Genomic DNA, 83,087 nt, shown 5'->3' with positions numbered 1-83,087 from the left:
ACAACGCTCGCACCCTACGTATTACCGCGGCTGCTGGCACGTAGTTAGCCGGTGCTTCTTATCCAGGTACCGTCACTTACGCTTCGTCCCTGGCGAAAGGAGTTTACAACCCGAAGGCCGTCATCCCCCACGCGGCGTCGCTGCATCAGGCTTGCGCCCATTGTGCAATATTCCCCACTGCTGCCTCCCGTAGGAGTCTGGGCCGTATCTCAGTCCCAATGTGGCCGTACACCCTCTCAGGCCGGCTACCCGTCGACGCCTTGGTAGGCCATTACCCCACCAACAAGCTGATAGGCCGCGAGCTCATCCCACACCGAAAAAACTTTCCACCACACCATCCAAGACGTGGTCCTATCTGGTATTAGACCCAGTTTCCCAGGCTTATCCCAAAGTGCAGGGCAGATCACCCACGTGTTACTCACCCGTTCGCCACTCGAGTACCGAAGCAAGCTTCGGCCTTTCCGTTCGACTTGCATGTGTTAAGCACGCCGCCAGCGTTCATCCTGAGCCAGGATCAAACTCTCCACAAAAACAGTTTCAACAAAACACAGTGAAACAGGCCGTGAAAAGCCCAAAACCCAACCAAAACAAAACCACCCACACACAAAGCGCATCAGCACAAAAAACCATGCACCAGTGCGTGAACTGGCAATCCTAAAATTACTAGACAAACCAAAAGGTTCATCCACATGTTGCCCCTCATCCCTGACGGGGAAAAAGAAGAAGCAACAAAAAATATATTTCCAATCAGTCACACACGACCAACCAGCACAGTGACACCCCATCAATAGGTTCAGGCACCACCGACCAGCACACACCACACACAAAACACGTGCAGGCATCAAAAAGGTCGCACACAACCAACCAAAAAACATTGGCACACTATCGAGTTCTCACACAACACACGCACACCCAAACACAACCCACAACCAGGGCCATGCTCGAAGTAGCTTGGACGACCCTACACACCCACCACCACACCAAGCAAATCACTTGATACTCAGTGAAAGTGTTTCAGATCCCTGCCAACGATTGTTTTCCTACCGCCATCTCACCAAACCACACTGTCCGGCGGGGCGTTGTCGGTCACGCTGACTCACATAAAGCTACACACCAACCACCAACAACACAAACCCCCAGCACAAACACGGTTTCTAGCTATCTCCGCCAACGCTGGACATGCTGCGAATGTTGTCGTGGGTGAGGTTGATCTTCCCTGCGACGTAGAGCGCGATGAACACGCAGCCTACGAGCGCGACAGCACTGGAAACGATAAGCAGTCCAAGTGGGACTCGCCCCGCAGTTTCCTCGAATCGCAGGAGGTCACGCACGCCGAACCAGAGTAAGAATCCTGCCGCCGGAAAGAGTGCCTTGGCTTTGGAGACGGTGCCTGCGGCGAATACTCCGGCCGCCACAACTGTCACTGCCACCAGGATGAACACCTCCGGTTGAACATCGACGTGGTCAATCGGCAATAGAATGCTTCCGGCGCTTGCAATCACGCCGAGAATTGCTCCCGCACCCACACTGACTGCCAGCACGTGCACTGCCCACGCCTTTCGGGTGAATCCGTACGAATGCGCGACCAGTGGGCTCAGACCACTCGTCACTGTCTCGGTGCCCAGCCACATGAAGAAGAACAGCACGGGCAAAGCTGCGAGGATGGAAGAAAACGTATCGTTTTCGATGAAACCGGCAAGATAGATTGCCAGTGAGAGCCCGGCACCGGCAATGGCGGCGCCCAACAGCGTCGGCCACCACATGGCTTGGACCAGCAGCGGACCAGACGGCCGGATACGCGTGGACTCCACCTCACCGTAACGCGCCTGATCACCGACAGCATCGTGGGTGGCTACGAACAACACTCCGCAGGTGGCTGCGATGAGCGCACCGGTTACCCCCTTCATGCCGGGCACAAAGAGAAGGTAGATCAATGCTGCGGCAATAACGACCGGCGCCGTCACCATGAGTAGCTGGCTGCGCGCTCTAGCCGCATTCATCCCCAACGCCCGGAAGATGTTCTTTTCTGGGTATAGGCCGTCCAGCAGGGTCAACGAGCCGATGAGACTACCTGCCACCACTGCCGTCCAGCTGCCCACCCAGGCTCCACCGATGAGAAAGATGAGCGCGATGGGCAGGAGCAGCAGGCGCCACCGTGACCCCGCCTTGAACTGGTGCCAGAAGAATGGGGCATCCAGGGCCGTCATCGTTACAGACATGGTTAGCTCACCTCCAGGAGAGACTCGATAACGTCGCCGAGGCCGGCAGGCGCGGTGCGCGCCGAAAGGCCTGTGGCGCTTGTGGCGGGGAGGAGGGCGCGGGACCCGGCATCGGTGCGTCGATAAGCAAGCGCGTGCTCGGGCTCGTCAAAGGAGCCGGTCGCCACGACGTAATCGTCGGCCTCCTCTGCGAGAATGTGCGCGGCGATGCGGCCGTCGCGGCCGAGAATGATCGCGGAATCGAGGAGCTTGGCGGCGTCCTCAATGTGGTGCGTTGCCATGATGAACGTTCGGCCATACCCGGAAAGCTCGAGCAAATGGTGGTAGAAGACGTCGGTGTTGTGGATGTCGAGGCCGACGTAGGGTTCGTCGAGAAGCGTGAGCTCTGCGCCCGACGCGAGACCGACGATGTTGCCGACCATTGCTCGCTGACCACGCGACAGCTGGCTGTACGCCGTCGTCATTGCGTCATCGAGAGCGAAATCAGCCACAAGATCGTCGGCGATTCCGCGATCCCACCCCGGGTAGGCGACATCGACACCGGTCAGGGAGACGCGGTCCATGACGGTCGCGTTGTCGAACGGTTTCTGGTTGAAGACATCGAGCTCGCCATCAGAGGGCTTGAGCTGGCCGGCGATGAGCGAGAGCAGAGTGGACTTGCCCACGCCATTGCGGCCGAGCAGGCCGTGGATGCCGCCGGATTCTATCGCGAGGTCGAGCCGGTCCAGTACCGTCTCCCCGCCGAAGGTTTTTGTCAGTTCCTGTGCGATTATCACTTGTACATTCCTCTACTTTCTGCAACGCGGTCAATGAGGTTGTGGAGAGTGGGTAGGTCGTGGCCGAGGCGAAGTGCTTCGTCGATAAGCGGGGCAATGTACGCGCCCGCAAACTCCGCTTGGCGCTGCGCGAGGATGCGTTCGCGCGCGTCGGGCGTGACAAACATGCCGATCCCGCGTCGTTTTTCCAGCACCCCGCCATCCACAAGGAGCGTGAGCCCTTTGCGCGCGGTCGCGGGGTTGATCTCATGGAACGCCGCCAGCTCGTTGGTGCTCGGTGCGCGGGCCCCGGCCTCTAGGTGGCCATCCACTATCTGGTCTTGAATAAGGCGTGCGATCTGCATGAACAGCGGCTCTGTGTCGTTGCCCATCGCGACCTCCGGTTCGTCGGTTAGTTAGTGGTGTAATCAACCGTACAACTATGGGGACAAAATGGCAACGGCTCCCACCAAGCAATTCCTGAATTCACAGATTCGTGCAGGTAGACGGCGCGCATCTGACAAGCTCATCCAAGTTAAGGCAGACTGGATACCGACAAAAGTTATTAGCTACATGAATAGATACGGATTTAGGAGCCATGCTTGAGCGCACAGTCGTTTTCGTTGATACGTCATATTTACTTGCGAGTTTCTACAACTCGTGGGAAACAGGCGCAAGATCGCAATTAGAAATTGACCTCCCCGAGGTCGTTGCCAACCTCGGGACCATGATTACCCAGCAACTACACCAACCCATCCACCGCCAGTTCTGGTACGACGGCATCCCAGACTCTGGCCCCCACCGCTACCAGCGCGCTCTACGCACGTGCGACGGCGTGCAGTTGCGCACCGGCCAACTCATCGAATGGGGCGAGCGGCGCACCCAAAAAGGCGTGGACACCCGCCTTGTCGCCGACATCGTGGCCAACGCCATGCGCGGCCAGTACAGCGACTTCGTGCTGGTCAGCGGCGATGCCGACATGATCCCCGGCGTCGAGGAAGCTACCAACGCAGGCGTCCGCATGCACCTCTACGGCTTTGGCTGGGACTCTATGTCCTCAGCTCTGCGCCACGCGTGCGACTCCACCACCATCCTCGATCCGCGCGAGGATTTCGCCGAAGCAATGCAGCTCCAGGTGCTCGAGGGCCCGCTTCCACCGACCATTCGCGAGCGCCCGCTTGTCGACGCGATCGACGAGACCGACACCCAAGACGGCATGTGCGGCGTTCCCCGCCCCGACGGCGAACAGCCTCTTTCTTCCCACGTCGCGCAGGCGGAGGCGGATGCCGCCGCTGAGGAACTCGCGCAGCAAAAGGTGGAGCAGGCAGACCACGCCGAACCTGAACAGAAGCCCGAGCAGGGGCGCGGCAAGCGCGAGGCTGCCCACGAGTCAACGGACCACGTGGCACCCAACCCCCGCCCCACACCTGGCCCGCCATCGCCAGCCCAACTAGCAGCCAGCTCGCCGAAACCCTCGATGATGGCGCCGCGCCGGAAACTGCGCTCCCGCTACGTTCCGCTGCCGGAAGAAGTATGGACCTCCTCCGGGTTCCAAACCCCGTTCGATGTGGGCCAGCAGTACGCAACGTGGTGGTTCGACAATGCCGCCTCTTCCGAGCAGCGCGACAAAGCGCACATTCTCTCGGGAGGCGGCCTTCCCCCCGAAATCGACAGGCCGCTGCTGCAGTTCGCCTGCGAAACCCTTCATGAGTACACGCTCAGCGAGAGCCAGCGCGTCAACCTGCGAGACGGCTTCCACTCCGGGATCCGCGGAGTGCTGATCAACATCCGCCGGACCCAGAGCTAAGCACTCACTAGCGGTTGTCGGCCTCTTCCGCGTTGAGCGGAGCTTGTGGGGCTTCATCGTCGAAACGCTCGAGGGCCTCTTCGTGTTGCTCCGCATCATCGCTTGCAGCAGCCTGGGCCGACCCCTGGGTCAGCTCGCCAGCGGACTCTGCCTGCATCGACGCGCGGATCTCCGCAAGCTTGGATGATGCAGCGACATCGGTCTGGCCGGACTCGATCTCAGCCATCGCGGCACTCGCACCAGATTCAGCCAGTTCCTGCTGGCCGAGTGCCGTAGCGTAGCGCTTCTCAATCTTCTCGCGCACCCCATCCAACGTGGGTACGTTGTCGTTCTGGCTGAACTGCCCCATGGTGTCCATCGTCTGGGCAGTGTGCTCCTGCATCTTGGCCTGGTCGACCTGCTGGCGCAGGCGGTTGACCTCATTCATCTGCTCTTGCAGGCGGGCCTCGGACTGCTTCTGCTGCTGCTCGGCCTGTGCGGCCGCTTGCTCTGCGGCGCCGTACTGCGTGGTCAGCCCCTCGAGCTCCTGCTCCGTAGCCACCAGCTGAGCTGCGAGCGTCTCTGCGGTTGTGTTGAACTGTTGGGCCTTGGCGGTGTCACCCTCAGCGGTTGCCTGGTCAGCCATCTGCAACGCAGTCTTGGTCTTGTCCTGCAAAGACGCCTGCTGTTCGCGGACACGACCCAGCTTGATCTCCAGCTGCTTCTTCTGGCCAATGATCTCCGCGGCCTGCTGCGTGATAGCGCGGTGCTGCTCTCTAGCGGCGTTCGCAGCCTGTTCGATCTGGACCTTCGGGTCGGCGTTCTCATCGATCGCCGTGTCGAAGGATTGCATCAGGTAGTTCCAGCCCTTGCTGAACGGGTTAGCCATGGTGATTCCTTAGATTTTCGTCGGGAAAGTGTGCCCCGAGTCTACGCGAACGGTTCCCGGCTCACCCGGGCACGAAAAACCGCCCGGCCGTCTGCGGCGCGGGCGGTGTGACGGGAAGCCGTCGAAAAGCGACTAGCCCTCAGTCTTTTCGTTCTGCTCTGCGATGTCAGCGCGGACCTGCTCCATGTCAACGTCGCGCACAGCCTGGATGAACTCCTCCAGCCCAGCCGGCGGCATAGCGCCGGAGGTCTGCCCCAGCAAGATGCCCTCGCGGAACGCGAAGAGCGTCGGAATCGCCTGGATCTGCAGCGCAGAGGAAAGACCCTGGTTAGCCTCGGTGTCCAGCTTGGCAAAGGTCACGTCCTCGTGCTTCTCAGACGCAGCCTCGAAAGTCGGGGCGAACGCCTTGCACGGGCCACACCAGTCAGCCCACGCATCAACGATCACAATGTCGTTGTTCTCGACGGTCTCGGTGAACGTGTCCTCGGTTACATTGATGGTGCTCATTTTTATTCTCCTGAGTCTGCTCTAGTAACGTCTGTCGATGAGTACAACCTTATCAAGGGCGCGGACATTCCCCGCGAGCGAGAAAAGGAGCAAGCGTGACCAAGAACTACCGGTTCGAGGGCCCGACAGACACCAATTCCGTGGATACTCTGCAAGCTGAAGTGAGCCAGGTGCTGGGCACCCAAGGCGTCGACATCAATGCAGAAACAAAGGTCATGCGGGTCACAGGCGAAGGCTTCACCGACGAACAGATCGAGTACGCCGTCGAGTACGCAGGCTTTTCGCTTATCGACGCTTAATGCCAACCGTCCTACCATGGGAACCGTAAGAACAACCGAGTTCCTTTTTGGAAGGTGACTACTCCCATGGCACAGACATTCACCGTAGAAGGCATGACCTGCGAACACTGCGAAATGAGCGTGTCCGAAGAGGTCAGCGAAGTCGCCGGCGTGACCAGCGCAACCGCCGACCACAAAGCTGGCACCGTGACCGTTGAGGGCGAAGGCTTCGACCGCGACGCCGTCGCTGCCGCTGTTGCAGAGGCTGGTTACAAGCTGGTCTAGAGGCCCCCGCGGTATCCCTTGCGGAAAAGTTGACAAACTCGACACTGGTTTAACCGGCGAAAACTCGCCAACCTGCACGTTCAGGTCTAGAGCGAAATCGGGTTTGTCAACTTTTCTGCATTTGGACCGCTCTGGTGAGGTGCACCACGTTGCGCGCCTCTCGGAATATCTTCCCTTACCTCGCCGTTCCATAGGGTGAGAAAGGTTCAAGCCGCGCTACCCGGGAGGAGATACATCTACAGTGAGCGCCCCCGCACCCGCCCCCACACCACAGACAAGCACCAACTATTTGGAGCACCTCGAACTGGGTGTGACCGGGATGACCTGCACCTCGTGCTCCAACCGCATCCAACGCAAGCTGAACAAGCTTGACGGGGTGGAAGCCAACGTCAACTACTCCACTGAGACGGCGACGGTCGACTACGATCCGTCCAAAACTAACCGCGAGCAGCTCATCCAGGTTGTCAAAGACGCCGGGTACGACGCATTCGCGCTCGGCGGCGGCAGCGGCGATACCGCGGGCTCCGAAGGTACAGCCGACGGCGACGCTTCCGACACCGACCGCATTGAAGCCGCCCGCGAAGCTGAAGCAAGCGACCTCAAGTGGAAAGTCATCTGGTCAGCGATTCTCGCCGTGCCGGTGACGGTAATCTCGATGGTCCCGGCCCTCCAGTTCACGAACTGGCAGTGGCTCGTTTTCACGCTCACCACCTTGATCTACATCAATGGCGGCGCGCCGTTCCACAAGGCGACAATCGCGAACCTGCGCCACGGTGCCGTCACCATGGACACCCTGATCACCCTGGGCACGACGGCAGCGTACCTGTGGTCAGTGTGGGCGCTGTTCATCGGCAACGCCGGCGAACCCGGAATGACGATGGACATGAGCCTCTCCCCCGGTGCGAACGCTGGTCATGCGATGGATGAGATCTACCTGGAAACCATCGCCGTGGTGATCACGTTCTTGCTGCTGGGAAGGTGGTTCGAAACCAAGGCGAAGGGACGCAGCTCTGAAGCTCTGCGTGACCTCGCGACAATGGGCGCCAAAGACGCCGCTGTTATCCGTGACGGCCAAGAGATCCGCGTACCCACCTCCGAGATCGCTGTCGGTGACCGTTTCGTGGTCCGCCCCGGTGAGAAGATCGCCACGGACGGCATCGTGATCGACGGTGTATCCGCCGTGGATAACTCGATGATCACCGGTGAGTCCGTGCCTGTCGACGTCGCTCCCGGCGACACCGTCACGGGCGCCACGGTCAACCAGACTGGCCGCCTCATCGTCGAGGCCACGCGGGTGGGTTCCGAAACCACCCTGTCGCGCATGAGCGAACTGGTGCGGCAGGCGCAGGCGGGGCAAGCGCCCGTCGAAAAGCTTGTGGACCGTATTTCCCGCATTTTCGTCCCGACCGTCATCGTGGTTGCGCTGATCACGCTGGCCGTGCACATGGCGATCGGCCACGACGCGCCGACGGCATTCTCCGCCGCAGTCGCCGTGCTCATCATCGCGTGCCCGTGCGCGCTCGGCCTGGCTACGCCCACGGCGATCCTCGTCGGCACTGGACGCGGCGCGCAGATGGGTCTGCTGATCAAGGGCCCGGAAATCCTCGAATCGACCCAGCAAGTAGACACGATTGTGCTGGACAAGACCGGTACCGTCACCACAGGTGAGATGGCGGTCGACGCTGTCGCACCCGAGTCCGGTTACACGCAAGAGCAGGTGCTTTCGCTGGCGGCGGCCGTCGAGTCCGGTTCCGAGCATCCCATCGCCCGCGCCATTGTCACCGCCGCTGACAACGACATCCCTGAGGCGACAGACTTCAGCAACGAAGCGGGCCAGGGTGTCCGCGCGCTTATCGACGGCACCTCCGTCACCGTCGGCCGCGGCCGCGGACCCAAGGCTGAAGCCTTCGAGGCTGACGGTGCCACGGCTGTCACTGTGACCGTTGATGGCTCCCCCGCCGGCACCATCGCTGTACGCGACACCGTCAAAGACACCTCTGCACAAGCCATTGAGGACCTGCGCGAGCTGGGACTCACCCCGCACCTGCTCACCGGTGACAACGAAGGGGCTGCCCGCGCGGCAGCCACCGCGGTCGGCATCGATGCGGATAATGTCACGGCGGGGGTGCTGCCGGAGGACAAGGTGCGTGTCGTCGAAAAGCTGCAGGCAGCGGGCAAAACCGTGGCGATGGTCGGCGACGGCGTGAACGACGCCGCTGCTTTGGCCACCGCTGACCTGGGCCTGGCGATGGGATCCGGCACCGACGTGGCCATCGAGGCTGCAGACATCACCCTCATGGGCGGCGACCTGCGCTCCGCGGCAGATGCGATCCGCTTGTCACGCCGCACCCTGAGCATCATCAAGGGCAACCTGTTCTGGGCCTTCGCCTACAACGTGTTGCTCATCCCGGTGGCGGCCATCGGCCTGCTCAACCCCATGTTCGCCGGCATCGCCATGGCGTTCAGCTCAGTGTTCGTTGTGAGCAACTCGCTACGGCTCAACCGGTTCACTTCGGTCAGCGAGCGCTAGAAAAGTGAATTTAAAGTAGTTGACCTGCCAGGGCAAGAGCTATGCTCACTGCCCATGGACAATACCCTGACCCGAAACGAGCGTCTTGACCGTCTCCCGGTCACTTCCCAGCACCGCCGGCTGCTCGTCGGCTCGGGCGTGGGCTGGGCGCTCGACGCGATGGATGTCGGCCTTGTGTCGTTCATCATCGCCGCGCTCGCCGTGCACTGGGACCTGGATAAGGGCACGACGTCATGGATCGCGTCGATTGGTTTCATCGGAATGGCCATCGGGGCATCTCTAGGCGGGCTGCTCGCGGACAAGATCGGGCGCAGGCAGGTCTTTGCGGCCACTTTGCTGGTCTACGGCTTAGCGACGGGTGCCTCCGCCCTCGCCTGGTCTGTCAGCTCCCTCATGGTGTTCCGGTTCCTCGTCGGCCTCGGCCTGGGTGCGGAGCTACCCGTGGCGTCCACCTTGGTCAGCGAGTTCGCGCCCCGTAAGAGCCGCGGGCGAATGGTCGTATTGCTCGAAGCGTTTTGGGCCGTGGGGTGGATCATGGCGGCCGTGATCGGAACCTTCGTAGTCAGCCAGGGTGACACCGGGTGGCGCTGGGGATTCGCCCTCGGATCTGTACCCGCACTCTATGCCATCTACGTGCGCATGGGCTTGCCCGAGTCAGTGCGGTTCCTTGAATCGAAAGGCCGCCACGATGAAGCCGAGGAGATCGTGCGGACCTTTGAGGCCGCCGCCGACACCTCTGAGATCGACCACTCCCCGCCCGGCGACCCAGAGCCGGAGGTCAGCGGCGGGATATGGGGGCCAGCGATGCGCAAGCGCACTGCCGCGTTCTGGCTCGTGTGGTTCGGGGTGTCGCTGTCGTACTACGGCGCGTTCATCTGGATTCCGTCGCTGCTGGTGGACCAAGGTTTCACCCTGGTGCGGTCGTTCACGTTCACCCTCATCATCACTATCGCGCAGCTTCCCGGTTATGCCGCGGCCGCGTGGCTTATTGAAGTCTGGGGCCGCCGCATCACTCTATCGGTCTTCCTCGCCGGGTCTGCTGGCGCCGCCGTTTTGTATGGTTTGGCAGGGGCTCCGTGGCAGATCATTGCCGCCGGCTGCTTACTGTCCTTTTTCAACCTGGGTGCGTGGGGTGCCCTCTACGCGATCGGTCCGGAGCTCTACCCAACCTCGATCCGCGCTACGGGCACAGGTGCCGGTGCGTCGTTCGGGCGAATCGGGTCGATCATCGCGCCTCTCATTGTGCCTCCGGTGCTCAGCTTCGGCGGGCCCACGGCTGTGTTCGGGGTGTTCGCAGCCGCCTTCGCCGTGGCGTGCATCGCTGCGCTCACCCTGCCCGAACAGCGCGGGAAAGTGCTGTCTTAACCGGCTTAACCCCGCGCCATGTTCACGAAGCGCGAGTAGTGCAACTGGTGCGCCACCGCGATCGTGTCGATCGGGCCACCACGGTGCTTGGCGATGATGATGTCCGCCTCACCCGCACGCTCGTTGTCGCGGTCCTGGGAGTCCGGACGGTACAGCAGCATGACAATGTCCGCGTCCTGCTCCAATGAACCCGATTCACGCAGGTCCGCCAACTGCGGACGCTTGTCCGTGCGTGACTCCGGGCCACGGTTGAGCTGGGAGATGGCGATAACGGGCACTTCTAGCTCCTTGGCCAGCAACTTCAGCTGGCGGGAGAACTCGGAGACCTCTTGCTGGCGGGATTCGACCTTGCGGCCGGAGCTCATCAGCTGCATATAGTCCAGCACCACGAGGTCTAGGCCGTGCTGCTGCTTGAGGCGGCGGGCTTTAGAGCGGATCTCCATCATCGTCAGGTTCGGAGAATCATCGACGAAAATTGGGGCCTGCTGGATCTCGCGGAGGCGTTTGGTGAGCTTCTCCCAGTCAGACTCCTCCATCTGGCCCGAACGCATCGCGGAGAGCTTGATCTCGGTCTCCGCAGACAGCAGGCGCATCACAATCTCGGAGGCGCTCATCTCCAGCGAGAAGATCACCGAGGTCAGGTCGTTGTGGATCGAGCAGGACCGCACGAAATCCAGGGCGAGGGTCGACTTACCCACACCAGGACGGGCCGCGATAATGATCATCTGACCGGCATGGAGGCCATTTGTCAGCCGGTCGAGGTCAAGGAAGCCCGTCGGCACGCCGGCAGCGAGGCCGCCGTCTTTTTCATAAGCAGCAAGCTCGTCGACAGTAGGCTTGAGCAGCTCAGCGAGTGCCTGGTAGTCCTCCCCCGTCTTGGTCTGCGCGACGGCGAAGATCTCCTGTTGCGCGCGATCCACCAGAGCCTCGATCTCCATGCCCTCGCCGCCGTCGTAGCCGAGCTGGGCAACACGTGTTCCCGCGTCCACAAGCTGGCGCAACGTGGACTTCTCGGCAACTATGTCTGCGTAGTAGCGCGCGTTGGCAGAGGTGGGAACCTCGGAGATCAAGGTGTGCAGGTACGGCGCTCCCCCAGCACGCTCGAGCTGTCCCATCCGGTCAAGACGGCCGGAGACAATGAGGACGTCAATCTGCGAGCCTTGGGAGTACAGGTCCAGAATCGCCTGATAAATCAGTTGGTGGGCCGGGAAGTAGAAGTCCTCCTCCCGCAGCTCCTCAATCACATCGGTGACGGTATTGGGGCTGAGCAGCATCGCACCAATCACACCCTGCTCGGCTTTCCGGTCATGCGGGGGCTGGCGGTACTCGCTCAAGTCCTCGCGCTCAGACGTGAAGCCGCGGCCGTTGCGACGGTTGCTCCTGTACCCGCCGCCGTCCCCCGGCTCAGGCGGCGGAGGAACAAGGTCCTCAAACCGGTCGTCGAAGCTGTCCCCTCCAGCGACATTGCCTGCAGTCATCGTGAACTCCCTCCAGTCATCGAAGTGATGCTACCCCGCCGGGGCACGAGCGGACCACTCTTGTGGACTCATCACGCTGGAGTTATCCACAGGTCCTTGTGGAATAAGCCCGTTATTCCCTGATTCGTGACCCACATGCCTCCCACGGCTGTGGAATCTCTGTGGAATATTCAGTTACTTTTTCACAGATTCGCCCATCGTGACTGCTTAACCCCGATACATTCCGCGTCATGCGTCTTCCACGAACAGTGAATAGCTCGACCACCAGCACATTTGACAAGGTAACCAAAGTGCTATAAACCGCTCTCCTCCGCGTAAATTTCTCTCATTGGACTGGACTTTTCCACTAGTTATCCACAGGCAGTGTGGACACCAGATTGTTATGCGGCGCTTGATTGCTGGAACCACCTGCTATTGTGCTGCTATGACCTCCCGTTTTTCCCGTTTCCGCCGCGCGGTAATCTCCGCGATGGCCACAGTGGTCGCCGTTGCGTGCGGCGTTGCCCCCGCCTCCGCAGCACCGGTTTATGCCGGCGATAAGATCGAGATCCATTACAGTAACGGGGCTAAAGCACTGTGCTCCCTCAACTCCGTGGCGCACCGGGACGGCGCGAAGTACGGGATCACGGCCGGGCATTGCCTCATGCCCATCGATGGTGGCCGTCCTATCCGTGTCTACTCATCCGACGGCGCAGTCATTGCCTCCAACATGGCGGATTCCGGGTATGTCTTCGATCAGGGCGGCCTGAACGTCGGGTTGAAGGGCTTCACATCCGACTCGTTCCGTGACTACAGCTGGTTCCGCCTCGACCCGCACGTTACTGATGCCGGCAAGACGCGCGGTGGGAACCTCACGTTGGGGCTCGACTCTGGCATGGACCACAACCTCACACAGTTCGCTCGGTCCATTAACCCGGATCGCGCCATCGGTGGACGCCTTCCGGTCAGCGCCGTGGCACCGGGCCAGATTGTCTGCAAGGATGGCGCGCGCTCTAGCAGGACCTGCGGTCCTGTGGTGTCCACCAACGTTCACACTGGTGAGATCGTGGCTCTCCTGCTGAACTTCACGGGCGATTCCGGTGCCCCGGTGTGGATCACCGGCCGCGACGGCCGCGCCTACATTGTGGGAGTCATCTCCGGCGGTGTTGGGCCGTTTGAGCTGATTGACGCCTCGCTGCCACTCCCAGCCGGGCTGCGCTAACCCGCGCACAAACAGGAACAAAGCAAGAAGAAGGGCGCGGGCCCCACTCCTCACAAGCGGGGCCCGCGCCCTTCGTGCTGTTGTCGTTGGATTGCTTGTTATAGAGCAATCGCCGTTAGGCGTGTGTTACGCGCCCACGACCTCGAAGTTCACCTTGCCCTCCACGTCATCGTGGAGCTTGACCTTGACCTGGTAGCCGCCGGTGCTGGTGACCAGCCCCTTCGGCATGTCAACGCGGCGCTTGTCCAGCGCCGGGCCGCCTGCAGCCTCAACGGCATCGACGATGTCGGCCGGCTTGACCGAACCGAAGATCTTGCCGTTCTCAGCGGTGCGCACCTTCACGGTGACGCCCTGCAGCTGGTCGAGCTGGTCGCGCAGCTCCTTAGCGTGGTCCAGGTCGCGCACGGAACGCTGCTCCTGTGCGCGCTTGATGTCCTCAATCTGCTTCTCAGCGCCGCGGGAGGCCGGGATGGCCAGGCCGCGCGGAAGCAGAAGGTTACGTCCGTAGCCGTCCTTGACCTCGACAATATCGCCGGGCTCACCAAGGTTCTCAACGGCAGCGGTGAGGATCAGCTTCATAATCCTTACCTTTCGTTTGAAAGTTGATGTTTGTCGATTGCTTTAGAACGGGGGCTCATCGTCCATGCCGCCGAAACCGCCGGCGGGGGGAGCAGAATTCCACGGATCATTCGCGGGCTGGTTGTTGGACTGGCTGTTCTGGCCGCCCTGGTTGCCCTGGGAGTTACCAAAGCCACCGGTGTTCTGGGCGTTCTGGCCGCCCTGGGAGTTACCAAAGCTGCCGCCCTGGTTGCCGCCGAAGCCGCCGCCACCCTGGTTCCCGCCCTCACGCGGGTTACGGTTGACGCTGGCGCTGGCGTAGCGCAGGGACGGGCCGACTTCGTCGACCTCGACCTCGAACACGGTGCGGTTTTCACCTTCGCGGTTCTGGTAAGAACGCTGCTTGAGGCGGCCGTTGACGATCACGCGCATGCCCTTTGTCAGGGACTCAGCGACGTTCTCGGCGACGCTCCGCCACACGTTGCAGGTGAGGAACAAAGCTTCGCCGTCTTCCCACTGGTTCGTGTCCCTGTTGTAGGTACGCGGAGTGGATGCAATGCGGAAGTTGGCTACTGCCAAGCCCTGCGGGGTGAACCGCAGTTCAGGGTCCGCAACCAAGTTGCCAACGACGGTGATAGGAGTGTCGCCTTGTGCCATGTTCTTTCGTCCTTACCTTGAAACCTTGAATGAATGAGCGGGAATGGGTTGTCCTTGCACGAACCAGTCTATAGTCCGCCCCGGACACAAACCCTGAGCTGGGATTACCCGTTCACGTTCGGCGCTTACTTGCTATCGGTGCGCAGAACCTTGGTTCGCATAATGGTGTCGTTCAGGTTCAGACGGCGGTCGAGCTCCTGGACGGTCTCGGCTGCGCAGTCGAGGTTGACTACGACGTAGACGCCTTCTTCCTTCTTGTCGATGGGGTATGCAAGACGGCGCTTGCCCCATACATCGACGTTTTCCACCTTGCCGTTATCCTGGCGGACAATATCGAGGAACTTGTCCAGGGACGGGGCAACGGTGCGCTCATCCTGACTCGGGTCGAGAATGATCATTACTTCGTAGTGACGCACGGACCTCATCACCTCCTATGGTCGTTTCTATGGTTTCGGCCACCGTCCTTTAACGGTGGCAGGAGGGTCGTTGCGTCAAGCAACCTCACCAGCGTACCCCAGCAGCTCACCGCGAAGAAATCAGAATGCGGCGTATCTGCGGCGCTAGGAAACGTGCGGCGCTAACTAGTCGTCTTTGTCTACGTCGAGGACCAGACCCTGGGGGTCGATATCGATGTCGATCTCACCGGAGGCGATTTCCCAGAACCCGTCGTCTTCCCACCTGGTCTCCACACCGGGCTCATTATCGTTGGCGGCGGCGAGGGCACGCTCGACATCAGCTGCGCTGAGGCCTTCGTCAGCCATTTCAGACTCCGCCTCTGGGGTGTAACCAGTCACTTCCTTCGGCAGTTCACGACCAGCAGCGTCGTCACCATCATCGGCATCGTCTGCGTCGTCTGCGTCGTCCGCGTCATCATCGCCGGCTACGTCGTCTTGCTGAACTTGATCGTCGCCTTCGGTCTCAACCTCTTCGGCCACCGTGGATTCGGCTCCGGCGTCGGTACCGGTGGTGCCGTCGTCCGTCTCACCGCACGCAGTGAGCGCGGAGAGGGACAAAGCGGAGGCAGCGATGGCAGCGGAAACCCTCTTAATGTTCATGGTTTCCACCCTACAGAAGGTTTCTGGCAGTTAACTGCCAGCGTTGGGCGCTGCGATGAACACCGCCAGGAAGACCGGCACGAACGTCATGAAGATGAACGCCGCGAGACCTAAGGCGACAGAGAGCGCCATCGGCTTCTTCTTCACGACTGCGAAGAAACACCCTGCAAAGAGTCCGAACCCGATGAAGATCGAGCAGATTCCGAGGATTGTTGCGGTTCCCACGTCTTTTTCGCCTCCTCCCAGTCCGCGGGTGTGGTCAGCAGCGGGTCGCACCCGAAGTGGGCGTCGCGCACCTTGTCGCGGCGGCGACCGTACATCTGCATGACGGTGAGCACCATGATCGCGATGATCAGACCGTCGCGCGTGACCACAATGAGGTTGAGCATCCCACCGGGCAACCCGAGGTTGTCGGTGCCCATCATGTGCCACATGAGGATCGGCCAGACCAACATGTCCACCGTCATCCACGACAGCAACAGGCGCCAGTGGGGGAGTGCGAGCACTGCCGGAATGACAAGCCACAGCGAGTACTGGGGGCTCCACACCTTATTGAACAGCAGAAAGAAGCCAACGATGAGCACGAACAGTTCCGCGACGCGCGGAGTCTGTGGTGCCATTAATCCCGCGACGAGAACGAATAGACAGCCTGCTAGGAAAAGCACGAGGGTGACCGCGTTGAGGATCACCGGCGCGCCGTCGCCGGAATCGAAGCCGTTCCACCCGAAGGCGCGGGAGGCCACGGCGTAGATCGTGGTCCACTCCCAGCCGCGCTCGGTGTTCAGGCGCTGGAACTCGTGCCAGGCGTCGTAGTTGTACAGCATGATTGGCACGTTGACTACCAGCCACGACACCACCGTGGCTACCAGCATCTGCACGAACGGCATGGCCTTCTTCTTGCGTAGCGCAATGACCAGGTAGGCACCCAGCAGGAACAGCGGCCACATCTTGAACGCCGTGCCCAGCCCGATGAGCACTCCCGCCAGCCAGAACTTCTTGTTCCGGGCGGCCAGCAAGGCCCCGACCATGAACGCGATGGAGGGAATGTCCCAGTTGGTGAAGGCGTGCATGATGAGCAGGGGAGAGGCCACCACCAAAATGGTGTCCCAAATGCGGTTACCTGCCAGCTCGGCCACCATGCGGGCGGTGAAGACCCAGATGACCGCCATGACGAATGCGGTGACGTAGAAGTACCAACCGGAATCCGGCAGTGCCCAGCTGACCAGGGGATAGGTGTTGCGAGAGAGCCAGCCCATCGCGCCTTGGAACAGTCCGCCCAGTACAGGGTACTCCATGTACCGGGTGAGGTCGCCTTCCTGCCAGGAGTAGTCGTAAACGAATCCTGGCTGGTCAAGGCCGCGCCCGCCGTAGAGGGGAACGATGTCGTTGTAGCAGAAGGAGGTGTATTGGCGGTTGCCGTCCCAGTTGAGTTGCAGGGAGCCGTCGACAAGCTTGCCGCGCGCACAGTTGGACTTGCTCAGTGCACCGAGCGCCATGAAAACCCAGGCCACCGACATGATGGCACGCAGGGGTGTCCACCAACGCCCACGGCCAATCTGCGCGAAACGGCCCATGGGGCCGCCCAAGGTTTCCACGACCCCGCGCGCAACCGGCTCCGTTTTTCCGGGTTGCACGCGGTCAGCGGCGTTCGCCCACATAGCGCGACGCTTATCGACGCTCACCTCGCCCCCCATTACTGGACCAGTTCGTCGAGAATCTCACCCAAGCTCGGCGGTGGCTCCGGTGCCGGTTCTGGCGCTTGCGGCGGGGCCGGGGCCGGTGCCGGGGCAGGCGGCGGGGCCGATGCCGCCGGTGCTTGTGGCTCGGGTGCAGCGGACCGCTGCTGCGAAGGCTGGCTGTAGTTGTACGAGGTATCCTGGCTGGAGTAGCCCTTTTGTCCGCCGTAGGTGCCGCCGGAGTAGGGGTCAACTCCCCAATTGATTGGCTTGGCGTCGGGGAACTGGCCGTATTCTTTGCCGTCGAGCGCGCCGTCGAGCACGCCCTTCCAAATCTGGGCAGGGGCCTGCGCACCGAACATCGTGCCGCCGTAAGAGTTGTAGATGGCCGTGGTGTTGTCGGCTGTACCAACCCACACCGCGACGGAGAGTTCCGGGGTGCCGCCGACCATCCAGGCGTCCTTGGACAGGCCAGTGTTGCCCAGCTGGACGGTACCGGTCTTTGCCGCCGACGGGCGGCCGCCGGCCAGGGCCGCATGGGACCAGCCAGCGACCGGCTGCATCGCCTGGACGACGTTGTCTGCCACCTGGGAGTTCACGCGGCGTTCTTTGTACTCCGGATCAAACTCGTAGAGCACTTCGCCATCGGCGGAGGTGACTTGCTGGACGAAGTGCGTCGGGTGCCACACACCACGGTTAATCAGAGTGGACACACCCGTGGCCATGTCCAGAACGCGGGACTGGTACTGGCCCAGAATGATGCCGTCGAGTGGTTGCTCACCGTGCTCGGTCAACGTTTCCGGGACATTCGGCAGCTGGCGGGCGACACCCAGCGCGTGCGCCATTTCCTTGGTGTCGTTGGTGGTGTCGTCCAGGTCGGACTGAATGCGGATGAAAGAGGTGTTGTAGGAGTTCTTCAGCGCGTCAGCCATGGAGGTCATGCCGCCGCCACCGCCACCGGAGTTGGTGATGTAGGCGCTACCGACGGTGACGGGGGAGGAGTCGTACGGCGCCGACAGCGGGATGCCCTGCTGCAGCGCAGCCGCAAGACCGAAGATCTTGAATGTCGAACCGGTCTGCAGGCCAGCGTCGGCATAGTCCCAACCGGATGGATCGTCGCCACCATAGTAGCCGCGCACTTCACCGTTCTTCGGGTCGATCGCCACGACACCGGTACGGGCATCCTCCTGCAGCGTCGCCATTTGCGTCTCAGCCGTATCGAGGATCTGCTGCTGGACATGCGGGTCGATGGTGGTCTTGATCTGCAGGCCGCGGTTGGTCACGTCCGCCTCAGAAATACCGATCTGCTCGAGCTCCCTGATCACCTGGTTCTTGATCAGACCGTTCGGGCCGGTGGCCTCCGTGTAGGCGGAGTACGTCTCCGGGTCGCGCGTGTCCGGGAACTGGGCCCCGGCGCGTTCGTCCGCGCTGAGCCAGCCCTGATCCACCATGCCGTCGAGCACGTAGTCCCAGCGGTTCTGCGCCTCGTCCGGGTTGTTCCACGGGTCAAGCTGGCTGGGCAGCTGAATCAGGCCAGCAAGCAAAGCGCCCTCTTCGACCGACAGTTCTGCGGCTGGTTTGCTGAAGTAGGCGTGGGCGGCGGCTTCGATACCGTAGGCGTTGCGGCCGAAGTAAATGGTGTTCAGGTACCCGGTGAGGATCTCTTCCTTGGACCAGTTCCTGGTCATCTTGATGGAGTAGACCAGCTCATTGAACTTACGGGTATAAGAACGCTCATTACCCACGATGGTGTTCTTGACGTACTGCTGGGTGATTGTTGAACCACCACCAGCAGAGTCATTACCCGTCAGCTGGCCGAGCAAGGCGCGGCCGAAACCGGTGAAGGAGAATCCGGAGTTGTCCCAGAAGTCGCGGTCCTCAGCGGCGAAGACAGCGTTCTGCACATGCTCCGGCACTTGGTCCAACGCGATCTGCTCACGGTTGCCTTCCGGCGGGACAAGGCGGGCCAGCTCTTTCTGGCCGTCGTTGTAGAAGATGGTGGAGATCTGGGGGGTGTCAATCTCGCCCGGCTGAGGCAGGTCCGCCTTGGCGTAGTTGACACCGAAGATCGTCAGCGGCACAAGCAGAAGCAACACAACGGCCAACGCCAGGGCTGCCAGCCACTGCCCGCGGCGACGCTTCTTCTTGGTCACACGGGTGCTGGAGTCTTTCTCGGACGGCTTCGTGCCCGTCTTAGCGCCGGCCTTACTACTCGCCTTATCTGCCGTCGCCTTATCGGCCGACATCTTCTGCGTCGGCTTCTTGGGCTCCGGCTTCTTACCGGTGGATTCAGTGTCTCGTGCCAATGGGGTGTCCCTGCCTAATCTTTAAACCTCTAGGACAGGGTACTTGCTCAACCAACAAAACACCCAGTATCCCCCCGTCTTCATTCGCGATTCACAGCTCGGGGACGGCCTGGGATTCGGTCAGCAAGTGGTTCCAACCGCAGCGCTCGCAGACCTCCACGCGGTGAACGGTGACGGGGCCGACCTCTGCGACTATGCCGTCAATCTCATCAATACTGCGTGCTGTTCCGGAGCGGCGACCCACGTTATCCCCGTAAATCCACAGGACATCCCGCATCACTGCTTCGCAGATAGGACACGGTCGGGCAGAGTCGACTCCGTGGTGTCGGCCGGCGGCCTTGAGGAGAAAATCGGCGTCGCAAAGCTCCTCGCGCTGCACGCGACCAGCCTGAAAGTCGCGCAGCACCGCGCGCCGCTCCCACTCGTGCGAGACCTCTCCTTCGAAACGGAACATTACGCTGAGTTTATCCGTCCCCACCGGCGGCGAAAATGTGACAGAGACAACAACCTTGAGGACGATCGGATATTCGTTTGTTTGTACAACTACCTCTACACTCGAGCGCATGTCACAAATTAATCCCGAAGACGCCTATGCAATCGCAAAGGATGTCCGCCCTTTTCTCACCAAGCTTTACGTCGCTTATTTCCGCATTTCCGAGCAGTCTGACCTGACCGGGCCGCAGCTTTCCATTTTGGAACGGCTCATCGAGTCCGGCCCGATGCGCATTAGTCAGCTCGCCGCCGACGAGGGAATCCGCATGCCGACGGCATCGAATACCCTGCACCAGCTGGAACAGCGCAACCTCATCCATCGCGTGCGCGACGAGAACGACCGCCGCGGTGTGCGTGTGGAGATGACCGATACAGGCATTAAGGAATACGAGCGCGTCTCCGACGAGCGCGTGAAGTACGTCGCGGAGATGATTGGCACGCTTGACAACGAGCTGCTTCCGCTGCTCCAGCAAGCCTCGCGCATCCTGGGCCCATTGGCCGACAGCTACAACACCGGCAACGTCGAGTAGCCGAACAGGCGCAACGGCGCGCGACACCCCCTCGCAGACATGTAAAGTTAGGGAACCGTTAGTATTCCGTTAACGGTATCCCTTTCTTTCGCGCGCCATTATGAATCCTTTACCCCTCACTCCTGAGCTCCTAACCTCTGTCGGTCCGGAGCGCCCTTTGCGCATCGCTGTGGGCTGGGATCAATCCGGGGAAGAGGCGGTGCACTTCGCTGGCTGGCTTGCGCGCACCATGCCTGCACAGATCCGGGTGATTTCCACCGAGAAGCAGCCCTGGTCGCATCTGCGCAACAAGACCAGCAAGAAGTACAAGAAGTGGCTTAAAGAGATTGAGGAGAAGCGCAGCGGTGCAATCCGGGAAGCGCTCAAGGAACACGTCCCGCGCGGTGCGTGGGACGAGGACTACGCAGTATTCCGCGACGGCTCCCCGCGCTACGAGCTGCTCACGCAAGAGGTCGAGCGTTTTCACGCCGATCTTGTTCTAGTCGGTTCCAAACCGAAGGCAGCCAAAGGACGGTTCAAGGCCACGTCCACCGCGGACGCGCTCATGCACTCGTCGCCGGTCTCCGTCGGGTTGGCGCCGCGCGCGGTGAAGTTGTCGAAGAAGGGCATCACGCGGGTCAACTTCGCGTTCCTCGATGAGAACGATGAAGCCGCGAACACCGGCATTGCCAGCGCCGCCGCCATCGCGATGATCCTCGACGTCGATCTGCGCATCATGGCGTTCTCCCCGGAGGAAACCTACGACTACAACGAGCAGATCGCACCCCACCGCGCGTTTATCGACGAATGGAACGAGACATCCTTGGCCCTCCTCGACCGGGCCCGTGATGTCGTCTCGGACATGGCCGAGAAGCTCGGCGTGCAGGGCCTGAAGAACTTCGAAGTGGAAACCCGGGTCAGCGCCGGCGACGGCTGGGACACCGTGGTGGACTCGCAGAAGTGGAAGAAGGGCGACGTGCTCTTCCTCGCGTCCCGGCCGGCCACAACCAACTGTGTTTTCGCTGGTCCGCGCGCGACCGACTTCTTGGAGCACGCTCCCGTGCCCGTCGTGATTTTTCCGCAGCGCTAGCAGGGGAGTCTAGGGTGGAGGCTATGCCTAGTATCCCCTCTGACCGCCCGGACCACCCGGAGAATGACCTGCATGGAGCGGCCGACTACTACAACAAGGTGCGCCCGGAACCGCGCTCTTTCGATGAGCTTGCAAGCGAACCCGATCCCGCCCAGCTCAACGAGCGCAACCAGGCGTCCACCCGCCAAGCCATCTGGTTCGGTGTCGCAGCAGTTGCAGGCACGTTCCTGATTGCGGGGATTCTGGCGCTGATCTTCCGCCTCGTCGGCGGTCCGTTGTGCGAAGCGGGGGAGGCCACGTGGCTGTGTTCCCAAGCCGCCCGCACGTGGTGGGCCGCCCTGAGCTCCATCTACCCAGTCGTCGCTCTGCTCAGCTGCGCGGTGATCATGGTGCGCAAGCTCAACCGTTATGAGCGATGGATGCCGTGGATGGGCGTGTTCTGGCTACCGCTGGTCCCGTTCACCATGCTGTGGCTCACGGTGACGGTTGGCATGCTCGCCGCCGATTACGCGCCCTGAGAGCACTCCGCACAGTACGGGTTCTCCGCCCGGCACGCTTCGCAGCTCAAGTACTGCTGCCGGCACTCCGGCTCATTCGCGCAGTTGTAGTGCTGGTTCGTCGGCGCGCCGCAGTGCACGCAGTGGCCGAGCTGCACAAACTCCGGGTCATCGTCCGCACCCGCGCCGAACTCTGTGTGCATGCGCTTGTCGAACACGTAGAGCGAGCCTTCCCACAGACCCGAGTTTCCGTACTTCTCCCCGTAGCGCACGATGCCGCCGTCGATTTGGTAGACCTCTTCGAACCCGCGGTTCTTCATCAGCGACGAGAGGATTTCGCAGCGAATTCCGCCCGTGCAGTAGGACACGACTGGTTTGTCCTTCATCCAGTCGTATTTGCCTGACTCGAGCTCCGCGATGAAATCGTGGGTGGTCTCCACATCGGGCACGACAGCGCCTTTGAACTTGCCGATCTCCGCTTCGTACGCGTTGCGGCCGTCAAAGAACACGACATCGTCGCCACGCTTTTCGACGAGCTCATTGACCTCCTCCGGCTTCAAGTGCGTGCCTCCGCCGACGACCCCGTTGTCGTCGACACGCAATTCCTCGGGCACGCCGAAGGTGACAATTTCGTCGCGCACCTTGACCGACAGTTTGGGGAAGTCCTCCTTGCCGCCCTCGGACCACTTGAACTCGATGCCGCGGAAGTATTCCTTGGTTTTGCGGACGTACGCTTTGCACGCGTTGATGTCCCCGCCGACGGTGCCGTTGATGCCGTCAGGGGAGATGATGATCCGGCCGTTGAGGCCCAGCCCCTCGCACAGGTCGCGCTGCCAGAGCCGGATCGCCTCCGGGTCTGGGATCGGGCGGAACTGGTAGTAGAGCAGGATTTTGCTGGTCACACCACTAGTGTATGGAGTCAGCAGTGCAGGGAGAAATCACCCCGCCGGGTTATGTCGCCAGATCAGCTTCGTACCACAGCACAACGATCTGCGTCCTGTCACGCAGGTCCATGCGCGAGAGGATTCGCGAGACGGTCTTCTTCACACTGTCCGGCTGAATGGTGAGGTGCTCGGCGATCTCGGCATTGTTCATGCCCCGGGCAACGAGGCTAGCTACTTCAAACTCTCGCGCAGACAAGGCCTCAAACGCTTCTCGTGCTCGGGCTTGGCGGCCCTGCGTTGGCCTGTGCGGCCGCTGACGGACCAGCTCCGCAGTGATCCTGGGGGTGAGAATCGCGTCGCCGTGCGCCACTGCTGACACTGCTCGATGCAGCTCATCAGCCCGAACATCTTTCAGAAGGTAACCAGTCGCGCCCGCATCCAACGCGCCGAAAGCGTAGTCGTCCTCGTCGTAGGTCGTCATCACCAATACCTTGATCCCCGGGTAGTGGCTCGTGATCTGCCTTGTGGCCTCAATGCCGTTCATCACCGGCATCCTGATATCCATGAGAACGACATGGGGCAATCGCTTCCCCTCTGACCTGCATTCAGCCAACCATTCGATCGCTTCCTTCCCGTTCTCCACACAGGCAACGACCTCCATGTCCGGGAACCGGTCGACCATGAGGCTCAGCCCCATCCTCGCGGGCCGCTGATCATCGACTATGAGCACCCTCGTGCGCGTGGCGCTCATTGAAGATCACCGCCCTGAAGTGGAAGGGTGGCATGCACCCTCCATCCGTCCTCAGACCAGCCGGCATTGAAGGTTCCGCCTGCCTGCTGGACACGCTTCGCCAGACCCTCCAGCCCGACCCCCGGGGCATGGGGTGATGGCTGCTCGGTTCCATTGTCCGTGAGTGTCACCTCGACGCCGCGTGGAGTGGATGCGAAAGTGATGGCCACCGCTGTGGCACCCCGGGCATGTTGCATGACGTTCGTCAGGCTTTCTCGCACCACCCGATAAAGAGTGTCGTGAATGCGTCGATCCTCGGGACGCGGTCCTTCTTCCGTCACCGAAATGTCCAAGCCAGTGGAACGAACGTTGTCGATCAGTTGGGATATGTCCTCCCACGTTCGCGCGCTTTCCTGCGCATGCAGCACGTCATGTTCTGCGGTTCCTGCGGACTTGATGGCACGGATAGCAGTCCGTGTTTCCCCGAGTGCTTCCCGAGCTAACTCGTTGACCAGATCTACAACCCCATCGACTTGCTCGTTCCCGGACTGGTTCGAGATTCCTTCGGCGAGAGTGATGATGCCCGTGAGGTTGTGGCCCACGCTGTCGTGCAGATTGGAGGCCACCTGAGACACCGATTCGGCTTTTCGCTGTCTCGCGGCAGCCTCGCGTTCGCGTTGTTCGGCTGCGAGGCGCCTGTCCCGCTCGGCCACTGAATTCAATCGCCCACGCGCGTACGCCGCCAGTGCTACCGCAATACCCAGGTGCAGTAGGACAAGCACCGTTGCTTCGAGTTGAGGGCCGCGCCCAGAGTGCACCCCAGAAGAGCTGACGAGTGAACTAGCCACAGCCATCATGATCCCGATGAGCGCATTGCGCGGCCTATCCCTCAGCACAACGCTTGCCACACAGATTAGAAACGGGACCAACGAATACGCTCCGGAACCAGCTGGTGTCTCTCCAAGAGCGAACATCACCGACTGCCCCGCGAGCGCATACAGCGGCCAGCGGCGCCGCGACAGAAGAAGTGCGAACTGCACGGCGGTCACCAGCGCCCAGATCGCCCATGAGTCGAAGAAGGGCTTTCCGAACACGGTCAGCATGAGCTGGAAACCCAAACCGGCCAGTGCACCCAGCCACAGCGTCTCGGTAGAAGAGTGCCACGCCTCCAGGAGCTTGTCCATAAAAGTCCTGGGGGACTTCAGTTCATTCCTATTTGCGTCGTTCACAAACATGGCTTTCTCGGGCATTGCTGGATCGTAGGGTTCCCGACTAACTCGCGCTGACCAACCGCTTGCGTGTCAACAGGATGAACACCCCTGACCACACTAACGCGATGAGCACCTTCAACAGCACCATCACCGGCATTGAGGTCCCTGCTTCACGCACCAACGCAGTGGAAATGAGCTGGGTGGTCGGAAGCATCGATTCGATCGTGGTGGAGGAGGAGACGGCCACTTGCTCAAAGACCGCCAACGCCATGGAGGTCACGGTGAGCGCTATCCCGGCCGAGATCGTGCTGGCTGTGCCACGTAGGAATGTGCTGACCCACATGTAGAAGCTTCCTACCGCGAACACGCCGAAGGCGGTCGCCGCGGCGTAAACAACGAGGTTGCCGAACTGCGGAATCGAACTGTACCCCTGCCAGAACCCGAACGTGAGAATGACAACGATGTGGATGGCGGCGAGGATGACGCTGATCAGGCCTAGAGCCGCCACTTTTTCCCTCAAGAGTAAGGATGCCCCGCGCGGTTGACTGCGCAACCACTGCACGTTTCCACGTTGGTGCTCAGGGGCCATGACCAGCGCTGCACAGCTGGCGACGAGAATGGGTAGCAAGATGCCGAAGTAGAGCCCGCCAAGGTTGCTCCACACTGAGGTCACCGCAGATGAAGGATCATCCTGCCACATCGTGTCGGGGACCATGTGCTGTCCGAAGATGACGGCGCCGACGAAGAGAAGACCTGTCGCAGCCACGACGATGAGGGCGTTGGGTGATTTCTTGAGTCCGATCAGGCTGTTAGTCATTGTGAACCCTCCTCGGGAAGAACGCGATTGAGACGGCACAGACGATGACCGTGACAGTGCGCACGATGATGGGCAATGCGACGGAGAAAGATACGTCATAAACGCCGTCCTGGTTGATCCTCGCCGGGGTCAATGCGCCTGCGAAAGTGAATGGTGTGAGTGCCGCTGCGTGTTGCGGCAAGAAGTGCCCGGCTGACCCCAGCAATGCCCCGCCGAGCGACAAAGCCAGGACAAGTCCCTGTCCCCGTTTCCTCAACGCGATGTTGAGGAATGCGGGCACGAGGCAGACGATTTCCGCTGCCAGCGCGAAGAGCACGATGACCAAGGAGTTCCCAGGGGGAGTCATCCCTACGGCGTGCCCGGCAACGACCGTGCTCACGGTGATGGCCAGCAGTCCGCTGAACCCCGCGGCCAGGGCCCACAGTGCCTTCGCAAACCCGATTTCCGGCAGCGCGATGCCGAGGCTTTGCGCACGGGACGTCATATTCGTGTTCTTGTCTTCACCGACCAGGATGAGAACGCTCGAGCCGATGAGCAGCGGCAGCATGAGTCCGCCGAGCTGAACCAGGTTGATTATCGCAGCCCGATCGTCCGAACCGGAGTTGAACATGATCGCGACGCCCCACAACCCGAACAGCGCCACAACACCTAATGGCAGCAGCACGCTCGGTTTGCGCCGGTACTTCGACGGTTCCAGACCTGCCATCTGAAACGCCTTGGGGGTGACCCCCACGCTCTTCATCGCAGACATTATTTGCTCCCCACCTCGACATAGTCTTCCTCGGTGATCTCAAGGAAGGAGTCCTCCAACGTCCGCTCATTCACGCTGACCGACGCGATCTGCACACTCTGCCCAACGAGCCAGCTGACTAGCTGAGCAGTCTGGCTACGGCCGTGGTACGGCAAAGAGAAGCGCTCATGCGTGACAGCAGTGAAGGGGATGTTGCCCAGCGATAACACCTCGGTCGTCGCGGCACCGTCCATCGTGTCGAGGAGCAAGGATGGCGTGCCAGAAAGGTCGTGCAGATTGCCTTCGTAGCGCATGCGTCCTTGGTGGATGATCCCCACCGTGTCGGCGAGCTGCTCAATTTCCGAAAGAATGTGGCTGGAAACAACGACAGTCTTTCCGAGCTCTCTGGAGAAATAGCGGATGAGGTTGCGCATTTCCCGGATTCCTTCCGGGTCTAGGCCGTTCGTTGGCTCGTCGAGAAGCAGAAGCTGAGGGTCGCCGACAAGCGCAAGCGCAATGCCGAGCCGCTGCTTCATCCCCAGCGAGTATTCTCCCGCTTTCTTGTTGGCTGCTTGCGAGCTCAGACCAACGAGGTCGAGAAGCTGGGTGTCCTGCGCCGTACTTTCCCGAAGTTTGCTGATGTAGCGGATATTTTCTGCCCCAGTGAGGTTCGGGTAGAAGGAAGGTTCTTCAATCAAACTTCCCACGCGGTCAAGGTACGACGCTGCGCCTGGGTCGATGATCCTGCCTTGAAAAGCAATCTGTCCCGATGCCGGTTTCAGAAGCCCGAGCAGAATCTTCATGACGGTGCTCTTACCAGCACCGTTTCTGCCAAGGAACCCATAGACCTGCCCGTGCGGGACTCTCATGGTCAGATCCTGGATGACTGGCGTATCGCCGTAGGAATAGTTCAAACCCGCTGCTTCCAGCTCGAAGGGCGTACTCATGTCCTGCCACCTGCCTTTTCCTCTCGTCGGATGCGGTTTCCACTTCCGACGATTCCAGCGGTGCAGAGGATGCGACAGAGAAAACGCGAGATTGTCCCCTCAGGGGGACAGGCATGTTAACGCCGGTGGTACAGGGCTTTGCGCCAGTACTCCGGCTCCGTTGTCGCCAGCACACCGAGTGAGCGGAAGATCCCCTCATCCACCGAGCCCAGGATGGTGGTGATGTGGGCATCGCAACCGCGCAGCGACTGCAGCTGCTCCAGCGCGAGCCGGGCGTTGTCGTCTTCCGAGGCGGAAGCGGACAGCGCGATGAGCACCTCGTCAGTGTGCAGGCGAGGGTTGCGCGAGCCAAGGTACGTCGTCTTCAGCGTCTGGATCGGCTCGATCGAGTCGGGGGAGAGCAGGTGCACTTCGTCGTCAATGCCGGCGAGCTTTTTCAGGGCGTTGAGCAGCACGGCTGCCGATGGTCCGAGCAGGTCAGAGGTCTTGCCGGTGACGATGGAACCGTCGGGAAGCTCCAGCGCCGCGCCGGGATTGCCCGTGGTGTCAGCAATCGCGAGCGCCGGGCCGACGACCGGGCGGTCTTCCACAGTCAGCCCTGCCTTGCGCATGACATTCGCGGCGCGCTCCGGCACGTTCTCAGCCACATCACCCCGGCGCGCGTCGACCTGAGCGGCAAGGAAGCGACGGATGATCTCCTGGTTGGCGGCGTACCGGCAGGCGGCGTCGTCGGAGATGCCGTAGCCTGCCATGTTCACGCCCATGTCGGTGGGGGACTGGTACGGCTGCGTCCCCGTCGCCTCGAGCAGCAACGCTTTGAGCAGAGGGAACGCGTCAACATCACGGTTGTAGCTGGAAACCTGCTCACCGTACGCGGCCAGGTGGTACTGGTCGATGACGTTGATGTCGTCGAGGTCGACCGTCGCTGCCTCATAGGCCAGGTTGATCGGGTGCTCGAGCGGCAGATTCCAGATAGGGAATGTCTCGAACTTTGCGTAGCCAGCGGAAATGCCGCGCCTGTTGTCGGCATACACCTGGCTGAGGCAGGTGGCCATCTTGCCAGATCCCGGGCCCGGCGCGGTCATGACCACCACGTCGCGGGTGGTCTCCACGTAGTCGTTGCGGCCGAAGCCCTCCTCCGAGACGATCCGCGAAATGTCATTCGGGTACCCGGGAATCACGCGGTGCAGATTGACCGTCAACCCCAGTTTCTCCAGCTTGTCCCGGAAGGCATCGGCTTGGTCAGGGCCGCTTTCGTACTGGGTGATCACGACGTTGTCCACGAGGAAGTTGCGCTCGCGGAAGCCGTCGATAAGCCTTAAAACCTCGTCCTCGTAGGTGATGCCGATGTCCGCGCGGACCTTCTGCCGGACCAGGTCAGGCGCGGCGACGCAGACGACGATCTCCACTTCGTCCTTGATCGCTTCGAGCATGGCGATCTTGTTGTCCGGGGTGAACCCGGGCAGGACGCGGGAGGCATGGTGGTCGTCGAAAAGCTTGCCGCCCATCTCGAGGTAGAGCTTTCCGCCGATTGCTTCACGACGCTTCGAAATCTGCTCCGACTGCATCGCAATGTACTTGTCGCGGTCGAATCCGACTGTGTACCCCATGTGCCCTCCTTAGCGCCGCACCCTAAAGACAATACATAGAGCCCTGGGGAATCTTGTTCACGCAAGCCGAGTGAATACAATGTATTCATGGCCACGATGACAATCCGCATGAACGCAGAGGACGCCGAGCTGGTCCGCAAGTTCGCGAGCTTCTCCGGCGTCACGATCTCCGATTTCGCCCGCTCCGCCATTCTTGAAAAGATCGAAGATACTTATGACCTGCAGGAACTACGTGAGGCGATCGCCGACGATTCCGGCGAGCGCTTCACCATCGACGACGTGCTCACCGAGCTGCGCTAACGCTTCAAATGTCCTACAAAGTCGAACTCACCGCCAAGGCCCGTAAACAGCTCAAGAAGATGGACCGATTCGACGCCCGAATTCTTGCTACCTGGATCAAAAACAACCTCGACGGCTGCGCTGACCCGCGCGCATTCGGCAAATCATTGACAGCGAACCGCTCCGGGGAATGGCGCTACCGAGTTGGCTCTTACCGGATTCTCGCACTCATTAAGGACGAAACAGTCACCATTGAGGTCTTCACCGTCGGCCACAGAAGCGTGGTCTACGGAGACTAGAACGCCGCCACCGAAACGGTAGCGGCGCTAGCAATCGGATCTAGACCCGATTAATCAACCCCGTGGGCGGCCTTGAACTCGCGGCGCTTCGCGTGCAGGATCGGCTCGGTGTAGCCAGCCGGGGACTCGGTGCCCTTGAAGATCAGGTCCTTCGCGGCCTGGAAGCCGATAGAAGCGTCGTAATCGGCGGCCATCGGCAGGTAGTTGGCGTCCCCGGCGTTCTGCTCGTCGACCTTCTTCGCCATGCGCTCGAGAGACTCCACGACCTGTTCCTCGGTGATGACACCGTGGACCAGCCAGTTCGCAAGGAGCTGGGAAGAAATGCGCAGGGTGGCGCGGTCCTCCATGAGGTCCACGTCGTGGATGTCCGGCACCTTCGAGCAACCGACGCCCTGCTCAACCCAGCGGACCACGTAGCCCAGGATGGACTGGCAGTTGTTGTCCAGCTCCTGCTGCTTCTCCTCGTCGGACCAGGTGTCGCCGCCCGTGTTGACCGGAACGGTAAGCAGGTCAGCGTAGGCGTCGCGGCGGCCAGCGGCGCGCAGCTCGTCCTGCACCTCGTGGACATTGACCTGGTGGTAGTGGGTAGCGTGCAGGGTCGCACCGGTCGGGGAGGGGACCCAAGCGGTGTTGGCACCCTCGCGCGGCTGGCCGATCTTCTTCTCCAGCATCGCGGCCATATGCTCGGTCTCTGCCCACATGCCCTTACCGATCTGTGCGCGGCCCGGCAGGTCATGCGCCAGACCTGCGTCGACGTTGTGGTTCTCGTACGCGAGCTTCCACGGCGCGGTCTGCAGGTCCGCCTTTCGGACCATCGGGCCGGCCTGCATGGAGGTGTGGATCTCATCGCCGGTGCGGTCCAGGAAGCCGGTGTTGATGAACACCAGGCGGTCCGCGGCCTCCATGATGCACGCGTCCAGGTTGACGGAGGTGCGGCGCTCCTCGTCCATGACACCGACCTTGACGGTGTTCTTCGGCAGGTTCAGGATCTCCTCGACGCGGTCGAAGATCTCGTTAGTGAAAGCGACCTCTTCCGGGCCGTGCTGCTTCGGCTTCACCACGTACACAGAACCCGTCCGGGAGTTACCGTGCGCGTTGTCCTTGCGCAGGCCCGGGATAGCGGAGGCAACAGTGATGATGCCGTCGAGCAGGCCCTCCGGGACTTCCTCGCCGTTAAAGAGAATGGCCGGGGTGGTCATCAGGTGGCCCACATTGCGGCACAGCATCATGGCGCGGCCGTGCAGGGTGGCCTCGGAGCCGTCCTTCGCGGTATAGGTCAGGTCGTCTTCCTGCTTGCGCTCGAAGGACTTGTCGCCCTTAGCGACAGTCTCAGAGATGTCGCCGCGGTTGAGACCGAACCAGGTCTGGTAAGCAGCGGCCTTGTCAGCACCGTCAACTGCGGCGGCAGAGTCCTCGAAGTCCATGATGGCGGTCACGGCGGACTCGAGCACGATGTCAGCAACACCAGCGCGGTCGGTCTTGCCCACCGGGTGCTCGCGGTCGAGCTGAATGATGATGTGCAGGCCATTGTGGCGCAGCACGATGCCGGTCGGAGCAGACTGCTCACCCTGGTAGCCGATGTATACCTCCGGCTCCTTCAGGGAGACCTCGTTGCCGTCAGCGGTGATCTTCAGTTCGCCGGACTCGGTGATTTCGTAGGAGTCGACCTCGGCGTGGGATGCGCCCTCGAGCGGCACAGCCTCATCGAGGAAGTTTCGGGACCACTCGATCACGCGGTCGCCGCGAACCGGGTTGTACCCCTTGCCTGGCTCGGCACCACCGTCGGTCGGGATGGCATCGGTGCCGTACAGCGCGTCGTAGAGCGAACCGTAGCGCGCGTTCGCGGCGTTGATGGCAAAGCGAGCATTCGTAATCGGCACCACCAGCTGCGGGCCGGCGACGTTAGCGAACTCGTCGTCGACGTTCTCGGTGCGGATTGCACCGTCAGTCGGCTGGTCGACGATGTAGCCGATGGAACGCAGGAACTCCTCGTGCTCCTTCGGGTCCGGCTGGCCCGGGTTCTCGCGGTAGTAGTCATCCATGGTGGCCTGCAGCTCGTCGCGGCGGGCCAGCAACGCCTTGTTCTTCGGAGCCAGGTCCGCGAAGTACTGCGCGACATCGGCCCAGAACTTCTCCGCGTCCAGGTTCGTTTCGGGCTTGATCTCCGGCAGCAGAGTGTCGTTGACAAAGTCATAGAGCGGGCGGGCCACCTGCAGGCCAGCTACCTCGACGCGCTCCGTGCGGTCCTCGAATTGCGGCGTAGTCATAGGGCAGAGATCCTTTCAGCCAAGTAGACAGAAGATGTATGGCACCAGTCTAGGTTGCCTTAAATTGTTGCGTGCGCATTATGCGAAACATTAAGTGATTGCTGTCACGCTACCCCCGAAATTGTTAGTCAAAAGTCGGACGACTGTCAGGCTGGTCGCGCACGTCGATAAGCAAAAAGCTCTCAAGCTGCGACTTTCCCGTCATCCTGACCCCCGAGCCACGCCGCTAACCAACGCAAACCACGCCCCGTATTGACGGACTAGTGAGCGGATGGTGATACTAGTCGTTGAACGCCAACAGCGTGGCTCACTTCACTTTCGCTGGGTGAGCGGCTTCAAACAACAGATCCCATAGAAAGGGGACAGGTATATGACCACCACAGGACAGGCTCGTACCGCTGAGGAAATCCAGAAGGATTGGGACGAGAACCCCCGCTGGAAGGGCATCACCCGCGACTACACCGCACAGCAGGTTGCTGACCTGCAGGGCAACGTCGTCGAGGAGCAGACCCTCGCTCGCCGCGGTGCTGAGATCCTTTGGGACGGCATCACCAAGGGCGACGGCTCCTACATCCACGCCCTGGGTGCCCTGACCGGTAACCAGGCCGTTCAGCAGGTCCGTGCAGGCCTGCAGGCTGTGTACCTCTCCGGCTGGCAGGTCGCAGGTGACGCCAACCTCTCCGGCAACACCTACCCGGACCAGTCCCTGTACCCGGCTAACTCCGTGCCGAACGTTGTCCGCCGCATTAACAACGCCCTGACCCGCGCTGACCAGATCTCCCGCGTCGAGGGCGACACCTCCGTGGACAACTGGCTCGTCCCGATCGTCGCTGACGGTGAGGCTGGCTTCGGTGGCGCACTGAACGTTTACGAGCTGCAGCGCGCAATGATCCAGGCTGGTGCCGCTGGTACCCACTGGGAGGACCAGCTCGCTTCCGAGAAGAAGTGCGGCCACCTGGGCGGCAAGGTCCTCATCCCGACCCAGCAGCACATCCGCACTCTGTCCTCCGCTCGCTTGGCTGCAGACGTTCTCAACGTCCCGACTGTTGTCATCGGCCGCACCGACGCTGAGGCTGCAACCCTGCTGACCTCCGACGTCGACGAGCGCGACGCGAAGTTCCTCACCGGCGAGCGTTCCGCTGAGGGCTACTACTACGTCCAGAACGGCGTTGAGCCCTGCATCGCGCGCGCAAAGTCCTACGCTCCGTACGCTGACCTGATCTGGATGGAGACCGGCACTCCGGACCTCGAGCTGGCGAAGAAGTTCGCTGACGGTGTCCACGAGGAGTTCCCGGACCAGCTGCTGGCCTACAACTGCTCCCCGTCCTTCAACTGGTCCTCCCACCTGGACGAGGAAGAGATTGCCAAGTTCCAGAAGGAGCTGGGCAAGATGGGCTTCACCTTCCAGTTCATCACCCTGGCTGGCTTCCACGCCCTCAACTACTCCATGTTCGACCTGGCCTACGGCTACGCTCGCGAGGGCATGCCGGCCTTCGTCGACCTGCAGAACCGCGAGTTCCAGGCAGCATCCGACCGCGGCTTCACCGCTGTGAAGCACCAGCGCGAGGTCGGTGCCGGCTACTTCGACCGCGTTGCCACCACCGTCGACCCGAACTCCTCCACCACCGCCCTGAAGGGCTCCACCGAGGAGGGCCAGTTCTAAGCTGAAAGCTTGAACGGACTGAACCCGCACTGCCGCTGCGCAGTGCGGGTTTGTCGTTGCGCGGGCGCGCTGCAAATGATGACAAACTCGGTTTCGATTTACTCACCCAAATCACCTTGACCTGCAAGGACAGTTCCAGACAGAAATCCGGTTTGTCATCTTTTGCAGGATGACACCGCGTAAACTCGTAAACCAGAACCCACCAAACCCGAAGGAGCATCCCGCCATGACTGACTCGAGCATCCAGTTCATTGCCACCGCTGACATCGCCGACATCCACGACAAGGATGTGCGCAGCTGCGACATCCAGTTCCGCAACTTCGGCGGGAGGATCGAGTTCTGCGGTGAGATCCACACGATTTCCTGCTTCCAAGACAACGGCTTGGTCAAGAAGACGCTGAACTCTCCCGGCGAGGGCAAGGTCCTCGTGGTGGACGGTCACGCGTCGATGCACACTGCTCTGATGGGCGACATGATCGCTGAGGCTGGCGTGAACAACGGCTGGGCCGGCGTGATCATCAACGGCCCGATCCGCGACTCCGCGGAGGTGGCCAAGATGGAGTTCGGCTGCAAGGCTCTGGGCACCAACCCGCGTAAGTCCAACAAGGACGGCGTCGGCGAGGAGAACATCGTGCTCCGCCTGGGCGGCATCGACTTCATCCCCGGCCAGTACGTCTACGCGGACTCAGACGGCGTCGTCGTTTCGGAGAACCCGGTGGAGCCCGAGTAAACTCCGCTCAATGCCCGAAGGTCACGTTCTCCACCGTCTCGCCCGCGAACTCAACGCGAATTTCCGCAGCGCCCCGGTGGAGGTGACCAGTCCGCAGGGGCGCTTCACGCAAGCATCGCTTATCGACGGCTCACGTCTCACCCGCGCCACCGCCCACGGCAAGCACCTGTTCATTCACTTCGAGAATGAACAGCAGCCGATCGGACTCGAGCACGTGGTCTACATTCACCTGGGCCTGATCGGCTCGTTGCGTTTCGAGCCCGCCGAGGACAACTGGGGCCAGATCCGTCTCCACATCTCCAACGGTACGATTGCCGCTAACCTGCGCGGACCGCAGTTCTGCAAGCTGCTCACCGACGATGAGGTCGACGCGATCATCGCCCGGTCTGGCTTCGATCCGATTGTGGAGGCGACCCCTCCGGACGCGCTCTACGCGAAAATCCACCGATCGAAGCGCTCCATCGGTTCGCTTTTGATGGACCAGAAGCTCTTCGCCGGTGTGGGCAATATCTACCGCGCGGAGGTGCTCTTCCGGCAAGGCATCGATCCGACGGTCCCCGGGACACTACTGAGCCGCGCTCAGTTCGACGCGATCTGGACCGATCTTGTAGAGCTCATGGCCTACGGTGTCGACAACGGGCGCATCGACACCGTCCGCCCCGACCACACCCCGGAGACCATGGGGCGCGACCCGCGCAAGGACGACCATGGCGGAGAGGTCTACGTCTACCGCCGGGCGGGCGACCCGTGCTACATCTGCGGCACACCGATCGAGATGAAGGTGAGCGAGGGCCGGAAACTCTACTGGTGCCCGGGCTGCCAGTAACTTAGAAACCGGTCTTGAACTGCGTCACCACTGGTGCTAGCGTCGGTTTCATGAGGCTCACGATCCGGCTCGATGAAGAGGTGTACACCGCCGCCCGCGCTATTGCAGCTGAGAAAGGCACCAGCGTGGGTGAAGCGGTCAATGATCTTGCACGCGCCGGATTGCCCCGAAGAGATAGTGCAGTGGACTATATCCCCATGTCGCAGCCGATGGGAATGAAGGTCGAGTGCATCAAAGTTAGTGAGATCTTGGATCTGGAAGATCGCGAAAGACTCGGCCGGCGCGTGCAATGATCATCGACGCAAACGTGCTTATCTACGCGTCTGATGAGAACGCGACGCATTTCGCTGAAGCCTCGTCATGGCTTGATAGTGCTCTGCGCGGCACTGAACGGGTCGGCTTCCCGTGGATTTGCTTGCTGGCGTTTCAAAGGATCACCACGAACCCTGCACTGTTCGCTATGCCGCTCACACCTTCTCGCGCGAGTGACTACATCGAGAACTGGTTGAAACACCCGAACTCCTGGGTGCCCCAACCTGGTCCGCAGCACGCGAGTATCCTGCGCACCCTCACCGTCGACAGTGACGCCCGTGGGACCCTTGTCACCGATGCTCATCTTGCCGCTCTCGCTATCGAGCACGGCACCTCCATCTGCTCTTTCGATAGCGACTTTGCTCGCTTTCAGGGCCTGCGTTGGTTTTCTCCACTCGACGCGCAAGACACGTAACGCACCTACGCTGGGGTGCATGCTGCACGCTTACACAGCCGAACAGATCCGCGCGGCAGAGCGCCCGCTGCTCGACGCGCAACGCGAACCCGACGAACTCATGAAATCGGCGGCCCACGCCGTCTTCCTGGCGGCAGAAACCATGCTGACCTGGCCGGACTTCTTGGAACACTACCGCGAGAACCCCCGCATTTTGCTCTTGGTGGGCAAGGGCGGCAACGGCGGCGACGCTCTCTACGCCGGTGCTGAACTGGCACTTGCCGGCCACACAGTAGATGCATGGCTGGCGTGGGGGAGCGCCCACGAACCTGCCTTGGAGGCCTTCCGCAACGCCGGCGGCACCGTCCTTGATAGTGCCCCGATGCAGGAGCAGAACTACCGCCTCGCCATCGACGGGCTCACTGGCCTCGGTGGCGCGGGCAGCCTGGGCGAGGAAGTCAAGCAGGTGCTCGACCACCTCACCGACTGGTACGCCCACGTGTTGGCGGTCGACGTGCCCTCGGGCATTGACGCGGATACGGGAGAGAAGGGCGAGGTCCACGTCATCGCCGACGCGACAGTCACGTTCGGCGGATGGCGCCGCGCGCACGGTCTCGCCCCGGAGTGCGGCATCCAGCTGCTCGCCCACCCGCACATTCATGACGGCCGCACGATCGCCGATGAACTTCGCGTTTGGGAGAGCGACACCCTCCTCTTCCGCTCCGTGCCGGGTGAGCTCCAGACCCCTGACGCGCTCGATCCGCTCCGCCCCGACAATGAGCCAGATACGGAACCGCGCCCGGGCGATGACAAGTACACCGGCGGTGTCGTCGGTATCCGCGCTGGTAGCGGTACTTATCCCGGCGCGGCGATCCTCGCCACTATTGGCGCTGTCAATGCGACACCGGCGATGGTTCGTTACGCCGGGCCTCAGGCGTTGGAGGTGGTGCGGGCGCTGCCGGAGGTCGTCGTCACGCACAAGCTCGAAGACGCCGGGCGCGTGCAGGCGTGGGTGTTCGGCCCGGGTGTTGGCACAGATTCCGCGGCCAGCAGCGAGCTCGCGCTGCTTCTCGGACGTGAGGAGCCGTTGCTTATCGACGCCGACGGCCTCACCCTCCTGACCCGCGACCCAGAACTACGCGACCTGCTGGAACAGAGAGAGGCAGAAACAGTGCTCACCCCGCACGACGGAGAGTTCGAGCGGCTGCGGGACGCGCTCGGAATCGCACCCGCTGACCGGCTCACCGAGACCAAAGCTCTTGCAACAACGTTGAACTGCGCTGTTGTGCGGAAAGGGCGGAGCACCATCGTCGCCAACCCGGAGCAGGACCACGCCATCGTTGTGGACTGCGGAACGTCGTGGGCGGCCACACCTGGATCAGGTGACGTGCTGGCCGGGCTGATGGGTGCACGGATGGCCCGCGACGGCATGCTCGGCATCTACCAATCGGTCACTGTTCACGCGGTGGCGGCGTGGATCTCGGCGCAGACGGAGTACGGGGCAGGGCCGACGCATGCGTCGACAATTGCGCAGGCAATACCCGCCGCGACTGCGAACCTCAACGTGCTACAAGGAGTTCCCGCCGGTTACCGGGCCAGGCGATGGTCATAAGCGAGAAGACGACCGGTACACCGGGTACGCAAATGAGCAGGTACCACGGCCATGGACCGAACCAGTGCAGCGGGGACCAGCCGCGCGGGTGGCCGGCACTGAAGAAGTAGTTGCCGCCGGTGAGCTTGTTCACCACGCCGGAGACGCCTGCCCACGCCATGGTGATGCCCGAAACCACCCGCCAGTCCTTCCATGACGGCCGGTAGCCCAGCCCGAAGGTGAGCACGACGGGCACGATTGTCGCCGCGAGGTGGAAGTACCAGTAGCCGAGCTCTTGCAGGCGCCAGTTGTCCTGCACGTACGCCATGTCCGGGAAGAAGATGGCCATCGGGTTGAGGAAGAAGCCCCAGTAGTATGACAGCGCTGTTGCTGTCGGGTTTTCGGTCCCCAAGGCCAGCGGCGTGATGTAGCGCAGCAGGTCGGTGACATGGAACGGAGCTGTCTCGTCCCACACGATGCGTGACGGACTGAGCACCCACACGAAGTACGCCGTGGAGATCAGCAGCATGATGGCGGAGGCCACCTTGCGAGAGGCCTTCACCACTGAGCCGGGAAGCTTCTTCACAGCCATGACCAGGATGCCGCAGAGGAAGATGAACAGCACCAGAATCGACAGGTGCTTCCGGTCGTACTGTGTGATCGTGGGGTACGACTGGCCTGTGTGGCGCGACTCCCAGTCTGGCGGCTGAATCGGCATGTTTAACGTTCTACCACCAAGTGTGGGGCTGAAAACATTGAACTGCGAAATTTATGGGAGAGGTTTAGCGTGGCCCTGTGCAACAACAATTTCCCGTGCTTCCGCTGTCGACGATGGGCTTCGCTGCCTTCGTGTACGTCACCTTCGAGATGTTCGCCGTCGGCCTCATCAGCCCGATGGCGGAGGACCTAGGGGTCACCGAGGGCCAAATCGGGCTGCTCATGACTGTGTACGCGGGTCTCGTCGCGGTGGTCACCATTCCGCTCATGGAAATCACCCGCAAACTGGACAGAAAACCAGTGTTCATGGCCACGCTGATCTGTCTGCTCGCCGGCATCGCGCTGCAGGCCACCGCGGCGAACTATTGGATGCTTGTCGCCGGGCGCGTGTGCGCTGCCTTCACGCACGGGTTGTTCTGGTCTCTCGTCAACCCCATGGCGGCCCGGCTCGCACCGAAGGGGATGACCGGCCGCGCGATAGGCGTTGTGTCGCTGGGTTCGACGATGGCACTGGTCATGGGCTCGCCGCTGACCACTCTCGTCGGCGGTGCGATCGGGTGGCGCAACGCTACCTGGCTGCTCGGAGTGCTTGTCGCAGGCTCGTTCGCGGCGCTGCTGTTCTTCCTGCCGTCCATGCCCGCCATCCCGCCCGCAGGCAAAAGCGGGGAAGCCAACCAGAAATCTGCGCTACCTGCCCTCGTGCTCTATTTAACGCTGGTGATCACGGCGCTGTTCTGCTCCTACACCTACCTGGGCCTGTTCGTCGAGCGCACGATCGGCGAGACCTTCGTGGCGCTCGGGCTCGCCGGTTACGGCCTCTTCGGCATCGCCGGTGTTCTTTCTGCGGGCCGCCGCTCCGACCGCCGCATGATCCGCATGAACTTCATCTTCTCGGGTCTCATTGTCGTTGCGGGCATCCTCGGTGCGCTCGCCCTGGGGCTGATCAGTGCTTCCCCCGCCCTCGCCCTCATCCCCGCCCTCCTCGTCGTCGTCTTTCTCGGTACTGCTGGCGGTGGGTTGCCTACTGCAGCGACGACAATCTTCCTCTTTGCGGGGGAGGACAACCAGAACCGCGCATCGTCTATCTACGTGGTCACGTTCCAAGTGGGCATTGCCAGCGGTTCGGCCGTGGGTGCCATCCCAGTGGATGCCGGGTTCTTCCCGGGCACCCTTCTAATCACCGCAGTGCTCGGCGCACTCGCAATGGCTGAACTCAGTTTGCGAGCTCGCCCGATCCTGCGCTAACACAGGTACCCTGAACTGCATGACGAGCATGGAATACGACAACGCCGCCGAGGTCGAGGTGCGCTCCCTGCCGCTTGCCATCGGGCCGTGGCGAGTGTCCCGCCCGGGAAAGACCAACAACCAGACCTTCACCTGGCTTTTTTCAGGCGAGGGTTCGGGGGACAACGGAGCTTTGTTCTCCGGCGCGCAGGACTTCACCCGCCGCGGCATCCAGCTCGCACTAGCACTGCCCGAGGATGAGCGTGCCCCGCGCCGTTTCGACAGCTTCGTCCCTGAACCGTTCACACTACTGAGCTTCTCCGGCAAGTCTGCAGGTGAAGCGCGCGTCTTCGTCGGCTCGCTTTTCGGACAAGACAGCCCCGTCGAGACCGCCTACCCGGCGGTCGGTGCCGAACTGCGCATCTACCCGGGTGCTGAGTTCGTGTTCATGGTCACCCCAGAGTTCGAGCACGCTGTCCTTGCTCTGTCGGACGGCCTTGTACTCGAGAACATTCCTTTGGAACCATCCACGATTGGTTGCACCCAGGACGGCGTGAAGACGCTCCACATCGTCAACGATTCCGATGAATCTGCGCTGGCTATCTTGCTTGGTGGGGATCCCCAATGATTGTCACGCTGTCCATGACGGTACAGGGTTCGCGCCCCGAAATCACGCGCGTCCTGAACGTCGAGGACGCTATTGACCTTTCCGGCATGGCCGCGCTCATTGATGCGGCATTCGGCTTCAGCGGCACGTCCGACCATTTCTTCGCCAGCGAGGACGGTGGCTCCCGCACCCTTTACACCGATGAACCGACCGACGGGGAACTGAGCGAGCACACCCTCACCGTCGCCGACATCGACGGCATGACGTACTTCTATGACCCAGCCGCGACCTGGGCGGTCAGCATCGATGTGCTGGGCACCACCGACGTCGACATGCCCTCGCCCATGCTTGTCGACGCCTTAGGCCCCGACGTCCTCGAAGCCTGCGGCAGCCCGGACATGATGTCGGCCTTCCACACCGAGGCTCTCCGGCTCGCCGCCGGTCTCGAACCGGACCTGAAGGTATCACCCCTGCTCCTGAGCTTCATGCCGGTGATGAGTCCGGAGCGCTTGGTCGAACGTCTCTCGCACGCCCATCACCCGTCCGTCGCTGAGCGCATCGCATACACCGCGGAGAACCTCTTCCTCACCAACGACGATGAGCTCATGGATGACCCCCGCGCCCCTGAGATCATCGAGGGGTTCGATTCCTTCGTGCAGTCCCGCCCTGACCTGCAGCAGATCCTCGACTTAGACCCCAATCCGGAGCGCAACCCCACCCTCATTGCCGCCATGTCGGAGTTCTTCGCCGACCAGGCGAGCGAACTGACGGAAGAGCCAGACGATGGGACCGACACCGACAGCGACGAGCGGGACGAGAAGGACTAAGCCTGTACCACTAGGTGTAGGCCCAGCCCGCCGAGCACAGTCATTCCTAGGGTGATGGTGAGGACGCCGAACACGTTGGCGTCGATACGCTCGTGGCTCAATCCCTCGGCCTCCGCACGATACTCGGCGCGGTTGCGCACGATGATGGCCATAGCCAGGAGGGCGAGCAGCCCCATAGCTCCGAACACGAGCGCGGAATACGGCCGCGACCAGCGTAAAAGGGTGAGCGAGCAGACTGCCATGGCCAACGCCGTGCGGGTCCACGACATCGCTGTGCGTTCGGGTTGGAGCCCTTCGTCTGCGACGGGGATGGGGGAAGGGGCCATCAGAACAGCCCGATCAGCACGACCAAGCTGGCCAACGCGATGCCGACTCCGAGCAGCGGAACCACCGCAGGCGCCGGCAACGGTTTCTTGTGGCGCAGCGCCCGCTCCAAGTGGACCCAACGCACCGCGGAGCCCAGCGCGATGAGCAATCCGACGAGAATGAGCACGATGGCCGCGATCTGGCGCCACTCCTCGTCAATTCCCGGTAGCGCGAAGGCCTCCAGAGCGATACCGCCCGCGAGGAATGCGAGCGCCGTGCGGGTCCAGGCCAGGAATGTTCGCTCGTTGGCCAGCGTGAAGCGCGGATCAGGCTCGTCCCCGTCGGGAAACACGGTGCGCGTGAACCATCCGCGCTGGTCCGGGTTCTTCTCGCTCATGGTGTCCAGTGTAGGGCTACCCTGGGGCGCATGAGCACTCTTCTCATTACTGACAATGGCCCCGAAATCGTCGACACCACCCCCGAGCATGCAGGGGAGGGCGACACGCTGCTCACCGTGTCCCACTCTTCCGTCAATTACAAGGACGGCATGGCGCTCGCGGGCGACAAAGCCATCGTGCGCGAGCTACCCATCGTTCCGGGCATCGACGCAGTGGGCACGCTTGACGACGGCTCCCTGGTCACCGTCAACGGCTGGGGCATTGGCGAGAAGCGCAACGGCGGCTACACCGAGCAGCTGCGTATCGACGCCGACAAGATCACCCGCGTGCCTGAGCGTTTCGACGCGTGGACCGCCGCCGCCATCGGCACCGCCGGCTACACCGCCGCGCTGTCCGTTGTGGCCTACGAGCGTTTCTCCGCCCACAACAACCCGTCCGGCCCGGTCCTTGTCACGGGGGCGACCGGCGGTGTTGGCTCCATCGCCATTCAGCTCCTAGCCTCACGCGGACACGAGGTCGTCGCGGCTACCGGGCGTGTCGACGAGTACGGCGATTACCTCCGCGGCCTCGGCGCCGCTGACATCATCGACCGCTTTGAGCTCTCTGAGCAGGGCAAACCTCTGCAGAAGGCACGCTTTGCGGGTGCGATCGACTCTGTCGGGTCCACACCGTTGGCCAATGTTCTCGCTCAGACCAAGTGGGGCGGCGTTGTCACTGCCTGCGGCCTGGCAGCCGGCGCGGACCTGGAGACGACGGTCATGCCGTTCATTCTCCGCGGAGTGAACCTTGTCGGCATCAACTCCGTTGACTCCCCATCCGAGCACCGCGAGGAAGCCTGGAACCTGCTTGCGGAGTCCCTCGACACCGACAAGCTGGCCACCTACACCGAGACCGTTGATCTCGAAGGAGCTATCCAGGCTGGTGCTGACCTGTTGGAGGGTAACGCCCGCCACGGCCGTACCGTTGTGAAGATCTAAATCAGCATGGACTCGGGCCTAAAGGCGAGTTAAACTGATCACAAAGGTTCCACCCCGCTAAGAAGAGCCCCTCGGCTCTCCGTCTTGGACGGTAGGCGGGGTGGTCGCTACTTTGTGGGTCTCCGCCAGTACACGCGGTCTCCCTTCTGGAATAGATTGAAGTCATCCCAGTGGACGGCCTCTTTAAGGCGATCTTCCGTGGCAGAATCCTGACGCTCTAACGTTCGGTATGCAGCCCAGGAGAAGTAGTCCGCGATCTGCCCGTTCAGATCCTGCTTGACTGGGTGGAAAAGCACCCTGTACTTCACCCCAAGTTCGCCCAGGATCGGCTTGATTTTCTTCAAGAATGCGTTGCGTTTCTTACCCGTGAGCACCGAATCGAAGATCATGATTACTTGCTGATCCCCGTCATCCACTAAGGCTTTGCCCACCCAGCGCCCCATAGCTGCGCCGAAGAGGCGAAATAACTCGATCTCATTCTGAAGATTAGGAGCAGCAAAAGCCTTATTGATCCACACAGTGTGGACCCGTAGACCGTCAAGCCCACAAATCGTATCGACGACCCGCTTCCTTGTCCCTTTAGTGTTCTCCGTCGCGTGGAATTCTAGATCTTCGCTTCCCTCAGCCATCAGGTCATACTTCAATCGCTGCATGACAGACGCGGTGTAGACCGGATCACGCAGGCATACCGCGGACAACACGAAATGCTGCGAAGCCTTAGGGCCGAACTGCATATCCCCCGACTCGTCAATGAAAACGAAAAGAGTCGATGTGCTCGTACCTGAATCCATCAAACCTGCTTAATTTTCTCCGGATCTCCAAAGCTCTCACCGGCGAGGACGAGGGAGATGAACAGGAAAACGACACCGTACGCGAGACCGATCCAGACCTTGTGCAGCCGTGGGCCGAACCACTGGGCGATCTTCGCGCCGATGAACGCGCCGAGGGTGTTCATGAGGAAGTCATCAATATCGGAGTACCCTAGCCCGAAAACGTACTGCGACACCTCGATGAGCAGGCTGAACCCGGCACCGAAGAGAGTCGCGGTGAGCACCGGTCGGCGTGCACGTTCAAAAAGAATGAATGCGAGCACGCCAACCGGGACGAAGAACGCGATATTGCCTCCGTATCCGAAGAGCGGCCCGAACCACGATTTCGCCTCAACCAGGTCCGAGAAGGGGACAAGCGAGACGCCCCTCCGCATCTGGTTCGCGGGATCCCAGAGGTACCCAATCCGAAAGAACGCCTTGAGCATGGTCAACGCAATGACCACGCCCGAATACGCTGCGAGCGCTCCGGCCGCTGCCCGGCGGCTTGTCACCGTCATTTCACCACGAGGTTGACCATTCGTCCTGGGACGACGATGGTTTTGACCACGTTCTTGCCGTCGATAAGCGATGCGACGCGCTCGTCCGCAACCGCGATCGCCTCGATGTCGTCCTTGGAGGCGTCGGTGGGGACGTCGACACGCGCGCGGACCTTGCCGTTGATCTGGACGGGGATCTCGACGGTGTCGTCGGTCAGCAAGCTCTCGTCGAATGTGGGGAAGGACTCGAACGTGATCGTGCCGGAGTGGCCGAGACGCGCCCACAGCTCTTCGGCGATGTGCGGCGCGAGCGGGGAGACCATCTGCACGAGCGGCTCCACCGTTTCACGTGAAACATTCGCACCGGATTTCTCGCGCGCCTTGGTCAGGTAGTTGACGTACTCGATGAGCTTCGCCACGACCGTGTTGTCGCGCAGGTTCGCGTAGTCGTCGCGGACACCGGCGATCGTGCGGTTGAGCTGTTTCGCGTCTTCGTCGGTCATGGGCTCATCGAAGACATCGACCTCACCGGTCTCTTCATCGACCACGAGTCGCCACAGGCGCTGCAGGAAGCGGTGCGAACCTACGACATCCTTCGTCGCCCACGGGCGGGAGGTGTCCAGCGGACCCATCGACATCTCATAAACACGCAGCGTATCGGCACCGAAATCGCGCGCGATCTCATCGGGAGCCACGGCATTCTTGAGGGACTTGCCCATCTTGCCGTACTCCTGCTTGACCTCTTCGCCCTGGTAGAAGAACTTTCCGTCCTTCTCCTCAACCTCAGCAGCCGGCACGTACACGCCACGTGAATCCGTGTAGGCGTAGGCCTGGATGTAGCCCTGGTTGTACAGGCGGCGGTACGGCTCCTTGGAGGTCACGTGGCCCAGGTCGTAGAGCACCTTGTGCCAGAAACGCGAGTACAGCAGGTGCAACACGGCGTGCTCAACACCGCCGACGTAGAGGTCCACACCACCCGGATCATTCTCACCGTGCTTGGACGGCTGCGGTCCGGCCCAGTAGCGCTCGTTCTCGATGTCGCACAGCGCCTCATCGTTCGTCGGGTCGATGTAGCGCAGCTGGTACCAGGACGACCCCGCCCACTGCGGCATGACGTTCGTGTCGCGAGTGTACTTCTGAGGGCCATTCCCAAGATCGAGCTCGACCTCGACCCACTCGGTCGCCTTCGCCAGTGGGGGAGAAGGCTCCGAATCAGCGTCATCCGGATCGAAGGAGACCGGGTTGTAATCCTCCACGTCCGGAAGCTCGACCGGCAGCATCGACTCCGGCAGCGCGTGCGCGACACCATTGTCGTCGTACACGATCGGGAACGGCTCACCCCAGTAGCGCTGACGAGCGAACAGCCAGTCACGCAACTTGTACTGGATGCGCTCAACACCAGAGCCCTGCTCAACCAACCAATCGATCGCCCTCTCAATCGACTCCGCCTTGCCCAAGCCGTTGAGGTCCAGCCCGGACTCATTGGCGGAGTTGATGTGCGGGCCGTCCTCGGTGAACGCAGCCTCCTCGATATTGCCGCCCTCGAGAACTGGGATGATCGGCAGGCCGAAGACGGTGGCGAATTCATAGTCGCGTTCATCGTGGGCCGGCACCGCCATGATGGCGCCGGTGCCGTAACCGGTGAGAACGTAATCCGCGATGAACACCGGCACCTGCTCGCCGTTGACCGGGTTCAGGGCATAGGAACCAAGGAAGACACCCGTCTTCTCTTTGTTCTCCTGTCGCTCCACGTCGGACTTCGCGGCGATGGCGCGCTTGTACGCTGCGACAGCCTCTGCAGGGGTTTGCTCTCCGTACGTCCAGCGGGAGTCCACGTTTGCGGGGTAGGAATTGGCCGTCAGTGCGTCGACAAGCTCATGCTCGGGTGCCAGCACCATGTACGTCGCACCGAACAGCGTGTCGGGGCGGGTGGTGAACACCTCCAGCGGGCCAGCCTCAGACTGGAACGCGACCTCCGCACCGCGCGAACGACCGATCCAGTTGCGCTGCATCGCCTTGACCTTGTCGGGCCAATCCAACAGCTCAAGGTCATCGAGCAGGCGGTCCGAGTACGCGGTGATGCGCATCATCCACTGGCGCAGGCGCTTACGGAACACCGGGTAGTTGCCGCGCTCCGATCGGCCCTCGGCCGTGACCTCTTCGTTCGCCAGCACCGTGCCCAAGCCGGGGCACCAGTTCACCATCGAATCAGACAGGTACACCAGGCGGAACTCATCTACTGCCTTTTGCTTTTCGACGTCATCCAGCCCGTTGTAATCATGCCCATCCTTAGTGGTGCGCTTCCCGGAGGTGAGTTCGTCGATAAGCTCCGCGATGGGGCGTGCTTTCTGCTGATCTTCGTCGAACCATGAATTGAAGATTTGCAGGAAGATCCACTGCGTCCAGCGGTAGAACTCTGGATCGGTCGTGGCGACAGAGCGACGGCGATCGTGGCCGAGACCCAGCGCGTCCAGCTGACGGGTCATGTTCTCGATATTCGCCATCGTGGTCGTGCGCGGGTGCGTGCCCGTCTGAATGGCGTACTGCTCCGCGGGCAGCCCGAAGGAGTCATAGCCCAGGGTGTGCAGGACGTTTTTGCCCAGCATGCGGTTATAGCGCGCGAACACGTCCGTGGCGATGTACCCCAGCGGGTGGCCGACGTGTAGACCGGCGCCTGAGGGGTAGGGGAACATGTCCTGGACGTTGAGCTTGTCTGCGGGAAGTTCGCTACCGTCAGCGAGGGGGCCGACTGGGTTCGGGGCGTTGAATGTCCCGTTGTCGATCCAGTACTTTTGCCACTTTTGTTCAATGTCGTTGGCAAGGCCCGCTGTGTAGCGGAACGCCGGTCCAGTCGCGCTAGTCATGGTTAGTCAGTGTAATAGGCGGCCTCCGTCTCTTCAGGCATCGTGTAGGCCTCCGGGTCAGGTGCATCAAGTTCATCATCTGGGATCCACCTCGGGGGCACGGGGTCGAAGGGGAACTTCAGGTCATACTGGGCCGCCAACTTCTCCAAATCTGCTTGGCACTGGCGGTATGCGGACCACGCAGCTTCCCGCTCCGCACCGAGATAGGGGTCATACGCCACCACCTTGTTTTCGTAACCGTCAAGAATGGTGTGACTTTTTGCGTGAAAGTGGGTCGCCTTCTTCCTCAACCGTTCTACGTCGTCGAGCGTGCGGCGCCACCGCGGGTTGGTGGGGGTGAGGTTCGCCCCGGTAATGGAATCGGGGTCGATCCGCTGAAACGTTCCGTCGTCGTAAAGCCAAATGATCTCGCCGGTCAGCGCGTCTTGGACATAGAAGGCACCGCGATCGGTTTTGCAGTTGTGGTGGTGTTGGCACAGACAGAAGAGATTGCTCGCGGTGGTGGGGCCGCCTTCGTCCGAGGGGATCCGGTGGTCAAGCTGGCAGTTCGTCGCGGGCTGTGTGCATCCCGGGAAGATGCAGGTTCCGTCGCGCCCGCGGACAAACGCAGCCATATCCGCCGGTGCATCATGGCCCGCCACGACTTTCGTGGCTCCTGCGTCGAGGTCGATCACAGTTGTACCGAACTTTTCGGCCAAAAGATGAAGCATCGCGCCTCCCGACGCCCCCGTGTACCCGAACCCCGGAATAAAGGAGGCCGAGGACTCGTCCACGCCGCCATCAGCACCTTTCGGCGTGTACGCGTAAATCGTCGCTGTCGCGGCTGGGGTGATGTCACCGGTGAGCAGCTTGATTGCGGCCTCTGCTTGGGTGACCTTCTCTTTCCGTGCTGCTTCATTTATGTTGGAGCGGAGTGCTGCAATGGAGGCGTTGTCAGCGGAGAGCGTCATCCATGCTTCATCGGACCCAGCTGCTCCGGGCCCGAAGTCGATCTGAGGAGCGCCCGGCGTGGTGCGCTTTCGGTTCTTTTTCTTCGCCAGGTCGAATGCGGCCTCGGTGTCAAAGTCACCGATCATCTTGTTCAGCCGCAACGTGATGGTGTTGCGTGCCGGTAGCGCTTGCCGCGTCTTGACGGGCGTGAACATCTCCACAAGTGCATCGTCGAAGGCTTCGTACGCCTCGGCCGGGGCATCAGGTCCCAAGCATCCGATCGCGGCGGCTACAGCGGATAAGCGGTCCAGATCCAACCGCGCCGTTGCGAGTTGCATCTCTCGTAGACGGGGCAAGCGGCGCAGCGTCTGATACGCGTAGATCCCTTCTTCCGCCGCCCGCTTGTTGATCCCGGCCAGTTGGCTTAGACGAGCCGTCTCACGGTCGTGGTCACGGTTGCCGAGGATCTCTCCACCCTCGACTTCAGACGGGTCAAAGCAATACTGCTTGAAGATCTTGAGTTGACCAGCCCGCGCTTCCGCTCCGGCCAGCGCGACGTCATCATCGGGTTTCTCGGTCAGGAAATACGGTTCAGGTCTCGTTCGTCCAGCCATCGTCCCCCCCTGCAGGTGCGTTCAACGTGTATGCGAACATACTTGCATACGGACCCAACAACACCGCTCGAAAGAACCTATCCGTTCGCTTGCATGTTCGAATCGATTGTCAATGAACGCTGGTCAGGGGGACAGTCTTAGAACGGGCGAATATCCACCCGCGCGAGAATCGCGTTGGTGCCCAAGCTTTCCTGGAGAGCGGCGTTGATAGCGTCGTCAGGCGCGCTCGTGAAGATGTGTCCCACCCACGCATCTTTGCCCGGGGAGAACCAACCGTCGCCATCCCCGGAGACGTTGAGCGCAGCATCGCGGATCCACAGCGGGCCGATGACGCCAGGGTTGGACAGAACGTCGAAGGGCTCCAACCGTGTGTGAGCGGCTGGGTCGAGTCGCTCGATCGCACCTTGGTACAACGCGGCCACTCGAGGCTCGTTGTCGGACCGCGACAAGAAGTACACGTTGGCCACGCGCATCCCGTCGGCCGGCGCATGGCGCAGTTTCAGCGGCTCGAACCCATCAAGGGTGCTGGGGTAGGGGTCATTATCCTCAAGATCACTGAGGAAGAAATGGTTGGCCAGCTGCTCCGAGGGCTCTTCGTCGTCGTCAATTGCTGGATCAACGCGCACAATCGTGCGCAGCTGGTAGAGGTCCATGCTCTCCGGGTCGCGCTCGCCCTCGTACGCGGCCTCAGTGCGCAAGTTCCACAGCTCGAACGCGCGGTCAGCGTCGGCGCATGGGCGCGGTGCGAGCGAATGCGTGACGACGCTCTCACCCAACCCCTCAACCCTCTCCCGGTAGCGCTGGAACGCGGAATCGACATCCTCCGGTCTGCAAATGAATGTGGTGGTGACAAGGCGGACGTCGGTTTGGCTGGCCATTTTTCTTCCAAGGTTCTTGTGACAAGTGTGCTTTAGAATCTCGACGAACTTCCAGCAGACGAGAATCCGGACGAAGAAACGCCCGGGGTCGTGCTGGAGGACTCCGCCTGCTGCTGGCGTTGGTGTTCCTGGAGGTTCGTTTCGTGCCAGCTGTCCATGATGGCGAAGGTGGTGAACCCGGAGTAAGTGTAGTTCGGCTCATAGATGGCGGGGGAGGGCAGCGGCGTGTACTCCTTGACATCGCTGAACTCTTTCTCGCGAACCTGCTCGAGGAGCAAACGGTAGTCCCCGAGGACGCGGACGAAGTCATCGAGGAACGCCGGGGATGCGGGGTCCCCGTCCAACTCGTCGATCCGGCGCTCCAGCCGCTCCAAGTCCTCCTTCAACCCGGAGTCGGTCGCGGTGTGCTTGGCCTGGATGACATCCTCGCGGAGGTCGGTCAACCCGGCGCGGCGAGTTGCTGGATCGCCCTGTTCAATGTTGAACAGTCTGTTGATGTTGTCCTCCGCCGTGGACACATAGATGATGGACTGCGCAGCTTCGCGGAGCTTTTTCCGATTCTTCAGCGCGTCAGCGTCATCAGAGATCTGCACCTCGCCAATGCCCCCGGGAGCGTTGATCACCTCATGGTTCTTGAGGAACTGGTCACGCACTTCACCGTTACTGACGTGGGGCTTCATCTCGTCGAGGACAGCCGCGTCCCGTTGCCCGTAGTCGATAGCGAGCTCGGCGGCGACATCGTCGCCGTAGTACCCGAAGGCTTGCCGCGGGTTGAGCCCTGCGCCGATGATCATGGTTCCGTCGGCCATGCGGTCGTGGCCGATCTCGTCGGGATGCGTGCTGCGCATGTCCGCCTCATCCTGCTCGGACAACACATCGTCCGGATCGTCGATGAACACTTCCGGGGCGGCACCGACGGAAACGGCGGCGTCGGATTGGGTGGGTACGTCGACCGTCGAAAAGCCGAAGGCTGCACCTGCAGCACCCAGAAGGAGCGCAACTGCGGTAGCGACGGCGGCGCGCTTTGATACGGCCATGACTGCATCGTAATCCGAAAATGAAAAAGGCCGACGTTTCACGTGAAACATCGGCCTCAAGGCGGGGGAGGGCTAGGCGAGCTCTTTGACCTCTTCATCCCTGGACTCAAACTGGCCCTTGGCGAAGCGATCGACCACGAGGGCAATGGCGCCGTCGCCGGTGACGTTTGCGGCGGTACCGAAGGAGTCGATGACGATGTAGGCCGCGATCATGAGGCCGACCATGTTCTCGTCGAAACCAAGCATGGAGGCGAGTAGGCCAGTGGCTGCCATGATGGCGCCACCCGGGACGCCCGGCGCAGCGATCATCATGACGCCCAGCAGGAGGATGAAGCCGAGATAGAGGCCCGGGTTGACATCCATTCCCGCCATGTAGATGACGGCGAAGGCGTAGAGCGCGATCTTCATCATCGACCCGGACAGGTGGATCGTCGCGCACAGCGGCACGACGAAACCGGCGACGTTCTCATCGACTTTGTTGTTCAACGTGGATTTCAGCGTGACCGGAATCGTCGCCGCAGACGAGGAAGTGCCCAGGGCGGTGAAGTACGCGGGCAGCATGTTGCGCAGAGCGGTGAACGGATTGACGCCCGCGACGACTCCGGCGATCAAGTACTGGAGTACCAGCAAGATGACGGTCATGATGACGGACAGCACCAGCACCTTGCCGAAAGCCGCCATGGTGGAGGCCATGTTCTCGTTCATGCCCAAGTTCAAGAACATGCCGAAGATGAAGACCGGGAGCAGCGGAATGACAAAGGACGTGACCACCTTCATGATCACGCGCTCAAGATCCTTGGTGAAGGAGTAGAGAGTGTCGGACTTCACCGCAGTCATAGCCAAGCCCACGCAGAACGACAGGACCAGAGCGGTCATCACTGCGAACGGAGGATCGATCTCCACCTCGAAGAAGGGGGAGAGGGCGCCTTCATCAACGTCTTCAATATCGGTCTGCAACGACTGGCCGCCCAGCAGCCACGGGTACAGGACAGCGGAGACCCCCCAGGCAGTAAGCCCTGAGATCACCGTGGAGCTGTACGCGATACCGGCCGTGATGCCGAGCCACTTACCGGCACCTTGGCCGAGGCTAGCGATCGCGGGCGTGATCAGCGCGAAGATCAGCACTGGAACGAAGAAGCCCAGGAAGTTAGAGAAGAACCCGTTGAAAGTGACAAAAATGCGGGCGAGCCATTCGGGAAAGAAGAAGCTGCAGGCGATGCCGGCCACGATGGCCACGACAATCCAGAACAGCAGCGACCTCGTGATCGACTTTGTGTTCATGCCTTCATTCTCCACCACCCGGACCACGAGAAAAAATCGCGTCCCGGTAAACTATGCAAGCATGTCAGCTGGCGTAATCATCGGAATTCTGCTCATCATCGCGGCCCTCGCCCTCCTCATTCCCGGAGTGCTGGCGACAGTGGGCCGCCTGCCCGGCAACTCGGTCGTCGGGCTGCGCGTGCCAGAGGTCCGCAAGGATGAAGAGGTCTGGGACACCGCGCACAAAGTCGTGGGCCCGTTCCTCATTCTCGCCGGTGTGACACTCGCCTTCGGGGCCGCGTTCTCGTTCATCGCGCACGGGTGGCTGTGGGCCGCTCCGGTTCTGTTGATCATCGCCGCGGTGGTCGCGGTTGCCGTCGGCGGCAATCAGGGCGCGCGTACAGCCCAACTTGTCGACGAAGCCCGCACTCAAACCCCCGAGCCCGAACCCACCCCGAACGTCAACCTCAACGCACTGCGCAATGCCGCTAAGCAAGCCGACGAGAATTAGACGAGTTCCACTCTCCGCGACTCAAGCTCGCGGAGCGCACCGTTGAGCGGCGATCCCGTTAACGGCAGTACAGACAAATCGATCTCAGCCGCTGCTTTAAGAGCTATCTGGTTGGCGCTGTGCGCCGCCTTGAGCGGAAGGCCGATAGAGTCCGCGAATTCGTCCCAGTGCCGCGACCTTGACCATCGACCTCCGTCATCGCCGCCCGGAAATCGAGTTCCTCCAAGTTCCCGCGCAGAAGGGGCGGGGCAACAGGCGGCGCTGTTTCACGTGAAACAACTTGAACGTCACCGGGGAGATCGTTACCGATGGCGAGGAGGAGGGAGAGCTCGTCGTCAAGGGAAGTCTTTATGGCCTTCCAATCCTTCCGAAACTCGGTGTTCTAGCGGCCAGCATGTACCCCGCAGTACCAATTCGGAAATATCTGTCGGAATCTGGCCTGCGCGAGACTAATGCGTCCAAATACACCGGTTTTCCGAAACATCGTTCCGAAACGAGCAATATTCCTAAACCAGTTGCAGCCGGCCCGCCCCTGCCTTAGCCTGAATCTTGTGACTTCCTTCAACGCCCAGAATCAGTGGTGGTGGCGCGCATAGCTGCGCGCCGTAGTCAGTCACCCCTCTCGGCCCGCAAGCTTGACCCTCCAAGCGCAGCGGGCCTTTTTGTATCCAGCACAACCACCACAGCGAGTCAGAAACACCCCCATGAGCACATCCCCTCCACGCGTGACGCATATTGACGTCCGGTACCACGAGGACGCCTCCGTCCTCTTCCAGCACATCGGCGGCACCGAACTGTCGGACACGGTGCTGCTGGAGAGCGCCGACATCACCACGAAGTCGGGGTTGCAGTCGATGGCGGTGCTCGCGGCTTCACTGCGCGTCACGTGTAACGACTACAACGTCGTGGTGGAGCCGCTGAGCCCGGAAGGGGAGAGGATCGCCGCCGACCTGGGCGAACAGTTGGCGGAGTTTGCTAGCGGGGACAACACGTTCACGTTCCCGCCGTCGTCAGCTGACGACGAGCGCGAGCGTCTCACCGCCCCCAGCACCGTCGAGGTTCTGCGCGCGCTGACACAACGCCCGGAGTCGATGCTCGTTGGCGGGTTTGCGTTCGACTATCTGGCCACGTTCGAGACACTGCCTGAGGTAGGGGAGAGCACGAACACCTACCCCGATTTCCAGTTCATTCTCGCGGAGATTGTCCTCACGATTGACCACAGGAATCAGACGGCGAAGCTGACGGGGATGGGGGACGTCGATAAGCAACTGCGGAAGTACGAAGACCTGATTCGCGCCGCCTCCACCGAGAGATCCAAGATCGCCGGCGAAGAGAAAACGCTCACGGTGACGACGAGCTTGGATGACGCGGAATTCCGCCGCGATGTGGACAAGCTGAAGGACAATATCTACAACGGCGACATCTATCAGGTCGTGCCGGCTCGCGCGTTCACGGCGGAGTGCCCGGACGCGTTCGCTGCGTATCAGTGCCTGCGCGAGACGAACCCGTCGCCGTACATGTTCTACGTGCGCGGCTTCGACCGCAACCGCGAGCCGTACGAACTCTTCGGCGCCTCGCCCGAGTCCAACCTGAAGTTCTCTGCACAGACGCGCGAGGTGCAACTCTACCCGATCGCGGGCACACGGCCGCGCGGGGCAACTCACGAACTGGACACGCGCATGGAGCTTGAGCTGCGTACCGACGCGAAGGAGATCGCGGAGCACACCATGCTCGTCGACCTGGCCCGCAACGACATGGCCCGCGTAGCTGAGCCCGGCACCCGCCGCGTGCGCGAGCTGTTGCAAGTGGACCGCTACTCGCGCGTGATGCACCTTGTTTCACGTGTAACGGCGACTCTCGCGCAGGACCTCGACGCGCTCGATGCGTACCGCGCGTCCATGAACATGGGAACACTAACCGGTGCGCCGAAGCTTCGCGCGACGGAGCTCATCCGCGAGATCGAGGGCTCCCGCCGCGGGTCCTACGGTGGCGCTGTCGGGTACCTGCGTGGGGACGGGGAGTTCGACACCTGCATCGTCATCCGCTCTGCCTACGTCCGAGACGGGGTTGCCACCGTCCAAGCCGGCGCTGGCGTCGTCCGCGACTCGAACCCTCAGGCCGAAGCCGATGAGACGCTCCACAAGGCCTATGCCGTCCTCAACGCGATTGGTCTCGCGCAGAACGCCCGATTGGAGGTCATCCGATGAGCAAGCTCGTTCTCCTGGATAATCAGGACTCCTTCGTCTACAACCTGGTCGACGCGCTCTCCGGCTTCGACGCAACGGTCTTCCGCAACACCGTGTCCGTCGACGCGGTGTTGGGCGCCGACCCGGACGTCATCATCCTCTCGCCCGGCCCCGGCTACCCGGCCGACGCTGGGTGCATGATGGAGCTCATCGAACGCGCACTAGGACGCATCCCGATTCTCGGCATTTGCCTCGGCTACCAGGCACTCATCGAGCACTTCGGCGGCACCGTCTCGCCGTGCGGACCCGTCCACGGTGTGTCCATTCCCATGCGGCTCACGGATGACGGGCTGCAGAGTTCGCTTTTCGACGGTCTCGTCATCGACGGCGGACCCGAGCACCTCGAAGAGGGCCGCCTCGTCCCCGTAGCGCGGTACCACTCCCTTGGGACGGTAGATATCCCGGACGGGTTAGTCGCCCTGGCGCGCACGGAAACACAGGTCGGCGACGTCGTCATGGCAGCGGAGTCGGAGGACGGTATGTCGATCGGGCTGCAGTTCCACCCCGAGTCGATTCTTACTCTCGGTGGACCGATCCTGCTGGAACGGTGTGTGAAACAATTGTTGGGCAAATCCAAGAAAGGTGGCAATGATGGCTAGTGACAAGGCATTGGAGACGTTCCGCTCCTTCATCGATAAGAAGGACCCGACCTTGGAGGAGGCTGTAGCCGTCTTCACCCCGTTGACCGTCGGCGACTACGACGATGTGCACATTGCCGCGCTGCTGGCAGCGGTGCGCACCCGCGGCGAGACGTTCGCCGACATTGCCGGTGCCGCCAAGGCCTTCCTCGCGGCCGGCCGTCCGTTCCCGATCACGGGGGAGGGACTCATGGACTCTGCCGGCACGGGTGGCGACGGCAAGAACACCATCAACATCTCCACCGCCGCCTCTCTGGTCGCCGCCGCCGGAGGCATCAAGATGATCAAGTGCGGCAACCGTTCAGTGTCGTCCAAGTCCGGCTCGGCCGACGCGCTCGAAGCGCTGAACATCCCCCTCGACCTCGACCCGGAGCGCGCTGTCCGCCAGTTCGAAGCGTCCAACTTCACCTTCCTGTTCGCCCCTGCGTACAACCCGGCGATCGCGCACGTCCAGCCGGTGCGCAAGTCGCTGGGCATTTCCACGCTGTTCAACACGCTCGGCCCGCTGCTCTCTCCCGGCCGTCCGGAGTACCAGATCATGGGCATCGCTAACCCTGCGCTCGGCCAGACGATCGCGGAGACGATGCGCGAGCTGGGCCGCGGCCGCGCCATGATCGTCCACGGTTCCGGCACAGATGAGATCGCCGTCCACGGACCGACCGAAATCTGGGAGCTCGACCGCCAGGGCAACATCGAGCACTACACCGTCGAACCGTCCGACTTCGGCCTGCCCACCTACACCCTCACCGATCTCGAGGGCGGCAACGGTGACGAGAACGCTGCCGCGATCCGGGCGATCTTCGACGGCACTGCCCCCGATGCTCACCGCGACGCTGTCGCCGCCACCGCAGGCGCCATGTTCTACCTCTATGGGGAAGCCCCAGATTTCAAGGCAGGAACCGAGCGCGCACTGCAGTTGCTTAACGACGGCACCGTCCGCGACTGGCTCTCCACCCACGAAGGTGCAAACTATGCCCTCTGACCTGCAACAACGCGATCCTAGCCAATCTGACGGTCTTCCGACCGTTCTCGAGGGGATTGTAGAGGGTAGAAAACGTCACCTTGACGATATTCGCGGCCGCATCGCTCACGTCGATCCCGCCTCCCTTCCCCGCTCCGAGCGCTCTCTTTACGATTCGCTCGCCCGCCCGGGCGCTCAGTTCATCATGGAGTGCAAGGCGTCCTCGCCCTCGCTCGGTACGATCCGCGCGCATTACGAGCCGGGTGCTATCGCCTCGATCTACTCCCGTTACGCCGCGGGTATTTCCGTACTGTGCGAGCCAGACCGGTTCGGGGGAGACTACGACCATTTGGCCACCGTCGCTTCGACCACGCACCTGCCAGTGCTGTGCAAGGACTTCATCATCGACGAGTGCCAGATCCACGCCGCGCGCTATTTCGGCGCCGACGCGATCCTGCTCATGCTCAGCGTGCTAGACGGCGACACCTACGCCCGCCTCCACGCTGAGGCAGATCGCCTCAACCTTGACGTTCTCACTGAAGTCATCGATGAGGAGGAAGCTGCCCGCGCCACCAAGCTCGGTGCGAAAATCTTCGGCATTAACCACCGAAACCTGCACGATCTCTCGATTGACCTTGGCCGCTCGGCCCGCCTGGCTCCGCTCGCGCCCGAAGGTGCCCTCGTCGTCTCCGAGTCGGGCATCCGTAATGTCGAGACGGTGCGCCAGCTCGGTGGACACTCGGACGGATTCCTCGTAGGATCCCAGCTCACGGGCGAACCAGACATTGACTGGGCTGCCCGCATGCTCGTGTACGGCCCCAATAAGGTCTGCGGCCTTACCTCGTGGTCGGCCGCCCAGGCTGCCCGTGCGGCTGGCGCTGTCTACGGCGGCCTCATTTTCGAGGAAGCATCGCCGCGAAATGTTTCACGTGAAACAGCGGAAGACATCATTTGCCACGAACCCGGTCTGCACTATGTGGCCGTGAGCCGCCGTACCGAGAACTGGGCGGAACTCGTCTTTCCGGGCATCCACGCCGTGCAGATCCATGCGCCTTACCAGGGGAGTGTCGAGGCAGAACTCGACCTGATCGAGCGCGTCCGTACTGAATGCCACTCAATTGACCCGGAGCTTCAGATCTGGCGCGCTGTCTCCATGACGGATGGAAACCCAGAGTGGGCGCAAGGGATCGTCGATAAGCTTGATGCGCTCGTGCTTGACGCTGGCGCCGGTGGCAGCGGAACCACCTTCGACTGGGGCCAGATCCCCGCAGGAATCAAGTCTCGCTCGCTCCTCGCCGGCGGAATCGGCCTGGATAATCTCGAGGATGCGCTGGCTGTGGGCTGCGCGGGGGTCGACCTGAACTCCGGGGTAGAGTGGTCCGGCAAGAAGGATGCGGGCAAGATCCGTCAAGCGTTCACCACAATCAGGAATTTCCATTACTGAGTTTGACTCAATACGAAAGGGAACACCCATGAGCACACTCCTACCCGCGTATTTCGGTGAGTTTGGCGGACAGTTCGTCGCCGAATCGCTGCTCCCGGCGCTGGACCAGCTGGAGCAGGCGTTTGTCGACGCGTGGAACGACGAGGAGTTCATGACCGAGTACCGCGCTCTGCTGCGCGACTACCTCGGCCGCCCGACGCCGCTGACGGAAGCGAAGAACCTCACCGCGGGCAACGACTATGCGCGCATCTTCCTCAAGCGCGAGGACCTCGTTCACGGCGGTGCTCACAAGACCAACCAGGTGATTGGGCAGACCTTGCTGGCGAAGAAGATGGGGAAGACCCGGGTCATCGCCGAAACGGGCGCCGGTCAGCACGGCACCGCGACCGCGCTGGCTGCCGCGCTCATGGATTTGGACTGCACCATCTACATGGGCACGAAGGACATGGAGCGCCAGGCGCCGAATGTGTGGCGTATGCGTCTCATGGGAGCGGAGGTCGTCGGAGTCGACTCTGGTTCTGGCACGCTCAAGGACGCGGTCAACGAGGCACTGCGCGACTGGACCGCAACGTTCCACAACACTCACTACTTGCTGGGCACCGCTGCTGGCCCGCACCCGTTCCCGACGATCGTGCGCGAGTTCCACAAGGTGATCTCGGTGGAGGCGAAGCAGCAGATGCTCGAGCGCACTGGCAAGCTGCCGGATGTGGTCACGGCGTGTGTCGGCGGCGGTTCCAACGCGATCGGCATGTTCGCCGATTTCATTGAGGAAGACGGCGTCGAGCTCGTCGGCGCTGAGCCTGGCGGCGAGGGCATGGATACCGGCCGCCATGGCGCGGCCATCAACGCAGGCACGATCGGCATCCTGCACGGCTCCAAGTCCTACGTCATGCGCGATGAGGACGGCCAGATCACCGACTCCCTGTCCATCTCCGCTGGCCTGGACTACCCGGCTGTCGGCGCGCAGCACTCGCACCTCGCCCAGACGGGCCGCGCGTCCTACATCGCCGTTCCCGACAACGAGGCCGTCGCGGCGTTCCAGATCCTCTCCCGCAAGGAAGGCATCATTCCCGCGCTCGAGTCTTCCCACGCGCTCGCCTACGCTTTACGACGCGCCGACGAAGCCGCCAGCACCCGCACCCCCACAGACATCCTCGTCTCCCTGTCCGGCCGCGGCGACAAGGATGTCACGCATGTGCAGCAGACCCTGGAAGACAACCCGGATCTCGTTGCCGATTTCACCACCGATGCAGCCACGGAGGGCAAATAACCATGTCGCGTTTTGAACAACTCTTCGCTGACCTCGAGGCGAAAAACGAGGGCGCGTTCGTCCCCTTCGTGATGCTCGGCGACCCGAACCCGGAAGATGCCATCGACATCATCTCTGCCGTCATCGAGGGCGGCGCCGACGCACTTGAGCTGGGCGTTCCCTTCTCCGACCCGGTTGCCGACGGCCCGACGATCCAGAACGCGCACCACCGCGCGCTTGTCTCCGGCGCGACCGTGGCCAAGGCGCTCGACCAGCTTCGTGAGGTCCGCCGCCGCTACCCGGACGTGCCGATCAGCATGCTCATGTACTCCAACGTCGCCTACGTCCGCGGGTACGAGCAGTTCTACCGCGAGTTCAAGGAGGCAGGCGCCGACGCCATTTTGCTTCCCGACGTCCCCGTCCGCGAATCCGCACCCTTCGTCGCCGCCGCGACCACGGTTGGTGTTGACCCGGTCTTCATTGCCCCGGCGAGGGCAACCCCGGAGGTTCTCGAGGGCATCGCCGCGAATTCCCGCGGTTATATCTACGGCGCGTCCCGCGACGGTGTGACCGGCACCGAGCGGGAGTCCCAGACCCTCGGTCTGTCCGACGTGGTCAACAACGTGGCGATGTATGGCGGCGCTCCGATCCTGCTGGGCTTCGGCATTTCCGAGCCGCACCACGTGTCCGACGCGATCGCAGCGGGTGCTGCCGGCGCCATCACCGGCTCCGCCATCGCCAAGATCATTGACGAGTGGGTGGGCGGCGACCACGACGAACCCGTCCACATCACCGACATGGATGGCCTCCGCGCCGAGCTGAAGGACTACGTCGCCTCCATGAAGGCAGCTACTGTTAAGGCATGACCGAGAACTCCCAGACCCCCCGTTGCTCACGCCGTCTGTTCCTCGTCGGCTCCGCCACTACCGTCGCGGGCGCGTTCCTCGCCGCGTGCGGCAAGCCCGCCACGGCTGAGATCGCGGCGACGCAGGTTCCGGTGGGGAGCGCTGTGATCGTCGATAAGCTCATCATCGCGCAGCCGACGGAGGGCGAATTCCTCGCGTATTCGACGGTCTGCCCGCACCAGGGAAACCCGATTTCGCAGGTCAATGGCGATACCGTGCGCTGCCCGGCGCACGGGTCCAGCTTCGACATCGCCACCGGAGAGCCTGTCGAGGGCCCGGCCCAATCGGGTATGACCCCCGCGCCCGTCCGCCAAGAAGGCGACACTGTCGTGGCGGGCGGGGAATAATGGCGATCTACGTCCGCACCACCTTGACCGTCCTGGGCGCGGGATCCGTGGTCAACGTTGCTGAACTTGCCGAGCTCAACGACCACGAGTGCCGCATGGTGCGCATGATCGAGCTCACCCCAGACCACGTGATCATGGGCGCATTTATCGACGGCAAGATCGCCGGGCAGGCCAACGAACCCCTCGACACCGTCCCTCACCCGGACACCTACGACCAGTACGAAGGACTCGAGGCGGAAAGACTGCCCGCCGAGGACTTTGAGGGTCTATGGGCCGAAGCGCGGGCGAAGTTCCCGGAGCTTTAGGCGAGAATCTAGAAGGGCGGGGCGTCCTCCACATAATCTTTGGCCGATTCTTTGAGTGTGTCTTTGTGCGCTTCCTTAGGTCGGAACGGGAACTCCCGGCCGAACTCTTTCTCCAAACCGGCGATGGCAGTGAGGCACTCGTCGAGGGTTGTGGTTCCGGCGTCGTAGTCGTCGATAAGCTTGTGCCCGAGCGCGAAAAAACGGGTCTTTTTTCGGTGCAACCGCAAGATGTCTTCTAGCGAGTGCTGCCACTTTGGGGCCGTTGGCGTGACTTGAGAGTGAATGAAGCCTTCGGGGTCGGTGCGCTGGTACGTCCCATCGGGGAAAAGCCAGACAAGCTCGCCGGTCACGGGATCGGGGATGTAATACGCCCTGCGGTCGGTTTTCATGTTGTGGTGGTGCGCGCAGAGGCTGAAAAGGTTCGATGCAGTGGTTTCCCCGCCTAAATCGAAGGGAACGCGGTGGTCGATCTGGCACTTCCAGGCCGACACCGTGCAACCGGGGAAGCGGCACGTGCCGTCGCGGCCGCGGACGTAGGCCTTGATGTCCTCCGGTGGGGAGTAGCTGTTCACGGTGCGGGTGGCGGCATCGTCGAGATTCACAACTTTGACCGAGTTCTTGTCGGCGCTAGACAGCATGTGGTTGAACATCTCTGTGCCGGGCGCTGTGGTCCAGCCGAATCCGGGGAAGTAGGCAGGGGCCGCCGAGTTCAACGAACCATCCTCGGTCAGGGGAGTGTACGCGTAGATCTTGGCCCCGGGAGCTGGGGTGATCTCGCCATTCAGGAGCTTGAGGGCCGCATCGGATTGGGTCAGGCCGTGGGCGCGGGCGGTCTCGTCGATAGATGCTTTGGTGGCGGCGATGGTCGCATTGTCGCCGACCATGGTGAGGCCCGCAGTGCCCGTGCCTGCCATCGCTTCTTGAAAAGAGATCTCGCATTCACCCGGCGGGGGAGGATCCTTCTTCTCGCGCTTTTCCCGCTTCTGCTCGTTGTATGCCACCTTGGAATCGAGCTCTGCGATGAATTCACGCAGACGCCGCGTGATAGTTGTACGAGTAGGGAGGGGCTGATTCATCCGTGCCGGGGTGAATAGGGTGACCAACAGCTCGTCGATAGTGGAATAGACCTCTTCCGTGGCGTTGATACCGAGCTCCGCTATGCGGACGGCAATCGCATCGAGACGATCAATGTCCAGCAGTTTGGTCTCCTTCTGGAGCGCGCGGAGGCGGGGCAGATCCCGCAAACTCATGTAACCCACCACGGCCCTCTCGGCCGGCGCCCGGCGCAGGCCCGTGTACGTGCACAGGCCCGCGATCTCCCGGTCGAAGTCCTTCGAACAGACCGGCCCCTCCTCACCGTCACTGGACGCGTACCTGCCGAACATCGCGTACTCGCCCTCCCGGAACTGCCTCCCCGCTGCGGCGAGTGGATCGCTCGGATTGTCGGTTGCAAAAAAGGCCGACTTCTTCTTGCGCTCCTTCGTCATTGTTCCCCCTTAGCAGTTGTGTTCGAATGCTATGCACACATCATTGCATATGGGGTGGACACTCACGCTTAACTTGCATGAACCATTAGCCTCTGTGTTCGAACGCTCACGCTAACGAGCAGGTCAGCTGGCTCAAAAAGTACATTCTTCGAACGGTGCCTTAACCGAAGACACCTGACGTGTAGGCAGCAACGGCGCCGCCGACCGCAGCCGTGATAACGCCAAGCGCGATCAACCAGTTCAGCGTGTTGCCCAGCTCGTAACCGCGAGCAGCGTCCCATTTCATAGAGCTGCCGAGCACGGCATTTGCGGAGTGGTTTTGCTCGAACTTGCCGGCGTTGGCGGCTACGCGGTCCTCAAGAAACTGATCGTCGTTGATGTCCAGGCCGTAAATCGCCTCGATGAGGGGAGCGATGTGCCCCATGCGCACGGCCTCCTCCCATTTCTGCCGCAGTTCCTCGTCGGTCGCGGTGCTGGAGTTCTCCTGGATGTAGGACGGCGAGCTGAACTCCAACATCGGCTTGATGGAACTCGTGTCGTCAACGGGGCGGTTGACCTGGGCGTCGGCAGGCGTAGCAAGGCTAAGCGTGAGAGAGACGGCGGCGGCGGATGCGATAGCTGTGCGGAGGATGCGCTTCATACTGCGAAGCCTAAAACCCCACAGGCTTTTTAGCAGCGCATTAACGCGTTGTTCACCCGAGCACCAGGTTCAGCCGACCACCACATTCACCAGCAGCATGTACACGGCGGTGCCGGTGAGGATGGAGAGGCCGGCACTGCGTCGCCAAGCGTGGAGGGCAAGGGTGACCGCGCCCGCGAGGAGAGCAGGCACGAGCCCGCCGGGGGCATCCAGCGCGCTAGCCAGCGTGTACACGACAAGCACGGTCATGACGCCGACCGGCATCGTCGCACCGAGGAACTCAATCAGCGCGCTGCCCTTGAGCACGCGCAGAAACGCGAAGGGGAGCGCGCGCAGCAACACCGTCACCACTGCGACGGGCACCAGGACGGCTGCGACCATGGTGAGGGTCACGCCGTCGGGAAGCCCCAAAGAATCACCCATTATGTGTTCCCTCGCAGCTCAAGGCGCTTATCGACGCCCGGAAACCCGTACCGCAGCAACAGCACCACGAAGTAGGCTGACAACCCCGCCATGAGAATCGCCGACGGGGCGAGCACGGCCACGAGCACTGCGATCCCGGCGGCGGTCAGAGGCAGGGAGAAGTCGCGGTTGGATTGGAACGCCTCGTACGTCAACACGATGAACAGGGCGGTCAGGGCGAAGTCCATTCCCTGCACGCTGTCCGGAATGACCTGCCCGACGAGCGCGCCAATGATGCCGGGGATGACCCACATCGCTTGGCAGCAGGCTTGGATGGCCAGGACGTGCCGGCCGGTGAGTTCGGAGTGGGGGGTGGTGGAGGTGATGGCGTAGGACTCGTCGGTAAGCGAATAGGTGCTGTAGGCCTTGCCGGCGGGACTGTCGATGAGATGGCGGGGGAACGTGAGGCCGTAGAAAATGTGCCGGAAGTTCACCATGAAGCCGGTGACTGTGGCTGAGAGCGGCCCAACGCCACTGGCGACCATCTGCACGGCGAGAAATTCCATCGAGCCGGCGTAAATGACGATGGAGAAGATCGGCGTCCACCACCAGGCGAAACCGGCCTGTGTCATGACCAGGCCGAATGCGAGACCGAGCGGAATGAGCCCAAGGCCCACTACCCACAGATTGCGCATCTAGTTGTCTTCTGGGTTCGCGGGGAACGTGGAGAACAATGGCAGCGGCATCGGCTGGCGGCGCATGACATCGCTGTACAGGTCGGTGTTCGCGGGGGCGATGACGTCGCTCGGCAGGGCGGGCGCGACGTACCAGTCGCCGCGTTCGATCTCCTCGTCGAGCTGGCCGGGCTCCCACTCGGCGTAACCGGCGAAAAGGCGCATGCCCTCAAGCAAACCCTCGACGGTTTCCGGCTCTGTGCGCAGGTCAACGTGCACGAGGCGGTTGGCCAGGCGGGTGAACTCGGGGTGATCGTCGATCACCGTGCCGGACTTGGTCACGCCGACACCGATCGCCGCCTGCGGGCCGACGGGGCCGCCGATGTAGAGCGCCTGCGGATTGGCCACCTCGGGAAGCCATTCGGGCAGGACATTGTGGACGGCGACGTCGCTGCGCCGGTTGAGCACCGCGCCGAAGGAGTGGGTCGCGGTGTGCTCGATGACAAGGACGATGGAGCGGACGAATTCGTCGGAAAGCATGCCCGGCGCCGCGACCAGCAACATGCCCGGCCCCGGCTCTTCGCGCTCGAGGGCGGTGAACAATCTATCCGCGTAGAAAAACTCAGCCATTTTCTGCCTCCCACCACGCCTTGAGCTTTGCGACGGCCTCATCACGGCCCAGTTCACCGTGTTCCAAGCGGAGATCCTTCATGTATTTCCACGCCTTGCCCACCTGCGGGCCGGGTTCGAGGCCCAAGATCTCCATGATCTCATTGCCGTCCAGGTCCGGGCGCACGCGAGCGAGATCCTCCTTGGCAGCGAGGTCCGCGATGCGCTCCTCGAGATGGTCGTAGGTGCGCTGGAGACGCGCCGCCTTCTTCGGGTTACGCGTCGTGCAGTCCGCTCGGACGAGTTTGTGCAGGCGGGGGAGAAGGTCTCCCGCATCGGTCACGTAGCGGCGCACGGCGGAATCGGTCCACTGACCTTCCCCGAAACCGTGGAAGCGCATGTGCAGGTAGACCAGCTGACCCACGTCCTCGATGACGTGCTTCGGGTACTTCAGTTTGCGCATCCGCTTGCGCGTCAGCTTCGCACCGACAACCTCGTGGTGGTGGAAGGACACCCCTCCGCCCGGCTTGGCCTCGCGGGTGTCCGGCTTGCCGATGTCATGCATGAGCGCCGCCCAACGCAGCTTCAGGTCCGGTCCTTCTTCTTCCAGCTCGGTGGCCTGGCGCAGCACAGTCAGCGAGTGAGCGTAGACGTCTTTGTGCTGCATGTGCTCGTCGCGCTCGAGCTTGAGCGCCGGGATCTCCGGCAGCACGTGGTCGGCCAGGCCCGTCTCCACGAGCAGGTCAATGCCCTCCCACGGCTGCACGCCGAGCATGAGCTTGTCCAGTTCCGCCTGCACGCGCTCGACGGTGATGCGGCCTATTTCTTCCGCCATGTCCGTCATCGCACGCTTCACCCGCGGCGAGACGTGAAACCCCAGCTGGGAGACGAACCGGGCCGCCCGGAGCATGCGCAGCGGGTCATCGCGGAAGCTGACCTCCGGCTCCTGCGGGGTGTCCAGGACGTGGTTCAGCAGGTCTTTCAGGCCGTCGACGGGGTCGTGGAAATCCAGCGCGAGTGAATCCTCGCCGTCGGCGACAAGGAGCTCGATCGCCATTGCATTCACGCGAAAGTCGCGGCGCACCAGATCGTCGTCAATCGCGTCGCCGAAGGTGACTTCGGGGTTGCGTGTGACGCCGTCGTACAGATCAGCGCGGAAGGTGGTGATCTCCACCTGCTGGCCGTCCTTGACTGTCGACACGGTTCCGAATTCGATACCGGTGTCCCACACGGCCTCGCCCCAGCCGCTCAAGATGGCTTTGATGACGTCGGGGCGTGCGGACGTCGTAAAGTCCAGGTCATTGCCGAGTCGGCCGAGCATCGCGTCGCGCACCGGGCCGCCGACCAAGTAAAGGGACTCGCCCCGGTCGTGGAATTCCCGCACCAGCGATGTGAGCAGGCCTTCAAGCTCGCGCACCGCTGTTTCCGCCCGGGCGAGCAGCCCGATGAAGGCTGTGGAATCGCCCTTCTCGGGAAAATTGAAAAGCCCGGCAGGGTCGGTGTGGTTCTCGCTCGCGGTCCTCGGGGTCACGGCCATAACCATACTTGGGGTGGTCTCAAGTTCCATATATAAGTCGTGGGCGGATACGATCTGATCTCATGGCTGACTCTCCGAATCCCCCGAAGCGCAGGCGGCGCCGGCGCGGGTCGAGTCATGCCCAAAAGGGGGAGCAGAAGCAATCCCAAAAACGACAACAAAAGCACCAGAAGCAACCCCAAAAATCCCAGAAACAACAGCCGAACAAGCGTCGCCGCAAGCAGCGCCCCCAGAACTACCGCAAGCCGCACACCAGCCAGTACACGACGGACCACAAGATGGAGACCCGGGACGAAACGTCCGCGGGCGGTTTGGTGGTCTCCGGCATGGCGGAAGCAGTGGCTGCGGACGGCAGTGTGGACCTGAGCAGGATTTATGTCGCGCTGATCGGGCGCCTTGACCGCCGCGGCCGCCTGCTGTGGTCGATGCCGAAGGGCCATGTGGAGCCCGGTGAGCACCAGTGGGACACGGCCCGCCGCGAGGTGTGGGAAGAAACCGGCATTTACGGCGAGCCCTTCGAGGACCTCGGCCTGATCGATTACTGGTTCGTGTCTGACGGCGTGCGCATTCACAAGACCGTGCACCATAACTTGTTGCGCTATGTCGACGGGGTGCTTAACGACGAAGACCCAGAAGTCACCGAAGTCGCCTGGGTCCCCGTCAGCGAGCTGATGGAGCACCTGGCGTATGCCGACGAACGCAAGCTGGCCCGCATCGCCTTCGACAAAATGCCAGCATTAGCGCGTGCCGAGAAACGTGCCGGAAGGATCACGCCGCGGTGATGAAGGCACGGATCTGCGCAGTCGTGGCAGCAGCAGTGGTGGCAGTCTGTGCTTCCCCCGCGCACGCCGACCTGCCGGTGCCGATGGATCCGCAAAACTCGGCCGTGGCCTCGCAGTGGGTCAATCCGCAGATTCGCGCGAGCGACGGCAGCGAGAACATCACGCTCTCGCTTGTCGACGCTCCCTCTACCGCCGATTCCGGCTCCACCGTCGACGCGATTGTGCGGGTGCGTAACGACGGCGATGAGCAGATGGACAACCTCACGGTGACTCCCCGGCGCGGACCTGTCTCCGGGTCTGTCTCCGATGCCCAGGTAGCAACGATTGCGGCGCCGGGGGAGTACACGGTCGCCGGTGACACGGTCGAGGTGCCGAACCTGTCCGCAGGGGAGGAAGCCGAAATCACCGTGCAGGTGGATGTCTCGGACCAACCGCTCGCGGCGACGTTCCCGATCATGGTCGTGCTGGAGCAGGAAGGCACCCACTTAGATAGCGAGCGCTGGCACATGGCCGTGCGGGGTGATCTGCCCGAGGAGCAGACTCCCGCGGGTGTCTCGGTGCTCTACCCGGTGAGCGCACCGGTGGACATTGTGCCGGGGGAGACCGGCGAAGCTCCGAACAGCCCGCCGTTGATTCTGGCCTCCGAGCAGCTCGCGGATCAGCTCGAACCTGGGGGGCGCCTGGATCAGTTGATCGAGACGTACGCGGAGACCACCGACGACACTGGCGTCGCTGACGCCACGTGTCTCGCTCTCGACCCCGCGCTGGTGGACACAGTGGACCGAATGGCGCAGGGGTACAAGGTCGACGACGATCGCCCATCCCCGGGCCGCCAACGCCAGCGCCTGCGCGATTCTTGGGGCCGTGAGGACGCGGCCTTCATGGATGCCGCGCCGGGCCGGGGCGCAGAGGATGCTGCTGCCTGGCTAGAGAAGGTCAAGGCCGCGAGCGCGTCTGGCTGCACGGTGGCACTGCCCTGGGCGAATGCTGACTTGAACGCCATCGCCCGCACCGGTGATAGGTGGCTCATGCGCGAGGCCGTCGAGCGCGGGCCCTTCACCTTGGGCCGCGTGCTGGGTACTCCCATCGTGCAGAACATAGTGGTGCCTGGCGCGGGCTACCTCACCCCGGAGTCTGCGCCGGCGATGGGCTGGGCGGACCACAGCAGGTCGACGGTGCCGCAGGTCGGCATGCAGAGCGCGTGGGAAAACGAGCAGGCTGAAACGCAAGACGGGCCCGGCGGCAAGATCGAGGGCGACCAGCAGACCACGCTGGACACCCCGACGTTGCCCAGCACTGAGGATGTCGCGGCGCCGGAACCGTCCAAGCCGGTGCGCGTGCTCGTGGCGGACAACACCGTGCCGGGGGAGCGCTTCGCCACCGCCACACCCGGTGTGGTGACGGTGGGCTTTGATGATGCGCTGGCCAGTACGCTTGCTGCGACCGGCAGCCACCCGGAGACCACCGGTTACTCCCAGGAGAAGCTGCGCTACGACTACTCGATGGATTCGGTGGCGGCGCGCGATCTCACTGCGGCATCGGCTATCGCGACGGCAGCGCGCACGGCGGGGGAGGAGCCGGTGCTCGTCAATCCGCCGGCGGCGTGGGATGCGTCGACAGCACAGCAAGTCATGGGTACCGTGGGGGAGCTGATGAGCTCCCGCATAGCCGAGCCGATGCCACTCGAGGAGTACACGCGCCCTCCGGAGCAGATTGATCAGGCGGGCCTGGAGGCACTCGGCACGCCGTACAACGACCCGACTGTGTACTCCGACACGGAGATCCTCAACGCGGGCCAGCAGGCGCGCTACATCGACGACCTCACATCCATCCTGGCCAACGAGAACAACATCGCTCTGACCCGCTACGGTTACACCCTCCCGCTGCGGTTGGATCTGCTCGCCGCGCTGCCGGTCACGCACCGCCGTTCTCTGACCTACTACTCGGATGCGGAGTTGCGCACCCGCACGCGGCTCAATGGGGGGCGGGATACGTTGGGGGCGATCAAGTCGTCGATAAGCTTGATCCCGCCGGGGAATGTGTACACGCGCACGTCGGAATCCTCGCCGCTGCTCATTGTCGCGGAGAACGGGCTGCCGCTGCCTGTCGACGCGTCGATTCTGTATCAGGGGCCCCCCGACGCGAAGCTGAATACTCCGGCGGAGTTCCGCATCCCGGCGCGCGGTTCGCTCACCCTCCAGATGACGGCGGACCTGCCGCAGAACAATAAGCGCACTGACCTGCAGCTGTACCTCTCCACGCCGGATAATCGGCCGATTTCTCAGCCGGTGAACATCGCTGTGCAGACGGCCGGCGGGGCGCTTGCCACCCGGATCCTCGTCGCCGGGCTGGCGGTGCTGTTCGCGTTGGCGGTTCTTTTCCAACTCGGGAAACGGCGGAGAGAGCACTAGGATTGAGACCCCTATGGAGAAAGCTGAAACTTCGGACCGCTCCGTCGTAAGGTCCACTGGCTCAATGGCAGTGGCGACGCTGATGTCGCGCATCACCGGCTTCATCCGCACGGTGATGATCACATCGGCGCTCGGCGGCGCGGTGGCGTCGGCATTCATCTCGGCGAACACGCTGCCGAACATGGTCACGGAGATTGTGCTCGGCTCGGTGCTCACCGCCTTGGTGGTGCCGGTGCTGGTGCGCGCGGAGAAAGAGGATCCGGACCACGGCGCCTCCTTCATCCGGCGGCTGTTCACGCTGACGTTCACGCTCGTGACTGTCGCCACGGTAATCACGCTCGTCGGTGCACCACTGCTGACACGGCTGATGCTCGATGGCGACGGCCAGGTCAACGTCGTTCAGGCCACCTCGTTCGCGTATCTGCTCTTGCCGCAGATCATGTTCTACGGCTTGTTCTCACTGTTCATGGCGGTGTTGAACACGAAGGAAGTGTTCCGCCCCGGCGCGTGGGCGCCGGTGGCGAACAACGTGGTGACCATCACAGTCATGGCGCTCTACATGCTGGTGCCGGGGTCCATTCACCCGGACGACCCGACACCTGTCACCGATCCGCACGTATTGTTGTTAGGCCTCGGCACCACGTTCGGCGTGGTGGTCCAGTGCCTGATCATGCTGCCGGCGCTCAGGCGCACCGGCGTCGACCTGCGGCTCGAGTGGGGCATCGACGACAGGTTGAAGCAGTTCGGCGGGATGGCGTTGGCCATCATCACCTACGTGGCCATTTCGCAGCTCGGCTACATCATCAATAACCGCATCGCCTCGAGCGTCCACGAATCCGCGCCGATCATTTACGCGAACCACTGGCTGCTGCTGCAAGTGCCCTACGGCATCATCGGTGTGACGCTGCTGACGGCGATCATGCCGCGGCTGAGCCGCAACGCCGCCGACGGCGATGACCAAGCCGTCGTCCGCGACCTGACACTCGGCACGAAGCTGACGTTCATCGCGATCATCCCGATCATCATGTTCATGACGGCGCTGGGCCCCGACATCGGCACCGCCCTGTTCCGTTACGGCAACTTCAGTTCCGAGGACGCCCGCACCCTGGGCCTGACGCTGAGTTTCTCCGCGTTCGCCCTCATCCCGTACGCGCTGGTGATGCTGCACCTGCGCGTTTTCTACGCCCGCGAGGAGGCGTGGACGCCGACGTTCATCATCGCCGGCATCACCTTCACCAAGGTGGTTCTGGCGTTGCTGGCTCCGTTCGCGGCGACGCGCCCCGATCAGGTGGTGGTGCTGCTCGGCGCCGCCAACGGCTTCGGCTTTGTCGCTGGCGCTGTCATTGGCTCTTTCCTGCTGCGCAGCAAGCTCGGATCGCTGGGCACAGGAGAAGTCCTCAAGACCTCCGCATGGGCAGCGGCTGCTGGGCTGGTCGGTGTCGGGGCGGTCTTCGCCGTGCGCTCGGTAGTGCGCATGGTCTCGCCCGAGCGCAGCTCCGTGGGCATGCTCATCGAGATCGCCGTTCTGGGCATCATCTTCGTCGCCGTCACCGCTGTGGTCCTGTCCTTCTCCAACCTGCCGGAGGTAGAGACGGTCATGCAGCGCTTCAAGCGCAGCACTCCGGTGGAGGAGTCCGCGCCGGCTCTATCCACCTTCATGCTGGAGGACACTTTCAATGCGTCCCCGGTCCCGCCGCCGATGTCCGCCGGTGTCGTCCGCGGGCCGCGCCTGATCCCGGGTGCCGCGGTGTCCGACGGGCGTTTCCGTCTGCTGAAGGACCACGGTGCCGCCACCGGCGCCCGCTTCTGGCAGGCCCGGGAGCAACGGACCGGCCGGATGGTGGCGCTGACGTTCGTGGACACGTGCGGTGCGGCACCGCTTGCTCCTGTCGCTCCGCGCCAGGCTGCTATCGACGCCGCCGGTGTCTCCCACCGCACCCACCGCCTGCGCGAACTCCAGCTGCCCGGTGTGGCACCGATCATGGAGGCGATTCCGTACCGCATGGGCTGCCTTGTGGTCTCGGACTGGGTACCGGGGTCGTCCCTCAAGGCCGTGGCCGAGTCGGGCGCCCCGCTGCTCGAGCAGGCAGTCGACGACGCAATGGTGCCGCTGAATCAGTCCGTGGCCTTCGCGCACCAGCACGGCGTCCCCCTTGGCCTGGACAACCGCGACCGCATGCGCGTGACTGAAGACGGCGCCATCGTCCTAGCGTTCCCCGCCGTCCTGCCGGGCGCGGACCTTGATTCCGATAACGCCGCCCTGGGCTTCGCGGAGGACCTGCTGCACAACCTCTCTGGCGAGGGACCTGGCGAGACCGTGCAGGTGCCAGTGGAGCAAGAGATCGATACACCACCGGTGCGCGGTTTCGGCGAGCGCGGTCTCGGCGCATTCGGCATCACGGCTCTGGTGGCGGTAGCAATCAGCGCGGTCCTCATCGTCGCCCTGTTGACCACGTACATCCTCAGCCAGTTCCGCGACGAGCCGGACAACCCGGTGCGCGACGTGGCTACCGAGTCCGGCCCGGTAAGCCAGGCGCAGTCGCTTCCGGTTTTCATCGCCCCGCTGACGGTGGAGCCGGAGAATTTCGCCCCGCTTGTCGACGGCGACGGCGCCACCACCGCCACCGTCACCCCCGGACAGAAGTTCACGATCACCACGGATGGCCCCTTCATCGCCGATCAGCTGATCTTCCACACCGAGCCCGGCCCTGGGCTGGAGTACACCATCTACGGTCTTGCCGGAGGCAACCGCGAGGTTCTCGCAGAGGGCACGCTCACCAGTGGCCCGCAGCATACCGTCGACATCACCGACAACCCGACGCTCAACGGGCTGGAGATCGCTTTCACGGGTGCGGATGGCACGGCGGTTGCGGTGCAGGAGGTCAGCGTCGTCGGCAAGCGTGCGTTGCACACTGGAGTGCGCAACAACTAAGTGCGTACAGGTGCGCGCGCGTGCCACAATCGGGGTGCAGCACAGGGGGATCAATCGGGGGGACACCATGCATGCACAGCACTACAGCGACAAAGCGCTGGTGGCGGCCTATCTTGCGGGGGATCAGCGCGCGTTCACGATGATCGTGCAGCGCCACCGCCGCCAAATGTGGGCGCTCGCGCTGCGCTACACCCGCAATGAGCATGACGCGCAGGATGTCATGCAGGACGCACTGCTCAAAGCAGCAGTGAAGATGGAGACGTACCGCGGCGAATCGGGCCTGGGGACGTGGCTGTGCCGCCTCGTGCTCAACGCAGGCTACGACCATTTCAAGCGCGCGGACAACAAGCGCCGCCACGTGAGCATCGACGACGACGAGAAGATCAGCCCCGACACCAACCGGGCTCTGTCCCATGAACCGCTGACGCACCTCGACCGCAGGCTCGCGCTCATGCAGGTGCTGGGCAAGCTTCCTGCCGCGAACCGTTCTGCGCTGCTGCTTATCGACGTCGCAGGCCTGTCCATCAACCACGCCGCCCGCGAGCTCGGCGTGCGCCCCGGGACAGTGAAGTCCCGCAGGTACCGTGCCCGGGACATGCTGCTGCAGATGATCGATGAGGACGTGAATCTTGTTAGTTAGGATCACTTGACCTAAGCACTACACTGACAGCCATGACTGAGCCGCAGATCCCCAACATTCCCTCCGCCAACGCGCTTGGCGCGTTCGCTCCGGAGACCGCGACGACTGAGCCGATGCAGGAGGCCGCTGCCACGTCTGCCAACCCGGACGAGGTGCAGGAGGTCATTGTCATCGGATCCGGCCCGGCCGGGTACACCGCTGCGCTGTACACCGCCCGCGCCGACCTGAAACCGCTGGTCTTTGAAGGCTACGAGTTCGGCGGTGAGCTGATGAACACCACCGAGGTGGAGAACTACCCCGGTTTTGAAAACGGCATCATGGGCCCGGACCTGATGATGGAAATGCGTGCACAGGCAGAGCGCTTCGGCGCGGATCTGCGCGCTGAGATGGTTGACCGCGTCGAGCTGGACGGCGACATCAAGAAGGTCCACGTGGCCGATGAGGTCTACTCCGCCAAGGCCATCATCTTGGCCACCGGCGCGGCTCCGCGCCACCTGGGCATCCCGGGTGAGCAGGAGCTAACCGGCCGCGGCGTGTCCACGTGCGCGACGTGCGACGGCTTCTTCTTCAAGGACCAGCACATTGCTGTCGTCGGCGGCGGCGACTCGGCAATGGAGGAGGCGACCTTCCTCACCCGCTTCGGCTCGAAGGTGACCATCATTCACCGCCGCGAGGAGTTTCGCGCCTCCCAGATCATGCTCGACCGTGCGAAGGAGAATGAGAAGATCGAGTTCCTCCTCAACTCCGTCGTGGAAGAGGTCATTGAGGACGGCGGCAAGGTCGCTGGCCTGCGCATCAAGGACACTGTCACCGGCGAGGAGTCCACGTTGGACGCCACCGCGATGTTCGTCGCGATCGGCCACGACCCGCGCTCCGGTTTCCTGAACGGCCAGGTGGATACCGACGAGGGCGGGTACGTCATCGTCGATCAGCCGAGCACCAAGACGTCGGTGCCGGGCGTGTTCGCCGCCGGCGACTTGGTGGACAACTACTACCGTCAGGCCATCACCGCCGCCGGCTCCGGCTGCCGCGCGGCGATCGACGCCGAGCACTACTTGGAGGCCCTCTCATGACAGCGATCAACGTCACACAATCCACGTTCAAGTCTGAGGTCGTCGAGTCCGACATCCCGGTCCTGGTGGACTTTTGGGCCGAATGGTGCGGCCCGTGCAAGAAATTGTCTCCGCTTCTCGATGAGATCGCAGAAGAGATGGACGGGCAGATCAAGGTGGCCAAAGTCAACGTCGATCAGGAGCGTCTCCTGGGGGCGATGTTCCAGGTCATGTCCATCCCTAACGTCATGATCTTCTCCGGCGGCGAGAAGGTCGACGAGTTCGTCGGCCTGGTACCGAAGCAAGAGATCGTATCCCGGGTGCGCAACCACCTCTGAGCCATTCCGGACCAATAGCAGTACTATGAGACTGTCCATTTGGCCGACTGTCTGAAAGGTGAGAAGTGTTGCGTATTTATCGGGTGGGTGACTCCAGCGCGCGCGTCGCCGAAGTCCGCTCGACCCTCGCACGCTTGGGGTTGCTCCCCGGCTTTGAGGGTGACGTGGGCGAGTGGAATCGCCGCAGCTTCTCCCAGGCAGAGATGCTTTTCGACGATGAATTGGCCCAAACCCTCAAAGCCTTCCAGCAATCCCGCGGCATTTTGCCCTCCGGTGAGATCGACGAGATCACACTGCGGGAGCTGCGCCACGCCTCCTACACGCTGGGCGCGCGCGTCCTGTCGTACCAGCCGACCCAGATCATGGTCGGCGACGATGTCGGCCAACTGCAGAAGCAGCTGCAGGAGTTGGGCTTCTACTCGGGGCGTATCGACGGTCACTTCGGCCCCGACACCCACGCGGCCCTGCAGGATTACCAAATCAACTACGGCATTCAGGACGACGGGATCTGCGGCCCGGAGACCATGCATGCCCTGAGCTTGCTCGGCCGCCGCATCACCGGCGGGTCCACCCAGGCCATCCGCGAGCGCGAGGTGGTCCGCCTTGCCGGTCCGCGTTTGGCGGGGAAGAGGGTGGTGATCGACCCGGATATAGACGTCGATAAGCATGCCGTCGTGCAGGGGCCCTACGGTGAGATCTCTGAAGAGGACATTCTCTGGGACCTGGCGTCGCGCGTGGAGGCGCGGATGATCGCCGCCGGCATGGAGACGATCATGTCGCGCCCGCGCGGGGACAACCCGTCGCCGAAGGCGCGCGCGGACCTGGCCAACAGTTTCGACGCTGACCTGGTGATCTCGCTGCAGCTGGACCGCTACCAGAACGAGAAGGCCAATGGTGTGGCCACGTTCTACTTCGGTTCGGAGCTGGGCGCCTCGTCGATGACGGGGGAGACCCTGTCTGGCTACATCCAGCGCGAGATTGTCGCCCGCACCCCGCTGGGCAACTGCTTCAACCACGGACGCACGTGGGAGCTGCTGCGCATGACGCAGATGCCGTCCGTCGCCGTGGTGGCGGGCTACCTGACCAACCCGCACGACGTGGCCGTGGTGACGGACCCGACGCAGCGCGACGCGATCGCCGAGGCCATCGTTGTCGCCGTGAAGCGCCTTTACCTGCTGGAACAGGATACCCAGCCGACGGGCACCTTCACGTTCACGGAACTGCTGCGTCAGGAACGCGCGTGAGCATCCGCGACGAGGTCGAGGATGTCTTCGATGATGTGATCGAAGAGATCCATCCGGAGATCTTCAACGACCCCGATTTCCTCGCCCGGCACGACACCCCGGTGCTGTATGTTCACGGCATTCATAGCCGGGCATCGGCGTTTCGGCGCCAAGGGCAGTTTCTGCGCGAGAACGGCTACTGGGTGTGGTCCTTTGACTACGGGAAGATGCGCCTCCCCGGCCTGTACGGAGTAGGCCCGTTCTCGGACCTCATCGCGGAGCTGTCCGACAACATTGACACGGTGCTCGAGGCGACCGGGGCGAAACAGGTCGATCTCATCGCGCACTCGCAGGGCGGCAACGTCGCGGCGCATTACGTGTCCAACAACCGGCACGAGGAGCACATCAAGGTCCGCCGCGTGGTCACCATGGGCACGCCCTTTTACGGCACGGACTTCAGTGGCTGGGTGCCGCGCGTGCCGTGGTGGATTATCAACCTGCTCGGCGGCCCGGGCGCGAAGGAGCAGCTGCAAGGCGTCAACGCTCCGGTGACGGATCCGCGGGTGGTGTACACCTCGCTGTACTCCCGGGCGGACACGTGGGCGACGCCACACAGTTCGTCTTTCCTGACGTCCGACAACGGGGCAGATGTCGCAGTCAAAGCCATTCCCAGCGGCCCGAAGCACCCGCTCATGCCGCGGGATATGGAGATCGCGGAGCTGACTAAATGGGGGCTTGAGCGAGAAGCTCAGCAATCTCGGCCTCACTGAGCAGCCCCTGTTCCGGCGGCAGCTCTAGGCGCAGCCGCGGAATGACAGGGTGGTCGGCGACGATCTTGAACCCTGCCGACTCGAGCACCTCCACCGGCATCAGACCGATCTGCTCCGCGTGCTCGACGATAGTCTTGCACATCCCGGTCAGTTCGTGCGTGAAATCCGCCTTCACCCCGAATGCTTCGACCGCGGGGAGGCCGCGGGAAGTGAGGGCGACCACTGCGGCGTCGACAAGCACTGCCTCCCAGCCGATGCCCGCGAAGGCTGCGTCGATATGCAAGCTGGTCAGGCAGTACGCGTCGGCGGAGACAGGCGCGGTGGGTAGGCGCACAGCCCCAGGAGCGGCCGAAGGCGGGCACATCAGCAAGGTGGCATGCGCCCGCTTATCGACGATCGAAAACCCAGCCGTCTTATGCTCGTACACCAACGCGAGCAACCAGGCCGACTTGTCCATCTGGGAGTCGATGCCCTGGTAGTTCTCGCTGAGCGGGTCGAGTTCCCAGAACACGCTGCGCGCGGCCTGCGGATGCAGGTTACTCAGCGTGGACGAGGTGAGCGCGACAACGCTGGCCCGGGGCAGGCTCATGCTCCCTCGATAAGCCCCATAATGCGCTCGAAGTCATCGCGGTCGCCGAACTCGACGACGATCTTGCCTTTCCGCTTGCCCATGGTGACGGAGACTTTGGTGTCCCATTCGTCAGCAAGGCGCTCGGCGGCCTGGGAGAGGAACTCCGGCTGCGGTGCTGGCTCGCGCTTGGTCTTTTCGGGCATCACGCCGTTCTTGTTCAACAGCGTGACGGCTTCCTCCGTGGCGCGGACGGACAGACCTTCAGCAACGATGCGGTCGGCGAGCTGCTCCTGAGCCTCCGGGCCCACCTTGACGCCCAGCAGCGCGCGGGCGTGGCCGGCGCTCAACACACCGGCGGCGACGCGGCGCTGCACCGGCACCGGCAGGTTGAGCAAACGGATCGAGTTGGTGATCACGGGGCGGGAACGGCCCAGCCGATCAGCGAGCTGCTCCTGGGTGACACCGAACTCCTCGAGCAACTGCTGGTAGGCAGCGGCCTCTTCCAGCGGGTTGAGCTGAACACGGTGAATGTTCTCCAGGAGAGCGTCGCGCAGCATGTCCTGATCGGACGTGTCGCGCACAATCGCGGGGATGCGCTTAAGCCCCGCCTTGGAGGAGGCGCGCCAGCGGCGCTCACCCATGATGAGCTCATAACCGTCCGACGCCGGACGGACGACGATCGGCTGCAGCAGGCCGAACTCCTTGATGGAGTGAACCAGCTCGGCGAGCTCATCCTCGTCGAAGACGCTGCGGGGCTGCTTCGCGTTGGGGAAGATGTCCCCGATGGGGATCTCCTGGTAGCTCGCACCGATCGAGTCAGCCACCGTCGCCGTCGGGGCGACTTGGGCGGGGATGCTCGGCGCACCCTTGACCTTCTTCGGGGCGGGCTTCTTGCCGATGATCACATCGGCCGCACCGTCACCCAGCGGACCGGTCTTCTGGTGGTGGTCCGCGTTAGACGGGATGAGCGCGGCGAGGCCTTTGCCCAGACCGCCCTTGTTGTTCTTCTTCGGTTGCTCTGCCATGGTTTAGTCCTCCTCACCCAACTCCGCGGCAATTTCCGGGCTGACACCAATCGGGCCCGTGCTGGAATGCGGCTGGTAGTCGCCGCGGGTGGCCAGCTCCATCGCCGCGTCGAAATAGGCCAACGCTCCACGTGAACCAGGGTCGTATTCAATGACCGACTGGCCGAAGCCGGGCGCCTCCGACACCTTCACCGAGCGCGGGATGACATTGCGCAGCACCACATCGCCGAACTGGCCGCGGACTTCATCCACCACCTGCTCTGCGAGCTTCGTGCGCCCGTCGTACATAGTCAGCAGCACCGCTGAGATGTGCAGGTTCGGGTTGAGCGCCTGGCGGATCATTGAGATGTTGTTCAGCAGCTGACCCACGCCCTCGAGCGCGTAGTACTCGCACTGGATCGGGATGAGCACCTCGTCGACCGCGTTCATCGCGTTGATGGTCAGCAGGCCCAGCGACGGCGGGCAGTCCACGAAGACGTAGTCGAAGTCATGCTCCTCCAGGAAGCCTCCGCGCAACGCATCTGCCAAGCGGTACTCGCGGCGAACCAGGCTGACCAGCTCGATTTCGGCGCCGGCTAAGTCAATGGTCGCCGGGATGCACCACAGGTTCTCGTTGTCACTGGAACGCTGCAGAGCTTCCTCCGCAGGCGCATCGCCAATGAGGAGCTCGTAGCTGGAGGTCTCACCATCGCGGTGCGCAGCCCCGAGCGCGGTGGACGCGTTGCCCTGCGGGTCCAAATCAATCACCAGCACCTTGCGGCCCATCCGCGCCAACGAGGCAGCCAGATTCACCGAGGTGGTGGTTTTACCCACCCCGCCCTTCTGGTTGGCCACGGTGAACACGCGCGGGCGCTCCGGCTTCGGCACGGAGGCGCTGTTCGAGTTCATCTGCGCGGCGCGCTGAGCGGCTGCGCCGATCGGAGTGTCATCCCACATGCTTGACAGAGTACTAACTGGACCGGACAATGCGGATCATGGTTGTGGGTTGCTCCAGAACACCCTCACCAACAGTGAAAATATCGGCATCCACGCCGCCGGCTTTCGCGATCTGTTTCGCGTCGCGTTCGAGTTCCTCGCTTACCGACGCCCCCTTCATCGCCACCATCGCACCTCCCGGGCACACCAACGGAAGCGACCAGGACGCCAATTTGCCCAGGGGGGCGACAGCGCGGGATGTCACAGCGTCGAAAAGCATCTTTTTCTGCTCTTCTGCACGACCGCGAATGACCGTGACGTTGGTCAGATCGAGCTCCGCAACGACCTCGCTGAGGTAGCTGGAGCGCTTCAGTAGCGGCTCGATCAGGGTGATGTCCAAATCGGGGCGCGCAATGGCCAGCGGGATGCCGGGAAGGCCGGCACCAGAGCCGATGTCCGCGATGCGCTGGCCTTCCTTGAAGGCCTCGCCAATCACGGCGCAGTTGAAGATGTGCCGGTCCCACAGACGGGGAACTTCCTTCGGGCCAATGAAGCCGCGCTCCGCGGCAGTCGTGGCCAGCGAGTCGTGGTACGCCTGCGCCAACGGCAGACGGTCCCCGAAGATCTCCGCTGCGACGTCAGGCACCCTACTTCCCCTTCTTCTTTTTCTTCTTGCTCTTGTTGTTCTTGCTCAGCTCGTTCTGGATTTGCTGGCGGGTCTTCTGTTCCGACTGTGGTTCCGGTTGCTCTTCCGGCTCAGTCACACCTTCCGGGTGGTTCGTGTTCGCGTTGGTGCGCGCCTGGTTCTGTGCGTCCTTGGCGCGCTGCTTCTTGGAACGGTTATCCACCTTGCGCGCGCCGACCTGCGGGGCAGAAGCACGACGCGCTTCGCGCTTGGCCTCTTCCTCAGCAGCCTCTTCTTTGTCCATCTTGTCGAAGACGAGCTTGGTCTGCACCAGCGTCCACACGTTGTTGGACACCATGTAGGTCAGCAGACCGATGTGCCACAGGAAGCCGGTGAACAGCAGGGTTGCCGGCAGGAACCACAGCATCATGCCGTTCATGGTCTTCATCTGCGTCTCCATCATCTCCGGAGACAGCGGGCCGTCCTGGGACGGCTTCTTGCCGCGCAGCTCATCCTCGGCCTTCTTCTTGGCCATGCGCTTGCGCTGACGGGACATGCTCAGACGGGCGTTGAGGTGGGTCATCACCACACAGATGAGCACCAGCGGCAGAGCCACCATGATGATGTTCATGCGGGTGAAGTCCACCGGGGCGAAGGCCGCGAACTGCTCCTCCGGCATGGACATGTAAGACGACAGCGGGATACCGAAGATGCGGGCATCCAGGAAGGACTGCACGTCTTCGGGGGAGAAGATGTAGTTCGCCGTGTTGCGGTTCTGCTCGATGGACATGCCCAGACCGCCGGCACCAGTACCGGTGCGGTTGAACGAGCGCAGCACGTGGAACAGACCAATGAACACCGGCAGCTGAACCAGCGGAACAATGCAGCTGGCCAGCGGGTTCATCTTGGCTTCCTTGTAGACCTTCTGGGTCTCCATAGCCATCTTCTGCTGGTCGTTTTTGTACTTCGCGCGGATCTCTTGCAGCTGCGGCTGCAGCTCCTGCATCTTCCGGCCGGCGCGCAGCTGGTTGACCATCGGCTTGACCAGGAAGATACGGATGGTGAACGTCAGGAAGACAATGGCCAGCAGCCACGAGGCGCCCGAGTCCGGCGAGAAGATGTATCCGAAAATCTTGTGCCAGAACCACAGCACCGCTGAGATAGGCCAATAAATGAAATTCAGCACAGGTCCAACTAACTCCTGGATCTCAAAAACTACGTCAGCGGTACGGGGTCGTATCCGCCCGGGTGCCACGGCCCGCACTTGCACACACGGGCAACGGCCAGCAAACTCCCTCTGCCTGCTCCATGCCGCGACACCGCCTCTAAGGCGTAGGCGCTGCACGTCGGCTCGAAGCGGCACGTCGAAACCATCTTAAGGGGAGAAACCCACTTTTGGTAAAGCCGCACCGCGCCCACGAGTGCGGAACCCACAGGTCCGCGGGGGGCCGGAATGGCTTCGCCATCGGTGTTGTAGTAGCTCACGTCAGGCGCCCCCGCTTAGATTTCTTGTGCGCGCGGGGGAGGGCGGAGGAGACGTCATCAAGCAACTGCTTGCTCGTGGCCTCCGCTGCTGGCGGCAGGGCGCGCACCACAATGTCCACCTCGCGCGGGAGCTCACTGATGAACCCCGCCAGCACGTGGCGCAGACGCCGCGAAACGCTATGGCGCGTGACCGCGTTGCCCACTTGTTTAGAAACAACTAACCCGAACCGCGGCCCGCCAGTGATGACAGGATCGGTTCGGGTGTAGTAGTGCACCACCACGGTGCGGGTACCAGCGCGCCCGGCTTTGCGCATGACCGTGCGGAAGTCCGCCGATGATGCGAGTTTGTGGGCGCGCGGGAGCACGGTTTACGCGCTGAGCTTGGAACGGCCCTTCTTGCGGCGTGCGGAAACGATGGCGCGGCCGGCGCGGGTGTTCATGCGGGTACGGAAGCCGTGCTTGCGTGCACGACGACGGTTGTTGGGCTGGAAAGTCCGCTTAGGCACGGGTTTACTCCTTGACGTTGCGGCCGCGGGCCCACCGGGGAAGAAGCGGCCAAAGATGGAACTTCAGTGAGAGCGTGCGCATGAAACCCGGTGGTGGAAGCGCAGTGGTCCTCTCACGCACATCCGTCGGGCAACGCCCTGGATGCGACAGACCTAAACAGGATACGGCAGCTGCACGGGGTGACACAAATCGCTGTAGACACAGCTAATTCCCAGCAAACAGGGGTTTTCAGCGGGGGTGACGCTTCCCGCTTCAAGCTACCCCCGAAATAACATGGCTGTAGTTATCCACAGGGGAGCTGGCGACACGCCGACGCTTACTGCGGAAGAGGAGAAGCGAACGTAACGCTGCACCCCGGATCGCCCGATGTAGAAAGTAAACGATTGGGCCATTTGTAGACATCGGGGCTGAACGGAGGGTAAACAGTTCTATCGCCACAACTTCATTGAACAGGAAGCTTCTCCCTGTGGATAAATCTCAAGGAAACCTTAAGGTTCAACGCGGTAACTTATGTTTCTGGCAGGTCAAACCATATTTCTCTTAGGAAAGTGAATTCCACAGCGAGGAGCCTAACTTGTGGAAAAGCTCCGTTGGGGCAAATCCCACACCTGTGGATAACGTTGTGGAGTACAAGGTAGAAGCGATGTTCATATCTGAACGGGATGTGAATAGGCCAGTGGATGATATGCAGTCCAATCATCCATCATCATTCATTGGCTGAGGCATATTTAAGGGAGAAGTAGGCGAGCATGGCATTCGATCAGCAGGCGCTCGACGCGCTGTGGCAAGACGTTGTCAACGAACTTCTCAACCTTTCAGAGCGACCCAACTCACCCGTACCCACATTCACACCGGGCGACCGAGCGTATCTGCGCCTCGTGCGCCCCGTCATGCTTGTCGACGGCTACTGCATCCTCTCCGTCCCGCACTCCGCAGCGAAAAACGTGGTGGAAAATCAGCTCGGCCCTTATATTGTCGAGATTCTCACCCACCACTTGAACCGGCCGTGCAATATTGCGGTCTCCGTCGACGCAGCGGCTCCAGAGCCTGCACCCGAGCCTGAACCGCCTGTGCAGCACACGGCACCGAACCCGACGCCGTGGTTCCCGACCTATTCTGAGCAGGCACGACAATTCCCAGCTCCGATAGCAGGGGAGCAGTTGCCGATGGGCCTGGACGAGCTGGCGCGCATCCACGCGCAGCAGCAAGAACAGCACGCCATTGAAGAATCGGCGCGCCAACAGGCTGCACACCCGGTTGTGGAGGTGCCGCAGCGCATTCAACGCGAAAAGCCCGCGCACGATCCGAACCGCGAGACATCGCTGAACCCGAAGTACACCTTCGAGAACTTCGTCATCGGTTCTTCCAACCGTTTCGCCAACGGCGCCGCTGTCGCCGTCGCCGAGAATCCGGCCCGTGCCTACAACCCGCTGTTCATCTGGGGCGGTTCCGGCCTGGGCAAGACGCACCTGCTGCACGCCGCCGGAAACTATTCGCGCGTGCTGCAACCTGACTTGCGCATTAAATACGTCTCATCGGAAGAGTTCACCAACGACTACATCAACTCTGTCCGCGATGACCGCCAAGAATCGTTCAAGCGCCGGTACCGCGATCTGGACATCCTCATGGTCGATGACATCCAGTTCTTGGAAGGTAAGGAAGGTACTCAGGAAGAGTTCTTCCACACCTTCAATGCGCTGCACCAAGCGAACAAGCAGATCATTTTGTCGTCTGACCGTCCGCCGAAGCAGTTGACCACGCTGGAAGACCGTTTGCGCACGCGCTTTGAGGGCGGTCTGATTACAGATGTCCAGCCACCGGACCTGGAAACGCGCATTGCCATTCTGATGAAGAAGGCAGCTGCCGACGGCACCCAGGTCGACGATGAAGTACTGGAGCTCATCGCGTCGAAGTTCGAGTCGTCGATCCGCGAGCTCGAAGGTGCGCTGATTAGGGTGTCGGCGTACTCCTCACTGATCAAGGAGCCGATCACGCTCGACGTTGCCCAGATCGCCCTGCGTGACATCCTCCCGGATGAAGGCGACATCAAGATCACTGCCACCACCATCAAAGAGGTAGCCGCGGAGTACTTCCGTGTGTCCTTGGACAAGCTCACCGGCGCCGGCAAAACTCGCACGGTCGCGCATGCCCGCCAGCTAGCTATGTATCTGTGCCGAGAGCTGACTGATTTGTCACTACCGAAGATCGGCCAAGAGTTCGGCGGCAAGGACCACACGACAGTGATGTACGCCGACCGGAAGATCCGGAAAGAAATGACGGAGAACCGCGAGACGTACGACGAAATCCAGGAGCTCACGCAGATCATCAAGACGCGAGTCCGCTCACAATAAACTTTCCACACAGTTTTCCACCCCAGTTTGCACCCGCAAGCTGGGGTCTTTCTTTTATCCACAGAGTTATTCACAGCTGTGTAATTCCATGGGTGTAATTAGCCCGGGCGCCCGTGTGATGTTGGTCTCCAATGCTC

Annotated in this window: 83 protein-coding genes, 1 rRNA gene and 1 pseudogene; 39 read left to right on the top strand and 46 right to left on the bottom strand. The window is 62.2% G+C overall.

Going from position 1 to position 83,087, the window contains the following annotated elements:
• The 4 genes from KBX19_RS02760 to KBX19_RS02745 all read right to left on the bottom strand — a co-directional run.
• A 16S ribosomal RNA gene (locus KBX19_RS02760) occupies nucleotides 1-530 on the bottom strand; the annotation flags it as partial.
• A gap of 624 nt (nucleotides 531-1,154) precedes the next feature.
• Nucleotides 1,155-2,219: a hypothetical protein gene (locus KBX19_RS02755; protein WP_255997279.1), complete on the bottom strand. Its 1,065-nt coding sequence runs from the start codon at nucleotides 2,217-2,219 to the stop codon at nucleotides 1,155-1,157.
• 2 nt (nucleotides 2,220-2,221) lie between these two features.
• Nucleotides 2,222-2,995, bottom strand: coding sequence for an ATP-binding cassette domain-containing protein (locus KBX19_RS02750; protein WP_255997278.1), 774 nt, complete (start codon nucleotides 2,993-2,995; stop codon nucleotides 2,222-2,224).
• Nucleotides 2,992-3,366, bottom strand: coding sequence for a GntR family transcriptional regulator (locus KBX19_RS02745; RefSeq protein WP_005287908.1), 375 nt, complete (start codon nucleotides 3,364-3,366; stop codon nucleotides 2,992-2,994). The genes KBX19_RS02750 and KBX19_RS02745 overlap by 4 nt, the downstream gene beginning before the upstream one ends.
• 206 nt (nucleotides 3,367-3,572) lie before the next feature.
• Here KBX19_RS02745 and KBX19_RS02740 point away from each other — a divergent pair, with 206 nt between their 5' ends.
• On the top strand, nucleotides 3,573-4,781 hold the full coding sequence (locus KBX19_RS02740; RefSeq protein ID WP_255997276.1) for an NYN domain-containing protein: 1,209 nt from the start codon (nucleotides 3,573-3,575) through the stop codon (nucleotides 4,779-4,781).
• Between the two features lie 7 nt (nucleotides 4,782-4,788).
• On the opposite strand, the gene KBX19_RS02735 is transcribed toward KBX19_RS02740, so the two are convergent.
• Nucleotides 4,789-5,649, bottom strand: coding sequence for a PspA/IM30 family protein (locus KBX19_RS02735; RefSeq protein ID WP_005287902.1), 861 nt, complete (start codon nucleotides 5,647-5,649; stop codon nucleotides 4,789-4,791).
• Nucleotides 5,650-5,781: 132 nt separating this feature from the next.
• Complete coding sequence (trxA, locus tag KBX19_RS02730; RefSeq protein ID WP_005287900.1) at nucleotides 5,782-6,156, bottom strand: thioredoxin; 375 nt, start codon at nucleotides 6,154-6,156, stop codon at nucleotides 5,782-5,784.
• Nucleotides 6,157-6,251: 95 nt separating this feature from the next.
• On the opposite strand from trxA (KBX19_RS02730), the gene KBX19_RS02725 reads away from it, so the two are divergent.
• The 4 genes from KBX19_RS02725 to KBX19_RS02710 all read left to right on the top strand — a co-directional run bounded on the left by KBX19_RS02725 (nucleotide 6,252) and on the right by KBX19_RS02710 (nucleotide 10,614).
• On the top strand, nucleotides 6,252-6,455 hold the full coding sequence (locus tag KBX19_RS02725; RefSeq protein WP_005287897.1) for a hypothetical protein: 204 nt from the start codon (nucleotides 6,252-6,254) through the stop codon (nucleotides 6,453-6,455).
• Between the two features lie 66 nt (nucleotides 6,456-6,521).
• The gene (locus tag KBX19_RS02720) at nucleotides 6,522-6,719 is read left to right on the top strand and encodes a heavy-metal-associated domain-containing protein (RefSeq protein ID WP_255994586.1); all 198 of its coding nucleotides are present in this window, start codon (nucleotides 6,522-6,524) and stop codon (nucleotides 6,717-6,719) included.
• A 319-nt stretch (nucleotides 6,720-7,038) separates the two neighbouring features.
• Nucleotides 7,039-9,249: a cation-translocating P-type ATPase gene (locus tag KBX19_RS02715; protein WP_255997285.1), complete on the top strand. Its 2,211-nt coding sequence runs from the start codon at nucleotides 7,039-7,041 to the stop codon at nucleotides 9,247-9,249.
• Nucleotides 9,250-9,303: 54 nt separating this feature from the next.
• Complete coding sequence (locus tag KBX19_RS02710) at nucleotides 9,304-10,614, top strand: MFS transporter (RefSeq protein ID WP_255994588.1); 1,311 nt, start codon at nucleotides 9,304-9,306, stop codon at nucleotides 10,612-10,614.
• Nucleotides 10,615-10,619: 5 nt separating this feature from the next.
• On the opposite strand, the gene dnaB is transcribed toward KBX19_RS02710, so the two are convergent.
• On the bottom strand, nucleotides 10,620-12,092 hold the full coding sequence (gene dnaB / locus KBX19_RS02705; RefSeq protein ID WP_255997275.1) for a replicative DNA helicase: 1,473 nt from the start codon (nucleotides 12,090-12,092) through the stop codon (nucleotides 10,620-10,622).
• A 424-nt stretch (nucleotides 12,093-12,516) separates the two neighbouring features.
• Between dnaB and KBX19_RS02700 the strand changes: the two genes are divergently transcribed.
• On the top strand, nucleotides 12,517-13,293 hold the full coding sequence (locus tag KBX19_RS02700; protein WP_005287883.1) for a hypothetical protein: 777 nt from the start codon (nucleotides 12,517-12,519) through the stop codon (nucleotides 13,291-13,293).
• 126 nt (nucleotides 13,294-13,419) lie between these two features.
• Here the strand turns inward: KBX19_RS02700 and rplI are convergent, their stop codons facing one another.
• From rplI to KBX19_RS02665, 7 genes are all read right to left on the bottom strand, one after another.
• The gene (gene rplI / locus KBX19_RS02695; RefSeq protein WP_255994589.1) at nucleotides 13,420-13,872 is read right to left on the bottom strand and encodes a 50S ribosomal protein L9; all 453 of its coding nucleotides are present in this window, start codon (nucleotides 13,870-13,872) and stop codon (nucleotides 13,420-13,422) included.
• A 42-nt stretch (nucleotides 13,873-13,914) separates the two neighbouring features.
• Complete coding sequence (locus tag KBX19_RS02690; protein WP_005287876.1) at nucleotides 13,915-14,508, bottom strand: single-stranded DNA-binding protein; 594 nt, start codon at nucleotides 14,506-14,508, stop codon at nucleotides 13,915-13,917.
• 125 nt (nucleotides 14,509-14,633) lie between these two features.
• The gene (rpsF, locus tag KBX19_RS02685) at nucleotides 14,634-14,924 is read right to left on the bottom strand and encodes a 30S ribosomal protein S6 (protein WP_198002210.1); all 291 of its coding nucleotides are present in this window, start codon (nucleotides 14,922-14,924) and stop codon (nucleotides 14,634-14,636) included.
• A 165-nt stretch (nucleotides 14,925-15,089) separates the two neighbouring features.
• Nucleotides 15,090-15,563 carry a hypothetical protein gene (locus KBX19_RS02680; RefSeq protein ID WP_156774794.1) on the bottom strand — a complete coding sequence of 158 codons (474 nt, stop codon included), beginning with the start codon at nucleotides 15,561-15,563 and terminating at the stop codon, nucleotides 15,090-15,092.
• A gap of 143 nt (nucleotides 15,564-15,706) precedes the next feature.
• Nucleotides 15,707-17,221: a glycosyltransferase family 87 protein gene (locus KBX19_RS02675; protein WP_370686989.1), complete on the bottom strand. Its 1,515-nt coding sequence runs from the start codon at nucleotides 17,219-17,221 to the stop codon at nucleotides 15,707-15,709.
• Nucleotides 17,222-17,256: 35 nt separating this feature from the next.
• Nucleotides 17,257-19,485: a transglycosylase domain-containing protein gene (locus tag KBX19_RS02670; protein ID WP_370686988.1), complete on the bottom strand. Its 2,229-nt coding sequence runs from the start codon at nucleotides 19,483-19,485 to the stop codon at nucleotides 17,257-17,259.
• A 151-nt stretch (nucleotides 19,486-19,636) separates the two neighbouring features.
• A complete protein-coding gene (locus KBX19_RS02665; RefSeq protein WP_255994593.1) occupies nucleotides 19,637-19,999 on the bottom strand; it encodes a DUF5318 family protein in 363 nt (120 codons plus the stop codon).
• 109 nt (nucleotides 20,000-20,108) lie between these two features.
• Between KBX19_RS02665 and KBX19_RS02660 the strand changes: the two genes are divergently transcribed.
• The 3 genes from KBX19_RS02660 to KBX19_RS02650 all read left to right on the top strand — a co-directional run bounded on the left by KBX19_RS02660 (nucleotide 20,109) and on the right by KBX19_RS02650 (nucleotide 22,154).
• A complete protein-coding gene (locus KBX19_RS02660) occupies nucleotides 20,109-20,567 on the top strand; it encodes a MarR family winged helix-turn-helix transcriptional regulator (RefSeq protein ID WP_005287862.1) in 459 nt (152 codons plus the stop codon).
• Nucleotides 20,568-20,667: 100 nt separating this feature from the next.
• Nucleotides 20,668-21,636 carry a universal stress protein gene (locus KBX19_RS02655; RefSeq protein WP_005287859.1) on the top strand — a complete coding sequence of 323 codons (969 nt, stop codon included), beginning with the start codon at nucleotides 20,668-20,670 and terminating at the stop codon, nucleotides 21,634-21,636.
• A gap of 23 nt (nucleotides 21,637-21,659) precedes the next feature.
• Nucleotides 21,660-22,154 carry a hypothetical protein gene (locus KBX19_RS02650; RefSeq protein WP_255997270.1) on the top strand — a complete coding sequence of 165 codons (495 nt, stop codon included), beginning with the start codon at nucleotides 21,660-21,662 and terminating at the stop codon, nucleotides 22,152-22,154.
• Here KBX19_RS02650 and KBX19_RS02645 read toward each other — a convergent pair.
• From KBX19_RS02645 to KBX19_RS02615, 7 genes are all read right to left on the bottom strand, one after another.
• The gene (locus KBX19_RS02645) at nucleotides 22,142-23,035 is read right to left on the bottom strand and encodes a rhodanese-related sulfurtransferase (protein ID WP_005287854.1); all 894 of its coding nucleotides are present in this window, start codon (nucleotides 23,033-23,035) and stop codon (nucleotides 22,142-22,144) included. The genes KBX19_RS02650 and KBX19_RS02645 overlap by 13 nt on opposite strands.
• Before the next feature lie 49 nt (nucleotides 23,036-23,084).
• Nucleotides 23,085-23,768, bottom strand: a complete 684-nt coding sequence (locus tag KBX19_RS02640) for a response regulator transcription factor (RefSeq protein WP_255997269.1) — start codon at nucleotides 23,766-23,768, stop codon at nucleotides 23,085-23,087.
• Entirely contained in the window at nucleotides 23,765-24,931 is a 1,167-nt protein-coding gene (locus KBX19_RS02635) for a sensor histidine kinase (RefSeq protein WP_255997267.1), read from the bottom strand. The genes KBX19_RS02640 and KBX19_RS02635 overlap by 4 nt, the downstream gene beginning before the upstream one ends.
• A gap of 88 nt (nucleotides 24,932-25,019) precedes the next feature.
• Nucleotides 25,020-25,775 carry an ABC transporter permease gene (locus tag KBX19_RS02630; protein ID WP_255997266.1) on the bottom strand — a complete coding sequence of 252 codons (756 nt, stop codon included), beginning with the start codon at nucleotides 25,773-25,775 and terminating at the stop codon, nucleotides 25,020-25,022.
• Complete coding sequence (locus KBX19_RS02625; protein WP_255997265.1) at nucleotides 25,768-26,481, bottom strand: hypothetical protein; 714 nt, start codon at nucleotides 26,479-26,481, stop codon at nucleotides 25,768-25,770. Before KBX19_RS02625 ends, KBX19_RS02630 begins: the two co-directional genes overlap by 8 nt.
• Nucleotides 26,482-26,525: 44 nt before the next feature.
• A complete protein-coding gene (locus tag KBX19_RS02620; RefSeq protein WP_255997264.1) occupies nucleotides 26,526-27,452 on the bottom strand; it encodes an ABC transporter ATP-binding protein in 927 nt (308 codons plus the stop codon).
• Nucleotides 27,453-27,568: 116 nt separating this feature from the next.
• The gene (locus KBX19_RS02615) at nucleotides 27,569-29,062 is read right to left on the bottom strand and encodes a DUF1846 domain-containing protein (RefSeq protein WP_255994599.1); all 1,494 of its coding nucleotides are present in this window, start codon (nucleotides 29,060-29,062) and stop codon (nucleotides 27,569-27,571) included.
• An 87-nt stretch (nucleotides 29,063-29,149) separates the two neighbouring features.
• On the opposite strand from KBX19_RS02615, the gene relB reads away from it, so the two are divergent.
• Nucleotides 29,150-29,362, top strand: coding sequence for a type II toxin-antitoxin system RelB family antitoxin (relB, locus tag KBX19_RS02610; protein WP_005287849.1), 213 nt, complete (start codon nucleotides 29,150-29,152; stop codon nucleotides 29,360-29,362).
• A gap of 8 nt (nucleotides 29,363-29,370) precedes the next feature.
• Nucleotides 29,371-29,640, top strand: a complete 270-nt coding sequence (locus KBX19_RS02605) for a type II toxin-antitoxin system RelE/ParE family toxin (RefSeq protein ID WP_005287846.1) — start codon at nucleotides 29,371-29,373, stop codon at nucleotides 29,638-29,640.
• Between the two features lie 50 nt (nucleotides 29,641-29,690).
• On the opposite strand, the gene KBX19_RS02600 is transcribed toward KBX19_RS02605, so the two are convergent.
• Nucleotides 29,691-31,907: a malate synthase G gene (locus KBX19_RS02600; protein WP_255997262.1), complete on the bottom strand. Its 2,217-nt coding sequence runs from the start codon at nucleotides 31,905-31,907 to the stop codon at nucleotides 29,691-29,693.
• Nucleotides 31,908-32,277: 370 nt separating this feature from the next.
• On the opposite strand from KBX19_RS02600, the gene aceA reads away from it, so the two are divergent.
• From aceA to KBX19_RS02570, 6 genes are all read left to right on the top strand, one after another.
• Nucleotides 32,278-33,570 (top strand): isocitrate lyase, encoded by a 1,293-nt coding sequence (gene aceA / locus KBX19_RS02595; RefSeq protein ID WP_005287840.1) that lies wholly within the window; start codon nucleotides 32,278-32,280, stop codon nucleotides 33,568-33,570.
• A gap of 226 nt (nucleotides 33,571-33,796) precedes the next feature.
• Complete coding sequence (gene rraA, locus KBX19_RS02590) at nucleotides 33,797-34,300, top strand: ribonuclease E activity regulator RraA (protein ID WP_255997260.1); 504 nt, start codon at nucleotides 33,797-33,799, stop codon at nucleotides 34,298-34,300.
• A gap of 10 nt (nucleotides 34,301-34,310) precedes the next feature.
• Entirely contained in the window at nucleotides 34,311-35,126 is an 816-nt protein-coding gene (locus KBX19_RS02585) for an Fpg/Nei family DNA glycosylase (protein WP_255997258.1), read from the top strand.
• 50 nt (nucleotides 35,127-35,176) lie between these two features.
• Nucleotides 35,177-35,419 (top strand): hypothetical protein, encoded by a 243-nt coding sequence (locus KBX19_RS02580; protein ID WP_005287833.1) that lies wholly within the window; start codon nucleotides 35,177-35,179, stop codon nucleotides 35,417-35,419.
• A complete protein-coding gene (locus tag KBX19_RS02575; RefSeq protein ID WP_255994603.1) occupies nucleotides 35,416-35,853 on the top strand; it encodes a type II toxin-antitoxin system VapC family toxin in 438 nt (145 codons plus the stop codon). Before KBX19_RS02580 ends, KBX19_RS02575 begins: the two co-directional genes overlap by 4 nt.
• 19 nt (nucleotides 35,854-35,872) lie before the next feature.
• Nucleotides 35,873-37,444, top strand: coding sequence for a bifunctional ADP-dependent NAD(P)H-hydrate dehydratase/NAD(P)H-hydrate epimerase (locus KBX19_RS02570; protein WP_255997256.1), 1,572 nt, complete (start codon nucleotides 35,873-35,875; stop codon nucleotides 37,442-37,444).
• On the opposite strand, the gene KBX19_RS02565 is transcribed toward KBX19_RS02570, so the two are convergent.
• Complete coding sequence (locus KBX19_RS02565; protein WP_005287821.1) at nucleotides 37,392-38,141, bottom strand: TIGR02206 family membrane protein; 750 nt, start codon at nucleotides 38,139-38,141, stop codon at nucleotides 37,392-37,394. The two genes, KBX19_RS02570 and KBX19_RS02565, sit on opposite strands and share 53 nt — an antisense overlap.
• Nucleotides 38,142-38,254: 113 nt before the next feature.
• Here KBX19_RS02565 and KBX19_RS02560 point away from each other — a divergent pair, with 113 nt between their 5' ends.
• From KBX19_RS02560 to KBX19_RS02550, 3 genes are read left to right on the top strand one after another with little or no spacing between them, the layout of a single operon-like run.
• Nucleotides 38,255-39,385, top strand: a complete 1,131-nt coding sequence (locus KBX19_RS02560; RefSeq protein WP_255997284.1) for an MFS transporter — start codon at nucleotides 38,255-38,257, stop codon at nucleotides 39,383-39,385.
• Between the two features lie 19 nt (nucleotides 39,386-39,404).
• Nucleotides 39,405-39,992 carry a hypothetical protein gene (locus KBX19_RS02555; RefSeq protein ID WP_255994605.1) on the top strand — a complete coding sequence of 196 codons (588 nt, stop codon included), beginning with the start codon at nucleotides 39,405-39,407 and terminating at the stop codon, nucleotides 39,990-39,992.
• Nucleotides 39,989-40,798 (top strand): plasmid pRiA4b ORF-3 family protein, encoded by an 810-nt coding sequence (locus KBX19_RS02550; protein WP_255994606.1) that lies wholly within the window; start codon nucleotides 39,989-39,991, stop codon nucleotides 40,796-40,798. The genes KBX19_RS02555 and KBX19_RS02550 overlap by 4 nt, the downstream gene beginning before the upstream one ends.
• Here KBX19_RS02550 and KBX19_RS02545 read toward each other — a convergent pair.
• Both KBX19_RS02545 and KBX19_RS02540 read right to left on the bottom strand, forming a co-directional pair.
• On the bottom strand, nucleotides 40,795-41,124 hold the full coding sequence (locus KBX19_RS02545) for a DUF202 domain-containing protein (RefSeq protein ID WP_005287809.1): 330 nt from the start codon (nucleotides 41,122-41,124) through the stop codon (nucleotides 40,795-40,797). The two genes, KBX19_RS02550 and KBX19_RS02545, sit on opposite strands and share 4 nt — an antisense overlap.
• Nucleotides 41,124-41,501 carry a YidH family protein gene (locus KBX19_RS02540; RefSeq protein ID WP_005287807.1) on the bottom strand — a complete coding sequence of 126 codons (378 nt, stop codon included), beginning with the start codon at nucleotides 41,499-41,501 and terminating at the stop codon, nucleotides 41,124-41,126. The genes KBX19_RS02545 and KBX19_RS02540 overlap by 1 nt, the downstream gene beginning before the upstream one ends.
• A 30-nt stretch (nucleotides 41,502-41,531) precedes the next feature.
• Here KBX19_RS02540 and KBX19_RS02535 point away from each other — a divergent pair, with 30 nt between their 5' ends.
• A complete protein-coding gene (locus KBX19_RS02535; RefSeq protein WP_005287805.1) occupies nucleotides 41,532-42,479 on the top strand; it encodes an acryloyl-CoA reductase in 948 nt (315 codons plus the stop codon).
• 107 nt (nucleotides 42,480-42,586) lie between these two features.
• Here KBX19_RS02535 and KBX19_RS02530 read toward each other — a convergent pair whose 3' ends face one another.
• From KBX19_RS02530 to KBX19_RS02500, 7 genes are all read right to left on the bottom strand, one after another.
• Complete coding sequence (locus tag KBX19_RS02530) at nucleotides 42,587-43,270, bottom strand: DUF3800 domain-containing protein (RefSeq protein ID WP_005287803.1); 684 nt, start codon at nucleotides 43,268-43,270, stop codon at nucleotides 42,587-42,589.
• The gene (locus KBX19_RS02525; RefSeq protein ID WP_005287799.1) at nucleotides 43,270-43,806 is read right to left on the bottom strand and encodes a VanZ family protein; all 537 of its coding nucleotides are present in this window, start codon (nucleotides 43,804-43,806) and stop codon (nucleotides 43,270-43,272) included. The genes KBX19_RS02530 and KBX19_RS02525 overlap by 1 nt, the downstream gene beginning before the upstream one ends.
• Nucleotides 43,803-46,649, bottom strand: a complete 2,847-nt coding sequence (gene leuS / locus KBX19_RS02520; protein ID WP_255997253.1) for a leucine--tRNA ligase — start codon at nucleotides 46,647-46,649, stop codon at nucleotides 43,803-43,805. The genes KBX19_RS02525 and leuS overlap by 4 nt, the downstream gene beginning before the upstream one ends.
• Before the next feature lie 2 nt (nucleotides 46,650-46,651).
• On the bottom strand, nucleotides 46,652-48,193 hold the full coding sequence (locus tag KBX19_RS02515) for an HNH endonuclease signature motif containing protein (RefSeq protein ID WP_255997252.1): 1,542 nt from the start codon (nucleotides 48,191-48,193) through the stop codon (nucleotides 46,652-46,654).
• A 137-nt stretch (nucleotides 48,194-48,330) separates the two neighbouring features.
• Entirely contained in the window at nucleotides 48,331-49,071 is a 741-nt protein-coding gene (locus tag KBX19_RS02510; protein WP_255997251.1) for a hypothetical protein, read from the bottom strand.
• Between the two features lie 32 nt (nucleotides 49,072-49,103).
• A complete protein-coding gene (locus KBX19_RS02505; RefSeq protein WP_255997250.1) occupies nucleotides 49,104-50,108 on the bottom strand; it encodes a hypothetical protein in 1,005 nt (334 codons plus the stop codon).
• A 72-nt stretch (nucleotides 50,109-50,180) separates the two neighbouring features.
• Complete coding sequence (locus tag KBX19_RS02500; RefSeq protein ID WP_255997248.1) at nucleotides 50,181-51,389, bottom strand: dicarboxylate/amino acid:cation symporter; 1,209 nt, start codon at nucleotides 51,387-51,389, stop codon at nucleotides 50,181-50,183.
• A 61-nt stretch (nucleotides 51,390-51,450) separates the two neighbouring features.
• On the opposite strand from KBX19_RS02500, the gene KBX19_RS02495 reads away from it, so the two are divergent.
• The 9 genes from KBX19_RS02495 (at nucleotide 51,451) to KBX19_RS02455 (ending at nucleotide 59,974) form a co-directional block, all read left to right on the top strand.
• Nucleotides 51,451-51,879 (top strand): SdpI family protein, encoded by a 429-nt coding sequence (locus KBX19_RS02495; RefSeq protein WP_255997247.1) that lies wholly within the window; start codon nucleotides 51,451-51,453, stop codon nucleotides 51,877-51,879.
• Nucleotides 51,880-52,583: 704 nt separating this feature from the next.
• Complete coding sequence (locus KBX19_RS02490; RefSeq protein ID WP_255997246.1) at nucleotides 52,584-54,086, top strand: anthranilate synthase component 1; 1,503 nt, start codon at nucleotides 52,584-52,586, stop codon at nucleotides 54,084-54,086.
• Nucleotides 54,083-54,724, top strand: a complete 642-nt coding sequence (locus KBX19_RS02485; protein ID WP_255994620.1) for a gamma-glutamyl-gamma-aminobutyrate hydrolase family protein — start codon at nucleotides 54,083-54,085, stop codon at nucleotides 54,722-54,724. The genes KBX19_RS02490 and KBX19_RS02485 overlap by 4 nt, the downstream gene beginning before the upstream one ends.
• The gene (gene trpD / locus KBX19_RS02480; RefSeq protein ID WP_255994621.1) at nucleotides 54,717-55,745 is read left to right on the top strand and encodes an anthranilate phosphoribosyltransferase; all 1,029 of its coding nucleotides are present in this window, start codon (nucleotides 54,717-54,719) and stop codon (nucleotides 55,743-55,745) included. Before KBX19_RS02485 ends, trpD begins: the two co-directional genes overlap by 8 nt.
• Entirely contained in the window at nucleotides 55,735-57,168 is a 1,434-nt protein-coding gene (gene trpCF / locus KBX19_RS02475; RefSeq protein WP_005287768.1) for a bifunctional indole-3-glycerol-phosphate synthase TrpC/phosphoribosylanthranilate isomerase TrpF, read from the top strand. The genes trpD and trpCF overlap by 11 nt, the downstream gene beginning before the upstream one ends.
• A gap of 28 nt (nucleotides 57,169-57,196) precedes the next feature.
• Nucleotides 57,197-58,438 (top strand): tryptophan synthase subunit beta, encoded by a 1,242-nt coding sequence (gene trpB / locus KBX19_RS02470; protein WP_255994622.1) that lies wholly within the window; start codon nucleotides 57,197-57,199, stop codon nucleotides 58,436-58,438.
• Between the two features lie 2 nt (nucleotides 58,439-58,440).
• Nucleotides 58,441-59,283, top strand: coding sequence for a tryptophan synthase subunit alpha (gene trpA, locus KBX19_RS02465; RefSeq protein WP_005287761.1), 843 nt, complete (start codon nucleotides 58,441-58,443; stop codon nucleotides 59,281-59,283).
• On the top strand, nucleotides 59,280-59,669 hold the full coding sequence (locus tag KBX19_RS02460; protein ID WP_005287758.1) for a Rieske (2Fe-2S) protein: 390 nt from the start codon (nucleotides 59,280-59,282) through the stop codon (nucleotides 59,667-59,669). The genes trpA and KBX19_RS02460 overlap by 4 nt, the downstream gene beginning before the upstream one ends.
• Entirely contained in the window at nucleotides 59,669-59,974 is a 306-nt protein-coding gene (locus KBX19_RS02455; RefSeq protein ID WP_005287756.1) for a hypothetical protein, read from the top strand. Before KBX19_RS02460 ends, KBX19_RS02455 begins: the two co-directional genes overlap by 1 nt.
• Nucleotides 59,975-59,982: 8 nt before the next feature.
• Here the strand turns inward: KBX19_RS02455 and KBX19_RS02450 are convergent, their stop codons facing one another.
• The 6 genes from KBX19_RS02450 to KBX19_RS02425 all read right to left on the bottom strand — a co-directional run bounded on the left by KBX19_RS02450 (nucleotide 59,983) and on the right by KBX19_RS02425 (nucleotide 65,323).
• Nucleotides 59,983-61,461 (bottom strand): HNH endonuclease signature motif containing protein, encoded by a 1,479-nt coding sequence (locus KBX19_RS02450; RefSeq protein WP_255997245.1) that lies wholly within the window; start codon nucleotides 61,459-61,461, stop codon nucleotides 59,983-59,985.
• Between the two features lie 160 nt (nucleotides 61,462-61,621).
• Complete coding sequence (locus tag KBX19_RS02445) at nucleotides 61,622-62,101, bottom strand: hypothetical protein (protein WP_255994625.1); 480 nt, start codon at nucleotides 62,099-62,101, stop codon at nucleotides 61,622-61,624.
• A 69-nt stretch (nucleotides 62,102-62,170) separates the two neighbouring features.
• Complete coding sequence (locus tag KBX19_RS02440; RefSeq protein ID WP_005287748.1) at nucleotides 62,171-62,524, bottom strand: branched-chain amino acid transporter permease; 354 nt, start codon at nucleotides 62,522-62,524, stop codon at nucleotides 62,171-62,173.
• On the bottom strand, nucleotides 62,524-63,198 hold the full coding sequence (locus KBX19_RS02435) for an AzlC family ABC transporter permease (protein WP_005287747.1): 675 nt from the start codon (nucleotides 63,196-63,198) through the stop codon (nucleotides 62,524-62,526). The genes KBX19_RS02440 and KBX19_RS02435 overlap by 1 nt, the downstream gene beginning before the upstream one ends.
• The gene (locus tag KBX19_RS02430) at nucleotides 63,199-63,807 is read right to left on the bottom strand and encodes a YqgE/AlgH family protein (protein ID WP_005287744.1); all 609 of its coding nucleotides are present in this window, start codon (nucleotides 63,805-63,807) and stop codon (nucleotides 63,199-63,201) included.
• The gene (locus tag KBX19_RS02425; protein WP_255994627.1) at nucleotides 63,800-65,323 is read right to left on the bottom strand and encodes a CCA tRNA nucleotidyltransferase; all 1,524 of its coding nucleotides are present in this window, start codon (nucleotides 65,321-65,323) and stop codon (nucleotides 63,800-63,802) included. The genes KBX19_RS02430 and KBX19_RS02425 overlap by 8 nt, the downstream gene beginning before the upstream one ends.
• 62 nt (nucleotides 65,324-65,385) lie before the next feature.
• Between KBX19_RS02425 and KBX19_RS02420 the strand changes: the two genes are divergently transcribed.
• From KBX19_RS02420 to KBX19_RS02385, 8 genes and pseudogenes are all read left to right on the top strand, one after another.
• Nucleotides 65,386-66,105 carry an NUDIX hydrolase gene (locus tag KBX19_RS02420; protein ID WP_255994628.1) on the top strand — a complete coding sequence of 240 codons (720 nt, stop codon included), beginning with the start codon at nucleotides 65,386-65,388 and terminating at the stop codon, nucleotides 66,103-66,105.
• A complete protein-coding gene (locus KBX19_RS02415) occupies nucleotides 66,105-68,516 on the top strand; it encodes a DUF6049 family protein (protein ID WP_255994629.1) in 2,412 nt (803 codons plus the stop codon). Before KBX19_RS02420 ends, KBX19_RS02415 begins: the two co-directional genes overlap by 1 nt.
• A 13-nt stretch (nucleotides 68,517-68,529) precedes the next feature.
• Nucleotides 68,530-70,851, top strand: a pseudogene (gene murJ, locus KBX19_RS02410) (murein biosynthesis integral membrane protein MurJ); the annotation flags it as partial.
• Nucleotides 70,852-71,515: 664 nt separating this feature from the next.
• A complete protein-coding gene (locus tag KBX19_RS02405) occupies nucleotides 71,516-72,088 on the top strand; it encodes a sigma-70 family RNA polymerase sigma factor (RefSeq protein ID WP_255994631.1) in 573 nt (190 codons plus the stop codon).
• 113 nt (nucleotides 72,089-72,201) lie between these two features.
• The gene (gene trxB, locus KBX19_RS02400; protein ID WP_255994740.1) at nucleotides 72,202-73,161 is read left to right on the top strand and encodes a thioredoxin-disulfide reductase; all 960 of its coding nucleotides are present in this window, start codon (nucleotides 72,202-72,204) and stop codon (nucleotides 73,159-73,161) included.
• Complete coding sequence (trxA, locus tag KBX19_RS02395; RefSeq protein ID WP_005287722.1) at nucleotides 73,158-73,478, top strand: thioredoxin; 321 nt, start codon at nucleotides 73,158-73,160, stop codon at nucleotides 73,476-73,478. The genes trxB and trxA (KBX19_RS02395) overlap by 4 nt, the downstream gene beginning before the upstream one ends.
• A gap of 65 nt (nucleotides 73,479-73,543) precedes the next feature.
• Nucleotides 73,544-74,722, top strand: a complete 1,179-nt coding sequence (locus KBX19_RS02390; RefSeq protein ID WP_255994632.1) for an N-acetylmuramoyl-L-alanine amidase — start codon at nucleotides 73,544-73,546, stop codon at nucleotides 74,720-74,722.
• Nucleotides 74,719-75,471: an alpha/beta fold hydrolase gene (locus KBX19_RS02385; RefSeq protein WP_255997244.1), complete on the top strand. Its 753-nt coding sequence runs from the start codon at nucleotides 74,719-74,721 to the stop codon at nucleotides 75,469-75,471. The genes KBX19_RS02390 and KBX19_RS02385 overlap by 4 nt, the downstream gene beginning before the upstream one ends.
• Here KBX19_RS02385 and KBX19_RS02380 read toward each other — a convergent pair.
• From KBX19_RS02380 to rpmH, 8 genes are read right to left on the bottom strand one after another with little or no spacing between them, the layout of a single operon-like run.
• Entirely contained in the window at nucleotides 75,425-76,060 is a 636-nt protein-coding gene (locus tag KBX19_RS02380) for a hypothetical protein (protein WP_255994634.1), read from the bottom strand. The genes KBX19_RS02385 and KBX19_RS02380 overlap by 47 nt on opposite strands.
• Entirely contained in the window at nucleotides 76,057-77,067 is a 1,011-nt protein-coding gene (locus KBX19_RS02375) for a ParB/RepB/Spo0J family partition protein (protein WP_255994636.1), read from the bottom strand. Before KBX19_RS02375 ends, KBX19_RS02380 begins: the two co-directional genes overlap by 4 nt.
• Nucleotides 77,068-77,070: 3 nt before the next feature.
• Complete coding sequence (locus tag KBX19_RS02370; RefSeq protein WP_305082889.1) at nucleotides 77,071-78,003, bottom strand: ParA family protein; 933 nt, start codon at nucleotides 78,001-78,003, stop codon at nucleotides 77,071-77,073.
• Between the two features lie 13 nt (nucleotides 78,004-78,016).
• Nucleotides 78,017-78,628 (bottom strand): 16S rRNA (guanine(527)-N(7))-methyltransferase RsmG, encoded by a 612-nt coding sequence (gene rsmG / locus KBX19_RS02365; protein ID WP_255994637.1) that lies wholly within the window; start codon nucleotides 78,626-78,628, stop codon nucleotides 78,017-78,019.
• A 1-nt stretch (nucleotide 78,629) separates the two neighbouring features.
• Complete coding sequence (gene yidC / locus KBX19_RS02360) at nucleotides 78,630-79,793, bottom strand: membrane protein insertase YidC (RefSeq protein ID WP_255994638.1); 1,164 nt, start codon at nucleotides 79,791-79,793, stop codon at nucleotides 78,630-78,632.
• A 29-nt stretch (nucleotides 79,794-79,822) separates the two neighbouring features.
• On the bottom strand, nucleotides 79,823-80,092 hold the full coding sequence (yidD, locus tag KBX19_RS02355) for a membrane protein insertion efficiency factor YidD (RefSeq protein WP_156774791.1): 270 nt from the start codon (nucleotides 80,090-80,092) through the stop codon (nucleotides 79,823-79,825).
• On the bottom strand, nucleotides 80,089-80,457 hold the full coding sequence (gene rnpA, locus KBX19_RS02350; protein ID WP_255994639.1) for a ribonuclease P protein component: 369 nt from the start codon (nucleotides 80,455-80,457) through the stop codon (nucleotides 80,089-80,091). The genes yidD and rnpA overlap by 4 nt, the downstream gene beginning before the upstream one ends.
• Nucleotides 80,458-80,460: 3 nt before the next feature.
• Nucleotides 80,461-80,598 (bottom strand): 50S ribosomal protein L34, encoded by a 138-nt coding sequence (gene rpmH / locus KBX19_RS02345; RefSeq protein WP_005287695.1) that lies wholly within the window; start codon nucleotides 80,596-80,598, stop codon nucleotides 80,461-80,463.
• Between the two features lie 750 nt (nucleotides 80,599-81,348).
• Between rpmH and dnaA the strand changes: the two genes are divergently transcribed.
• A complete protein-coding gene (gene dnaA, locus KBX19_RS02340) occupies nucleotides 81,349-82,950 on the top strand; it encodes a chromosomal replication initiator protein DnaA (protein WP_255994640.1) in 1,602 nt (533 codons plus the stop codon).
• Nucleotides 82,951-83,087 lie beyond the last annotated feature (137 nt).

It is taken from the genome of Corynebacterium sp. CCUG 71335 (assembly GCF_024454075.1).
GTDB classification, from domain to species: Bacteria; Actinomycetota; Actinomycetes; order Mycobacteriales; family Mycobacteriaceae; genus Corynebacterium; species Corynebacterium genitalium.
The sequence above is the reverse complement of the archived record's forward strand: the minus strand, read 5'-3'. Positions and strand labels throughout refer to the sequence as shown.

Coding starts and splice junctions, on each gene's coding strand:
- trxA (WP_005287900.1), bottom strand. CDS start 6,156: ATGAGCACCATCAATGTAACCGAGGACACGTTCACCGAGACCGTCGAG.
- KBX19_RS02445 (WP_255994625.1), bottom strand. CDS start 62,101: ATGAAGCGCATCCTCCGCACAGCTATCGCATCCGCCGCCGCCGTCTCT.
- KBX19_RS02380 (WP_255994634.1), bottom strand. CDS start 76,060: ATGAGCCTGCCCCGGGCCAGCGTTGTCGCGCTCACCTCGTCCACGCTG.
- KBX19_RS02740 (WP_255997276.1), top strand. CDS start 3,573: ATGCTTGAGCGCACAGTCGTTTTCGTTGATACGTCATATTTACTTGCG.
- trpCF (WP_005287768.1), top strand. CDS start 55,735: ATGCCCTCTGACCTGCAACAACGCGATCCTAGCCAATCTGACGGTCTT.
- KBX19_RS02635 (WP_255997267.1), bottom strand. CDS start 24,931: ATGGACAAGCTCCTGGAGGCGTGGCACTCTTCTACCGAGACGCTGTGG.
- KBX19_RS02525 (WP_005287799.1), bottom strand. CDS start 43,806: ATGACGGTGACAAGCCGCCGGGCAGCGGCCGGAGCGCTCGCAGCGTAT.
- KBX19_RS02625 (WP_255997265.1), bottom strand. CDS start 26,481: ATGGCAGGTCTGGAACCGTCGAAGTACCGGCGCAAACCGAGCGTGCTG.
- KBX19_RS02585 (WP_255997258.1), top strand. CDS start 34,311: ATGCCCGAAGGTCACGTTCTCCACCGTCTCGCCCGCGAACTCAACGCG.
- KBX19_RS02715 (WP_255997285.1), top strand. CDS start 7,039: ATGACCTGCACCTCGTGCTCCAACCGCATCCAACGCAAGCTGAACAAG.
- KBX19_RS02550 (WP_255994606.1), top strand. CDS start 39,989: ATGATTGTCACGCTGTCCATGACGGTACAGGGTTCGCGCCCCGAAATC.
- trpA (WP_005287761.1), top strand. CDS start 58,441: ATGTCGCGTTTTGAACAACTCTTCGCTGACCTCGAGGCGAAAAACGAG.
- dnaB (WP_255997275.1), bottom strand. CDS start 12,092: ATGACTGCAGGCAATGTCGCTGGAGGGGACAGCTTCGACGACCGGTTT.
- KBX19_RS02375 (WP_255994636.1), bottom strand. CDS start 77,067: ATGGCAGAGCAACCGAAGAAGAACAACAAGGGCGGTCTGGGCAAAGGC.
- KBX19_RS02485 (WP_255994620.1), top strand. CDS start 54,083: ATGAGCAAGCTCGTTCTCCTGGATAATCAGGACTCCTTCGTCTACAAC.
- KBX19_RS02450 (WP_255997245.1), bottom strand. CDS start 61,461: ATGACGAAGGAGCGCAAGAAGAAGTCGGCCTTTTTTGCAACCGACAAT.
- KBX19_RS02555 (WP_255994605.1), top strand. CDS start 39,405: ATGACGAGCATGGAATACGACAACGCCGCCGAGGTCGAGGTGCGCTCC.
- KBX19_RS02670 (WP_370686988.1), bottom strand. CDS start 19,485: ATGTCGGCCGATAAGGCGACGGCAGATAAGGCGAGTAGTAAGGCCGGC.
- rraA (WP_255997260.1), top strand. CDS start 33,797: ATGACTGACTCGAGCATCCAGTTCATTGCCACCGCTGACATCGCCGAC.
- KBX19_RS02580 (WP_005287833.1), top strand. CDS start 35,177: ATGAGGCTCACGATCCGGCTCGATGAAGAGGTGTACACCGCCGCCCGC.
- KBX19_RS02495 (WP_255997247.1), top strand. CDS start 51,451: ATGTCAGCTGGCGTAATCATCGGAATTCTGCTCATCATCGCGGCCCTC.
- KBX19_RS02720 (WP_255994586.1), top strand. CDS start 6,522: ATGGCACAGACATTCACCGTAGAAGGCATGACCTGCGAACACTGCGAA.
- trpB (WP_255994622.1), top strand. CDS start 57,197: ATGAGCACACTCCTACCCGCGTATTTCGGTGAGTTTGGCGGACAGTTC.
- KBX19_RS02435 (WP_005287747.1), bottom strand. CDS start 63,198: ATGCGCAATCTGTGGGTAGTGGGCCTTGGGCTCATTCCGCTCGGTCTC.
- trxA (WP_005287722.1), top strand. CDS start 73,158: ATGACAGCGATCAACGTCACACAATCCACGTTCAAGTCTGAGGTCGTC.
- KBX19_RS02665 (WP_255994593.1), bottom strand. CDS start 19,999: ATGTTCCGTTTCGAAGGAGAGGTCTCGCACGAGTGGGAGCGGCGCGCG.
- KBX19_RS02540 (WP_005287807.1), bottom strand. CDS start 41,501: ATGAGCGAGAAGAACCCGGACCAGCGCGGATGGTTCACGCGCACCGTG.
- KBX19_RS02560 (WP_255997284.1), top strand. CDS start 38,255: ATGGGCTTCGCTGCCTTCGTGTACGTCACCTTCGAGATGTTCGCCGTC.
- KBX19_RS02600 (WP_255997262.1), bottom strand. CDS start 31,907: ATGACTACGCCGCAATTCGAGGACCGCACGGAGCGCGTCGAGGTAGCT.
- KBX19_RS02405 (WP_255994631.1), top strand. CDS start 71,516: ATGCATGCACAGCACTACAGCGACAAAGCGCTGGTGGCGGCCTATCTT.
- KBX19_RS02545 (WP_005287809.1), bottom strand. CDS start 41,124: ATGGCCCCTTCCCCCATCCCCGTCGCAGACGAAGGGCTCCAACCCGAA.
- KBX19_RS02710 (WP_255994588.1), top strand. CDS start 9,304: ATGGACAATACCCTGACCCGAAACGAGCGTCTTGACCGTCTCCCGGTC.
- KBX19_RS02735 (WP_005287902.1), bottom strand. CDS start 5,649: ATGGCTAACCCGTTCAGCAAGGGCTGGAACTACCTGATGCAATCCTTC.
- dnaA (WP_255994640.1), top strand. CDS start 81,349: ATGGCATTCGATCAGCAGGCGCTCGACGCGCTGTGGCAAGACGTTGTC.
- aceA (WP_005287840.1), top strand. CDS start 32,278: ATGACCACCACAGGACAGGCTCGTACCGCTGAGGAAATCCAGAAGGAT.
- KBX19_RS02425 (WP_255994627.1), bottom strand. CDS start 65,323: ATGGCCGTGACCCCGAGGACCGCGAGCGAGAACCACACCGACCCTGCC.
- KBX19_RS02420 (WP_255994628.1), top strand. CDS start 65,386: ATGGCTGACTCTCCGAATCCCCCGAAGCGCAGGCGGCGCCGGCGCGGG.
- KBX19_RS02615 (WP_255994599.1), bottom strand. CDS start 29,062: ATGGGGTACACAGTCGGATTCGACCGCGACAAGTACATTGCGATGCAG.
- KBX19_RS02630 (WP_255997266.1), bottom strand. CDS start 25,775: ATGACTAACAGCCTGATCGGACTCAAGAAATCACCCAACGCCCTCATC.
- trxB (WP_255994740.1), top strand. CDS start 72,202: ATGCAGGAGGCCGCTGCCACGTCTGCCAACCCGGACGAGGTGCAGGAG.
- KBX19_RS02660 (WP_005287862.1), top strand. CDS start 20,109: ATGTCACAAATTAATCCCGAAGACGCCTATGCAATCGCAAAGGATGTC.
- KBX19_RS02745 (WP_005287908.1), bottom strand. CDS start 3,366: ATGGGCAACGACACAGAGCCGCTGTTCATGCAGATCGCACGCCTTATT.
- KBX19_RS02675 (WP_370686989.1), bottom strand. CDS start 17,221: ATGTGGGCGAACGCCGCTGACCGCGTGCAACCCGGAAAAACGGAGCCG.
- KBX19_RS02680 (WP_156774794.1), bottom strand. CDS start 15,563: ATGAACATTAAGAGGGTTTCCGCTGCCATCGCTGCCTCCGCTTTGTCC.
- KBX19_RS02570 (WP_255997256.1), top strand. CDS start 35,873: ATGCTGCACGCTTACACAGCCGAACAGATCCGCGCGGCAGAGCGCCCG.
- rplI (WP_255994589.1), bottom strand. CDS start 13,872: ATGAAGCTGATCCTCACCGCTGCCGTTGAGAACCTTGGTGAGCCCGGC.
- KBX19_RS02510 (WP_255997251.1), bottom strand. CDS start 49,071: ATGGCCAGCCAAACCGACGTCCGCCTTGTCACCACCACATTCATTTGC.
- KBX19_RS02620 (WP_255997264.1), bottom strand. CDS start 27,452: ATGAGTACGCCCTTCGAGCTGGAAGCAGCGGGTTTGAACTATTCCTAC.
- relB (WP_005287849.1), top strand. CDS start 29,150: ATGGCCACGATGACAATCCGCATGAACGCAGAGGACGCCGAGCTGGTC.
- KBX19_RS02650 (WP_255997270.1), top strand. CDS start 21,660: ATGCCTAGTATCCCCTCTGACCGCCCGGACCACCCGGAGAATGACCTG.
- KBX19_RS02640 (WP_255997269.1), bottom strand. CDS start 23,768: ATGAGCGCCACGCGCACGAGGGTGCTCATAGTCGATGATCAGCGGCCC.
- KBX19_RS02500 (WP_255997248.1), bottom strand. CDS start 51,389: ATGAACACAAAGTCGATCACGAGGTCGCTGCTGTTCTGGATTGTCGTG.
- KBX19_RS02755 (WP_255997279.1), bottom strand. CDS start 2,219: ATGTCTGTAACGATGACGGCCCTGGATGCCCCATTCTTCTGGCACCAG.
- KBX19_RS02565 (WP_005287821.1), bottom strand. CDS start 38,141: ATGCCGATTCAGCCGCCAGACTGGGAGTCGCGCCACACAGGCCAGTCG.
- trpD (WP_255994621.1), top strand. CDS start 54,717: ATGGCTAGTGACAAGGCATTGGAGACGTTCCGCTCCTTCATCGATAAG.
- KBX19_RS02460 (WP_005287758.1), top strand. CDS start 59,280: ATGACCGAGAACTCCCAGACCCCCCGTTGCTCACGCCGTCTGTTCCTC.
- KBX19_RS02430 (WP_005287744.1), bottom strand. CDS start 63,807: ATGGCTGAGTTTTTCTACGCGGATAGATTGTTCACCGCCCTCGAGCGC.
- KBX19_RS02535 (WP_005287805.1), top strand. CDS start 41,532: ATGAGCACTCTTCTCATTACTGACAATGGCCCCGAAATCGTCGACACC.
- KBX19_RS02370 (WP_305082889.1), bottom strand. CDS start 78,003: ATGTGGGATGACACTCCGATCGGCGCAGCCGCTCAGCGCGCCGCGCAG.
- KBX19_RS02575 (WP_255994603.1), top strand. CDS start 35,416: ATGATCATCGACGCAAACGTGCTTATCTACGCGTCTGATGAGAACGCG.
- KBX19_RS02515 (WP_255997252.1), bottom strand. CDS start 48,193: ATGGCTGGACGAACGAGACCTGAACCGTATTTCCTGACCGAGAAACCC.
- KBX19_RS02655 (WP_005287859.1), top strand. CDS start 20,668: ATGAATCCTTTACCCCTCACTCCTGAGCTCCTAACCTCTGTCGGTCCG.
- KBX19_RS02490 (WP_255997246.1), top strand. CDS start 52,584: ATGAGCACATCCCCTCCACGCGTGACGCATATTGACGTCCGGTACCAC.
- KBX19_RS02690 (WP_005287876.1), bottom strand. CDS start 14,508: ATGGCACAAGGCGACACTCCTATCACCGTCGTTGGCAACTTGGTTGCG.
- KBX19_RS02605 (WP_005287846.1), top strand. CDS start 29,371: ATGTCCTACAAAGTCGAACTCACCGCCAAGGCCCGTAAACAGCTCAAG.
- KBX19_RS02415 (WP_255994629.1), top strand. CDS start 66,105: ATGAAGGCACGGATCTGCGCAGTCGTGGCAGCAGCAGTGGTGGCAGTC.
- KBX19_RS02530 (WP_005287803.1), bottom strand. CDS start 43,270: ATGGATTCAGGTACGAGCACATCGACTCTTTTCGTTTTCATTGACGAG.
- KBX19_RS02700 (WP_005287883.1), top strand. CDS start 12,517: ATGACCTCCCGTTTTTCCCGTTTCCGCCGCGCGGTAATCTCCGCGATG.
- leuS (WP_255997253.1), bottom strand. CDS start 46,649: ATGACTAGCGCGACTGGACCGGCGTTCCGCTACACAGCGGGCCTTGCC.
- KBX19_RS02505 (WP_255997250.1), bottom strand. CDS start 50,108: ATGGCCGTATCAAAGCGCGCCGCCGTCGCTACCGCAGTTGCGCTCCTT.
- KBX19_RS02440 (WP_005287748.1), bottom strand. CDS start 62,524: ATGGGTGATTCTTTGGGGCTTCCCGACGGCGTGACCCTCACCATGGTC.
- KBX19_RS02455 (WP_005287756.1), top strand. CDS start 59,669: ATGGCGATCTACGTCCGCACCACCTTGACCGTCCTGGGCGCGGGATCC.